This is a genomic window from Runella salmonicolor, assembly GCF_024158025.1.
Classification (GTDB): Bacteria; Bacteroidota; Bacteroidia; order Cytophagales; family Spirosomataceae; genus Runella; species Runella salmonicolor.
This window is the reverse complement of sequence record NZ_JAMZEL010000003.1, coordinates 173,015-288,357: the sequence shown is the minus strand read 5'-3', so window position 1 is coordinate 288,357 and position 115,343 is coordinate 173,015. Positions and strand designations below refer to the sequence as shown.

Annotated in this window: 84 protein-coding genes (2 of these 84 running past the window's edge); 48 read left to right on the top strand and 36 right to left on the bottom strand. The window is 46.5% G+C overall.

Annotated elements, in window-relative coordinates:
* Together NCI00_RS10440 and NCI00_RS10435 are read left to right on the top strand one after the other, a co-directional pair.
* Window positions 1-1,878, top strand: the 3' portion of a protein-coding gene (locus NCI00_RS10440) for a PD-(D/E)XK nuclease family protein (protein WP_253527207.1). 1,140 nt of this gene lie to the left of the window's left edge; only the last 1,878 of its 3,018 coding nucleotides appear in the window; its start codon lies beyond the left edge, outside the window; the stop codon is at window positions 1,876-1,878.
* A gap of 83 nt (window positions 1,879-1,961) precedes the next feature.
* A complete protein-coding gene (locus NCI00_RS10435; RefSeq protein ID WP_253527204.1) occupies window positions 1,962-3,659 on the top strand; it encodes a M14 family metallopeptidase in 1,698 nt (565 codons plus the stop codon).
* A 176-nt stretch (window positions 3,660-3,835) separates the two neighbouring features.
* Here NCI00_RS10435 and NCI00_RS10430 read toward each other — a convergent pair whose 3' ends face one another.
* Complete coding sequence (locus tag NCI00_RS10430) at window positions 3,836-7,207, bottom strand: UvrD-helicase domain-containing protein (protein WP_253527201.1); 3,372 nt, start codon at window positions 7,205-7,207, stop codon at window positions 3,836-3,838.
* A gap of 144 nt (window positions 7,208-7,351) precedes the next feature.
* Between NCI00_RS10430 and NCI00_RS10425 the strand changes: the two genes are divergently transcribed.
* The 5 genes from NCI00_RS10425 to NCI00_RS10405 all read left to right on the top strand — a co-directional run bounded on the left by NCI00_RS10425 (window position 7,352) and on the right by NCI00_RS10405 (window position 13,589).
* Window positions 7,352-7,855, top strand: a complete 504-nt coding sequence (locus tag NCI00_RS10425; protein WP_253527198.1) for a GNAT family N-acetyltransferase — start codon at window positions 7,352-7,354, stop codon at window positions 7,853-7,855.
* A gap of 12 nt (window positions 7,856-7,867) precedes the next feature.
* Window positions 7,868-9,100 carry a carboxypeptidase-like regulatory domain-containing protein gene (locus NCI00_RS10420; protein ID WP_253527195.1) on the top strand — a complete coding sequence of 411 codons (1,233 nt, stop codon included), beginning with the start codon at window positions 7,868-7,870 and terminating at the stop codon, window positions 9,098-9,100.
* A gap of 122 nt (window positions 9,101-9,222) precedes the next feature.
* Entirely contained in the window at window positions 9,223-11,004 is a 1,782-nt protein-coding gene (locus NCI00_RS10415) for an ABC transporter ATP-binding protein (RefSeq protein WP_253527192.1), read from the top strand.
* A 273-nt stretch (window positions 11,005-11,277) separates the two neighbouring features.
* Entirely contained in the window at window positions 11,278-11,604 is a 327-nt protein-coding gene (locus NCI00_RS10410; protein WP_166559190.1) for a MerR family transcriptional regulator, read from the top strand.
* Window positions 11,605-11,612: 8 nt separating this feature from the next.
* Window positions 11,613-13,589, top strand: a complete 1,977-nt coding sequence (locus tag NCI00_RS10405; RefSeq protein WP_253527191.1) for a hypothetical protein — start codon at window positions 11,613-11,615, stop codon at window positions 13,587-13,589.
* A 3-nt stretch (window positions 13,590-13,592) separates the two neighbouring features.
* Here the strand turns inward: NCI00_RS10405 and NCI00_RS10400 are convergent, their stop codons facing one another.
* The 10 genes from NCI00_RS10400 to NCI00_RS10355 all read right to left on the bottom strand — a co-directional run bounded on the left by NCI00_RS10400 (window position 13,593) and on the right by NCI00_RS10355 (window position 32,088).
* Window positions 13,593-16,379 (bottom strand): alpha-amylase family glycosyl hydrolase, encoded by a 2,787-nt coding sequence (locus NCI00_RS10400; protein WP_253527189.1) that lies wholly within the window; start codon window positions 16,377-16,379, stop codon window positions 13,593-13,595.
* Between the two features lie 52 nt (window positions 16,380-16,431).
* A complete protein-coding gene (locus NCI00_RS10395) occupies window positions 16,432-18,285 on the bottom strand; it encodes a glycoside hydrolase family 13 protein (RefSeq protein WP_253527187.1) in 1,854 nt (617 codons plus the stop codon).
* 5 nt (window positions 18,286-18,290) lie between these two features.
* The gene (locus NCI00_RS10390) at window positions 18,291-19,205 is read right to left on the bottom strand and encodes an alpha/beta hydrolase (RefSeq protein WP_253527185.1); all 915 of its coding nucleotides are present in this window, start codon (window positions 19,203-19,205) and stop codon (window positions 18,291-18,293) included.
* A 184-nt stretch (window positions 19,206-19,389) separates the two neighbouring features.
* Complete coding sequence (locus NCI00_RS10385) at window positions 19,390-20,694, bottom strand: SusE domain-containing protein (RefSeq protein WP_253527183.1); 1,305 nt, start codon at window positions 20,692-20,694, stop codon at window positions 19,390-19,392.
* Between the two features lie 40 nt (window positions 20,695-20,734).
* Window positions 20,735-22,330: a RagB/SusD family nutrient uptake outer membrane protein gene (locus tag NCI00_RS10380; protein WP_253527181.1), complete on the bottom strand. Its 1,596-nt coding sequence runs from the start codon at window positions 22,328-22,330 to the stop codon at window positions 20,735-20,737.
* Between the two features lie 40 nt (window positions 22,331-22,370).
* On the bottom strand, window positions 22,371-25,340 hold the full coding sequence (locus NCI00_RS10375) for a SusC/RagA family TonB-linked outer membrane protein (RefSeq protein ID WP_253527179.1): 2,970 nt from the start codon (window positions 25,338-25,340) through the stop codon (window positions 22,371-22,373).
* A gap of 250 nt (window positions 25,341-25,590) precedes the next feature.
* On the bottom strand, window positions 25,591-27,474 hold the full coding sequence (locus tag NCI00_RS10370) for a helix-turn-helix domain-containing protein (protein ID WP_253527178.1): 1,884 nt from the start codon (window positions 27,472-27,474) through the stop codon (window positions 25,591-25,593).
* 45 nt (window positions 27,475-27,519) lie between these two features.
* Entirely contained in the window at window positions 27,520-28,314 is a 795-nt protein-coding gene (locus NCI00_RS10365; RefSeq protein ID WP_253527176.1) for a thymidylate synthase, read from the bottom strand.
* Window positions 28,315-28,512: 198 nt separating this feature from the next.
* Window positions 28,513-30,651, bottom strand: a complete 2,139-nt coding sequence (scpA, locus tag NCI00_RS10360; RefSeq protein ID WP_253527171.1) for a methylmalonyl-CoA mutase — start codon at window positions 30,649-30,651, stop codon at window positions 28,513-28,515.
* A gap of 57 nt (window positions 30,652-30,708) precedes the next feature.
* Window positions 30,709-32,088, bottom strand: coding sequence for a methylmalonyl-CoA mutase family protein (locus tag NCI00_RS10355; protein WP_253527168.1), 1,380 nt, complete (start codon window positions 32,086-32,088; stop codon window positions 30,709-30,711).
* Between the two features lie 363 nt (window positions 32,089-32,451).
* Here NCI00_RS10355 and dnaA point away from each other — a divergent pair, with 363 nt between their 5' ends.
* Both dnaA and NCI00_RS10345 read left to right on the top strand, forming a co-directional pair.
* Window positions 32,452-33,879 (top strand): chromosomal replication initiator protein DnaA, encoded by a 1,428-nt coding sequence (dnaA, locus tag NCI00_RS10350; RefSeq protein ID WP_166559203.1) that lies wholly within the window; start codon window positions 32,452-32,454, stop codon window positions 33,877-33,879.
* A complete protein-coding gene (locus tag NCI00_RS10345) occupies window positions 33,845-34,855 on the top strand; it encodes a GNAT family N-acetyltransferase (RefSeq protein WP_253527165.1) in 1,011 nt (336 codons plus the stop codon). The genes dnaA and NCI00_RS10345 overlap by 35 nt, the downstream gene beginning before the upstream one ends.
* 113 nt (window positions 34,856-34,968) lie before the next feature.
* Here NCI00_RS10345 and lysM read toward each other — a convergent pair whose 3' ends face one another.
* Window positions 34,969-35,433 carry a peptidoglycan-binding protein LysM gene (gene lysM, locus NCI00_RS10340; protein ID WP_166559205.1) on the bottom strand — a complete coding sequence of 155 codons (465 nt, stop codon included), beginning with the start codon at window positions 35,431-35,433 and terminating at the stop codon, window positions 34,969-34,971.
* A gap of 137 nt (window positions 35,434-35,570) precedes the next feature.
* On the opposite strand from lysM, the gene NCI00_RS10335 reads away from it, so the two are divergent.
* The 5 genes from NCI00_RS10335 to NCI00_RS10315 all read left to right on the top strand — a co-directional run bounded on the left by NCI00_RS10335 (window position 35,571) and on the right by NCI00_RS10315 (window position 39,605).
* Window positions 35,571-36,563 (top strand): 2-hydroxyacid dehydrogenase, encoded by a 993-nt coding sequence (locus NCI00_RS10335; protein WP_253527161.1) that lies wholly within the window; start codon window positions 35,571-35,573, stop codon window positions 36,561-36,563.
* Window positions 36,560-37,006, top strand: coding sequence for a GNAT family N-acetyltransferase (locus tag NCI00_RS10330; protein WP_253527158.1), 447 nt, complete (start codon window positions 36,560-36,562; stop codon window positions 37,004-37,006). Before NCI00_RS10335 ends, NCI00_RS10330 begins: the two co-directional genes overlap by 4 nt.
* Before the next feature lie 27 nt (window positions 37,007-37,033).
* The gene (locus NCI00_RS10325) at window positions 37,034-37,975 is read left to right on the top strand and encodes a serine hydrolase (protein WP_253527156.1); all 942 of its coding nucleotides are present in this window, start codon (window positions 37,034-37,036) and stop codon (window positions 37,973-37,975) included.
* Window positions 37,976-38,084: 109 nt separating this feature from the next.
* A complete protein-coding gene (locus NCI00_RS10320; protein WP_253527154.1) occupies window positions 38,085-39,263 on the top strand; it encodes a sialidase family protein in 1,179 nt (392 codons plus the stop codon).
* A 45-nt stretch (window positions 39,264-39,308) separates the two neighbouring features.
* Complete coding sequence (locus tag NCI00_RS10315) at window positions 39,309-39,605, top strand: RpnC/YadD family protein (RefSeq protein WP_253527152.1); 297 nt, start codon at window positions 39,309-39,311, stop codon at window positions 39,603-39,605.
* Window positions 39,606-39,608: 3 nt separating this feature from the next.
* Here the strand turns inward: NCI00_RS10315 and NCI00_RS10310 are convergent, their stop codons facing one another.
* Together NCI00_RS10310 and NCI00_RS10305 are read right to left on the bottom strand one after the other, a co-directional pair.
* A complete protein-coding gene (locus NCI00_RS10310) occupies window positions 39,609-42,161 on the bottom strand; it encodes a TonB-dependent receptor (protein WP_253527150.1) in 2,553 nt (850 codons plus the stop codon).
* A gap of 63 nt (window positions 42,162-42,224) precedes the next feature.
* On the bottom strand, window positions 42,225-44,048 hold the full coding sequence (locus tag NCI00_RS10305; protein ID WP_253527148.1) for an ABC transporter ATP-binding protein: 1,824 nt from the start codon (window positions 44,046-44,048) through the stop codon (window positions 42,225-42,227).
* Window positions 44,049-44,225: 177 nt separating this feature from the next.
* Here NCI00_RS10305 and NCI00_RS10300 point away from each other — a divergent pair, with 177 nt between their 5' ends.
* The 4 genes from NCI00_RS10300 to NCI00_RS10285 all read left to right on the top strand — a co-directional run bounded on the left by NCI00_RS10300 (window position 44,226) and on the right by NCI00_RS10285 (window position 49,565).
* Window positions 44,226-45,329 carry a hypothetical protein gene (locus tag NCI00_RS10300; protein ID WP_253527146.1) on the top strand — a complete coding sequence of 368 codons (1,104 nt, stop codon included), beginning with the start codon at window positions 44,226-44,228 and terminating at the stop codon, window positions 45,327-45,329.
* Window positions 45,330-45,438: 109 nt separating this feature from the next.
* Window positions 45,439-48,516 carry a PVC-type heme-binding CxxCH protein gene (locus NCI00_RS10295; protein ID WP_253527143.1) on the top strand — a complete coding sequence of 1,026 codons (3,078 nt, stop codon included), beginning with the start codon at window positions 45,439-45,441 and terminating at the stop codon, window positions 48,514-48,516.
* A 236-nt stretch (window positions 48,517-48,752) separates the two neighbouring features.
* A complete protein-coding gene (locus NCI00_RS10290) occupies window positions 48,753-49,295 on the top strand; it encodes a DUF6973 domain-containing protein (RefSeq protein WP_253527141.1) in 543 nt (180 codons plus the stop codon).
* Between the two features lie 6 nt (window positions 49,296-49,301).
* Complete coding sequence (locus NCI00_RS10285) at window positions 49,302-49,565, top strand: 3-coathanger stack domain-containing protein (RefSeq protein WP_253527138.1); 264 nt, start codon at window positions 49,302-49,304, stop codon at window positions 49,563-49,565.
* Window positions 49,566-49,568: 3 nt separating this feature from the next.
* Here the strand turns inward: NCI00_RS10285 and NCI00_RS10280 are convergent, their stop codons facing one another.
* The 9 genes from NCI00_RS10280 to NCI00_RS10240 all read right to left on the bottom strand — a co-directional run bounded on the left by NCI00_RS10280 (window position 49,569) and on the right by NCI00_RS10240 (window position 64,223).
* Window positions 49,569-50,003 carry a nuclear transport factor 2 family protein gene (locus NCI00_RS10280; RefSeq protein ID WP_253527135.1) on the bottom strand — a complete coding sequence of 145 codons (435 nt, stop codon included), beginning with the start codon at window positions 50,001-50,003 and terminating at the stop codon, window positions 49,569-49,571.
* 81 nt (window positions 50,004-50,084) lie between these two features.
* Complete coding sequence (locus tag NCI00_RS10275) at window positions 50,085-50,720, bottom strand: response regulator (RefSeq protein WP_253527132.1); 636 nt, start codon at window positions 50,718-50,720, stop codon at window positions 50,085-50,087.
* Window positions 50,717-52,591 carry a sensor histidine kinase gene (locus NCI00_RS10270; RefSeq protein ID WP_253527129.1) on the bottom strand — a complete coding sequence of 625 codons (1,875 nt, stop codon included), beginning with the start codon at window positions 52,589-52,591 and terminating at the stop codon, window positions 50,717-50,719. The genes NCI00_RS10275 and NCI00_RS10270 overlap by 4 nt, the downstream gene beginning before the upstream one ends.
* Before the next feature lie 10 nt (window positions 52,592-52,601).
* A complete protein-coding gene (locus tag NCI00_RS10265; protein WP_253527126.1) occupies window positions 52,602-54,638 on the bottom strand; it encodes a sensor histidine kinase in 2,037 nt (678 codons plus the stop codon).
* A 38-nt stretch (window positions 54,639-54,676) separates the two neighbouring features.
* Window positions 54,677-57,115: an outer membrane beta-barrel protein gene (locus NCI00_RS10260; protein WP_253527123.1), complete on the bottom strand. Its 2,439-nt coding sequence runs from the start codon at window positions 57,113-57,115 to the stop codon at window positions 54,677-54,679.
* Window positions 57,116-57,230: 115 nt separating this feature from the next.
* Entirely contained in the window at window positions 57,231-58,631 is a 1,401-nt protein-coding gene (locus tag NCI00_RS10255) for a sialate O-acetylesterase (protein WP_253527120.1), read from the bottom strand.
* Between the two features lie 236 nt (window positions 58,632-58,867).
* Window positions 58,868-59,734 (bottom strand): CE1 family esterase, encoded by an 867-nt coding sequence (locus tag NCI00_RS10250; RefSeq protein WP_253527117.1) that lies wholly within the window; start codon window positions 59,732-59,734, stop codon window positions 58,868-58,870.
* 56 nt (window positions 59,735-59,790) lie between these two features.
* Complete coding sequence (locus tag NCI00_RS10245; RefSeq protein WP_253527114.1) at window positions 59,791-61,377, bottom strand: arylsulfatase; 1,587 nt, start codon at window positions 61,375-61,377, stop codon at window positions 59,791-59,793.
* Window positions 61,378-61,445: 68 nt separating this feature from the next.
* Window positions 61,446-64,223: a glycoside hydrolase family 2 protein gene (locus NCI00_RS10240; RefSeq protein WP_253527111.1), complete on the bottom strand. Its 2,778-nt coding sequence runs from the start codon at window positions 64,221-64,223 to the stop codon at window positions 61,446-61,448.
* 113 nt (window positions 64,224-64,336) lie between these two features.
* Here NCI00_RS10240 and NCI00_RS10235 point away from each other — a divergent pair, with 113 nt between their 5' ends.
* Complete coding sequence (locus tag NCI00_RS10235) at window positions 64,337-65,317, top strand: alpha/beta hydrolase (RefSeq protein WP_253527109.1); 981 nt, start codon at window positions 64,337-64,339, stop codon at window positions 65,315-65,317.
* 13 nt (window positions 65,318-65,330) lie between these two features.
* Here NCI00_RS10235 and NCI00_RS10230 read toward each other — a convergent pair whose 3' ends face one another.
* Complete coding sequence (locus tag NCI00_RS10230; RefSeq protein WP_253527106.1) at window positions 65,331-65,879, bottom strand: hypothetical protein; 549 nt, start codon at window positions 65,877-65,879, stop codon at window positions 65,331-65,333.
* A gap of 80 nt (window positions 65,880-65,959) precedes the next feature.
* Entirely contained in the window at window positions 65,960-66,577 is a 618-nt protein-coding gene (locus tag NCI00_RS10225; protein WP_114069579.1) for an inorganic pyrophosphatase, read from the bottom strand.
* 264 nt (window positions 66,578-66,841) lie between these two features.
* Here NCI00_RS10225 and NCI00_RS10220 point away from each other — a divergent pair, with 264 nt between their 5' ends.
* The 3 genes from NCI00_RS10220 to NCI00_RS10210 all read left to right on the top strand — a co-directional run bounded on the left by NCI00_RS10220 (window position 66,842) and on the right by NCI00_RS10210 (window position 69,697).
* Window positions 66,842-67,633 carry a (Fe-S)-binding protein gene (locus tag NCI00_RS10220; protein ID WP_166559228.1) on the top strand — a complete coding sequence of 264 codons (792 nt, stop codon included), beginning with the start codon at window positions 66,842-66,844 and terminating at the stop codon, window positions 67,631-67,633.
* Window positions 67,634-67,792: 159 nt separating this feature from the next.
* The gene (locus tag NCI00_RS10215; RefSeq protein ID WP_253527104.1) at window positions 67,793-68,293 is read left to right on the top strand and encodes a hypothetical protein; all 501 of its coding nucleotides are present in this window, start codon (window positions 67,793-67,795) and stop codon (window positions 68,291-68,293) included.
* Between the two features lie 240 nt (window positions 68,294-68,533).
* Window positions 68,534-69,697, top strand: coding sequence for a L,D-transpeptidase family protein (locus NCI00_RS10210; protein WP_253527102.1), 1,164 nt, complete (start codon window positions 68,534-68,536; stop codon window positions 69,695-69,697).
* Here NCI00_RS10210 and NCI00_RS10205 read toward each other — a convergent pair.
* Window positions 69,646-70,437: a murein L,D-transpeptidase catalytic domain family protein gene (locus tag NCI00_RS10205; protein WP_253527100.1), complete on the bottom strand. Its 792-nt coding sequence runs from the start codon at window positions 70,435-70,437 to the stop codon at window positions 69,646-69,648. The two genes, NCI00_RS10210 and NCI00_RS10205, sit on opposite strands and share 52 nt — an antisense overlap.
* A 223-nt stretch (window positions 70,438-70,660) precedes the next feature.
* Here NCI00_RS10205 and NCI00_RS10200 point away from each other — a divergent pair, with 223 nt between their 5' ends.
* The 4 genes from NCI00_RS10200 to NCI00_RS10185 all read left to right on the top strand — a co-directional run bounded on the left by NCI00_RS10200 (window position 70,661) and on the right by NCI00_RS10185 (window position 74,847).
* A complete protein-coding gene (locus tag NCI00_RS10200; protein ID WP_253527098.1) occupies window positions 70,661-71,341 on the top strand; it encodes a response regulator in 681 nt (226 codons plus the stop codon).
* The gene (locus NCI00_RS10195) at window positions 71,342-72,715 is read left to right on the top strand and encodes a sensor histidine kinase (protein WP_253527094.1); all 1,374 of its coding nucleotides are present in this window, start codon (window positions 71,342-71,344) and stop codon (window positions 72,713-72,715) included.
* A gap of 186 nt (window positions 72,716-72,901) precedes the next feature.
* Window positions 72,902-73,216: a hypothetical protein gene (locus NCI00_RS10190; RefSeq protein ID WP_253527091.1), complete on the top strand. Its 315-nt coding sequence runs from the start codon at window positions 72,902-72,904 to the stop codon at window positions 73,214-73,216.
* Between the two features lie 254 nt (window positions 73,217-73,470).
* On the top strand, window positions 73,471-74,847 hold the full coding sequence (locus tag NCI00_RS10185; RefSeq protein WP_253527089.1) for an HAD-IB family phosphatase: 1,377 nt from the start codon (window positions 73,471-73,473) through the stop codon (window positions 74,845-74,847).
* Window positions 74,848-74,865: 18 nt separating this feature from the next.
* Here NCI00_RS10185 and NCI00_RS10180 read toward each other — a convergent pair whose 3' ends face one another.
* Window positions 74,866-75,801 (bottom strand): sodium:calcium antiporter, encoded by a 936-nt coding sequence (locus NCI00_RS10180; protein ID WP_166559236.1) that lies wholly within the window; start codon window positions 75,799-75,801, stop codon window positions 74,866-74,868.
* Window positions 75,802-75,917: 116 nt separating this feature from the next.
* Here NCI00_RS10180 and nhaD point away from each other — a divergent pair, with 116 nt between their 5' ends.
* The 8 genes from nhaD to NCI00_RS10140 all read left to right on the top strand — a co-directional run bounded on the left by nhaD (window position 75,918) and on the right by NCI00_RS10140 (window position 89,390).
* Window positions 75,918-77,183 (top strand): sodium:proton antiporter NhaD, encoded by a 1,266-nt coding sequence (gene nhaD, locus NCI00_RS10175; protein WP_253527087.1) that lies wholly within the window; start codon window positions 75,918-75,920, stop codon window positions 77,181-77,183.
* A 79-nt stretch (window positions 77,184-77,262) separates the two neighbouring features.
* Window positions 77,263-78,789 (top strand): L-piperidine-6-carboxylate dehydrogenase, encoded by a 1,527-nt coding sequence (gene amaB, locus NCI00_RS10170; protein ID WP_253527084.1) that lies wholly within the window; start codon window positions 77,263-77,265, stop codon window positions 78,787-78,789.
* 315 nt (window positions 78,790-79,104) lie between these two features.
* Window positions 79,105-81,789 carry a PQQ-dependent sugar dehydrogenase gene (locus tag NCI00_RS10165; RefSeq protein WP_253527082.1) on the top strand — a complete coding sequence of 895 codons (2,685 nt, stop codon included), beginning with the start codon at window positions 79,105-79,107 and terminating at the stop codon, window positions 81,787-81,789.
* Between the two features lie 156 nt (window positions 81,790-81,945).
* Window positions 81,946-82,398: a DUF3592 domain-containing protein gene (locus NCI00_RS10160; RefSeq protein WP_253527080.1), complete on the top strand. Its 453-nt coding sequence runs from the start codon at window positions 81,946-81,948 to the stop codon at window positions 82,396-82,398.
* 107 nt (window positions 82,399-82,505) lie between these two features.
* On the top strand, window positions 82,506-84,431 hold the full coding sequence (locus NCI00_RS10155; RefSeq protein ID WP_253527078.1) for a PfkB family carbohydrate kinase: 1,926 nt from the start codon (window positions 82,506-82,508) through the stop codon (window positions 84,429-84,431).
* Between the two features lie 103 nt (window positions 84,432-84,534).
* Window positions 84,535-86,934, top strand: coding sequence for a GH92 family glycosyl hydrolase (locus tag NCI00_RS10150; RefSeq protein WP_253527076.1), 2,400 nt, complete (start codon window positions 84,535-84,537; stop codon window positions 86,932-86,934).
* 118 nt (window positions 86,935-87,052) lie between these two features.
* Complete coding sequence (locus tag NCI00_RS10145) at window positions 87,053-88,108, top strand: polysaccharide deacetylase family protein (RefSeq protein WP_253527074.1); 1,056 nt, start codon at window positions 87,053-87,055, stop codon at window positions 88,106-88,108.
* 112 nt (window positions 88,109-88,220) lie between these two features.
* The gene (locus tag NCI00_RS10140) at window positions 88,221-89,390 is read left to right on the top strand and encodes a sialidase family protein (protein WP_253527072.1); all 1,170 of its coding nucleotides are present in this window, start codon (window positions 88,221-88,223) and stop codon (window positions 89,388-89,390) included.
* Between the two features lie 89 nt (window positions 89,391-89,479).
* Here the strand turns inward: NCI00_RS10140 and NCI00_RS10135 are convergent, their stop codons facing one another.
* Window positions 89,480-90,304, bottom strand: a complete 825-nt coding sequence (locus tag NCI00_RS10135) for an SGNH/GDSL hydrolase family protein (protein ID WP_253527070.1) — start codon at window positions 90,302-90,304, stop codon at window positions 89,480-89,482.
* A 220-nt stretch (window positions 90,305-90,524) separates the two neighbouring features.
* Here NCI00_RS10135 and NCI00_RS10130 point away from each other — a divergent pair, with 220 nt between their 5' ends.
* From NCI00_RS10130 to NCI00_RS10115, 4 genes are all read left to right on the top strand, one after another.
* Window positions 90,525-92,735: a hypothetical protein gene (locus NCI00_RS10130; protein ID WP_253527068.1), complete on the top strand. Its 2,211-nt coding sequence runs from the start codon at window positions 90,525-90,527 to the stop codon at window positions 92,733-92,735.
* Between the two features lie 17 nt (window positions 92,736-92,752).
* Window positions 92,753-94,987: a hypothetical protein gene (locus tag NCI00_RS10125; RefSeq protein ID WP_253527066.1), complete on the top strand. Its 2,235-nt coding sequence runs from the start codon at window positions 92,753-92,755 to the stop codon at window positions 94,985-94,987.
* 10 nt (window positions 94,988-94,997) lie between these two features.
* Window positions 94,998-96,446, top strand: a complete 1,449-nt coding sequence (locus NCI00_RS10120; protein ID WP_253527064.1) for a DUF3748 domain-containing protein — start codon at window positions 94,998-95,000, stop codon at window positions 96,444-96,446.
* Between the two features lie 69 nt (window positions 96,447-96,515).
* Complete coding sequence (locus tag NCI00_RS10115; RefSeq protein ID WP_253527062.1) at window positions 96,516-97,709, top strand: alpha/beta hydrolase family protein; 1,194 nt, start codon at window positions 96,516-96,518, stop codon at window positions 97,707-97,709.
* Between the two features lie 85 nt (window positions 97,710-97,794).
* Here the strand turns inward: NCI00_RS10115 and NCI00_RS10110 are convergent, their stop codons facing one another.
* The gene (locus NCI00_RS10110) at window positions 97,795-99,063 is read right to left on the bottom strand and encodes a DUF349 domain-containing protein (protein WP_166559251.1); all 1,269 of its coding nucleotides are present in this window, start codon (window positions 99,061-99,063) and stop codon (window positions 97,795-97,797) included.
* A gap of 154 nt (window positions 99,064-99,217) precedes the next feature.
* On the opposite strand from NCI00_RS10110, the gene ettA reads away from it, so the two are divergent.
* The gene (ettA, locus tag NCI00_RS10105; protein ID WP_253527060.1) at window positions 99,218-100,888 is read left to right on the top strand and encodes an energy-dependent translational throttle protein EttA; all 1,671 of its coding nucleotides are present in this window, start codon (window positions 99,218-99,220) and stop codon (window positions 100,886-100,888) included.
* Window positions 100,889-100,970: 82 nt separating this feature from the next.
* Here the strand turns inward: ettA and NCI00_RS10100 are convergent, their stop codons facing one another.
* Together NCI00_RS10100 and NCI00_RS10095 are read right to left on the bottom strand one after the other, a co-directional pair.
* Window positions 100,971-101,897 (bottom strand): M23 family metallopeptidase, encoded by a 927-nt coding sequence (locus tag NCI00_RS10100; RefSeq protein ID WP_253527058.1) that lies wholly within the window; start codon window positions 101,895-101,897, stop codon window positions 100,971-100,973.
* 33 nt (window positions 101,898-101,930) lie between these two features.
* Entirely contained in the window at window positions 101,931-102,947 is a 1,017-nt protein-coding gene (locus NCI00_RS10095; protein ID WP_253527055.1) for an NAD-dependent epimerase/dehydratase family protein, read from the bottom strand.
* A gap of 278 nt (window positions 102,948-103,225) precedes the next feature.
* On the opposite strand from NCI00_RS10095, the gene NCI00_RS10090 reads away from it, so the two are divergent.
* Window positions 103,226-104,497, top strand: a complete 1,272-nt coding sequence (locus tag NCI00_RS10090; protein ID WP_253527053.1) for a DUF937 domain-containing protein — start codon at window positions 103,226-103,228, stop codon at window positions 104,495-104,497.
* 78 nt (window positions 104,498-104,575) lie between these two features.
* Here NCI00_RS10090 and NCI00_RS10085 read toward each other — a convergent pair whose 3' ends face one another.
* A complete protein-coding gene (locus NCI00_RS10085) occupies window positions 104,576-106,345 on the bottom strand; it encodes a DNA polymerase/3'-5' exonuclease PolX (RefSeq protein ID WP_253527051.1) in 1,770 nt (589 codons plus the stop codon).
* 452 nt (window positions 106,346-106,797) lie between these two features.
* Here NCI00_RS10085 and NCI00_RS10080 point away from each other — a divergent pair, with 452 nt between their 5' ends.
* The 3 genes from NCI00_RS10080 to NCI00_RS10070 all read left to right on the top strand — a co-directional run bounded on the left by NCI00_RS10080 (window position 106,798) and on the right by NCI00_RS10070 (window position 108,477).
* Window positions 106,798-107,748, top strand: a complete 951-nt coding sequence (locus NCI00_RS10080) for a DUF8428 domain-containing protein (RefSeq protein ID WP_253527049.1) — start codon at window positions 106,798-106,800, stop codon at window positions 107,746-107,748.
* Between the two features lie 159 nt (window positions 107,749-107,907).
* The gene (locus NCI00_RS10075; protein WP_253527047.1) at window positions 107,908-108,180 is read left to right on the top strand and encodes a 2TM domain-containing protein; all 273 of its coding nucleotides are present in this window, start codon (window positions 107,908-107,910) and stop codon (window positions 108,178-108,180) included.
* A 21-nt stretch (window positions 108,181-108,201) separates the two neighbouring features.
* Window positions 108,202-108,477, top strand: coding sequence for a 2TM domain-containing protein (locus NCI00_RS10070; RefSeq protein ID WP_114069549.1), 276 nt, complete (start codon window positions 108,202-108,204; stop codon window positions 108,475-108,477).
* Window positions 108,478-108,491: 14 nt separating this feature from the next.
* On the opposite strand, the gene ung is transcribed toward NCI00_RS10070, so the two are convergent.
* On the bottom strand, window positions 108,492-109,157 hold the full coding sequence (ung, locus tag NCI00_RS10065; protein ID WP_253527045.1) for a uracil-DNA glycosylase: 666 nt from the start codon (window positions 109,155-109,157) through the stop codon (window positions 108,492-108,494).
* Window positions 109,158-109,326: 169 nt separating this feature from the next.
* Here ung and apaG point away from each other — a divergent pair, with 169 nt between their 5' ends.
* From apaG to NCI00_RS10050, 3 genes are all read left to right on the top strand, one after another.
* Window positions 109,327-109,713, top strand: a complete 387-nt coding sequence (gene apaG / locus NCI00_RS10060; protein ID WP_114069547.1) for a Co2+/Mg2+ efflux facilitator ApaG/CorD — start codon at window positions 109,327-109,329, stop codon at window positions 109,711-109,713.
* Window positions 109,714-109,867: 154 nt separating this feature from the next.
* Entirely contained in the window at window positions 109,868-110,656 is a 789-nt protein-coding gene (locus tag NCI00_RS10055; RefSeq protein WP_253527044.1) for an O-methyltransferase, read from the top strand.
* A gap of 82 nt (window positions 110,657-110,738) precedes the next feature.
* Window positions 110,739-111,176: a MarR family winged helix-turn-helix transcriptional regulator gene (locus NCI00_RS10050; protein ID WP_166559262.1), complete on the top strand. Its 438-nt coding sequence runs from the start codon at window positions 110,739-110,741 to the stop codon at window positions 111,174-111,176.
* Between the two features lie 10 nt (window positions 111,177-111,186).
* Here the strand turns inward: NCI00_RS10050 and NCI00_RS10045 are convergent, their stop codons facing one another.
* Window positions 111,187-112,302, bottom strand: a complete 1,116-nt coding sequence (locus NCI00_RS10045) for an MFS transporter (protein WP_253527042.1) — start codon at window positions 112,300-112,302, stop codon at window positions 111,187-111,189.
* Between the two features lie 25 nt (window positions 112,303-112,327).
* The gene (fmt, locus tag NCI00_RS10040; protein WP_256498229.1) at window positions 112,328-113,248 is read right to left on the bottom strand and encodes a methionyl-tRNA formyltransferase; all 921 of its coding nucleotides are present in this window, start codon (window positions 113,246-113,248) and stop codon (window positions 112,328-112,330) included.
* Between the two features lie 281 nt (window positions 113,249-113,529).
* On the opposite strand from fmt, the gene greA reads away from it, so the two are divergent.
* On the top strand, window positions 113,530-114,003 hold the full coding sequence (gene greA, locus NCI00_RS10035) for a transcription elongation factor GreA (RefSeq protein WP_013925845.1): 474 nt from the start codon (window positions 113,530-113,532) through the stop codon (window positions 114,001-114,003).
* 276 nt (window positions 114,004-114,279) lie between these two features.
* The gene (locus NCI00_RS10030) at window positions 114,280-114,765 is read left to right on the top strand and encodes a hypothetical protein (RefSeq protein ID WP_253527040.1); all 486 of its coding nucleotides are present in this window, start codon (window positions 114,280-114,282) and stop codon (window positions 114,763-114,765) included.
* 88 nt (window positions 114,766-114,853) lie between these two features.
* Here NCI00_RS10030 and ychF read toward each other — a convergent pair whose 3' ends face one another.
* A protein-coding gene (gene ychF / locus NCI00_RS10025) for a redox-regulated ATPase YchF (RefSeq protein ID WP_166559265.1) crosses the window boundary here: on the bottom strand, window positions 114,854-115,343 show its 3' portion. The gene runs 608 nt beyond the window's last position; the window shows 490 of its 1,098 coding nt (coding positions 609-1,098); its start codon lies off the right edge, out of view — the gene reads right to left on this strand; its stop codon occupies window positions 114,854-114,856.

The window sequence follows — 115,343 nt, the reverse complement described above, 5'->3', positions numbered from 1 at the left end:
CGGGCTAAAGACGGCCGCGCGGTTAAAATCCCTAAATACAACCACCGAACGGTTCAGAAAGTACTCAATCACCCGTTTATCAGGAGATATGAATTTCTGGCGCTGCAACAGCGCGATTCGACCGCGCCGAGCATCATTCAGACCACCATTGGCGAGATACAACGGCGCAATTTTGTGTACCTCGACCCCAAACAGTTGCTAGAATGGGGCGAAAATCACCCGCTTTTTGTGGCGCTGTTTGGCCGCTGGGACGACAACCCGCACACGGTCATCAAAGCGCTGTACGTCATCATCGACTTGCTGCGCGAAGTATACAAAGACACCCAAAACGCCATCGAGACGGAGTACCTGTATTTGTTTTATACCCTACTAAAACAACTCGAAACCACCCTCAATTCAAGCCACGCCGAGAAGCTAAACTTGCGGACTTTCAAGGCATTTATGTACGAACTCATCCGCCAAACCCGGATTCCTTTCAGTGGTGAGCCCGTCAGTCCGCTGCAAATCATGGGGATGCTCGAAACACAGGCCCTCGATTTTGAACGCATTATTATTCTTTCGATGAATGAAGGGGTTTTTCCTGCTTCAAAACGTCAAAACTCGCTGATTCCGTGGGACATTGCCCAAGAGGCGGGTTTGCCCATTTATCGCGACCAAGACGCGGTGATGTCTTACCATTTTTATCGCTTGCTCCAACGCGCCAAAGACGTTCATCTGGTGTACGTCACCGACCCGAGTACCTACAACGGCGGCGAAAAAAGCCGTTTTATTCGTCAGCTAGAGCATGAGTTGGTGCCTATGACGAAAGACAAAGGCACCGTTCGTTATCAGGAGATGATGGTGATGTTTAAGGAGGCCGACAAACAGGGAGCCGAAGAGGAACAAAAAGTACAGATAGCGCGACAAAAGGCCGCCACAATTGATTGGACTGTGCCCAAAACGCCCGAAACGATTGCTTTTCTCATTGCCTCTCTCGAAAAAGACGGGTTATATGCTACCCATTTAAACCAGTACCTAAAATGCTCGCTCCAGTATTATTTTAACCGCATTGCGGGCGTGTCGGAAGACGAAGAAGTGGAAGAGCGCATTGGTTCGGCCGATTTTGGTTCTTGGATTCATAAAGTACTGGAACGCATCGACTTAGAATACCTGATGGAAAACAAACCCATCACCGACGAGGAAGTAAAAGCGATTTTACGCGAAGAATTTGATAAACAATTTGGTGGTTACGATGCCGAATCGGGCATCAATCGACTGTTGTATCAAGTGGCCGAACAAACCGTGGTGGACTTCTTGCGGGAACAGCGCACGCGCAACGATTCGCTGGTGGTGCTGGCTACCGAGCGAAAACTATCGGCGACGTTGCCAGTGCAATGGGGCGACAAGACGATTTTGTTTAAAGTGGCGGGAAAAATTGACCGCATTGAGTTGGTAGATAACGTCATTCGCGTGGCCGATTATAAAACGGGAAAAATCGAACAACTCCCCAAAGTCACGCCCGATAAACTGGCCGATATTATGACTTCTGGTAGCAACGGTAACTACGAAAAAATCAGACAATTATGGATTTATCAGTACTTGATTTACAAACAGATGCTGCGCGACCAAGGCCTCAACCTACGCGGTCAGGATTTTCACTTGGACAACTACGAGGTAACGTCTGGATTTTATTCATTGCGAAATATTAAACGGGGTTTCATCGAAAATCCCCTGCAATTTGACCAAGCCAACGACCCCGAAAGTTATGTGACGCACTCGGAGGAGTATCTCAGGGCCTTTATCACCGAAAAACTCCTCAATACCGACGAGCCTTTTCGTAAAACCGACCATATGCAAGCCTGTCAATATTGTGATTATAAAGAAATTTGTGGGCGCTAAAGGTTAATGTTGCGTCTATTTTTTACCGATACTTGCACCATAAACTTGTCCATAAACCAAACACTTCATCTACTTCCCACCTTATGAAAAAGTTATTTTTACTGCTTTTGTTGTCCAACGCACTCTTTGCCCAACTCACTTCCTACGAAAAAAGCAAAGGGCAAGAAACCGCCACGTACGACGAAGTCATCCGCTTTTACCAAGCCCTAGACCAAAAATATGACCAAGCCACGCTACTCGAAGTAGGCACGAGCGACATTGGCAAACCATTGCATTTGTTTGTGTTATCGGCCAACAAAGTCTTCAAACCTCAGGCTGATAAAGTAACTCTTTTGATTAATAATGGCATCCACCCCGGCGAACCCGAAGGCATTGACGCCAGCATGATGTGGGCGCGAGAACTGTTGGAAAAGAAAATGCTGCCCCCCAATGTGTTGCTGTGCATTGTGCCAGTCTACAACATAGATGGTATCCTTAACCGCGGCGTGTCGCGCCCTAATCAGAACGGCCCCAACAGTTACGGATTTCGGGCAAATTCACGGAATTATGACTTAAACCGCGATTTTATCAAAACGGATTCTAAAAATTCGGAGTCGTGGCAAAAGATGTTTCAGGCGTGGAAGCCTCACATTATCGTAGACAATCACACCTCCAATGGCGCTGATTATCAGCACGCTGTTACGTATTTTCCGACGCAAAAAGACAAGTTTAATCCAATTGTTTCGACCTTTTTCACCAAAGAGTTTAAGCCCGCTTTGGACGCTCAATTATCAAAATCGGGTTTTGACCCTGTGCCTTACGTAAACGCCTTTGGCAGCACCCCCGAAACGGGTTATTCGGGCTTCAACGATGCCCCTAGGTATAGTTCGGGCTACGCGTCACTGTTCAACTGTGAAACCTTCGTGGTTGAATTGCACATGCTCAAGGATTATCCTACGCGGGTCAAAGGAACTTACGTATTTATGGAGACGACCCTCAACCTAAGCACCAAACACGCTGCGACGTTGATTGCCAACAAACAAAAAGCCGACGAAGCCGTGGCGGCCCAAAAGTCGTTTCCATTAAGCTGGAAATTGGACCGCAGCGTGGCCGATTCGATTACTTTCAGAGGCTTTGCGGCCAAGTACAAACCCAGCGAAGTGAGCGGGCTGAATCGTTTGTATTATGAGCGCAGTGAGCCGTTTACCAAACGTATTCCCTTTTTTGACCACTACGTAGCCGATTTGACGGTTCAGAAACCAAACGCCTACGTGTTGCCGCAAAGTTGGGCGCGGGTGGCAGAACTCCTCAAAATCAACGGGGTAGCGCTAAAATCTTTAGAAAAAGATACCGAAATGGAAGTGGAAGTATACTATATTGAAGATTACAAAATTCCCCAAAAGCCTTACGAAGGCCATTATAATCATACGGGTGTAACGGTCCGAAAAGAGACGCAGAAAATACAATTTTACAAAGGGGATTATCTTATTGAAACCAATCAAAAATCCAACCGATACCTCATCGAAACCCTTGAACCTCAAGGTCCCGACTCATTTTTTGCGTGGAATTTTTTTGATAGTATTTTAGGACAAAAAGAGCATTTTTCAGCCTATGTTTTTGAAGACATTGCGGCTGAAATGCTGCGCAAAGATGCGACCCTGAAACAAAAATTGGAAGAAAGAAAAAAGACAGATGAAGCTTTTGCCAAAAGCGGTGCGGCGCAACTCGAATTTATTTATCGCAACTCACCTTATTTTGAGCAGACATATTCCCGCTATCCTGTGTATAGGTTGGTGAAATAACCTCGCTTTCCGCAACGAGCAATACTGGCTCGGGAGTTTCAAACTCATCTTCATCAAAGTAAAAAAAAGGGTCCATAATGTGGTGGAGGGTTGGGGCTTGTGTATATTATACATGATATACGCAAAAACCACCCAAAAAGTCACCACAATTCTAAAAAAAATACGAAATTTAATATTCAAACCCTGATTACCTCATTTCGCTCAATATACACCAGCAACGAATCAACCCTTGGGTAGCCCATTTGGTAGAAAAGTTTAGCGTAATCTTTAATCTGTATAGTGTGACTTTCGAGCGGAATACCCGTTTTGTAATCGACGATTACGACTCGGTCATTCAAGTGTACTACCCGGTCAGGGCGGTGAATGTTGCCATCGGGGGTTAAAATTTCGCGCTCATTGATGACGTTTGACTCCATTTCAAATAGACCTTGTAAATCAGGGTGTTGAAGAATCTTATCAAGACTCTTACGAATATCTTCGGCTTCGATTTTTTCAATCATGCCTTCCGTTTGCATCCGAACCAAAGCCGAGGGAACGTCCTCGGGCGTACGTACCATCGAAAGAGCGTAGTGAACTTTGTTTCCGTGATCGCGTTTTTTCTCAAACGTTTCTACGTCAAAGATGCGGTTGGCCAAGCGCCGGAGGCGCAACTCGCGGCTACGGTCCGTAGAGATAATCTGCGGGACATAAAAAGTGGGTGTCTGAAGGGTGGCGTGAGGGGTGCGCGGAGCGAGTTGCGCCAGTTTTTCAAGGCTGCCGATTGCGGGTTCTGGTGTGCCTTCCAAATACTGATACAGCCAATAACTTACTTTTCGGGGAGATTTGATTTTGGCAAAATTTTCTTCTTTGGCCAACACGTACAGTTTTTTGGTCGGACGCGTAAACGCCACGTACAACAAGTTTAGGTTTTCGACAAATACGCGCTCACGCTCCTCTTTATACTGCAATGCTACCGACTCGGTAGTCTGCAACAATGTCTCTTTTACTTGAACCGAACCCGTTTGGAGCCACTTGGTCTCCGTGTGTTCAATCATTTCACCACTTTCAGCGTCTTTTGTACTAAAACCGCCAATGCCCAACTCCGCTGACGGGTCAAGATTGACCCACATCGAATCGCGCTTGGCATTGGGCACAAAATCCCAATCGGCGTAGGGAATAATCACCACGGGATACTCCAAGCCTTTGGAACGGTGGATGGTCTGCACCGTAATCGCGTTGGGGTCTGACGGGGCCGAAATGGAAATCTTCTCTTTTTGGGTTTCCCAATAATCCAGAAAATCGGCCAAATGACTGCCGCGTTTGGTATTGAATTCCAAGACTACATCCAGAAATCGAAACAGATAATCACGCTCTTCTACGATTTCAAACAGCCCGAACGTCTGCACCAATTTTTCGGCCAGCTCATACGCACTAATTTGGAGCAATCGGTACGGATTCAAAAACGCATCAATGACGTCGCCTTCTTTCAGCTCGCCCGCCTCGGCCTTAACTTGCCGTAAACATTCATTAATAAACACGTAAAACTCCCGCACATCGTGCGATTCCACCACCGTTTTTAGGCGTTGATTGTCTTTGTTGTCGGGAATGCGTTTGACAATCATTCGGAAAAATAAATACAGCGCTTCGTACTTATCCAATCGACTGTCGGGCTTAACGAGCACGCGCATAAAGGCCGTCACCAAATTGACTGCCCCCGAAAAACGTAACGAAAGCGAATCGTCGGAAATGATGTTGTACCCATTCTCTTTCAGGTGGTTAGCTATTTTTTTTGCATCTTTCTTGTACCGACACAGCACCGAAATATCGCCCACGCTAAACCCGTCGATTTCGGTTGCTTGCTGAATCAGGGCCAGCGTGCGGTTAATCATGGCGGGCGTATCGTCGTCGTCGTTGGTGTCGTTATTCAAGGCGGGAATAAACTCAATCTGCACTTCTCCGCCCGTTTTGGGATTGGGCGGCAACTCCTGCGCCACCTGCTCAAACACATCGTGCGAAAGCGGAAATTGGTCGCGATAGAGTTCTTCAATTCTGCCAAAAAACGCGTTATTAAACTCAATGATTTCTTTGGCGCTCCGACGATTGACCCGTAGCACATCGCCCGTCAAATGCCACTGAATGCTTTCTAGGCGCTCCACCGTCAACTCGCTGTCGCCCAAAGATTGCGCCAATCGGCCGAGATTCTGGGAATGAAGCGCGATGATTTGGTCCATGTCGCCGCCCCGAAAACGGTAAATGGCCTGCTTAGAATCTCCCACCGCGAGATTGAAGTGGTCGTAGCCGAGGCTGTTGTCAATCAGCGGCAACACATTGGCAAATTGCAATTTGGACGTATCCTGAAATTCGTCAATCAGAATATGGTTAAACTTCTCCCCCATCCGCTCATAAATAAACGGTACGGGATCTTCGGTCACAATTTGCAGGATTTTCTGGTTAAATTCGGAGATATGCACGCGGTTATTTTCCCGCAACTGACGGTCAAATTCCTCCTTAATTTCATTCAACAACGACAAGTGATACAAGTGCGGAATGAGCTGTTGGTACAAAAAATAATTCCCACTCACCGCCAAACGATTTTCTTCAATTCGTTCGTAAAAATCCACCAATTGCGGTTTTATCTGCGCCACGGCTTCGACCACAAACGGGCGGGCGGTTTTGGTGAGCCAGCCTTTGTCGTTTTCGAAAGCGTCTTTCTCGCGCGCTCCTGGCTCGGTCATCGCTTCGGAAGTATCGGTGCGTTTTTTGAAATACCGAAACACCGTTCCGTACGAAAAATCTTTCTCGTCCAAGCCGCTTTCCAGTATCAGTTGATGCCCTTTTTCGGCCCATTGCACCAGTTGGTTTTCCCACTTGCGCAACGCACTCACCAGTTGCCGCCGAATTTTTTTAAAATCTTTGGCCGACAGATGCGCATTTTTCATGATGGCAGCGTAGCGTTGCTCATTGAGCAAATCGTTGGCAAAACCCGCCATCGCTTCGGGCAGGCTGTGGTAGTTTTTTCCTTCCTGCCCCGCTTCCAAATAAAAAGATTCAAGAATATCCGTCAACTCGGTATAAGCATCGTCGCCCGTTTTTTCGAGCATTCGTTCTACGGCCATCAGCAGCAACTCCCCCGCCTCCATCTCCACTTCAAACGAAAACGGAATCCCCAGTTCATCGGTAAACGCGCTCACCACCCGTTGCACAAAACTGTCGATGGTCAGAATGGCAAAATCACTGTAATCGTGCAAAATTTGTTTGAAAACGCGGTTGGCTCGGTTGCGAATGTCGCGTTCGCGGAGCTTGTAAGCGCCTTCGCGGTCGGCGAGGGATTCGGGGTATAACTCCTGAATAATGTCGTGCAGCATCGGGTCTTCGTGGCCGTTGGCAAACGCCTCCAACTTGACCATGATGCGGTCTTTCATCTCACGCGTGGCAGCCTTGGTAAACGTAATGGCCAGAATATGCTTGAAATAATAGGCGTTGTCGCTTTGCAAGGCGAGTTTGAGGTATTCTTTGGTAAGCGTGTAGGTTTTTCCCGACCCTGCCGACGAACTGACAATCTTGAACATAAAAAATCTTCCGGAGTTAAAGTCCTAAAGTTAGTCAGATTCAAAACGAAACCGCAGAAAGTAAGTCTTGAATTTTGTGTTCAACCAAATCCGCCCTATTTTGCCCCTTCAATTTAATTCCTGATTCTGCGAATCCATCACGCTATGTCTGCCATTACTATTCGTACCGATATTCGTCCCGGAGACCTTGGGTACATTACCTATTTAGTGGGTATTATTTATGCCAAAGAGTACGGAATGACCCTCCTGAACGACATTGAAGTGGCTACTTTTTTGACGCATTTTATCCAACATTATACTCCCGAAAAGGAACGTTTATGGGTGGCCGAAACCGACGAACATATCGTGGGCTGTATTCTGGTGTACGAAGAAAGTCCAGGCGTGGCGCATCTGCGGTCGCTGATTCTGCATCCTTCGGTGCGCGGGCGTGGGTTGGGGCGTCAATTAATGCAACTCGCCATTGATTTTTGTCGTGAAGTGGGTTATCAGAAAATTACGCTTGAAACCTTTGATGAATTGCATGCCGCGCTGCATTTATACGATTCTTTTGGTTTCCAACTCACGGGCGAGCGCTTCCATGCCGAGTGGGGCCGCCCCGTCCGGGAAGTACAATTTGAGTTGCTTTTATCAAATTCGGCCAAATCATAACAAAAACACGACATGAAAACCCTGCTATTGATTGTGCTTATGGCTTGGTGCACTTTTTCCTACGCCCAAACCATCACCATTGAAGGGCGCGTTTTGGATGTTTCTAATAATCAACCCGTTCCCTTTGCGGGCGTGGGCATTGTGGGCAAAAGCGTCGGAACGGTGGCCAATGAGCAGGGGCGATTTAGCTTAAAACTAAGCCAACAATACGCTTCAGAAGTGCTTGTTATCAATTGCATGGGGTATGAATCGTACCAAATCCCCGTCAAAGCCGCCATTCAGTCAAGCCCGCTGGAAATCAAACTGAACGTAAATGCCATTCGGCTGAAAGAAGTGGTGGTGAAGCCCGTAAACCCCACCGAAATTATCTACCAAGTCGTAGCGCTCATTCCCCAAAATTATGACCAAAACCCCAGCATTATTGAAGGCTTTTACCGAGAATCTGTCAAACAAGCACAGGTGAATCAATACTTTGCGTTTTCGGAAGGGGTAATTCAACTCTATAAATCGGGCGTAGATACCAACATTCCCGATCAGACGCGGATGATTAAGGGCCGCAAGAAAGAACTGCCGACCACCGTTGTTACCGTCCAAAATGATACGTGCCCTATTCCGAGCATCACCAACGGACCCTATCTTGGCTATTTTCTGGACGTGGTCCGAGCGCGGGATTTTCCCCTGTATGACTTAAATTCCTACACTTTTGAGTACGACGGCGCCCAAAGCATCGGCAACACTTTTCTGTACAAAATCAACTTTAAAAGCAATTCCGTCATCAAACGCTCAGCTAATCAGCGATTTGCGGCCTACAAAGGAACCCTCTATATCGAAACTGAAAGCCTCGCGGTGGTTAAAGCAGAATATGAATTGAGCGATGCCGCATTGCGTCAATACGAACTCAGCTATCCGGGTATACGCCTCAAACACCGTAAACACATCATCAATTACGCTCCTTTTGAGGGCAAATGGTACCTGCACGATGCCCGCGTGGTGAATGACTTTGAATACGAATATTATGTCTGGCCCAAAGGAACGCGGCCCAAAAACGCTCCCAAGCGCATTGAAGTGGGGGTCGGGCTCCATAATCAAATGGCTTTTGTAACTACTCACATCCACAACCGTAACGTACAAAAATTTCCGTTAAATCAAATTTTGAGAATTGATACCTCTTTTTCGGAACAAAGCATGACCTTTGATGATGATTTTTGGAAGGATTTCAATATCATTGAAGAAGAGGAAAACTAATTCCAAATGCTCACTTTTCGGGTAGTTTCTTTGGCTTCTCGGCAAACGTTTTCTGAAATTTTGGTGTTAAAACCGATAGAGTAGACGAAATACAGTCCCGCAACCCAACTACAAGCGTCATTTTGAAAGCACTCGCTCACCTCAACAAATACTTAGTTAAATACAAATGGTACCTAATTTTGGGGACTGTTTTCACGATTATTTCCAATCTTTTTGGAATCATTCCCGCCCAGCTAGTCCGTTATGCACTTGATTTAGTGAAAGATACGCTTGATGTGTATTTTCTCTTCAAAGGCTCTTCGCTGCAAGCCAATCTTTACGACATTTTCGCGTTTAGTATCTTGCTCTACGGGATTTTGATTCTTATCATGGCCTTGCTGAAAGGGATATTTTTGTTTTTGGTGCGCCAAACCCTCATCGTCATGTCGCGACACATTGAGTATGACCTCAAAAACGAGATTTATGCTCATTATCAAACCCTGCCATTGAGTTTTTTTCGTCGCCAAAATACGGGTGATTTGATGGCACGTATCTCCGAAGATGTCAGCAAAGTACGCATGTATGTGGGGCCGTCCATCATGTACGGCATCAATTTAATCACGCTGTTTATCCTGGTCATCAGCTACATGGTTTCGGTCAATGCCAAACTGACGTTTTATGTATTGCTGCCACTGCCGATTTTATCACTCAGCATTTATTTCGTCAACACCATCATCATGAAGCGCTCAGAAGAATTGCAGGCGCAACTTTCCAGCGTTTCGACCTACGTACAGGAATCGTTCTCGGGTATTCGGGTTATCAAAGCCTTTGTCCGCGAACATGAGCAATTGCGAAACTTCGTCAAACAAAGCAACGACTACCGAAATAAGTCACTGAAATTGACCATCGTAGACTCGTTATTTTACCCATTCATCATGGTTCTCGTGGGGCTGAGCAACGTGCTTATTGTTTTCGTGGGTGGGCAAGAAATCATGTCGGGTCGACTGACGCCCGGCAACATTACGGAGTTTATTTTATACGTAAGTATGCTCACTTGGCCCGTCATGGCGCTCGGCTGGACCACCAGCCAAACGCAGCGGGCGGCCGCGTCGCAACAACGCATCAACGAGTTTCTGAACACAAAAACGGATTTGGTTTCGACCAAAAACCTTGAACATGACATTGCCGGAGATATTCATTTCCGCAATGTAAGTTTTGATTATCCCGATACGGGCATCAAAGCCCTCAAGAACTTTAATCTGAGCGTAAAATCGGGGGAAACCGTGGCCATTTTGGGCACGACAGGTTCGGGCAAAAGTACAGTTGCGAATCTGCTCATGCGCCTGTATGACCCCACCGAAGGCGACATTTCGATTGATGGCATCCCCGTTAAAGATTTCAAACTGCAATCGCTACGCGGGCAAATGGGCTATGTACCACAAGATGTATTTTTATTCTCCGACAGCATTGAATCAAACGTGTCGTTTGGCTCAACCGAAATGTCATTTGAAAAAATTGAACAAGCCACCAAAGACGCTGACCTTTACGCCAACATCATTGAGTTTCCAGAAGGCTTTAACACCCGCGTCGGTGAGCGGGGCATTACGCTTTCGGGTGGGCAAAAACAACGTCTTTCCATCGCCCGCGCCATTGCCCGCGACCCCAAAATATTGATTTTGGACGACTGCCTTTCCGCCGTAGATACACAAACCGAGAACACCATTTTGAACAACATGAGTCGCATCATGAAAGACCGTACGTCGGTCATCATTTCGCACCGGGTTTCGTCGGCGAAACTAGCCGATTTTATCGTAGTGTTGGACGAAGGCCGAATCGTAGAGCAAGGCACCCACGAACTTTTGATGGACCAAAACGGAGTCTATAAAGAACTGTATGAAAAGCAGTTGCAGGGCGAAGAAGTGTAACGAACTGGTTTTATTAAAGCCTTTGGAAACCGAAAAATATTAAATGGCAAATTTGAAATGTAAAAGTGTTGGTAATCAAAAAGCGATGCTTCCATTTTTAAGCTTCGCTTAAACCGTTGTGGCCATTATGATTGACGATTCACACAAACTCTACAGGAACCCGAAAAATATTAAATGGCAAATTTGAAATGTAAAAGTATTGGTAATCAAAAAGCGATGCTTTCAACTAAGGGAAGTTGATTTTTAAGCTTTCCTTAAACCGTTATCACCATTATGCTTGACGATTCACACAAACTTTATTATAACATCAACGAAGTGGCGGCTCGTTACGGTTTTGATGCCTCCAAACTGCGGTATTGGGAATCGGTGTTTCCGATGCTAAAGCCCGAAAAACGCGGCGGTGACCGTATCTACACATCAGCAGATTTGGAAATTCTCGACGAAATTGTCTATCTCGTTGAGCACAAAAAACACAAACTGTCGGCCGCCCGCCAAATCATGGAATCGGACCGCAGTCAGCGAATCAAAATAAAACGGGCTATACAACAGTTGGAAGTTGTTAAACGTTACCTCCAAGACGTCAAAGAACTTCTCAAGTGAAAAACAGCATGAAAATAGGCATAACAGCAGGGCTCATTGCGGGTACTTACCTAATCGCAACATATTTTTCTGGCGAACCCACCCCAACCACCACCCTCCAAGCTGTTCCTGCGCTCAAAGCCCTTCCGCGCGCCCAAGCGGCTCTTGTTCATTTTGAATTTGAGCCTGACCCCAACCGCTACGAAGACCAACAACTCCAATTGAGGGTTGAACGCCGCACCGACAATAAATTATACTTGGTCGATGCCTCAAAACCAGAGCAAGGGCGCACGACCTATTATACCCTCAATGGCAGTGTCAACCGGGTGGATGCTCGTCAACTTACGCAGCAACCGCTTTTACCCAATCGCTGGATTCATCTTGTCAAATACGTCACGGAAGTAGCCAACGTAAATTCGGAAAGCTGGCTCACGTCGGCGTTTAACGTGGCCGCTGGGCAGGCCAAATACGCCGCCGCCTACGAGGCCATTTTTTGGGTGCGGGATTCGTTGGATAAAACCCCCTCTAAAATCGCCTATACTCAGCCGCTTTGGCCCAATAATGGTGCCGTGGGCGACAGTCGGATATTCAAACAAACCCCCGCATTTACGTTGCTTAATAAAAAATACGGCTCTGAATCATTGCCCATTGACGAACCCGTTAAGAACTTACAAAAGGTCAGTTGGAACGTTAACCCCACTAAGTTTAAACTCCTGTACGCGGGTGAAGTGGATGGCTTAATCAAGCACATCAAGCCGCGAAATAAGCAAGGAATTACCCGTTTTGATTCAAAGCAACTCGACCAAGCCGCAGATTGGTTGGCTAAAAGCACGCCTGCCGACGCTTTTTCGGTCGATTTTGAGCCTGGCAAAGCCGAAGAAGGATGGTACTGGGACATGTCGGACCCCAACTTTGGGAAAATCATGTACGAGCTTTCGGACCGGATTTACAAACGCCACGGAAAGTTGTTTTATTCGTGGATTGGTGATGCGCCGTCGTTTACGTTTAAGGGTAACAGCTTCACATTGGACGGATACGCCAACGACAACTGGAGCGCTGGCAAAAAAAATATTGATGACTATTTGGCCATTCATCAAGAAGCAAAATCCATCCAAAACATAAAAATTCCTTATCCGACCATCCTCATGACGGGTTTTGGCTATACCAGCAGCACCGTCAATACGAGTGATGCCACCGACCAACCGCCTCAAGTCTGGAAAGCGCCCGTCAACTGGTACCTGCGAACGCTGGATGTGCTCAATCTCAAATCCCTGATTGTGCCTCAAAAAGTAAAATTTCTCAATTTCATTTGGCCCTACGAAGACAAACCCGCCGACGCCCGACGCAGCTACACGCGGCGATTTAAGGTAGGCAACGGCACCAAAGGCTACATCAGACAACTAGACAATCGGGTGATGTACCCCATGAATCTGGTGCGCGATGCAGTATTTATTCATCTCTGCAATCCACGCGTTTTCTACACCAATTACTGGATTTTTGGCCAATCCTACAATCCGTATCAGGCGTTGAGGTATTCCAAAATCAACGGAAATCTTTCGTGTGAATCGCAAAAGACGGGGGGGTATTTTGTGTATGAGTACCAAGGACCCGACCAACCCACCTGCCCCTCACTCAACGAAGATTACATCGGCAAAGACGCCCTCGGCGTAGCTACTATGGTGCAGGCGCATGAGTTGTTTGCCAAGTATCAGCACATTCTGGATGGCACCCAAACCCGCGAAAGCTACGGTTTTGACTACCAAAGAGCAACGCAGGAAACCACAAAAGCAGTTTGGCAAAATGACACGGGAGAGTTTGCGCGGGCGTTTAAACACAATCAGCCGTGGCTACAAGTGTGGAAAAACCCAAAAACAGGCAAACGCCTGCTGTTGTTTCAAGACAATTTTGCCGAAGCCTTCGAGCCAGTCACGTTTACGACCACCATCAACGGCAAAAAAATAGAGCGAAACGTAGAGGGCAATACGCTGTATTTAGAAGAATTATAATGATTAAAATTCCCGAATAAATCGCTTTATCTGACTTTTTTCTCCCTCCAAAATACGTATCAAATAGCTCCCCAAAGGCAAATCATTGACGGGCAGTTGCTGCTTCATAAAGTTGGACGTTTTTTGAGGTACAAAATACCGAAGCTGCCGACCAGTCATGTCGGTAATCTCAATTTTCACTTCCCCTCGGTAGGTGCTTTCCCACTCCAAATGCAGCCATTTCTGCGAAGGATTAGGAAAGATAAGTAATTCATTATCAAATACAAGAGGTGCTACCGCTGTAATAATCTGTAGTTTCCAAGGTACTAAATTCAACTCAGGAACCGCCATTTTTACGGAAGTTAAAACATGAAATTGACCACTTTGAAAGGTATATTGCGGGTGTGTTGAGGCCACATTTATTTCTTGTCCCGTAAAGTAATCAAACCAACGTCCTGCTGGCAATGAAATTAATTGGTCATTAAGCCCAAAATTAGCAATGACCTGCACGTTCATCGACGAATGATTGAGTGTCAGGCGTTTAATATTATCGAAGGTTTCGAGCGTAAAATCGGTCGTTTTTGTAACTTCCTGCGTAGTTTTGAAGCGAATCAGTTCTGAAAAAACTTTGTACAGTTTCAACCGATTGGCATCTTTTAGGTATTCCCACCGAATGGGCTTTGCCCCTGTACGACCATTTTCGTCAATTGAAACATCGTACCCCAATTCACCAAACTGCCACATCAGCTTGGGTCCAGGCGTAAGCATAAACAGCGCGGCGGCGGCTTTCACCCGTTCCAAGGCGGTCGGGACATTTTTCACTTCAGCATTTCCGTTGATAATGGCATCGTACATTATCCTTTCTTCGTCGTGGCTTTCCATGTAACCAATGGTGGCAGGTTTCTGAAAACCAGCGTGGTTCTTCCACGAAAGGCGATTAAAATTACCTTTACCGTTTTTTACCGCTTCTCGAAACACCCCGTTTTGATTGTCCCACAGCATCATACCGTAGTTGGCGAGTTCGGCTTCTTCCTGATCATCAGCAAAATGCTCCAAAATCACATAAGCCGTAGGGTCATTTTTGCGAATTTGGTCATAAATACGTTTCCAAATAGCCACTCGGCTCGCATCGTATCGTCCCCAACGCGCTACATCAGTGCCTGAATTATTTTGGGTAAATCCTTTGGAAAGGTCGAAACGAAAGCCGTCAAAACGGTACTCTTTCAACCAAAACTCATTGACACGCTGCACGTAGTCTTTGGTAGCAGCAGCCTCGTGGTTAAAATCAAAAAAGACACTGAACGGATGTGTCGCCTGTGGATTAAACATGGGGTTGTTAGCAGCGGGCTGCGTTCCGTCCCAGTACATTTTTACATACGGAAAATCATAGTCGGCTTGGTTCAAAACCATGTCCAAAATGACCGCAATGCCGTTTTCGTGGCACTTATCAATTAATGCCTTTAAGTCGTTGGGGGTTCCGTAGGCTTTGTCGGGAGAAGCATGAAAAATGGGGTTATAGCCCCAAGAGTCATTACCCGAAAACTCCATAATAGGCATCAACTCAAGGGCATTAATGCCCATTTTTTTCAGATAAGGCAATGAGTCAGCTACGGTTTTGTACCAACGACTACCCACAAAATCACGCACCAGGAGTTCATAAATTACCAAATCTTCGTTGGCGGGGCGTTTGAAGTTATTGACCTTCCAAACATAAGGAGCTTGATTGGTTTGCAAGACCGACACAATATTCCCTTGTGCTTTTTGAGGAAAAGGCAACAAATTGGGGTAGGTAGTGGCGGGGATAAATTTATCGCTGTTGCGGTCAAGTATTTTTTCAGCGTAGGGGTCTCCTACGGCGATTATCCCATCTACCAAATACTGAAAAGCATATTCTTTTTGTGGGGTTAAATTTTTGATTTCCAGCCAGTACGTTTGCCCATCAGGTGTACGGTTCATTAAATAATCGGCCTGATTTTCCCAGTTATTGAAATCGCCCAAGACATACACAAACTTTTTATCGGGAGCAAAAAGCACTAAAGTAGCCGAGGTAGCGGAGGTGTAATTGATGCCGTTACGCAATCCCGAAGGCAAAACCGCCACGGCAGGTGAAGGACTGACGGTAAAAGTAAATTCCTCAAAAACCTCCTGATTTGCCGCATTGGCCGTGACACGCACCGTACGGCGTTGGTTAGGGGCCGTTCCAGTTGGAATCGTTACCGAAATACTTGTGTCGGTGGCCGTTGCTACGGCAGTTCCGTCGAGTGTCAAAGTTAATTTAGCCGTAATAGATGCTCTTGCTTTTATGGAGATGGAACGGTTGGCCTCGACGAAAAAGTTTTTTTCGGTTGGGGTATTAAATCGTACAAACAACTGATTGGAGGCGTAAAAGTCAAACAAAAAATCTTCGGTTTGGGCCGAGCCATTGGCGTTTTTCACCAAAACCCCCATCCAACGTAAAGCTTTTCCTCCAGTTACGTTGAGGTATTTATTGGGAGTCAACTTGATAGTCCATATATTATCACTTACGCGGGTCAACAATCCGGGGGCAAAGGGTTGCGAAAAACTCATTTGCCCCGAAGGTCCAAACTCTGCCGTTTTGTTGGCGGGGTCAGACCCGCCCCACGCCCAAATATACAACCCACTTGCTTGGTTAAGTAAGCCTGCTTTTCGATTGTCTTTTGCTTGTGTCAAATCAAAGATTAGGGTAATCTCTCCCTCCGAGGTTGGAAATTCGGGCTTAACAATGAGGGCTTGCCCAAAAGCAAAATTTGCAAAAGAGAGGCAAAAAAGTAACCGCTTAAGCTTTTCCATCGATGGTATTAGTTAATTGATTATCAGACACAATCAGTCCTATTCCTGTACTTTATTTTACTTCAAAAACCACCGCACTTTTCCCTGCGACTGAAAGGGTATTACCCAGGGTCTTTACTTCATCAGTGACTACGTTTTTTACGACACTTCCCTCTTTTAATATTTCCGAATACCTCGCTAAATCCAGCGTTTGAGCTTGTTTGCTTTTGTTCAGCACCACCATGACTTTTGCCTCGTTGGTGTATCTAAAATAAACATACACGCCGCCTGAAGGCGCAAAATGAAGGGTTTTCCCGGTGGCAATAATTGTATTATTTTTCCGCCAATTCAGCAGTTTTTTGAGATAAAGCTGCATATCAAGCTGTTGAGGGCTCAATCCTTTACCCGAAAATGCACTCACGGTATCTTCTTTCCAACCACCCGGAAAATCAGAACGAATCAGGCCATCATTTTTGTGGTGACCCGTATTCTCCATCAACACCTCTGTTCCATAAAACAATTGAGGCACGCCCCGAGTGGTCAATAAAAACGTTAGGGCCATTTTTGTTAGTTCAGCATCATTGTTCAGCTGCGTGTATAATCGGTCCATGTCGTGATTATCGCCCATGGTCAAAATTTGAAAAGGGTTGGCATAGACAAAATCATTGGCCAAGGCTTCGTATAAAGCGGGCAACCCTTTACCAAAATTGGCATCGTCTTTTTCTTTTAATGCCTCTACCAAAGCTGCTTGCAGTGGAAAATCCATAACACTTGTAAGGCAGCCATCATAGCCGTCGGCATTTTGCTTTCCCTTTTGCCAATACGATGTTATCAACGGATTGATACTCCATTCTTCACCTACAATACTGAAATTGGGGTATTCATGCATGAGGGCACAGCTCCAATTTTTCAGGAAGGTTTTATCCGAATAGCCATATGTATCCTGTCTGATACCGCCAAGCTGCAATGTTTCAATCCACCAAATGGAATTTTGAATTAAATAGTTTGCCATAAACGGGTTTTGTCCGTTCATATCGGGCATCATTTTATCAAACCAACCATTTTTCATTAAGTTTTTATCAAACTCAGAGGCATATTTATCCTGATTGACGGTGCGGCGGTGATTGGTAGCTTGATAAGCATTGGGGTAATTAATCCAATTTTTGAAGGGCAAGTCATTCGTCCACCAATAGCCCAAGCCTGTGTGATTGAGCACTTCGTCAAAAATCAGTTTGATGCCTTTTTGACGTGCTTTCAAAGACAACTCTTTGTAATCCTCCAATGTACCAAACCTTGGGTCCACTTTATAATGATTGGTAATGGCATAGCCATGATACGAGTAGCTTGGCATATCGTTTTCGAGCAATGGAGTAGGCCAAATGGCCGTAAAACCCATACTTGAGATGTAATCGAGGCTATTGATAATTCCCCTGATATCCCCCCCGTGCCTTGCTCCCTCAAATTTGCGATTGATTTGGGTTTCTTTCATCGCTGGCACCACATCGTTAGTGTAGTCGCCATTCACAAATCGGTCGGGGGTAATCAGATAAATTACATCCGAGGCATTAAACCCTTTTCGTTCTGCACTTTCAGAAAGCCTTGGAAGCACACTATAGTCATAAGAATAAAGCGTTTTGCCTGCTTTTTGGAAACGAATCGGAAACGTACCCGGCTTGGTGTTTTTTTCGACGACAACATCTATGAACAAATAGTTCTTGCTGTCGGCTTTGTGGATTTTTTTGATAGAAATACCCGGGTAATTAATCACGGGAGTGGTTTCACCAATGTTGTTTCCATGAACCAACAATTGAAGGTTTTTATTTTTCATTCCCACCCACCAATTGAGGGGTTCTACGTGTTGTATTTGAGCAGTTGCGCCGCACCATAAGGCAGACAAAAGAAAGATAAGAGCAATTTTTTTTTGCATGTTCATCATTTTTTTAGTAAAAATTCAATGGGAATAGGAAGTCGTTTTTTCCACGCTTGCTCGCTGTGGGTATCGCCTGGGAAAAATCGGGTCACCCAATTTTTATCCGTAAATCCCTTTGCTTGTAAAATAGTATCAACCTGTTTTTGAAGCGGTGGATAGAGCGCGTCCAGGGTTTGATTGCCATAGTCAAAGTAGATTTTATGCAACTGATAATCAGGCAGGTTTGTATTGAGATATTTAAAAAAAGCCGCGGGAATAGGATTATTGTCGATACTAAAAATCCCTGGCCAGTGGGTAGACAAACAGGCCGCTCCGCCAAATACAGTAGGGTACTCACAAATCGCATACATCGAAATAAGTCCGCCCATGCTCGACCCTGCCACGAAGGTGTTGTTTACATCAGGAAGCGTAGCGTAAGTCTTATCTATCAAGGGTTTTAGCTCAGTTACCAAAAATTTCAGGTAATTGTCTGATACAGGCTGAAAAACTTCCTTTGTTCGGCCTGCTTTTTGGAGTTGTTCAACCACAAATTGTTTTTCTAACGATGTTAATTGCTCGTAGGGTTTTTGTGGAAAATAATCGGCATGACGGCCTTTGTCCGAATTCCAAATACCCACCACGATCGTAGCTTTGATTTTATCATCGGCCATCATTTTGGCCAGTGTTTCATCCACCCCCCATTCCTGTTTGTTCCAATTGTTGGTACTATCAAACAACATTTGTCCGTCGTGCATATAGAGCACTGCGTATTTTTTTTGGGGAGTATATCCTTCGGGTAGCCAAACATCCAAGTTTCTTGCCGAGACGTATTGAGAAGCGAAGTTTTCTATTCTTTTGATGCTTCCGGAGCTGACTTTGGGTAGAGTTTGGGCAAAAGTACCGACAGATAACAGGCTTAGAATCAATAATGATTTCATCGTTTTTAATTTATTCGTTTTCATTGGCATCTCAATTAGACCTTTTGCTGGTAAAGCTACTTGTAGGTCTGAGCTGCCGCTCAAGCATACCGTACTAAACGCGATAGATGATTAAAAAAGCACCGACAAAAGTTTATCGGTGCTTTCGATAATCAACCTATTAGTTTTCAGTTTGGATTTTTATCTATCTTTTAGTGAACTTGTAAGTGGGTTTGGCGGCATTGGTAAAATCAAGAACAATGTCGTACGTACCTGCTTTTACGGCAATATTCGCCCCGCCAGCTTCCATCACCCCATCGGCTTTGTCGTCGCCATAGTTTACAGCCCAATCATCATTTTGGCGGAATTTGATTTCTCCATCAATCAGCTTGATATTGGACAGTGTAAAAATACCTTCGGTACCAAAATCGGGTATAAATTTAGCATCGGGGCCATTCCAGCCGTTAGGAGTGGCACTACCCACTACCCCCCATACTTTGGTTGCCACGATGGTATATTTCAGGGTTTTGAAGTCAACCGTCACCAAGTAAGTCCCTGCTTTTACCACAATATTGTCCCCCCCCACTTCGAGCGTACCGTCAGCGCCTTTGTCACCATAGTTTACGGTCCAATCTTCGTTCTGACGAATCTTGATTTCGCCGTCTTTCAACGTTGCAATCGCTCTCCATTGGTCAGAAGAAGGGTCATAAAAGAAAGGTACATCGGGCGCACTCCAGCCATTGGGGGTAGCCGAGCCGACAATTCCCCACGAAAATTTCTCCACAGTGTATTTGAGGGCTGTTAAATCCACTGTGATTTTATACGAACCTGCTTTGACCGCGATATTGTCTCCCCCTTTTACAAGCGTACCGTTAGTGCCTCCGTAGTTTACGTCCCACTTGTTGTTTTCACGGAATTTAATTTCGCCATCGGTGAGTGTCACATAGGCTACATACACGTTGGATTTGTCGGTTTTATAGAAAGGCAAATCGGGTGTCGCTCCCCAGTTATTAGCAGCCGACCCCACCACACCGAGATTCGTACTCAGGTCAAGTTTGTCCAGATAAGGCGTTGCTTTCAGCGAAACAACCGACGAATTCAGATTGGTACTTCCGCCCAAAAACGACTGCACTTTTACGTCCACATCTCCAGCAGTGGCTACTTTCAAGCCTAATTTCAATAAAATAGGGTTTAATTCTGAGGTTTTGAAGGTTTTTTTCAGTTCGGCCCCCGTTGTGATGGTAGCCGCATTTGAGAAATCTCCTCCTTTTTTATCAATCAAAATCGTGTATGCTGCGGGGGCGTTGAAACCATAATCAGGTTTTGCCCACGAAATCGTCAACGCATCTTTATCGGCATTTTCTTTGGTCAACACCACCGACGAGGCCGAAAGTGTCACCACAGGCACAGCTCCTGAATTAATGACTGCCTTTATTTCGTCTTTTTCGCAGGAGTTCAACGTCGTTAGGACTACGACAGCGTATATGAATTTATGAAACCAATTTTTCATGTTTTTTTTTGTTAATCTGTAATCAGAGATTTTCAGGGGCTTAATAACCAGCATTTTGCACCAAATTAGGATTGGCCGTTAAGTCGGTAGAAGGGAGAGGGAAGATTTTCAAATAATCCTGCACGCCTGCCCCGTCTTTTACACCGCCTTTCCACGCCCATAAGTAAGAGGAACTGGTAAATTTGCCGAAGCGTAACAAGTCTGTACGACGGCCACCTTCCCAAGACAACTCACGACCGCGCTCGGCCAATACAAAATCAGGGGTTAAATCAGCCGCTGCAATATTCCCCGACGTATTTCCGTAGGCTCTTACCCGAAGTTTATTGACATAATCAAGTGCCAATGCTTTATCACCAGCCCCGCGTGCCGCTGCTTCAGCATAAATCAAATACGCATCCGCCAAACGAAACATAGGGAAATCAGTATCAGGATGGGTTAAATTCGTTCCAACCTTGCCAGCAGAGGTTATATTTTTGTATTTAGGCATGGCATAACCATCGGTAAAAGTGGGAATTTCGTTTATTTCCAACTTTTGTCCGTCGGTATAAAACATGGCTCTTTTATCAGTCTTGCCCGATGGGTCAGCAAACAGTTTTACAAAGGAAGGCGTTACTCGAACACCGCCCCAACCGCCGTCGATACCATAACTCGAAGCGGGCATCGAACCACCCACGGGCGCGTGGCACAGAAAAGTCATCCCCCCCCAGGTTTGGCTGCGGTTTCCGTCGGCCGCCAATGCCCAAATTACCTCAGTTGAGTTATGGTTGTCGGCTTTAAACAAATCATCGTATTTTGACTGCAAACTGTACCCTGCATCAATCACTTTTTTGGCATAAGTGGCAGCATCGGCATAACGGTTGCCTTGGCCTTGTGCCTCTGCGTTGAGATACAGTTTGGCAAGCAGCATCCACGCCGCCGCTTTGTCAGCACGGGCATATTCATTTTTACGCGCTTCAACCAACTCACTATCAATGGCTTTCAGTTCTGACTCAATGTAAGCAAACAAGTCCTTCGCATTTGTCTGTTTAGGTGGCGCTGAGCCTACAACGTCGTTATCGGTCACAAATGGCACATTTCCCCCAAACAAATCTAACGCGTGCCAGTAGCTCAGTGCCCGCAGAAAACGCGCTTCGGCCCGCAGGGCTTTTGCATCGGTAAGGATTGTACCTGACACTCCCCTTTCCGCCAATTTTACATCGCTTGTTTCGCGAATAAATTCATTACAAGAGGCGATTTGATAGAAAACTCGGTTGTAAAAACCCCTCACAAAAGGATTATTGGAAGACCATTTCATTTGGTGCAACTCAGGCAAACCCGCGTCACTCCAAGCAATTACGGCTTCGTCGGTCGTAAGTGTTTGTAAGTACCAATAATTGCGCAAATAACTCGAAAAGCCTTCGTCCATCCCTTTGATGTCTTTGGTACGGTCGTCGCCAGCAGGCCCTTGCTGACCTGTTAGCATCAACCCCGCGTACAGCTTTGCACCTACTTGTCGGTAAGCAGCGGGGTCGTTATAAACAGTTGCCGAAGTAACCTCATTAAAAGGCATTCTGTCAAGGTCTTTCACACAAGAGGATACCGCCAACGCCAGCGCAAATCCTCCCACTATTTTATTTATATGGATGAAATTCTTCATTTTTTCTTGTTTTTTGGAAACGTTTGTTCGTTATAAACTCCTAAAATCCAATGTTTAAACCCAAAGTATAAGTCCGAGGCAAGGGGTAAATATTGTTGTCAATACCACCGCTTACTTCGGGGTCAAGTCCCGTGTATTTTGTGATAACAAACACGTTTTGTACCGTTGCAGATACGCGTGCGGAGGTTCTTCCGCCAAAAAGTTTACCCAAATCATAACCCGCAAAAAGGTTGTCCATGCGCAGGAAAGAGGCATTTTCCATGTAGTAATCCGAGAAATACTGCGGGGTGGCAAACTGGGTTACGTTGACGTTGGGCACCACATTGGCCAATGAGTTGTTGGCTCCTTGGAACGCCTGCAACACACCGCTCGTAGAAACAATGTTGTTATAAACATAGTTGCCAAAGTTGCCCCGAACCACAAAACCTCCGCTCCATTTTTTATAAGAAGTTTGGGCATTGAAGCCGATAAAAACGCGTGGCGCGGGAGATTTGTAGTGATAATAATCGTCCACGGTAATTTTACCATCCTGATTGCGGTCAACGTACACACCTTCAACGGGTTTACCGTTTTGGTCATACACTTGCTGCGCCACAAAATACGACGATGCCGGATACCCCACCGAATGGATTTGAATGGTGCTACCCACACCGCCCGCGATACCGCCTACCAATACCCCTTTGTAATTGGGGTCGTTGGCCGAGGTTAATTTGGTGATTTTGTTCTCGTTGTAAGTCGCATTGAAGCCCAAATCAAGCGTAAAATCTTCTTTACTGATGGCATTGTAATTCAACAACAGCTCCAATCCTTTATTTTCAATCGAACCTACATTCGACAGGATTTCGTTGGTGAGGTTGGTACCTGCCGCAACTGGCACAACGTTTAGTAAGTCCGTAGTTTCTTTCCGATAGTAATCAATACTACCCGATACTCTTGCTTTTTTGAACGCAAAATCCAAGCCTACGTTTTGGGTAACGGTTTGCTCCCATTTGATGTTGGCGTTGTATCCCTCAGCACGCAAAGTAGTATAAAACGTGTTTCCCAGTTGCTGCTGAGCCGTGGCTGTACTTGGCGTATAGCGTGCCAAATAGGCAAAGTTTTGACCTACATCCTGCTGCCCTGTTACCCCATATCCTAGGCGCAACTTCAAGTCAGACAATACGTTAGAATTTTTCAAGAACTCCATTTCGTTGATTTTCCACGCAAAAGCCGCCGATGGGAAAGTTCCCCAACGGTTGTCTTTGGCAAAACGGGACGAACCGTCGCGGCGAAGTGTAAAGGTCAACAAATAACGGTCTTGAAGATTCAGATTTGCCCGTCCAAAGAAAGATACCAACGTATTTTGGGTTTTGTAAGGGCTATCGTTGATGATTTTGGTTTCTGCGGCATCTTTGGTAATGCTCGTGGTGGTATTCAAAAAATCTTGGTACGAGTAACCCGCCGTTAAGTCAATGCGCGTATCCTTGGTGAGGTCTTTTACGTAGTTGAAGTAAAAATCCAATAACTTATTGGAGCGGTCTTGGGTATAGACTGTTTTTTCGCCACCATTACTAAAATTGGAGGCTGCCAATGCGGGTACAAAGCGATTACCATCACTTTTGGAAATATCATAACCAACGTTCAGATTGGCGTGTAGTTCGGGCAGAAAATGGAATTTATAGTCCAACTGCATATTACCGATACTGCGATTAACGGTACTTTTATCGTCCGTCAAATCCAGCAATCCAAGCGGGTTACGGGTTGCAATGGTGTTTGGTTTTCCGTCGGCATTTACCCACTCAAAATAACCGCCGTACGATTCTTTGCCCGAAAAAATAGGTTGAGTAGGGTCAAAAGCAACTGCTGCACCTATTGCCCCTTGGTTGGCAAAACGATTTTTAATAGTAGATGCTTTGACGTTAATATCCACTTTCAAGTGGTTGTCGAGCAGCATCGGAGTCAAACCTACCGAAGCCGAAGTCCGCCCCATATTGGAGGTTTTTAAAATACCATTTTGATTGGTATATCCCACAGATACGCGGTAGGGCATATTCTTTACCGAACCTGTAACACTCAAGTTGTTGTCGGTGCTGACAGCCGTACGATAAATTTCCTTTTGCCAGTCGGTAACAGCCGACCCCAGTAATGATTTTTGAGTACCCGTCCCGTATTGATTGACTAACGCCCGAAAATCATCGGCCGAGAGAACTTCAATTTGCCCCGTTCTTTGACCAACGGAAGCCTGAGTACTCAAATTGACGCGCATCACGTCGCCTTTCTTTCCTTTTTTAGTCGTAATCATAATGACCCCGTTAGAAGCCCGCGAACCATAAATAGCGGTGGCAGAAGCATCTTTCAGGATATTAAACGACTCAATGTCATTGGGGTTGATTAAACTCAGCGGATTGGGAGCGCCTTTCAATTCGCTGTTGTCCAAAGGTACACCGTCAATGACGATGAGGGGGTCGTTGCTGGCGTTCAATGAAGCACCTCCGCGAATACGGATGGTACTCCCCGCACCTGGCGCACCGCCATTGGGCGTAATTTGCACCCCAGCCACTTTACCGGCTACTAGTTGGTCAGGGGTAGCAATGTTCCCTTTGTTAAAATCAGCTGTCGTAATAGAAGCAATCGAACCCGTAAGGTCTTTTTTGCGCTGCGTACCGTAACCAATGACCACCACTTCGGCCAACTGTTTGTTGTCATTAAGCAACGTCACGGAAACTGTCGTGCGGTTTCCTACCGCCACTTCCTGCGTAGTCATTCCTACAAAACTGAATACCAACGTGGCATTGGCAGGCGTTACAATTTTGAAGTTTCCTTCGGCATCGGTTTGGGTTCCTCTGGTAGTACCTTTCACTAAAACACTCACGCCGGGCAATGCCGAGCCGTTGCTTTCCTGCACTTTTCCGGACACGGTAAGGTCCTGTGCCGTGGCAGAGGCTACTGCCAGTATCCATACCAACACCATGAGTTTCAACCGAGGGGCTGCGCCCACTTGCCAAAACATGCTATAGAACTGAATCATCATAGGTTTTTTTAATAAATTGTTTAGAAGATTTTGCCTAAGAAATTGACTTTACAAACCGTAATTGTCAAAAACTTCTTGCAAAAGTACCATCAGTATTATGGCGAATCGTTCCACTTTGTAGTTTGAAACCTATTTTAAAACACAGGTTTTAACACAGCTCAAATCAGCTGATTTTCAGAAGGTTTAAGAGAACCAAGTGCGTTCCACTTTATAAGGTGGTACTTATTGGGGGAGAAAAAAGGCGTATTTTCTATTCTTCAACCCGCGACTCGTAGAAGAATTCACGAGGGGTTTGTTGGGTCATTTTCTTAAATGCTCGGTTGAAGGAAGTTTTAGAATTGAAACCCACTTCAAAGGCAATAGACAACATGGTATATTGCCGGTTGCGAGGGTCTTCAAAACGTAGTTTAAATTCCTCTATACGATATTCATTGATGAAGTCAAAAAAGTTTTTATTGTACCCTTCGTTGATAATTTTAGAAAGAAGATGCGGCGTCATTTTGAGCTTCTGAGCAAGTTCATTGAGCGTCAGTCCAGGGTTGGTATAGGGCTTGTTTTTCTTCATGTAGCTTTCCACCTTCTCTTTGTAATTGGAGAGATTTTCGACCAATTCGGGTTCTTTTTCTACCAAAGGAGTAAGGGCATCCTGAATAATAATCGAAGGTTCATCGTTGGGTTTCAGAAAGGAAATGGGCTGCGTTGGTAATTTAAAGATTTCGGGTTGATGAATGGCAAAATACCCCAAAAAATAAGGAATCGTCGAAAAAGCCAGCCAAATCGTATCAATACTTTTTTGGACAATGGATATGGTATCCATTTTTAGAAAATAGCCTACCACAAAAAGCCCCCCCGAAAATAACCATAAAACCAAACAAACAGCCTGCAAGGAAAGTACTGTTGAAAGGTATTGCAGATTTTGTTCATAAGAAGCCTGATTAGCATATAAAGCTCGGTACGACCTAATTACCCGCCGGCTGGCCAACCAATAATACACATTTACCATCAGCGCCACCGTACCCGTTCCCCAAAAAAGCCATATCAAATCTACGTCACGATTCACGATTTTGATTTGAAGGCTTTTGTCTTCCATTAAAAAATAGGGCAAATACATCAAAAACTGCAGGCTGGGCAACACAAAATGCCCCCACCATTTAGAAGGGAATTTAGGCGTCTTGAAAAGCAGTTTTTGAATATAAAAATAAAAAAGCGGTGCGTACAGAAACAGCACAAAATCGGGAATTAACAACAACTTTGTGTACTCTTGTGCCACTTCCCGATAAGCACTTACTACTCGAATCAATACAATAACAGCCATAAATGCCAACGAGACTACCAACCAACGATTTGCCTGACGGTTGTAGTCCTGCATAGACGTTATGGCAATAATCAATAAGGCACTTTGAAAGGCTGAAAATAGCAAAAGTAAGTCGTAAATGGAGATAGAGTGAAAGGTGCCAGATAAATCTTCCCAGCTAATTATTTCGACGGTAATATTATCGCTTTTTAATGATTCATTACGATAAAGCAGCCGATTGGGTCGAGTTTTTCCATTTTCTTTTCCTTCTACGCTATTCCAATCGCCACGCGAAAATTTATACTCAAGGCGATCCAAATCAGACACAACGGTAACACGATACGTTCCATCCATCTGTCGTTTCAGCCGATAGTTCTCATCACTAGTATTCCAGTTATTAAAATTGCCCGTAATGTAAATTACCGCATCTTTTGGGGTATTGGCAGGAATGGATGTAACTACAAACCGATACGTAGCGTGCGCTTCCCAACCTTCTATTTGAAGTTGTAACAATTTAGGATTGGGCTCTGTCAAACGGTCATAGACACGGTCAGGGCGGCTGTTTCCCTCTGAATCTCCTTCTACCAAACCCCAACTTCCTTGGGTTACTTTGTATTTGAAATGCGTAAGAGAATCAGGTAATAACAACGAGTACACGCCATTTACATCGCGCTTTAGCTCAAATTCAACATCGCCAGGTTGCCAATTGTTAAAATCACAAGCCAAAAAAAGACGTTGATTGGCTGTTTTAAACGGAGTATGTTTTGTTATCTCCACCCGAATTTGCGCAAAGGCAAAGAATGGCAACCCAAAAACAACCAATAACAACAACCTCTTCATAGCTTTCAAAAATTGACATCGGTGCGTTGAAAAAGCTCAATAGTCTTACACCGCGACGGGCGCTTTAATGGCTGGCCAAGGGTGGTAATTTTCAAGCGTAAAATCTTCAAATTTAAAGTCAAAAACACTTTTTACATCGGGATTCATCTTCATGACAGGCAACGGGCGCAATTCACGCGAGAGTTGCAATTCAACTTGTTCTAAGTGATTGCTATAAATGTGGGTATCACCGCCCGTCCAGATAAAATCACCGTACTCAAACCCGCACTCTTGCGCAATCATCATGGTCAAAAGTGCATAGCTTGCGATGTTGAACGGCACGCCCAAAAACACATCCGCACTGCGCTGATAGAGTTGGCAAGAGAGTTTATTATCTGCCACATAAAACTGAAACAATGCATGGCAAGGAGACAAGGCCATTTTATTCAAATCGGCTGGATTCCAAGCCGATACAATGATGCGTCGGGAATCAGGGCTGTTTTTAAGCTGCTTCAACACATCCTGAAACTGGTCAATGACGCGTCCGTCGGGGGCTTCCCAACTGCGCCATTGCTTGCCATAGACGGGGCCAAGGTTGCCATCGGCATCGGCCCATTCGTCCCAGATGCTCACGCCGTGGTCTTTGAGGTACTTGATGTTGGTATCTCCCTTCAAAAACCAAAGCAACTCATGGATGATGGATTTGGTATGAACCTTTTTGGTCGTGACCAGCGGAAAGCCTTCTTGTAGGTCAAAGCGCATTTGGTACCCAAATACGCTGATGGTTCCCGTGCCCGTACGGTCAGTTTTGCGGGTTCCGTGGGCTAAAATATGGCGAAGTAAGTCGTGGTATTGTTGCATGGTTGAATTCCTGAAACCTAATTTTTACTCAAACATAAACCTAAAATTGTAAATGGGCAACGAAATTACTGCGTGACCCATGAGCAACAATGTTCGTATTGCTCATTTCAATTAGATTTTAGATGCCTAGTAAACTTGCTATTCAATGCCTTGCTGTTGCTAACAAGGCACCTTCAAGTGGGATATTTGTTTTTTCCCCTACTCTCCCATCAATTCCTTCAAAATCTTTTGGGCCGCGACCGAAATCACCGTTCCGGGGCCAAATACACCTTTGACGCCCGCTTTGTACAAAAAGTCGTAATCCTGCGGAGGAATGACGCCCCCCGCAATGACCATAATATCTTCCCGACCGAGTTTTTTGAGTTCTTCAATGAGCTGAGGAACAAGCGTTTTATGTCCTGCCGCAAGGCTAGAGGCTCCCACAATATGCACATCATTTTCGGCCGCCTGACGGGCGGTTTCTTCGGGTGTCTGGAACAATGGCCCCATATCGACATCGAAGCCCAAATCGGCGAAACTCGTCGCAATGACTTTGGCGCCCCGGTCGTGGCCATCCTGACCCATTTTGGCCACCATAATTCGTGGTCGACGGCCTTCCAACTCGGCAAAGCGGTCGGTCATTTCGCGGGCAATTCGGAAATTCTCATCGTCCGAAACCTCCGCACTATAAACTCCTGAAATAGAACGTATCACGGCTTTATATCTTCCAAAAACGTTTTCCATTGCATCCGAAATCTCCCCGAGAGTAGCCCGAACACGGGCCGCCTCAATCGCCAACGCCAGCAAATTAGTTGTATTATCCATCCCTCCCTGCTGTCGGCAAGCGTCCGTAATGGCCGCCAATGCCCGTTGTACTTTATCCGAATCCCGTTCGGCCTTTATACGCGCAAGTTGCGTTACCTGCGCTTCACGAACGGCTTTATTGTCCACTTCCAACAATTCCAGCGGCTTTACCGAATCGGGTTTGTATTTGTTTACGCCCACAATAACGTCTTTTCCACTGTCGATGCGGGCCTGCTTACGGGCCGCGGCTTCTTCGATACGCATTTTGGGTAGCCCCGCTTCGATGGCTTTGGTCATGCCGCCCATTTCTTCCACTTCTTCAATCAACGCCCAGGCTTTTTCGGTCAGTTCTTTGGTCAAATATTCGACGTAATAACTCCCACCCCACGGGTCTACCACGCGACAAATATCGGTTTCGTACTGTAAATACAACTGCGTATTACGGGCAATCCGCGCCGAAAAGTCGGTCGGCAACGCAATGGCTTCGTCGAGCGAATTGGTGTGTAAACTTTGCGTATGTCCCAATGCCGCCGCCATGGCTTCAATGGTGGTTCGGGCCACGTTGTTGAACGGGTCCTGCTCCGTCAGCGACCAGCCCGATGTCTGGCAATGCGTGCGCAATGCCAACGATTTACTGTTTTTGGGCCCGAATTGATTAACAATTTTAGCCCAAAGCAATCGTCCCGCGCGCATCTTGGCGATTTCCATAAAATGGTTCATGCCAATGCCCCAAAAAAACGACAAACGAGGTGCAAAACCGTCAATGTCCATACCCGCTGCCAGCCCCGTGCGCAGGTATTCTAAGCCATCGGCCAGCGTGTAGGCCAGCTCAATGTGCGCGGGAGCGCCCGCTTCGTGCATGTGGTAGCCGCTAATACTGATGCTGTTGAATTTGGGCATAAACTTACTGGCGTACGCAAAAATATCACCGATGATACGCATACTGGGCGCGGGCGGATAAATGTAGGTATTGCGCACCATGAACTCCTTCAAAATATCGTTCTGGATGGTCCCTGCCAATTGCTCGGGTTTTACGCCTTGCTCCTCCGCCGCCACGATATAAAATGCCATGATGGGCAATACCGCCCCGTTCATAGTCATCGACACCGACATCTGGTCGAGCGGAATTTGGTCAAACAGCACTTTCATGTCTTCGACACTGTCAATCGCTACGCCTGCCTTGCCCACATCACCCACCACGCGCGGATGGTCAGAATCATAGCCTCGGTGCGTGGCCAAGTCAAACGCCACCGAAAGTCCTTTTTGGCCACCGGCCAAATTCCGACGATAAAAGGCATTGGACTCCTCGGCCGTAGAAAAACCGGCATACTGACGAATCGTCCAAGGCTGCTGGACGTACATCGTGCTGTAAGGGCCGCGCAAAAAAGGCGGAATCCCGGCCCCAAAACCCAAATGTTCCGCCTCCCGATTATCCATTTTGGTAAAGGTAGGTTTCACTTTGATGCCTTCGGCGGTCACAAAAGGTTTGCTCGACCCCATTTCGGAAATTGGGGCTTGAATGGAAGAATGTATATTGAGGAAGTTGGGTTTCATTAGTTGTAGTTCAACTATATTTTTTTAGCAATATTTTGGCAAATTGAACGATTTGTATCATCGTTCAAATGTTTGGGCGATACGTTGGGGATGAAGTAATTTAAAAGACACGGCTTCATTGACAGTTTCTGGAGTCGGAGCGTATTTCACTGGCACTTCTTCATCCACCCGAAATTTGTTCACGCCTACCATTACCCGCGTTCCCTGTTGCAGGGCGGCTATGATCTCAGTTGCGTTTTGTTCGATTTTATTTTGAATAAAATTCTGTTCAAAAGCCGCCAATAAGCCCCCTTTTTCTTCTACTTCCAAAAACAAACTCCAAGCGGCCTCTGCCAATTGTTGGGTCAGGTTTTCGAGAAAATAACTACCCGCCGCAGGGTCAAGAGTTCTATCGAGATAACTTTCTTCTTTCAGCAAAATAGAAATATTTCGGGCAATGCGCTCCGAAAACTCATCTGGCGTCCGAAATGTGGCGTCGTATGCGTGAACGGTCAGCGCATCGCAACCGCCAATCACCGCGCTCATGGCCTCGGTTGTTGCCCGCAACAGATTGGTATTCGGCGTAATAGCCGCATCGTAGAAAGTCGAAGTTTGGGCGTGAACGTAGGCAATTTTAGGCTCTATTCCCCAGCCCATCTGCACTCGTTGCCATAAAAACCGCAGCGCCCGCAACTTCGCGATTTCCATAAAGTAGTTGGTACCAACGGAAACCGAAAAATAAAGTTTCGAAAAAACAGCATCTGGGTCAAGGCCCGCATCGGTCAGCTTGTCAGCATACGTCACCGCCGAAGCCAACGCGAAGGCCAATTCCTGCGCCGCGTTGGCACCCGCATTGTGAAACACATGGCTGCTTACACAGATGGTTTTGAAGCTAGGCGATGCTTTTGTCGCGATGGCTACCGCTGCCAATTCGGCAAAATACGTTTCCGAAAGTTGCCCCGTCGTCATCCATGTTGCCAAGCCATCATCGGCCAAACCGCCTTTCATTTGGTACGCAATAAACGTTTGAAGGGCACGAATCAAAGCGGCATTTTGCCCGTTGGTTTGGAAAAATAGAGGCGTATCGCTGAGTTTAATTCCATAAAGAAGTTTGGTAAACTCAATGGTATAGAGGTCTGTATTCCGTAAGTCGAGCGTCAGGGCATCAACGCCTTTCTGCAAAACCGCCAGCATCGCCGCATTGGTAGCCCGCTCGCTTTCATAGACTACTACGGGTTGGTTTAACCAGCCTAATTTCTTTTGTTGAGCCGCCTGCAACCCCGTAAGCTGTGTTTCTTGCAACTCTTGGTCGGTATAATACGGCTCCACCACAAAGCCTTCGGGGGTATTCCACAACAATGTTTTGTCGTAGTCTTTACCTTTCAAATCTTTGAGCGCCTGTTGTACCCACGCGTTTTTATCGGATGGCGAAAATTCTGAAAAAAGGGAAAAGCTCATGAACTGTTTATAATAAAAAAAAGTACGTTTTACGTTACTGAAGGTAAAAATAGGAGTTATATTTTGAGCTTTCAACTTCCTACAAAACAAATACCGTCTTATCTATCCTATCTATAATACAATATTAGCTTGTCCCATTTTAAATTTGCCATTCCAAAAACAAAATCAGTATATTTAAGTCATTGTTTCTAATTCCTTTTTCCTATTTTTGCAACCCTTAATTTAAGGGCGGTTGTGCAAAAAAGGCTTTTAGTGACCTTACATGTATTCGGAGCTAAACGTTAAAAATCAGATTTACTGACACTTAGATAGTACTCTCTCAATATTTTTGGACCGTTTTTTACGAATAACTCAGGATACTCAGTGGATAGTTTTTTTCAACAAGAAGTGGCTGTTGTATGGGAAAAGTGCCTTCAAGTCATTAAGGCCAACGTTCCCGAACAGAGCTTTAAAACCTGGTTTGAGCCGATAGTTCCCTTTCGGCTTGCGGGGAAAACTTTGACCATACAAGTTCCGAGTCAATTCTTTTATGAGTGGCTGGAGGAAAATTACATTCACGTGCTGCGTAGGGCACTTGACCACGCCATCGGTCGCGATGGCCAACTGGAATACTCCATCATTGTAGATACGGGCGGTGACCGACAGCCTCCTATCAAGGTTCACGTTCCGACCACCAACTCACCCGAAGCGGCCGAAGCGCGTCAAAAAGCCGCTTCTGAGCCGAAAAAAGCCACCCCGCAACCTCCACGCAGCCCCGATTCGTCGGAGTTGGATTTGTACCTCAATCCTACTTATAGTTTTGACAATTACATCGAGGGAGATTGTAACCGCTTGGCCCGCTCGGCAGGCATGGCCGTGGCGCAACGCCCCGGGGTAACTTCTTTCAACCCGCTGTTGATTTATGGCGGCGTAGGGTTGGGCAAAACGCACTTGGTGCAGGCCATTGGCAACCACATCAAAGGCCATCACCACGATAAATTTGTGTTGTACGTTTCGTCAGAGAAATTTACCAACCAATTTATCAACGCCATCAAAAGCAACACGCTCCAAGATTTCACCGATTTTTACATGAAAGTCGATGCGTTGATTCTGGACGATGTGCAGTTTTTGTCAGGAAAAGAAAAAACGCAGGATACGTTCTTCCATATATTCAACCACTTGCACCAATCGGGGCGTCAAATCATCATGACTTCCGACCGCCGTCCGAGCGAGTTGCAGGGCTTGCAAGACCGATTGCTCTCCCGCTTTAAATGGGGCCTAACCGCCGACCTCCAGCAGCCCGACTTTGAAACGAGGATTGCCATTATTCAGCGCAAATTGCAGGCCGAGGGGATTTATATCGAATACAGCGTCATTGAATACATTGCCCACAGTGTCAATACCAACGTGCGAGAATTGGAAGGAGTAATCATTTCATTGATGGCCCAAGCTTCGCTGGTACGCCGCGATATTGACCTCGATTTGGCCAAAACCGTCATGAAAAACATCGTGACGGCCGAAGACCGCGAAGTCAATATTGATACGATTCAAGAAATCGTGTCGGATTATTACGACGTGAGCATTGCTGATTTGAAAGGAAAAAGTCGAAAGAAAGAATTGGTTTACCCACGTCAGGTAGCGATGTATTTCGCCAAAGAACTGACGGATTTATCGCTAAAATCCATCGGTTACCATTTTGGTGGCCGCGACCACAGCACCGTCATTCACGCCATTCAGACCATCAGCGATTTGATGGAACAGGATGATTCGGTCAAAGATGCTGTTCAAAAAATTCGGAGTACTTTTAGTTAGTAATCAGACGATTATTCATGTGCCCGTCCTTCTACTCCATCGCTCCCAACTAGATTCCACCCAATGGGATGATTTTATTGCTGCTTCTCCGCAGCAGATTCTCTACGCCTATTCATGGTATTTGGATACGGTTTCGCCCGATTGGAAGGCGCTGGTATTGACAGAAAATGGCCAATGGCAAGCCGTTATGCCTCTACCTTGTCGCCAAAAATGGGGTTTGAAAGTAATACACCAACCTTTTTTCTGTCAACTTTTAGGAATTTTCACCCACTCAAACGTTGATTTTCGGGAAGCATCAAATCTGCTTTTGTCCCAATTGACTACCTCATTTCGCTACGTTTCTATTTACACGGGGTGCTTTGCTGCGCAAACGGTTTTTCCCAATTCATTAAAAATAAAAAAAGCGAGCAATATAGTTTTACCGCTGCACCTCCCCTACACTGTTCTTTTTCAAAACTATTCAAATGACCGAAAAACAAATTTAAAACGCGCGCAACGCTTTGGTTGGCAGTCTAAACAAAGCACTGACATTGAGCCGATTATCCAGTTATTCCAAAGAAACCATTCTTCCCAAATTGTGGGTGGAGTATCGGAGAAAGCGTACGATTTATTACGTAAACTAACGGCGGTATTAGCGCAAAAAAACACCCTACGATTAGTCTACGCCACCAAAGATGGGCGCATTGAAGCGGGCGCATTGTTTGCAATTTTTGAGAACCGAATCATTTATCTTTTCAATGCGGCCTCACCTACGGGTCGAAAAGGAAACGGCCGCACGTGGCTGATTGACCAAATCATCCAAGAATACGCCAGCACTGACTTCGTCTTTGATTTTGAAAGCCCCGAACTTGCTTCTATTGCTTCATTTTACCAAAGTTTTGGAGGAGTAGAAGAAACATATACCCAATTCACCTTCAATGATTTACCTTTTCCGTTGAAGCAAATTCAAAACTGGAGAATTGAAAAATTAGCCTGACAAAAAACACCTAGACAACTGATAATAAATCATTTAAGCGCACAAAAAAGGGTTAAAAGTTAGGCAAAATCACCTCAGCTTTTAACCCTTTTAAAATTCTGAATCTTTACTAACTAAAGCGCAGGAATGCGTAAAATCTGGCCTGGATAGATTTTATCAGGATCAGACAACATTGGCTTGTTGGCTTCAAAAATGACCGGATATTTCATCATATCACCGTAGTAATGTTTCGCAATCAAAGAGAGCGTATCTCCTTTTTTCACTTCATGATACTGTGCTTCAGGAGCCGGAGTTTCCACAACGAGGTTGTTGTCAACCGCCTCTACACCTTCTACGTTACCTACTGCCAATGCAATCTTCTCAGAATCTTCCTGAGCAGCTACTTCTCCTTCAAGAATAACCGTGTGGCCCGATACTTTTACAATCAATTTGTTGTAAGCAAGCCCAAGCGTCTTCACATGCTGTAATAAAGCACTGGCTTTTAAGTCAGCAACTTTTTCGGGAGCAGCGGTTTCAACTTCTTTGTCTTTACCAAAGACTTTTTCACCTACTCCTTTAAAAAATGACATGAGTCCCATAATTGTTCGAGATTTTGATTAAGTTTTAGAAAAAATTACTTGGCAACACTCAAATCTACCTTTTTTTTAAGTCCTTGCAAATCCTTTGACTATTATTTTAGTGTTAGGTCACTTTTAATATAAGCAACATATCCATTATGAAAATTTCTTTCTTCAGTTCGAAGTCTTATGACCGCAGCTATTTTAATCGCTTCAACACGTCCTATCAGTTAAAGTTTTATGATACCGATTTGAGCCTCGAAAGCATAGATTTACTGAGTGACAGCCAAGCGGTTTGTGTGTTCGTCAACGACCAACTCAACGCCGAAGTCATTGAACAGTTGGCCGCCAAAAATGTCAAAATTATCGCTCTGCGCTGCGCGGGGTTCAACAATGTGGATTTACAGGCCGCCAAGGCCCACGGAATTGCGGTGGTGCGCGTGCCGGCGTATTCGCCCCACGCCGTGGCCGAACACGCCGTAGCACTCATCCTGACGCTCAACCGCAAAACGCACAAAGCTTACAACCGCGTACGTGAAGGCAATTTTTCGCTCGAAAGATTGACGGGCTTTGACCTGTTTGGCAAAACAGTGGGCGTAATCGGAACGGGAAAAATCGGCGAAGCCTTTGCCAAGATTATGAAGGGATTTGGCTGTCGAGTATTGGCTTATGATCTGCAACCCCACCCCGATTTGGTTGCTCTTGGCATTGAATACGTAGCTTTGGACGCCCTGTTTACCGCCTCCGACATTGTTTCGCTGCACTGTCCGCTTACGCCACAAACCAACCGCCTTATCAATGCCGATACCTTGCAACAAATGAAACCCAACGCCATGCTTATCAATACCAGTCGGGGTGGGTTGGTGGACACGAGCGCGGTGATAAAAGCCCTCAAAACGGGGCATTTGGGTTATTTTGGCATTGATGTGTACGAGCAAGAAGCCGATTTATTTTTTCATGATTTGTCAGAAAGTATCATTCAAGACGACATGCTGATGCGTCTGATGTCGTTTCCGAATGTCCTTATCACTTCCCACCAAGGCTTTTTTACGGAAGAAGCCCTGTGTCAAATCGCTCAGGTTACGTTTCAAAACATCCGCGATTTTGAAGCTGGTCAACTGAATCCATCCACAACATTAGTACAACCATGATTGAGTACAAAACCTTTATAAATCAACTTCCCGAGGCTGTTTTAGAAGCAGTTCTAACGCTGCATTTTCAGGTTTTTGAGGGGCAAGAACGCTCCCAACTCATTCGAGAAATCAACGAAACGCCTCACCTTTTGACCCTCATTGCGTACGAAAACGACGATGCCGTCGGCTACAAAATGGGCTACCGACGCAAGGAAGGGCATTTTTACAGTTGGTTGGGCTGCGTATTGCCCACACACCGAGGACAGGGAATTGCGGGTCATTTAATGGAGCTACAACACGAGTGGTGCCGCGCCAACGGCTACCATACTGTGCGTACCATGACCTACAACAAATGGCGCAACATGCTGATTTTAAACCTAAAACACAACTTTAACATCGTGGGAATATTGGCCGATAATGTTGGTGCGCCTAAGATTGTTTTGGAAAAAAATTTGAATTAATGAAGAATTCCAACCCGCATTTTATCAATGAAAAAACACCTATTTCTCTTTTTCCTCTTTGTAATTGCTTTGCAAACAAAAGCCCAACCTTCGGCCGTACAAAATGCAAGGGTGGATAAAAAACTAACGACCCAGCTTCAGGAAGCCATCAAAGGGTTTAGGGGCGATGTAGGCGTGTATGTACGTAATCTAAAAACCAACAAAATTGTCGAAATCAACGCTGATACGCTGTTTCCTACTGCGAGTATGATCAAAGTGCCGATTCAGTGTGGGCTGTTTGACAAAATCGCCAAAGGTGAGCTTCGCTACAACGCCATTCTTACCTACAAAGACTCGTTGCATTACGACGACGGTATTGTGGGTTCGTTGAAAGACGGCGCTAAAATCCCCCTCAGCGAAGTGGTCATGCTCATGGAAACCGTCAGCGACAATACGGGCAGTCTGTGGTGCCAAGCCTTGGCAGGCGGCGGAAAATCCATTAACGAATGGCTCGATAAAAACGGTTTTACGGCCACGCGCGTCAACTCGCGCACGCCCGGGCGCGAAGCCAACCGTACCCGCTACGGCTGGGGCCAAACCAGCCCGCGCGAAATGGCTGAGCTGTTTGCCATGATTCGACAAGGCCGCGCCATCAGCCCCGATGCTTCCGACCGGATGTACCGCAACCTCACCCGCCAATACTGGGACGGAGAGGGGTTGTCACAACTCCCGCCCGACATCAAAACGGCCTCCAAAAACGGAGCCGTCAATCGCTCGCGCTCGGAGGCCGTGCTCGTCCATGCTCCCCACGGCGAATACGTCTACTGCGTTATTACCAAAAACAACCTCGACGAAAGCTGGACTTCTCAAAATGAAGGCTACGTTTTGCTGCGCAAAATCAGCAAACTGCTATGGAATTACTACGAACCAAAGTCCAAATGGCAACCTCCCCTCAATTTTGAAAAATGGTATCAAGAAGCTGTAGAATAACGTTGGGAGTCGCTTTTTAGATGTTCATGTGGGTTTATGTCGGTATTTTTAGGAGGGTTTTGCCTTTTAAAGGTGTTGATTATTTTTGCTTAAACCACTCCACCCGGCAATGAAAAGACACTGTTTGTTGATTTTGTTTTTCCTGATTTCATGGATTTTTACCACCGCACAGGTTCCTGGCTCGGTGGTTGCGTATAGTCCAGCGGCCTCGGGTTTATACATCGGCTCACCGAGTATTTGTATTTTATCCAACGGTGATTACCTGGCATCGCACGATTTGTTTGGCCCGAAATCCAATGAGTTTGAACGCCCAAACTCCCGAATTTATCGCTCCAAGGACAAAGGCAAAACATGGACGCAGATTTCTGAAATCAACGGCCAATTTTGGTCAAAACTCTTTGTGCACGAAAAAGGGCTGTATTTCATGGGAACAAGCAAGCACCACGGCAACACCATCATCCGGAAATCTACCGACGGCGGCGTGACTTGGACCGAGCCAACCGACGGTGAAAACGGCCTACTTTTAGCGGGCGAATACCACTGCGCGCCCATGCCACTGATTGAACACAACGGCCGCCTCTGGCGCGCCATGGAAGATGCCATGGGCTCCGTCAAAAAATGGGGAAAACGCTACGGTGCTTTCATGATGTCCATTCCTTTGGGAGCTGACCCAATGAAGGCCGCCAACTGGACAAGCAGCAACGTATTGCGTTATGATTCGACCTTACTTAACGGAAATTTTGGCGCTTGGATTGAAGGAAACGCCGTCGTAGACCCCACAGGGCAATTGTGGGATGTGTTGCGGGTGGATGACAAATCAACGTTGGAGGAAAAAGCCGCCTTCGTAAAAATCAGCGCCGATGGCAAAACGGCCACGTTTGATTCTAACACAGGCTTTGTCAAATTCCCGGGCGGGAGCAAAAAATTCAGCATTCGGTACGACCCCAAATCCAAGCTGTACTGGACCATTGCCAATTATATTCCACAGGAAATCAAAGCCGCTAATCCTGGTAAAAACCCCGCCAGTATTCGCAACACTCAGGCACTTTTCAGTTCCGAAGATTTGCGTAATTGGGACTTACGCACCATTCTTTTGCAACATCCCGAAATCATCAAACACGGCTTTCAGTACGTAGATTGGCTTTTTGAAGGCAAAGACATCATCTTCCTTTCTCGCACCGCCTTCGACGACGGCCAAGGCGGCGCCCACAACAACCACGACGCCAATTATCTCACGTTCCACCGAATCAAGAAATTTCGGAAGATGGGGGTGAAGGAAGGCCATTGAGAAAATCCCTTTAAAGGTGTATTTTTGTTTAATAAACACGCAATTATGGCCTTTGCTGAAAAATACATAAATCCTTTTAACGCCTATGAACAAAGCCTCAAATATTACCGTGATTTGAAGAACGTCATTGACACGGCCATTATGGAAGGCGAGACCAAGGGGAGAATGGAAGGGAGATTAGAAGGTGAAATGAAAGGAAGAATAGAAGGTAGGCTGGAAGCAATCACTGAAAGTATTATCAAGGCGCTCAGTCGTGGAAAACTGACAGTCGAAGAAATTGCCGAAGATTTTGGTGTGAGTGTTGATTTTGTGTTGCAGATAAAAGAAGAACAGAGACCGTAATCCCTACCGATACGTCACTGTCACGTAATAAAAACCACCGATTTGCGGGCCGCCGAGGATAGAGAAATAATAGCGGTTGAGAAGGTTGGTGCCGCCGAGTTTGAAATCCACTTTTTGTTTAGGTAACGAATAAGTAATCTGTCCGTCAAAAACATTGATGGCGGGCACATTGCCGTTGACCAAAAACGATTGGTAATAGAATTGACTTTGGTGTTTGTAACTAAGTCCAAAACCGATATTTTTAAACAAATTGGCGTGGCTAACGGAGACATTGGTCATCCATTTGGGGGTATTGAATCCATCTTCCAAGCCGTCATTTGCTACTTTGCGGTCGAGTTGGGTGTAAGTAGCATTGACCGCAACAAACCACCCCTGCCTAAACCGATACCGACCGCCAAGACTCGCCCCATAATTGCGAACAATGGTTTTGGAATTGGTCCAGAGGCGATAACGCTGCTGCTTGGACCGGTCGAGCATAATATAGCCCAGCGAGTCAGGCGTAGAAACATTCGGAATATTGGCTTCTACTTGCGCCATAAAATCTTGGTAGCGATTGTAATAAAAGTCTGCGTCAACAAACAAACGTTGCTGAAAAAACAGGCCTTTGTAGCCGATTTCTAAAGAACGAATAAACTCAGGACGGAGGTAGGTATACGTATTGCGTTGCAGAAGTCTGAGGTTGAATTTGACCAAACTGTCACGTTTGCTTACGCCCAACCTGTTCACGCCCGCATTTACTGCCGCCTGAAATGCATCAATCGACGTGCGTATGTATGAGTTCTCAAAAATCCCCTGCGACATCACCGGCAAGCCGCCTACGCGTTTGACCCCGCCGCTGTTGATGTTGGAAAAACCCTCAAAAATGCTCGGGAAACGATACCCGCTTTGGTAGGATGCCCGAAAATGGTGGTTTGGGTTTGGGGAATAAACCGCCGTAAAACGCGGATTAAGTTTGGTGATAAAATAATCGGCTTTATCGACGCGGAGCGTAGTCCCGAGTTTGAGCTTTTCACCAAAAAGCACCTTGGTGATTTGTACAAATCCACCCGTTTTTCCATACGTTAGATTTTGGCTATCGCTGACCGGATTAATGAAATAATTTCCATCGGGCACAATGGCATAGGTACGGTGGTCAAAGCCCGCCAAGATTTCAATCCCTGTGTGTTTTCGCCATTTTTCAAGCCATTCTTCCGTCAGGTTCCATTGGCCTTCGGCATGGTACAGCTTGGCTTTGACCCGCAATGCCGCGCCTACGTCCCAGTTGTTGATATTCTGCAAACGAGTTAAACTATTCGTAAAACCCTCAGTGCCAGGTTGCGGGCGGCCCGCGTCGGCAAAAGTACGGGCTTCACGCAAGGCATCGGCCAATGAAGATTGGTTTTGCACCTGCCGAAAACGCGCTTGAAAATCACTAAACCATTGGTTATCTGACTTATACCCACGGTCAATATTCTCTGCCATCGAGCGAAGATTGTAAGAATCTCCCGTATTTTCGGACGTAACATACGCCCGAACCTGAAACGCCCGGCCACGCAATTGAAAGGCGTGCTGTTGCAACAAATAATTAGCTAACTGAAAGCGATTGGAGCGTTGGTAGACATTATTGAGGTAGGCAATCCGATACGTGTAGTTCAGTTCAACGGCTTTCGTAGGACGGAAATGCAGGCCCGCATCGGCCTTTAGGTTCTGAAAATGATAATCAACCACGTCCGATTCATGGTAACCAGTACGCGCCACGACAATGTTGCGGTTGGCCAAAGTCAGCGTGCGCCGATTGGCCGACTCGTTGCCGTAGCCGCTTACAGGGTCGAAAGCGGGATTGTCGGCGCCTACCAGTCCAGCTGTGGCATTGATGTTGGGCGATATATCGGTGCGGTCGGTGGCTTGCCAATCGTAACCTTTGGTAAACGTCCCGTTAATTTTAAACGCCCAATGGTCGTTCCAAGCGTGGGCGTAACGCAGATTACTTTCGTTGAACAATTGGGCTGTTATACCCTTATCACTCAGGTGGTTTACCCCTAATTTTTGCTGAAAACTCAACCCCAAATGTTCAAAAGGATTTTTGGTTTGGAAATTTGCCAAGCCGTTGATGGCGTTCATACCATACAAGGCCGAGGCTGTTCCCGGAATAATTTCAACGCTCAGAATATCCAAATCGCTCGGCCCGAGGGCATTGCCGACTGGCGCGCCAATGTGCGGTGACTGGTTATCAATTCCGTCAATGAGCTGGGCAAAGCGCACGTTTGTGGTATTGGCAAAACCTCTGGTATTAAGCACTTTAAAACCCAGACTCGGCACAATCAAATGAACTCCTTTGATGTTTTCGAGGGCATCAAAAAACGACGGTTGTGCCGAACGACGAAAATCCTGCATCGTCACTTTCTCAATACTTACGGGCGATTTCAGCAGGCTTTCCTGCAAACGCGAAGCCGAAATAACCACTTCGTCTAACCGAAAAATACGGTTTTGTAAAAAGGTGGTATCTTGCGTCTGTGCTTCAACGCTGCCCCCCAATGCAAAAACCCCAATAAACGTTATGAAGCGCCTAAATCTCATCCCAACAAGCGTTATTTTTTCAAAGATATAACGCTTTTTGGAAAAGGCAAAATCAAAACACGATTACAAATATCCCCTAGCCTGCAATTGAAACAGTTCGGCGTAGCGTCCTTTTTTTTCCATCAAATTTTCATGACTTCCCGACTCGATGAGCTGGCCGTTTTCAATCACGATGATACGGTCGGCCATGCGAACGGTAGAAAAACGGTGCGAAATCAAAAGCGCCATTTTTCCTTTGGTCAACTCCGCAAACCGCTGAAAAACTTCATATTCGGCGCGGGCATCGAGAGATGCGGTAGGCTCGTCCAAAATCAACAATTCGGAATCTCTCATGTAGGCCCGGGCAAGGGCGATTTTTTGCCATTCGCCCCCCGAAAGTTCCACGCCCCCGTTGAAATGCCGCCCCAAAACTTGCTGTAAACCGTCAGGAAAGCGTTTAATCAGCGCCGACGCCAAGCTGCGGTCGGCCGCTGTTGCAATGCGGTCAAGGTTGTTGAGTTCGTCAATATCTCCCACCGCAATGTTGCTCTGGGCCGTCATCATTAAACGGATGTAATCCTGAAAAATAACCCCAATGTGGTGCTGCAATTCTCCTAATTCATACTCCCGCAAATCGCGCCCTTCGAGCAAAATACGCCCTTCGGTGGGGTCATATAAGCGGGTGAGCAACTTTACGAGCGTTGTTTTTCCTGCCCCATTTTCCCCTACAATGGCCAATTTTTCGCCCGCTTTCAACGTAAAATTAAGGTTTTGGAAAACCCATCTTTCAGCCCCCGGATACTTAAAACTGACGTTTTCGAACACAAACCCTTTTTGGATATTAGAGGGAAACGGAAGTGGTTTGGGAGGTGAAATCACCTCGGGTTGTAAGTCAAAAAACTCAAAGAAATCTCGTAGGTACAAAGTCCCCTGCGAGATAGTCGTAAACCGGTTAAGAATACCTTCAAGCGATGCTTTCAACTGCCTAAACGACCCCGCCAAAAACGTCAAACTCCCAATCGTAATGGCTCCCTTGATGGTTTCAATCCCGATAAAAGCATAAGCTCCATAATAACCCGCCGTACCAATGGCCGCCAACAGTGCGCCCCAAACCGCCCGTCGAATGGCTAACTTTCTGTTTTGCAAGTAGTAAGTCGTTGATAATTCGCGGAAACGTTCGGTCAGAAAGCCCGAGAGACTGAATAATTTAACCTCTTTTGCGTTGACATTGCTCGCCCCAATGTAACGTATATAGTCTAATTCGCGGCGCTGGGGCGTCCATTGATACGACAGCGCATAACTCTGCGAATTGAAATAAAACTCCCCAAAAAAGCCCGGAATAATACTTAACACCAAAATCAAAATCAACCACGGGCTAAACACCGCCAAGCCTGCGGCCAGAAAACCAATGGTAATTATATCCTGCACCTGCGCCAAAGTCTGAGCCAACAACGCCGTCCGCCCAACGGTCTGTTGGCGGGCACGTTCGAGCTTATCGTAAAAAATCGGCTCTTCAAATTGGGTTAAATCGAGCGTTGCCGCGTGTTGCATGATTTGAATCGACGACCGATTGGCGTGCAAATCGCCCAAAAGGCCATCCAATAGCCCTGTTATACGGTTCAGAACATCGGAGCTCATCGCCAACGCCAATTCCATCCCAATCAACACCAACAAATGCCGCGTATCAGTAGAGTGGTTATTGATAAGCAAAACCACTTCATCAATGATTAACTTTCCCAGATAAAGCGTCAAAAACGGAATCACCGACCGAATGAGCCGTAAGCCCACATTGGTCGCCGTCATCCACGGCTGGGTATGCCAAATTTCTTTTAAAAACAGCGGTAAGTATTTGAGTGCCTGTATTCTGGCTTTGATGGTGGGGAGTTGATGTTTATTTTTTTGAGCCATTGTGGGTGATTTTCAATTGCCAAGGGGCAAATGTTGACTTTACAGAAACAGAAACCCGCCGCATTTAGTGCCGAAAAATAAACGGGCCGCTTGTCGAACAGGTTATCTGAATTACTTTGGTAAAAAAATCAGAAAGAAACGTATAAAACAAGAAGCCCTCTACGCTTTGGGAAATCAATGAGCGCGGAGGCACAAGCCATGGCCACCAAAAACTATCAACTATTCTTTGTCAAAGACCTCGCGGACTTTCCCGATGGCACCCTCTTCGAGTTAGAAAATCAACTCTACAGCCATGCGCAAATCAGCAAAGCCTCCAATGAACGCATGAGAGACATTGCCGATTGGGAATACGAAACCAAAGGCTATTTACTGCCCGACCGGGGCGACGGTATTCAGGCGATTGTGTCCGAAGAAAAAGTCATCGTTTGCGCGCCCTTTTCTCAAAATTTCTCTCCCCTCAAAGGCCGAATTCAGATAACAAAAACCACGACGAAAAGTCTACGGTTTCCCGATGCCCCCGCCCCATCCAACGTTCCGGTGGGGATACTGACCCGAAATCAAGTTTCTGTTTTTCAGAACATCCATTTTCAGCGGCTCCTCATTGAACTGAATTCTGAGCCTTTTGAAATAGAACAAATTAGCGTTTTCAACAAAGTAAAAGAACTTGAAGTCGAATGTTATTATGCTCCCAATCCAAAAAAAGAAAATGGAAAATGGATTATTAGCTGTGAATTCAGCCACATTATGTTTGGCTTTTACGAAGTTCAGGTTCAATTTACCAACGGCTGGTATTACAGCATCAACCTCATCAAACATTTTCCCGAAGAAGTAAAAGAAAAGTACCCTTTTTCGGATCAATTTTCCGCCATCTCGGGCCAACGCGCCGTTTTTACGCCGATTCCTGAAATTGGTTTTGACCTTTCTAAATATGATTTATCCAACTTCACCAACGCTATGGTGAGCACCAATGAATTAGGTTTCAGCGATGAGCTATTGAATGATGCCATGGAATTGAGCATCGAATGGGGCGAAAATTACCGCAAGCCCATTTACGAAAGGTTACACAAAAAATATCCCCAAATCACCGCTGAAGAGGCCGAAAGAATTCAAAAGCACTGCCGTGAAGCCGAATCGTACATCTACACGATGGGCGAAAAAGAACTCAACGGCGACATTACAGAGGCCGACATTGTGCCCCTTGCCCAACGAAAATACCCGTGGGTGAACGCCCGACATTGGTATCGACTGAAAAATATCGCGATGTATTACGCCCGAAAGTGAGATTCCTCCCCAAGTCTCCCAGAAGCTATACGGAAAAGGCATTATAAACCCCAAACATTTTGCTTTAACAGTTAATTGTTCAAATGACATGTTCTAAATCCGGATACTTATGAAAAAATACCTTTGGGGACTGGGCGGGCTGGCGTTGGTTGGCTCTTTGTTGGCAACTTATCAAAACGACAACCCAAGTCGCGGGGCTCAAACGACCCTCGACAGTGTATACGCTACCCTCACGCAGGAACAAAAACATGAATTGAAATACGCCGTGGGGGCTTTGGAAGTAGCCGACGGGCTGGAAGCCAATCTGTTTGCTTCGGAACCGATGATTACCAACCCGACCAACATCGACATCGACCACAAAGGCCGCATCTGGGTGTTGGAGGCCTACAACTACCGTCCGCACATTACGGGAAATGCTACCCACAAAGAAGGCGACCGCATCATGATTCTGGAAGATACCAACGGCGACGGCAAAGCCGACGCCAGTAAGGTGTTTTATCAGGGGCCCGAAGTCAACGCGCCCTTGGGGATTTTGGTGATGGGCAACCGCGTGCTGGTTTCGCAAAGCCCGTACGTGTGGTTGTTTACCGACGAAAACGGGGACGACAAAGCCGACAAAAAAGAAATCATCTTTCAGGGAGTTAAAGGCGAGCAGCACGACCACGGAATGCACGCTTTCACCTTCGGGCACGACGGAAAATTGTATTTTAACTTCGGTAACGAAGGCAATCAGCTCCTCGACAGCAAAGGCCAACCCGTACTGGACCAAGACGGACAGCCTATTGACCGTAAAAAATACAAGCAGGGAATGGTGTTCCGCTGTGATCAAGACTTCAAAAATGTAGAAGTATTGGGACACAATTTCCGTAACAACTACGAAGTAGCCGTAGACAGCTACGGCACGATGTGGCAGTCAGACAACGACGACGACGGCAACAAAGGGGTGCGTATCAACTACGTAATGGAATACGGAAACTACGGCTACACCGACGAAATGACGGGTGCAAGCTGGAGCGCTAACCGGACCAACATCGAATCAGAAATTCCACTGCGCCACTGGCACCTGAATGACCCCGGCGCCATCCCCAACCTGCTCCAAACGGGTGCGGGCTCGCCCACGGGCATGTTGATTTACGAAGGCGACATGCTGCCCAAAGTATTTCAAAACCAGATGATTCACTGCGATGCAGGCCCTAACGTGGTGCGCTCATATCCCGTTGAAAAAAATGGCGCTGGTTTCAAAGCCAGCATCGTAAATGTACTCTACGGAAAGCGTAATCAGTGGTTTCGCCCGTCGGATGTGTGCGTGGCCCCTGATGGTTCACTCTTCGCCGCCGACTGGTACGACCCAGGCGTGGGCGGCCACCAAGCTGGAGATTTGAACCGAGGCCGCATTTACCGCGTGGCACCTGCTAATACGGCTTACAAAGTGCCAAGTACGGATTTCAGTACTTTAGAAGGAGCGTTGAAAGCGATTCAAAGCCCCAATGTTTCGGTCCGTTATATGGCTTGGAACAAAATTCGCAGCCTTGGTCAAAGTGCAGAAAGTGACCTCGTAAAAATGTACCAAACCACCGCCAATCCCCGCATGAAAGCCCGGGCGTTGTGGTTGTTGACGAAACTTTCCAACGGCACTAAATACGTAGAACTTGCCTTGAAGGATAGCAACCCTGACATTAAAATCACGGCCATCCGCGCAGCGCGGCAAATAACGGCCAAAGGTGTGTTGCCGTTGTCGATTGAACAATTGAACACTTTAGCGGCTGACCCCGACGCACAGGTGCGCCGCGAAGTAGCTTTGGCGATTCGTCACATCAGCGACGATTTGGCCGCCGATGTGTGGGCCCAATTGGCCACCCGTTACGACGGAAAAGACCGTTGGTATTTGGAAGCCCTCGGCGTGTCGGCCGATGGTCAATGGGATAAATTCTACAACGCATGGCTCAAAATGGCGGGGTCCAATCCAACGGCAACCCCCAAAAACCGTGACATTGTGTGGCGGGCACGGACGGCCGCTTCGGTGCCGCTGTTGGCCTCGCTGGCAGGTGATAAAAATGTGCCGCTCACCGACCGTTTGCGCTATTTCCGCGCGTTTGACTTCAACCCTGGCGCAACCGAAAAATCAAACGCTTTGTTGGACATCATGAAGGGCAACACCGACAACGACGTGGCTAAATTGTGCCTGCGCCATTTAGATCCTGGCTTTGTCAAAACCTCGCCCGTGGCGCAGCAATCCCTGCAAAAACTGTTGGATGCCAGTTTTGGCACCTCCGAGTACATGGATTTGGTGCAACGCTTTGAGCCAATTTCGGAGTCAAAACGTCTTTTACAAGTGGCCACCGAAAAACCCATGCAACGCGACGGCCGCGACGCCGCCCGTCAGCTGTTGAAGCAAGAACAGGCACCACTATTGTGGGCCACCATCAACGGTAAAGATGCCGCCAAAGCGCAGAGTGTGGTCACTTCTTTACGGAGTGTGGGCACCAAGCAATCCATCGACATGCTCAAGGCGGTTGCCCTTGACCCCAAACGCCCCAAAGCCCTCCGGGCCGAAGCAACGCGGGCGTTGGGCGGTAGTATGGACGGCGAAGATTTAGTATTGGCGCTGTTGAAAGAAGGCAAATTTAGCGGTGATTTAAAAGCCGCTGCCGTACAAGGCGTGAGCAGTGCTTGGCGCAAAAATGTAAGAATAGAAGCCGCCAAATACCTAGATGCCGCCCCCAGCAAAGCAGGCAAAAAACTGCCACCCGTAAGTGAGCTGATGGCCATGACGGGCAACGCCGCCAACGGGCAAAAAGTGTTTGCCAATTACTGCGCCATCTGCCACCAAGTCAATGGTGAAGGCAACGATTTTGGGCCTAAATTATCAGAAATTGGCAGCAAATTGGGCAAAGATGGTCAATATATGGCTATTTTCTACCCAAGTGCGGGGGTGAGTTTCGGCTACGAAGGCTACGAAGTAAAGTTCAAAGACGGCACGACCACCGTGGGGATTGTTTCGAGCAAAACCGAGACCGATTTACTGCTCAAATTTCCCGGAGGCACCACCCAAAGCTACAAAATGAGCCAAGTGGTATCGATGAAAAAAATGGATGAATCGCTCATGAGCGCAGGCCTACACGAAGCCATGAGTCAACCAGAATTGGTGGACTTGGTGGAGTATTTATCCAGCTTGAAACGGAAGTAATTTTTAAGCAAAGTTTAAGCCACATTTAAGTACTTTTTAAGGATTAATTTGGACATTTGACCTAATCAAACGAAAAGCTATCACGTAAGTCGAAATTCTTTTTCGTTTTTTGTGGTGTTATATATACTCAGATACCCGACGTGCCAATCCAAGTGCGCGTCGGGTATTTTATTAAAACAGATAGCTTTATACTTTAAAGAAATTTCTGTGAAAAACTTGAATTTATCCCCCTACTTATGAAATACCATTTATCTACAATTGTCTTTTGTTTCATCCTTACTCCTACCACTTTCGGCAACAACACCAACCACCCTCTCGGCTTCAATCCCCGCGTACAAGCGTTGGCATTCATGTACCCCGCGCAGGCACAGCTTATTTTTGATGCGGGCAACGAAGCCAATGCCTATACCGACCAATTTTTTGGAACAGGCGCACAAAGCCAAAATGACAACAGTTCCAACGCTTTCCGACATTCGCTTTGGAATGCGCTTGCGGTCAAAAAACTGAAAGATGCGGGCGCCAACGATGCCACGGCCAACGACATTGTGCAGCAATTTACGTCGGCTTATGAGTACAATGATACGGGAACAGCGCTGGTCAAAACGGCTGCTTCGGCCATGGATTTACACAATAATTTGGTGGGGCGTTCCTTTAAAAACTACACAACGGTGAATCAACTACTGGATAGTCTTTTTCTAAAAGCCATTGAACCTAAAGTAATTACATCTACCCTCAGTCAGATTTTGGCGAGCCACAATGCGGATGTCAATACCGCATGAAATTTGTTGGAAAACACCGATAGTTCCGTCCTGAACGTCAGTAAATTTTTGGTTAGAATTGACCCCTGTACCGTTTCGTTGGTGCTGACTCATACCATTACAGATACCGTTAAATTTGAGGTTAGTACCAATATTCAGGCCCAAAATATCCTTTCACCTTCGGCCAAAGTGACTTATGATGCCCAAAATTACGTGTTACTGAATCCTGGTTTTAAAGCAGACCAAGGCAGTTCGTTTGCCGCTTATGTGGATGGGTGCGGAAATAAGTAACCTCTACTTTTTTGTTTCTGCTGCTTTTTCAACTGTGGAATGGTGTGAGGCTGCGAACATCCACTTCCCATTTTCTTTTCGCATGGTATAGGTAAAAGCCATTGGATTTCCCCCAAACGTATGGATACCACTGGCTACAATCAAATCACCGGCCTTAAAAAATTTTAGATCAGAGACTTCGCTGTTGGTGCTCTTTCGTCCTTCGGCCCCTTTGACCACAGACTCTCGGTACGAAAACAAACCTTTGGTATTGGTGTACCTAAAATCACTCGGAATGCGGCTGTTGAAAAAGCTGTGCGGGTCGGTGTTGTATTCTGTGATAAACAATTGGAGTACTTTTTCAGGATCATCCGTATTGTCTTTTTGGGCAAAACTGAACGAGTGAATGCTCAGAAACAGGAGAGTGCAAAAAGCGATTTTTACTGGTAAAGTTTTCATTGAAGCAGATAAGTTTAGTGAATGATTGAGACAAAGGTCGGTCATAATCCTAAGCCTCACCATCCCCAATTCTGGTAGTTTTTACACCAACTTCTGCTCAATAGCCTTCACCACTGCTTCGGGGGCTGAATTAACGTGTAGTTTTTCGTAAATGTGTTTGATGTGATAGTGAACCGTATGTACACTCAACGAGCACGCGTCAGCTATCATTTTGTAACTCATGCCTTTCACCAAACACGTCAGCACATCGCGCTCGCGTCCTGTAAGTTCAATGTAGGTAGGCTGCGATTGGACAAACTGGTTTTGAAACATCTGCATTACCTTGATCGCAATGGCGGGGGACATGTGCGCTCCTCCCTTGTGAACATCTTGAATGGCCTGCCACACGTCGTCGGGGTCGGGGCTTTTGAGTACGTAGCCCGATGCACCGCCGCAAACAGCCGAAAAAATGCGGTGCTCGTCCTCAAAAATCGTGTGAATCAGCACTTTGGTATCAGGATACACTGCTTTAATACGCTTCAATGCTTCGATGCCTGATAGACCCGGCATTTGAATATCCATCAGTACCACGTCCGGCTGATGTTTGCGGATTTTGGCAACGGCATCGTTGGCATCTTCATACGCACCTGCCAAATACGCACCTGCCGTATTGTCAAAATACAATTTCAGGCTTTGCCGCAGGCTTTTGTTATCCTCAAAAAGTACAATGTTGATCATTTTTTAATATTGTTTACTATCATCTCTATAATCGTTCCAATTCCTTCTCCCGACGAAACATTTACCTCAAACCCACCTTCCTTTGCCCGTTTTTGAAAGTTTTTCAAACCATTCCCATCGGTGTTTTTTGAACAATCAAAACCTTGGCCATCGTCCAAAATTTGGATGTGTAAGACGTTGGCTTGCTGATAGATACGTACTTGAACGGTGGTGGCGTGGGCGTGTTTGGCGATGTTGTGGAGGGCTTCTTTATAAACCAAATACAGGTTGCGCCGCTGCTCCATTATGAAAACGGGCAATTGCGTAGCTGGGACTTCGTTCTCAAAAACAAAGGAGATGTCGTGGGTTGTGAGCAATTTAAAACCCACCGCTCGCATCTTTTCGAGGAGTTTTTCGGGTGTGTCGTTATTAGGATTTAAGGCCCAAACGGTATCCCGAATGGTGTGGATAGCTTCTTCGGAATCGGCTTTGATTTGACCCAAAATAGCGTTTGTTTCTGGATTGTTATTGCCATTTTTCTTCTGAATCACCTTGGCCGAAGTAGCAATGCTGGTGAGGGTAGCGCCGACTTCATCGTGCAAATCACGGGCAATTTCATCGCGGATTTGGAGGAGTTTGTTTTGTTGACGCAGATTTTCTTGGAGTTGGACGATGAGCTGCTGCTGGGTTTGGAATTGCTCTTTGCGGTGTTGCCCCGTGCGTTGAGCCAAAATATACCCCAGCATGATGATTTCAATCAATGTACCCGGGACGAATGAATTGTTGTAAGGGATGAAGGGTAGCCAAGAAATATTGTAAAGGGCAAACATGCTAATAATCATGGCTATGAGGCTGATACTAAAAGCAACTCCATAAACCCAGACTTGTTTGAAATTCTTAATTGACACGTAAACGAGCCCAATCAACAACATGAATAATACGATTAAGATATACCCTCCCCAGTCAATTTTGAGCCAAAAGAGTAGACGGTAAAGTAACGATGGGAAGTTATTATCAACAAGACGAATCATTTTGGTAACTATCCAATTCATAAAATAAAGCCCGTTGAGGCCCATAATAGCCCAATAGAGCGTTTTTGAATAGAAACGCAAATTGAGAAACTTAACGTGGAAAAGCGACCAACATAATTGATATATAAATGATGGAGAAATAAGATACTTACTGACGGGCAGAAACGCGTAAAAATCTAAGTAAAAGGTAATAATACTGAACATCAGTAAGGCATACCAGCCAATCAAGGAATCACGGAGACGAATAGAAAAAATAAAAGCATAGATAAAGACGAGAACAAAAATGCCCAGCGAAAAACTTTGCCAAATTGTGTTATTTTTTTGATAACTGAGTGCATGCTCTAAATTCCCGATGTGTATATAATCGCCATAGGCGTTGCCTGACACAATTGTGAGATAGATAACTTTGGGGCAACTACCTATGGGAAAAATGGGTGGTCTCGTAAGTACTTGTTGATGTAAAGCTGGGGTTTCTAATCCTGCCTGAAACGCCCGTTGTTGCTCTTTTTCATCCCTTATGATGACTTCTATTCGATGAAACCCTCGGAAACTGTGAATGAGGTAGAGGTCTTCTGAAGTTTTGTTTTTAACTTCAAAACGTAACCAAATCTTTTCAGTAAAGTAACCGAATCCGACAATTTCTTTCTGATTCAACGCCTGAAAGGAGTCCAATGGATAGCGGGCAACTTGCTCGGCCGTGAGGGTATGCGTGGCGTCTTTTAGGAAATAAACGTAGGGCGCAATGGGGTTGGCTTTTTGGGCATCGGTAATGGTGAGTACGTTCTGTCCCCAAGTTGGGAGCGTACCTAAAAGTAGCCATGTAACAATGCGCATGAGTTTATAAATCCGTTGTTCAGGCATACCGTTTGATTTATTGGGGATTCAAACTTACGGTCGCCGCTGACCCACCTTCGCCTTCGTCGTCCACTGCTCCAGCGGCCCGGCCCAAGAGGGAATTGGTATTAAGTCTTTTCAGGGCGGGATGGGTTGAGGCTTTAGAAAAGTTAGATGGAGTCAATGTAGATTCTTTGGTGCAGATCATAACCATTTCCACAATCGTTCCCATTCCTTCCCTCGAAAAAACATTTACTTCAAAACTACCTTCATTGGCTCGTTTTTGAAAGTTTCTCAGGCCGTTGCCTTCGGCGTTTTGGGTACAATTAAACCCTTGTCCATCGTCCGAAATTCGGACATGTAAATCAGTAATTTGCTGACAGATATGCACTTTGACATTGGCGGCATTAGCGTGTTTGACAATGTTGTGGAGGGCTTCCTTGTACACCAGATAAATATTACGGCGCTGTTCCATACTAAACACGGGCAGTTGTGCGGTGGGCACTTCATTCTCAAAAACAAAGGCGATGTCGTGGGTAGTGAGCAGTTTAAAACCCACGGCTTGCATCTTTTCGAGGAGTTTTTCGGGGGCATCGTTGTCAGGATTCAAAGCCCAAACGGTATCTCGAATGGTGTGAATAGCTTCTTCGGAATCGGTTTTGATTTGGACTAAAATAGCGTTTGTGTCTGGATTGTTGCTGCCATTTTTTTTCTGAATCACCTTGGCCGAAGTGGCAATGCTGGTGAGGGTGGCACCCACTTCGTCGTGCAGGTCGCGGGCAATCTCATCGCGGATTTGGAGGAGTTTGTTTTGGTGGCGCAGGTTTTCTTGGAGTTGGACGATGAGTTGCTGCTGGGTTTGGAATTGCTCTTTTCGGTGTTGGCTGACGCGTTCGGCTAACACAAACCCCAACAGAACTATTTCCAGTAATGAGCCAATAAAATAGAAATTGTTGTATGGATAATGAGGCAGCCAAGAAATGTCATAAAGGGCTAAGATAGCGATAATCATCGAAGTCAACCCAATACTAAACGCCAGTGCGTACCACCGTACTTTTTGAAAATCCCTGATACTTACATACACAACGGCAATCAATAATAAAAATAAACTAATAGCCAGATACCCCACATATTCAATACCTAACCAATGCGTTACAATACGCATCACCGAGTAAGGCGGCCCGAAAAACCCACTAATCATCTGATGCAGGTAAGCTGCCACATCTAACCCAAGCCAAAAAATGAGTAGGTAATAAAGGAACTTAGAATATTTTTTGAGGTTGGTAAATTTGATTAAAAAAATAGTCCACACGCCCAAAAAGACCAAATGAATAGGATAATACGGACGGAATTGGGCATACCAAGAGTCTTGTCCGAAAAATTCTAAAAGATATCCACTGCGGTCTATAAACCAGTGAGTATTGGCAAAAACAAATAAAGCATACCAACCGATGAGCGGGTCGCGGAGTCGAAAATAAAAGACAAGTGCGTACAAAAAAACCAAAAAATACACGCCGGCCAACCCACCATGCCAAAAACCAATTTGCTTTTGATAAAGAAGGGCATTGCCCATGTCGGTGAGTTGCAGATAGTCATTGTAAAAGTCAACGATGGAAAACTCTGCTGCAAGATAAACCGTACGTGGCTGTTTACCTAAGGAAGCTAAGGCTTGTGCAATAGGGGCTAATCGCTCCGAAAACGGGGTATTGGAAGGTAGTTTTTGAATGGTCAATAGGCCTTTTTCATCTACTGTATATACCTCCAGTCTGGTAAATCTCCATTGGGTTGAAAGCAAAACCAATTCCCTTTCAGTCTGATTATTGACGTTAAATCTCAGCCATATTGTTCCCAATCGAATCCCCAATTGAATGGCCCCCTGTCGGTTCATAGGTTTGAAGGAGTCCAAGGGATAACGTGCTATCTGTTCATAGGTAAGTTGATGGGTTAAGTCTTCGTAATAGTAGGCGCAGGGCGCAACCGTGCGTGTGCGTTGACCATCACTAATGGTCAGCACAGGCTGTGCCCAAGCCGGTAGGTGGATGCCAATGAGTAGGAAGAAGAGCAGGGTTCGCATTAGTAGCAGATTTGTTATACAAGATAAGGATAATCATTCTAAAACTGAACTCTGCTCCGTTCTTCTTCGGCACCTCGGCGTTGGCGGGTGGTTTTGACTTTTTGATTGCCAAAACTACACGAGTACGTCAATTTCACTACGCGCGGCTCAAACTTCATTTTTGCCTGAAAATCAAACTGTTGAGTTGAAAATGAGGTATACCATCGTAACGTGTTTGTCCAAAAAATATCGTTGATGTTTAGCCGAAACATGCCTTTATTATTGGGTAATACTTTCTGAATACCCGCGATTACGTTGGTTCGGCTGCGTAAGTTCATGACCCCCGCCGGAATAAGTGATAGGTACTGCACGTTTAATTCAGCGGTCCAACGTTTGCCGAGGTTGAAGATATGCACAGAATTGGCATTTCCGTAATAGATGCGTTGACTGAAAGGCCCAATGTCAAACTGCGATTGCGAACTGCGGTAATACCCCGCCAAATTATTTTGCACTTTCCACCATGACACAAGCGTCAACGGAAAGGTTATTTCTACTGACAATACATCAGAACGGTCGAAATTTTGGGTAATGTGAATCAATTCGGGACGACCAGGATACGTAACGGGTTGGTGTTTGTTGATGACATCCCGTTCGCGACCATACCCCACCCAGAAAAAATAAGCCCCCTTGAACCCATAGCCTGCCCTAAGGCTACTGTTGTAGGCGGGTTTTAGGGCGATGTTACCCACGTAGTAGGTATTGGGGTCGGTGATAAAAAAATTAGGAATCAGTTCGGTAAAGACGGGGCGCGTCAAGCGGCGACTGTAAGCAAGGTTAAGGGTGTGTAGTTTTCCGACTTGGTGCTTGAGCGAAGCGCTCGGAAACAGATTGAGGTAGCGTCGGTCGAGGAGGGGTTTACCGTCCGCCGATTGGATGTTGGTATGCGTATTTTCGGCCCGGAGACCGCCTTGAAAATCAGTTTTAGGGCCGAGTTTTCCCGTAAAATTGGCGTAGGCCGCCCCAATTGTTTCACGGAAAAGGGCTTTATTGGTCAAGTCGGGGTCTATGGTGAGCAGTCCGTCTATGTTGCGTTCCACGCCGAGGGCGTTGTCAATGTGCGATAGGTTGATTTTAAAACCACTCTCCATTTTCCACTTTTTACCCAAAGATCGCGCATAATCAGCACGCAAGACCCCAAACTGAATACCCGTTTCTTTGGTGGTTTTCATGGATTTGATGGGCAAAACCGAAGGGTCGATAGTCATAAATTGGGTAATGTCAAAGGTATTGATGCCATTGTTCTCATACCATTGATAATCAGCGTCAATGGTAAGGGTATGTTGGCGGGCGGTGGTATGCGAAAGCCCCACGCTTGCGCCCCAATTTCGCCACGGCGTATCTTCCATCCACGTCAGTTCCGACGTAGTAAACGGCTGGGATTGCCCCGCAATGCGGGTATTAGAGGAATTGTAAGAGATGACATCCCGCTTGTTGAGTAAACCCTGCACTTGTGCCGAAAGCACGGTTCGTTTGGTCAGTAAAATATCGGCTCCGACCCTAAAATCGGCGTTTTTGGTGATGGGGTAGCGGTCGGAATATTGTTCGTTTCGCCAAATTGCCCCTTGCACGGATTGGTTGCGAATCGGTAAAAAATCAAACCAACCGCGGTCGTAATTGTAAGAAGTATTGGCAAACAAATTCACCCTTCCTCGATTGTGATTAATGGAAAAGCTCCCGTTGGTTTTCTCGAACTTGCCATACCCTGCCATGAGTGAAAAACTCCCGTTGGTTCCTTCGCCCTGTTTGCGCTTGAGGACAATGTTTATCAAACCCGCATTTCCCTCCGCATCGTACCGCGCCGAAGGATTAGTGATGAGTTCGATTGTTTCGACGTAGTCGGCGTTCATTCCGCTGAGCATTTGTACCAATGTTTCCAGCGGTAGCCGCGAGAGTTTACCATTGAGCATCACCATCACCCCCGACTTTCCGCCAAGGGCAATGTTACTGTTTTGGCGGTCTACCCGCACGCCCGGCGAGCGTTCGAGTACGTCCAAGACCGAACCACCCGCCGCCGTCATCATGGCCGAAGGATTGATGACCAACTTATCAAGTTGTTGTTCAAAAATTGGCTTTTGGGCAATGACCGTCACCTCGTTGAGTTGCTTTTCGAGGGCATTTGCCGTGAGGGTAGCCAATTGGTGCGTTCCTTCAGCGTCTTTAAGGGCAAACGGTGCGGAGTAGGCATTGCGATAGCCCACCATGCTCGTAGTGACTAAATACTGTCCAGTTTTGAGGCCTTCAAAAGCAAATAGGCCCGCCTCATTGGCCACCGCCCCCTTGGCCATCGAAGAATCTTTGGCGCTGATTAACAGCACATTGGCAAAGGCCAGAGGCTGCCCGTTGGTAGATTGCACCCTACCTGTAAGGCTACGTTGGGCAAAGCTAAAACTACTTTCCAGAAGAAGCAATAAACAAAGGAGGCGAGAAATGGCTGACATATCAATGTAGATTGTTTAATTGATACATCAAAGTTCTCGAATTACGAATGATTGTACCATCCCCAATTCTGGTAGTCTTGAAAGCTACTTTTCAACAGTCCGCCAAAACCATCCGTTACTTTCCCAATTTCCAATCATCTGTCCGAAACGGAATGGCGGGTAACCCCTCTTTGTTGAACAAATTTGGTACGGGCGTATCCCGAAACGCAAAACGCACCGCAACGGGCTGACTAACCTTTTCGGAGGTGACTTCAACGGCGTTGTTTTTAACAATTCGGGCCTGTGCTTTGTAAAATACGCGGTCTGCCCCCGCCACTTCAAACTCCGTCAACGGGCCTCCTTTGGCGGCAAGGCCACTTTCGGCGTGGTCAAACGAAACAATGGCTTTGGCACCGTCTACTTGCAGAGATTTATACTGCGGGCTTTTGTAGTTTCCGTTTTTCTGATGGTAAGTCTCCGCCAATGCCCAGACCGCCAACCGATTACCAACTTCTTTTTTATACGCGGGATGAATGTTATTCAAATCATCCACTAAATCGGTAATGACCACCATCCCTGATTTTGGAATATCCATGGCGCGGGTTTGCATCTCGCGCACGGCGGGGGCTTTAAATTCGGTGGTATCGCGGTAGTTGAAAGGGGCAATTTGAACGTAATAAAACGGAAAGTCTTTCTGCCACGCGCCCCGCCACGTATCCACCATCAGGTGCATAAGTTGGTAGTACGTAGAAGGATAATGGCGGTTGGACTCGCCCTGATACCACAAAGCCCCCGCTATGGCAAACGGCGTGAGCGGAGCCACCATGCCGTTGTAAATATATCCCGCCTGTCGCGGCCATCCTTTGCTCGGAATCATGGTTTCGGCCGAGGTACGGGTGTTGGGGAAGAGATTGACCAAATGCTCGGGAATCCACGATTCGATGTACGAACCGCCCCATGCTACGTCAATCAGGCCGATGGGCACATTGAGCGATTGATTGAGTTTCTTACCGAAAAAATATCCCACGGCACTGAACCGCTTCAACGTCAGCGAATCGCAAATCGTCCAAGTTCCTTTGGCGTCGGTTTGGGGCGTTTCGGCGGTGAGTTTGGGCATTTTGAAAAAACGAATGTTGGCATTGTAGGCCGTGGGCAACTCTGCCTTGGCATCTTTTACGCCGTGGTCGGCGCTCCATTCCATGTTGGATTGACCAGCACACAGCCACACCTCACCCATGAGGACGTTTTCCAGCACAATCCTGTTACGCCCCTGAATCGTCAACGTATACGACCCGCCTCCTGCTTTGGTGGTAGCAATGGTTAATTTCCAAACGGCATTTTCGTTGGTCACCACACTGACCGTTTCACTTTGCCAACTTCCCGAAACTGTTACCCTCTCGCCCGGCTGCGCCCATCCCCACACGGTGACGTTGGCCTGCTGCTGCAACACCATATTACTACTAAAAATAGCCGGCAAGTACACATCGGCAACGGCGAATAGTGGGGAGAGAAGGAGGAGAAGGAAGAGTTTTTTCATTTTTTTAGGGAGGGGGAGGGAATAATTTTTTGTGTTAAAATACTGTAAAGTTCAGGGCTAAAGCCCGATATATGTCCTGGTTTCCAAGCCCCACGCTAAAGCATGGGGTTAAAAGAGCGCTTGCCGTTGTTGGTGTTTTTTACCAATAATCTCCCTTCCAAGCACGATGCTGGAAAAGATTCAGGTTTTGAGAATTGCTGCGGCTTACCGCCCTAATGCACGTATAGGCCCGTGCATCACTCAATCATTTGCCGCTTAAAAAACGCCCATGCTTCCAGATACACATCAATATCACGCGGGGAATTGTGCTCACCGTTCAGTACTTTCAGGAGGGTCACTTCGGGCTTTCCAGGTTCTTTGTACGTATAGCGCTCAATGGTGCGGCCATCGGTTGGGTCGGTATCGGGCAGCGCCTCCATTTTGGGGCTGCCTGCATATCCCGCCAGTTCAGACCAATATTTGAACGTCCGGTCGGTAGAGCGAACAAAACCAAGGCTAATGCCGTTGGTCAGCACCTCTCCACCAGCGTAGGGGTTGGTGCGGTCGGCCGTACCGTTGACAATCATTACCGGAATCGCCATGCGTTTTTCGACGCAGTCCATGTTATTGGTGTCGGGTAAGTTGGCAATAAGCGCGGTAATGGCCCTGAACTGTTCGGGCATCGTCAGCGCCAACTTATACGCCATGTGCCCGCCGCCCGAAGTGCCTACCGCAAATACTTTTTTAGGATTGATGCCGTATTTTTTCTCGAAATAGGTAATCATGGATTGAAAAAACGCATTGTCGTTGATGTTTTCCATGTTTGCAGCCGACTGCGCCGTTTTCCTACATTCGTTCCAATATTTTTTATACCCATCAGGATATACCATCAAAATATTCTCATTGGGCGCGACGGCTTCCAATTTCTGGGCTCCGTTTCGCTGTCCACGCCCGTTGCCCCCTGAGCCGTGCAAAACAAACAGCAAAGAAGACTGCTTATCGGCAGGTGCTAGAAAATGAAAGGTACGGTAATGACCTTCAATCAGCACCGAGTCGCTCACCAGTTGGCAGTGGGCAGTATAGACGAAAAATATCGTAAAGAAGAGAAATAGATTTTTTGGCATAACAAAGCTTGTCTACACAAATTCAAGTGATAATCAATTTATTAATAAACAACCTCTCATTTTCTCACTCCCACTTTCTCGGCCCATTGGCGGTATTTTTCGGTTAACTGGGCAACAATTTCGGGGTGGGCCTGCGCCAAATCTTGGGTTTCGGTACGGTCGTTTTCTATGTCGTAGAGTTCCCATTGACTTTTGCCTTTCATTCCTACCAACTTCCATTTTCCTTGTCGTATGGCGCGGTTGTCGAAATGTTCCCACGCGATATAGTCGTGTCCTTTGCGGGTTTTTCCCTGCAAAATGGGCATCAAACTTTTGCCTTCGATGGGCTTAAGGCTCTGTTGGTTCATCGTAAGGGGTTGTTTCACCTGCGCAACTTCCAAAATTGTCGGAAGGAGGTCGATGATATGCCCAACTTGCGAGGTTTGGAAAGGCTTTTTTATGACATTTGGATAATGGACAATCATGGGTGTAGCGATGCCTCCTTCGTGCGTAAACTGCTTGTACATCCGGAAAGGGGTATTGCCCAAAGCGGCCCATTCTTTACTATACGTGGTATATGAGCCTTTTTGGCCCGCTGGCGTTGTCAACGAAATGGCGTATGCTGCTTCGCCCAAATCTTTTTTGGCGCGGGCATCCAGCACTTCGGCGCAGGCTCCATTGTCTGATAAAAACACAATCATCGTATTATTGAGCTGTCCGTTGGCGCGTAGTTTTTCAACGATTTTTCCAATGCCCGCATCCATGCGGCTCACCATGGCGGCGTAGGTAGCCATTTTCAAATCCCATTCGTCTTGGTTGGTGGTGTTTTCCCAAGCGGCAATGTCGACATCACGCTCGGGCAGCGCGTATTTTTTGCCAAAGAGGCCCATTTTTTGTTGATTCAAAAACCGCTCTTTTCTCAATTCATCCCAACCTCGCTTGTACTTACCCCGAAACTTTTGGATTTCTTCATCGGGCGCGTGCAACGGCCAATGCGGCGCGGTGTAAGCAACGTACATAAAGAAGGGCTGTTTCGTTTTTTCGTTGGACGAAATATACTCCACGGCTTTGTCGCTGATGGCGTCGGTCATGTAAAAATCCTTGGGCGGGTTATATGGCTCGTTGTCTTCCAACATCAACCGACCGGGCAACACCTCATAATAGCTCGTGGCTCCGCTGATGAGGCCAAAATATTTATCAAAACCGCGCTGCAACGGCCAATCGACGCGCTCTTCGCCCACGTGCCATTTGCCCGACATAAATGTCTGATAACCTGCCGTTTTTAGCACTTCGGCCACGGTGGCAGTTTGCCTACTTAGCCAGCCTTGGTAGGGATTTTCTTGCGCACGGTCTTTTACCTTCGTCACCACCATTTCGCCCATTCCTGCCTGATGCGGGTACACCCCCGTCAGCAACGCCGCCCGACTAGGACAGCAACGGGCCGCGTTGTAAAATTGCGTGAATTTGGTGCCATTTTTAGCCAGATTGTCCAAGTGAGGCGTGGGGATTTCAGAACCGTAACAGCCGATGTCGCTAAAACCCATATCATCGGCCATGATGACGATGATGTTGGGCTTAACGGTGGCGGTGGGTGGGCCAAAACTTAATCCGCTCAGGCCCAAGAAGACCAGCGACGCGACGGTAAATCTATATTTTGTTTTCATACGAATCAGTTGAAAAAAGACAGGTTTTGAGAAGCAGTTTTCTCAAAACCTGCGTTAATATCACGCCCTTACTTTACTTTCACGATAACCGTCGGGTCAAAGGGGTACATGCCAAATTTTTCGCCGTAAATCGCTAAACCACCGTTGCCTTCAACCGCCAAACGCAACACCAATTCGCCCGTTTGGATGGCTTTCTGGATGGCCTCATTGGGTACATTTACTTCCAAACGATAGCCGTAGCTGCCTGCTTCGCGCAGTTTACGGTTTTGGGGTTGATAGTGCCACGACAATACCCCCCGGTGGTCGGCAGGATCGTCGGGCAGGTTGAGTTTTCCTGCTGCTACCCCGTTGAAACTGATGGCCACATCGCTCGGAAACTTAGTTTCATCGGTCATAGGATAAGAATTAGGATTGAGGCTATTGTCAAACGTACCACCACCGAGCATGTAGTTGTCGGCAATTTTCACGTCACCGCTTTTGTCTTTACCAAACAACTGTTTGGCGGAGGCTTCCATGATGAACGACGCCCCGTTGACGTTGTCAGCTTTTAGGTCGGTTGGCCATTTAATTTTGTATTCAAAATAACCACTTCCAGCACCGTTCACTTTCAATCCGTCCAACACATCCCACTGCTTCATTGACCATTTTGCATCGCTAAATTTATTCGGTGCAATGGTCAATAATCGTTGTTTTTCTCCACCGCCCGTCACTATTTCGGCAGCTTGGGGTTTCTCTATGATGTACATATTGAAGTTCCGACTCAAGATATTGCCCTTGGCATCCTGCAACGTCAGCGCCAACACCGCCACCGATTTTTCGGAAGGCATCACCACGTACAACGGCGCGATTGCCTGCTGAATCCACGGGCTGTACGGGACTTTTTTGGTAAAACTCTGCCACTTTTTGGCTTGCCCAAAAGCATCCCAGCCGTTCAGTTCTACTTTCAGGGTCAGTTCATTGCCCAAATCAGTGCGCCCCGTCATCGACGAAATCGTTAGGGGTACCTGCACCACTTCGGTCGGGCGCACGCTGTGTGAAATATCCTGACCCGTAGTGACATAAATATCGGCGTGCAAATCTTTGAGACTCATACCCGGCACAAAGGCTTCCAAGCCCGTGAACTTTTGGGTACGGTCAAATTTAAAATAACCGTTCCACTCGTTGATTACGTCGTGGTGCTCGGTGTACAACCACCCCGCCACCAACGGATATTTACGAAACGTATTGACCGAGCGGTGATAATCCCACGTCCAATCCACGTCGCCAGAACTGCCATCGTAGCCCCACACGTTGCCAAATTCGGAGTTGATGTTGGGCTGTCGGCCCACTTTGTAGCCCTTTTCAAAATTAAAGGTAGAGCCTTCGTACGTTTTGGTGGTCAAGTTTTTAAGGTAGTCTTCCCATCCGTAGCCGGGCAGATACTCATGCCACGAGTTGAGGTCGGTTTCGGTATGGCCCGCGCCGCAGCAGATTGAATTATCTTCAATCAAACGGCTCGGGTCCAGTGCTTTGGCTTTGCGGTACATGCTTGCCACCCACTGCTGGGTTTCGGGCAAGTATTTATCTACTTTTTTGCCGTTTTCTTCTACTTTGGTCTTTAATCCCCAGGTTTCATTGAAGAGAATCCACGAAAAAATGGCAGGGTGATTGAAATCTCGTTTGATGAGTTGGGGCAACACCCGCTCCGACTCAGCCCGGGCTTCGGCGTTGGGTTGTCCCCAGAAATTGGGTAAATCAGACATAACCAACAGCCCCATTTTATCCGCCCAATACAACTTACGCGGTACGTCAATTTTGATGTGCGTCCGGATGCCGTTTAGGCCAATATCCTTGGCCAATTTTATCTCATTTTTCATAAACTCATCCGTCGGGAAGGTATAAAAACCCTCTGGATGGTACGATTGGTCGAGCGCGAGTTGGAGATAAATCGGCTGATTATTAAGCGCGACATACGGAAAATTGGTCCCGGGCAGATTGACCACCGAAATCTTACGCATTCCGAAATAACTTTTAATCTTATCTGCTCCCAACTCCGCCTCCACTTCGTACAGGTGCGGATTTTCCAGCGTCCAAAGTTTAAAATCAGGGATAGAAACGTCAAACATCAGTTGCGTTTGCCCCTTTCCAATGGTTTGAGAAACAGGCGCAGATACACCCGCGATGTTGAGTTTCAGCGCCAAATCTTGCGAAGCAGGTTTGGGCAAAGTGGCCGTCACCTGAACCTTGCCTTTGTCAATATCGGGCGTAAAATGCAGGGTTTCGAGGTAATCATTGGCGCGCGCTTCCAGATAAATGGTTTGCCAAATGCCCCGGGCGTTGCCGTAGCCCTGTTTGCCATATAGTGCATAGTCACGGCGTACGTCGTCTACCCGAATCACCATTTTTTGACTCGCTCCTGCTTTCAGGCTTGCCGCAGGCAACTCAAATTCAAAAGGCACATAGCCCCCTTCAAACGAGCCGAGCTCTTTGCCACCAAACCAAACGGTGGTTTTGTAATCACTGGCCCCAATGACCACAAAAACGCGCTGCCCTTTCCAGTCTTTGGGAATAGAAATCGTGCGCTGATACCACGCAATGTCGGCTTCATCTTTTACTCCCGATAGCGGCGCTCCCCACGGAAACGGCACGTGGATGGTCAGGGGGAATTTTTGAGTGCCTTTGCCCCAACCCTGTTTCAGACCAGCATCTTCTTTATCGAACCGAAACTCCCAGTCGCCGTTGAGGTTGAGCCAGTTCGCACGTTCCCAATCAGGACGCGGGTGTTCGGGCAGCGGTATATTGGTTTGGGCAGTAAGGGTCTGCATCCCGAAAAGCAATAAACAAAGGTAGATAGAGAAACGAAGCATATAGAATAGATATGTTTATGACAAAAAACGCAACTATTATTTAAAGCAATTTTATCCCTTAAACTAATGCTTTCCTTACATTTGTAGCCTTCCTATCAACTTTTTAAAACCAGATGAAAAAATTTCTTAAATGGGCGGGTATCACGCTCGTCGCTTTGGTGATTATTTATTTTATCGGCCCCCGTCCTGAAAAAGCCATGTTATCTCCTACCCTCACGAGCGTTACGACCGATGTCGTCCAACTCGAAAAAGACATTCAAGAAACCGAATCGCAGTTTGAGCTTAAACCCGACAACGAAGCCCGCATTATTTGGGCCGATACTGCCAAAAAGCAAAAAACCAAATACAGCATGGTCTATATCCACGGTTTTGGGGCCAGTTGGGCGGAAGGCGACCCGATACACAAGCAACTAGCCCAAAAATACGGGTGTAATCTCTACCTCGCTCGCTTGTACGATGCAGGCGTAAAAAGCCCCGACGCGTTTCAAAACCTAACCCCTGAAAACTTCCTGTCTAGTGCCAAATACGCCATTGCCGTAGCCAAATCCCTCGGCGACAGTGTCATTGTCATCGGGTGCTCAGCGGGTGGATTGCTCAGTTCTTACATCGCCTCCGAACACCCTGACATCAAGGCACTTGTGCTATATTCGCCATGCTTCAAAGTCAATGGGCTAGAAGTGGCAACAGGGCCTTGGGGCAAGCAATTGTTGCAGCTATTGGGCGGTTCCCACCGCGACCTCACGCATTATACCCCTGACCGCGCCAATTACTGGCTAACGCGCTATCATACCAACGGGGTCATGACGCTGCAAAAGATGATGGACGCCATCGTAAAACCAGAAACCTTTGCCAAAATAAAAATGCCCGTTTTTATGGCCTATTATTACAAAGATGAAGAAAATCAAGACAAAGTAGTCTCGGTCGAAGCCATGCTCAAAGCCTTTGATGAACTAGGCACTCCCACTGCTCAGAAGCGAAAAGTGGCATTTCCTAATGCGGGCGAGCACGTGATTGCGTCGCATTTTACTTCCAAAGACCTGGAAGGCGTATTTCGCGAAACCGACACTTTTTTAAAGGAAATCGTCTTTAAATAATGAAAGTGCAGCTCTACGATTTAATAAATAATGAAGATACTCCTAAGGTTTCGAAATCTCGATGATTTAGTTGGGTAGCTATGTCACTGTCAACAAGTTGATAAAGAAAAGAAGAAAGTTCCTGAATCCCCCATTTACCAGCGAAAGCCTCTTTTTGAATGCGGGCTACCAAAAGATAAACCATTATTCCCACTAAAAATGAAGCCGTTGCCGTTCTTACTTTTGTGTATCCTACGATAATGCCCACGATGGAGCTTTTCTGACTGGGCAACATGACCGCCAATATTTGGTCTCCTTCCCGCGACATCTCGTGTAGAAAATCGGCGGTTGGAAGACGCAGAAAACAGTCGCGATCAACCGCAGATTTCATCATTTTGACAGTTGCGAGCTGTTTCCCGATGGGGTAAGTCATCTGTTTGGAGAGGCAAAACGACAAACATTCAAGTGACAACTCAAACACTTGTTTTATTTTGTCAAACGGTTCGTTGGTTGTTTCACTCACACAAGCCAAAAACTCGGGCGCTTGGTAAAAATTATTTATATCAACGATGGATTGCTTCATGGAAAATAACCGATTGGTTGTGCAAATTAGACTTAGCACTTTCCAATAGGTCACTTCCCAGAAGCACAGGCAGTTGTTATTTACAACATCCCGAAGTTATTCAGATAGTCAGTGATGGATTTACGAATCACCTCATGGGCTTCTTCTCTCCCGTATACGTTGGCGATTTCGCAGGTCATCGGCTCACCGGGTAAGTTCTTGTACGTCAGGAAGTAGTGTTGCAAACGGTTCACAACACTTTGGGGCAAATCGGCGATGTCTTTGTATTTTCCGTACAACAGGTCGTCTTTCAACACCGCAATGATTTTATCGTCGGCCTCACCTTTGTCAATCAACCGCAAACCGCCGATGGGAATGGCCTGGCAAATGATGTCACCGTGAGGGATGGTGCTTTCGCAAAGCACGCAAATATCAAGCGGGTCGCCGTCGCCTTCTTTGATGTCGCTACGGCCAGATTGCTGTCGGGCAAACTCCGCGATAGCATCGCCGCAGTAGGTTTTGGGCACAAAACCATACAGCGCCGGAACAATATTTGAGTATTTCTGAGGGCGGTCAATTTTAAGGTAACCCGTCAGTTTATCAATTTCGTATTTAACCGTGTCGGTCGGTACAATTTCAATAAAGGTTGTAACGACTTCGGGGGCCTTTTCCCCGATGGGGATTCCGTGCCAAGGGTGCGATTTATAGACTGTTTTCATTTGTTAAATTGAATCTTTAGACAAACATTGGAAAATTTTGGAGAATTACCGACTTTGCATCGGTAAAAATCCAAATGATTAGTGAAATAACCGCATTCACCGTGCTTCAAAAAAACAAATTACGTTTATTTTTACTTTTTTCTAAGGTTCCTACGTCGTGCGTTTTGAAGAGGGAAAATAAGCGTCAATCACACGGTGTGGCTTTTGTACTTTAACCTTTATCAAACCAAGCCCCTCACTTTTTTTCATCAATTCTAAAAATCAATGAGCGAACTGAAAGTACCAACCATGGCCGAAATGGCCGCCGCTGGCGAAACCCCCGAAGTGTTGTTTTGGGTCGGCTGCGCGGGCTCCTTCGACGACCGTTATAAAAAAGTGACCATTGCTTTTGTCAAAATCCTGAACAAAGTAGGGATAAAATTTGCCGTACTGGGCACCGAAGAAGGCTGCACCGGCGACCCCGCCCGCCGCGCCGGCAATGAGTTTTTGTTTCAGATGCAGGCCATGGCCAACATTCAGGTATTGGATATGTACGGCATCAAAAAAATTGTGACGGCTTGTCCGCATTGCTTCAACACCCTCAAAAACGAATATCCCGACCTCGGCGGCAACTACGAAGTGATTCACCATTCGGAATTTCTGCAACAACTCATCAACGCGGGCAAAGTGAAAATCGAAGGGGGCGGTACGTTTAAAGGCCGTAAAATCACGTTTCATGATTCGTGCTACCTCGGGCGCGCCAACGATGTATACGAGGCACCCCGCGCGGTTTTGGAAGCCCTAGATGCCGATTTGATTGAAATGAAGCGCTCCAAAGCCAAAGGTCTCTGCTGCGGTGCGGGCGGCGCACAGATGTTTAAAGAACCCGAAAAAGGGAAAAAAGACGTCAACATTGAACGCATTGAAGAAGCCCTCGCCACGGGTGCCGACACGATTGCGGTGGGTTGCCCGTTTTGTATGGTAATGATGAGCGACGGCGTCAAAAACAAAGAAAAAGAAGACTCCGTCAAAGTATTCGACCTGGCGGAACTTGTGGCGCAGGCCGAAGGTTTATAAGAAAGTTAGTGAAATAGTCATTAGGTAGTCATGCAATAGGCATGAAGTGGATGTTTATTAACTGGTAGTCAATAACTTGACAATCTGTAACCACACTTGACAACCCTAATTCACCAATCACTAATTCACTAATCACCATTCACTAATCACCATTCACCAATGTATATTCCTTTTGATCAAATAGATTTTGAAGCGCGCGTCTGGATTTATCAGGCAAATCGCCCGCTGACCAACGACGAAGTTGGCACCCTCACCGAAACCCTCAAAGCCGCCTTGGACGAGTGGGAAGCCCACAGCATGAAGCTCACGGCGTCGGGAAAAATCTTTCATAATCGGTTTGTAGTCATTGCCGTGGATGAAAGCAAAGAGTTGCCGAGTGGCTGTTCTATCGACAAGTCGGTGCATTGGTTGCAGGAAATCGGGCCTCGTTTGGGCGTCGACTTTTTCGACCGCTCGCTGATGTACATTGACGACCGAGGAGAACTTCAAAGCATACCAGTATCGGGTATTAAAAGTGCGGTTAACGCCGAAGAATTAGCTCCTGACACTACGGTTTTCGACAATACCGTTACCACAAAATCGCAATGGATGAAACGCTGGAAAGTACGCGCTGATGCCACATGGCTTAAACGCTATTTTGCGGCGCAGCAAGCCTCCTAAACATTTTTTCATCCCAAATACTACGTGCCATGCCCCAAAGCATGGCATTTTTTTTGCCCTGTTTGTAAAATTTCCCAATTTCAAATGTGTAGAAATAATTACCCACATTGTTCATTCTCCCGATGACATCTTCAGCGCACAAGAAATACATCACCCTTATTATTAAACCTTTAACCTCTATTTACTTGTATTGGCATGACTATTTATACGATTGCACTTTACTTAAATAGCTCCCTTTTTATGAAACCAATCATCAGATACACCCTATTATCGCTTTCTATTTTTATCTTTAACGGTTGTCGTAAACCCGAAAGAACTGAAGAATTATTGCTGGAAAAGTTACAGGACAAAAAGACGTACGCAACGCTGCTTAGCTATTCTCACGCCATCGGAATTGATACCGCACGGGCCGCAAAAAAAGGTCCTTTGGGGCTATTGGAAGAAATCAGTTATGGCCACAAACCGCGCTATATCCGCTATACGGCGAAGGTCTTACTCCCCGACTCGGCCCGAATTCGCGAAGCCGCTTGGGAGGTGGTGGAAGGTAAAAACAAAAACATTGACGACGTGCTGGCGCGTTTAGAGCCTTCATTCCCCGTTTATTCTCAACTAAAAAGCCACTACACCCGATTTATCAAAGATGGGCAAGCCGACAGCGCGGCCATCATTGCCGAATCGCTCAATGCCTATCGTTGGATGAACCGACAGGCACAAGGAGCCGAACGCATGGTACTGGTCAACTCGCGCGGTGCGTATTTGAAAGGATTTGACTCAACGGGTGCCCAAAAACTGAGTATGCGGGTGATTGTGGGCAAAGCAGACTCTCCCACGCCGGGCATTGATACCTACGCCACCAACATCATTATGTATCCATATTGGAACGTCCCGACCAACATCGCGCTCCGGGAAATGTTGCCAAAAATCAGGGAGGATGAAGACTATTTGGAAGACAACGGGATGGCCGTCATTGATACCAAAGGCGATAGCGTAGACGCCCGCTCCATCAACTGGGACGAAATTTCGGAAGATAATTTTCCGTATCGTTTTCGGCAGGACAACGGTGAAGATAATTCTCTGGGTTTGATGAAAGTAAACATCAAAAACCCGCTCGCAATTTATTTGCACGACACCAATGTTCGCACCCTTTTTGTGAGCGACCAACGCTGGCGAAGCCACGGTTGTGTGCGGTTGCAAAGCCCCGCGCAATTGGCCAATTTTTTGGCTGGAGAACACCTATTAGACGATGATTTTATCAATGAACCCATCACCAATCAGAAGCCAAAATCGGATAAGCTAAAGCAAAAAGTGCCCGTATTTATTCTGTATTTAGGGGCCGACATCAACGACGCGGGTCAGTTGGTATTTTTCAACGACGTATACGGTTGGGAACGGAAATCCGTTTGAGTTTCTTCCTCCAAACCCGCCAACAGCTTTGAATTTTTGAGGTAGGAATTATCGGGATAATACAAAAACAGCCCTGCGCCATTGCACAGTAGCGGAATGAGTTTTTTGGTGTCGTCAACCGAGACAGCGGGGCAGCCTTGACTGCGCCCCAAGCGACCCGTACGTCTAATAAACTCCTCGCTCACGTAGTCTGCGCCGTGCATCACAATGGCCCGCTCCAGCGCGCGGTGGTTGATATTTTCTTCCAATCCTTGCAATTTAAGCGACAGTCCGTGCTTACCTTGGTAGGTGCTCAAGGCCCGATAAAAGCCCAAACTGGATTGGTAAGAAGAATTTTTGTTGGAGAATTGACGGGCAAATTCTTCACCCGAATTGCGGCCGTGGGCCACGTAGGTATTGTACAAAAGTTTATTTTCCTTTAAATCAATCACGTACAAACGTTTGTGGCGGGAAGATTGACTAAAATCGGCAATGGCAAGAATAGATTTTGTAAACTTTTCTTTTTGAAAACCCACCCATGCATACCGAAAACCTTCGAGAGATAGGCCCGCTTCTTTGAGGCGGAGCGAATTATAGACCCGTTGCCATTGGGGCAGAGAATCGGGTTTTAGTTGCGTGGAATCTACCAAATGTTGGGTAGTAAATTGGGGAAATTGTAAGGGATGTTCTAACTTTTGAAAACCAACCAACGCCACAAAAGCCGTAGCACAAGCGCTCACTACCAACAACACATTTTTCATCCGTTATTCTTTTTTTAAGTTTTTACTTCACAACTTTACCTTTATTCTTTCACGACAGTTTTGAAAAAACACCGCTTTTGGTGGGTTTGGTTCCATCGGCCCATTACATACTTCAACGCGTAGGTGTTTGATTTCTGTATAAAAATAGTTCAAGATTGACGATTCTGGCTTAATTTTGACGATAATTCCTCACACACCCTTCCATAAATTCAATTCCTTTTGCATGAAAATTCTTTTAATTGAAGACGATATAAAAATCATTCAATCGCTGCGTAAAGGCCTCGAAGAGAACGGATATGAGGTAGATATTGCCTACGACGGCACGATTGGAAAACTGCTTGCCCGTCGGAATGACTACTTCGTGATCGTCTCCGACATCATCATTCCGGGCATCAACGGTGTGCAGCTTTGCCGTGAACTCCGAAGTGCGGGCGTCCGCACCCCGTTCATCATGCTGACCGCCCTGGGTGCGTTGGAAGAAAAGCTCGTGGGCTTTGATGCGGGTGCCGACGATTATTTGGTCAAACCGTTTGATTTTTTGGAGTTATTGGCCCGCATCAAGGTCGTCACCAAACGCATTCAGTCGGAGCCCGTCACCGCCAACGTGCTCCGCTACGCCGACCTCGAAATGAACCTTTCCACCCGCGAAATAACGCGCGGCCGCCAACGCATTGATTTGACGGGCAAAGAATACGCCCTCCTCGAATTTCTGCTCCGCAACGCCGAAAGGGTTCTGTCAAAAGTAGATATTGCCGAAAAAATCTGGGATATTCGTTTCGACACGGGCACCAACATCATCGAAGTCTACATCACCCTATTGCGCAAAAAAATAGACCGAGATTTTCCCGTCAAACTCATTCACACGCACTACGGCGTAGGCTATGTGCTCAAACAGGAGGTATAAATGCAGATTCGGACCAAGCTCACCGCACAATTCGCGCTGCTCGTATCGGCCATTATGCTGATGGCGTTTATCACCATTTATTTGATACGAATGACCTACGTAGAGCAGGAATTCTACAAACGGTTGCGGCACAAAGCCATCACTACTTGTGAGCTATTGGTAAAAGTTGAAGGCGTTGACTCTAAACTCCTTAGAAAGATTGACAAGACCAACTACGATGTATTGCACAACGAAAACTTGACAATCTATGACCACCAAAATGAAGAGCTTTATACCAGCAATGAGACCCTTTACTACGCCATAAACCCCGAACTTCTCGACCAAATAAGGCTCGAAAAAGAAGTGCATTTTTCAGAAGGTAAAGCAAAAATCATCGGAATTGTGTACACCGACCGCTTCAACCGCGTAGTGTGCATTGCGGGGGCCGAAGATAAATACGGCGACGAAGAACTGCATAGCCTTTGGCGAATTTTGACGGGTATGTACTTTGGCGTGATTGGACTGGTGATTGTTGCGGGCTGGTATTTTGCGGGGCAGGCCATGAAGCCCGTTTCCAACGCCATCGGACAGGTGAATCAAATTTACCCTAAACTCATGGAGCAACGCCTGACCGTCCAAAACCCCCGCGACGAAGTGGGGCAACTGACCAGTACGTTTAACAAACTGCTGGACCGCATCGGCGAGGTATTTCGACTGCAAAACCTGTTCATTTCCAACGTGTCGCATGAACTCAAAAATCCCCTTATGCGCATTGGAGCACAACTCGACGTGGCCCTGCTCAAAGAACGAACCGAAGCCGAATACCGACAAACGCTGCTATCTATACGAGAGGATATTCGGGATTTGGGCCAACTCTCCGAAACTCTGCTCGAACTGGCCAAAGTAAACGACCAAAACCGCAGTTTGATTTACAACGACATCCGGATTGACGAAATCGTTTGGGAAGCCCGTGATTTATTGCTCAAAGCCGAGCCTTCGTATCAAGTGCAAGTCCGATTGCTGAGCACCATTGAAGACGACAATCAGCTCATTGTCAAAGCTAATGCCCACCTGATGAAAACCGCCATCGTCAATCTGATGGAGAATGGTTGCAAGTTTTCGCCAGATTCAACCGTAGCGGTCGATGTATTTCCGATGCAAACTGACGTTGAAATTCGGTTTACCAATACAGGCACCGTCATTTTGCCCAAAGATTTACCCTATATATTTCAACCCTTTTACAGAAGCGATAACACAACCAATATCAAAGGTTACGGCGTGGGCTTGTCGTTGGTTGAGCGTATTGCCAAATTGCACAACGGCAACATCAAAGTCACTTCCGATGCCCCCGCTCAAACCACTTTTTTCTCCTTACTCATTCCCTACCGCCATTGAATTTTTGCCCCGATTTCGCGTCTCTATCAGTCGTTTTTTACTTTTTTAATTTTCTTCATTTTTAGTAACTTTTTAATCATTCCTTCATAAGTTCTTAAGGATTGCCCTGTTTCTTTGTCATTGTAATACAAGCGATTGCTGCAGTGGCGGCTGCCACAATAAAGTATTCTCAATGCGCAGCTCTGAATGAAGACACGAATTTTGCCAAGATACGGCAACACGTACGACCGTCAGCGCGGAAAACACAACCGACGCAGTGCAATTATTAGTCTTTTGGCCATTTTGGCGGGCATGGTTTTCGTCTGCTTCTACCAATGGATGGCACAACGCAACATGACGGAAATGACGAACCGAGCGCTTTTGCGACAAGACTCGCTCGAAGCCGTTAAGTTGTCGCAGGATAAGGTTATTTTTTTGATGAAAGATACCATCAATCAACTAAGACAGACAAACCTACACCTGCAACAACAGCAATTTACACTCAAAAAAAGCGGAAAATGAAGGTAACATACGATTTGGTTGACTAGCAATGACGAGCGAGGTATCCTCACTCGTCATTCTTACTTACTTTATTACCGTTACGACATTTTTTTTCAACCATTCCCCAAAATTATTTTTTTTTAATTGCTGCTTAAGGTGTTGTTAAGATTGCCGGAAGACCTTTGATTGTTAATTGTCCTGAGTGTTTGCCTCGCCCAAGCGGGAACGTCTCCGCTTGGGTTTTCTTCCTAATCTATCTTCCAAACATCATTTCTATGAACAACGTTACCGTTATCATTCCTACCCTCAATGAAGAAGCCACCATTGCCAACGTTATTCGAAAAGCCCAAAATTGCGCCCATGTTCGGGAAGTCATCGTCATCGACGATCAATCTTACGACAATACGGTTGAAGTAGCCATGCTCTCTGGCGCAACGGCCTTTACGAGTACACAATTGGGAAAAGGGGCGTCTATGCGCGAAGGCCTTATGATGACCCAATCTGACATCGTCGTTTTTTTGGACGCCGACATTCCGACCTACCCCGAAAACGTCGTGGATATTCTCGTGGAGCCGCTTCTAAAAAATGAAGCCGACTTTGTAAAATCCTATTTTGACCGTCAGGCGGGGCGCGTAACGGAATTGGTGGCCAAGCCGCTGCTGAGCATTTTATTTCCCGCCCTCACGCATTTCAAACAACCGTTGAGCGGCATCATTGCGGGCCGAAAATCATTCTTTGAAAAAATTAATTTTGAAAATGATTACGGCGTTGACATCGGAATTTTGTTGGATATGCATCGTCTCGAAACCCGCATTGCCGAAGTGAGCATCGGAACGGTCGAAAATAAAATGAAACCTTGGCAGGAGCTCGGAAAAATGTCGAGAGAAGTGACAAAAGCCATTCTGGCGCGCACCAATCAAATCACGGAACCCTCCCTCGAAAATCTCGAAAACATCAACGTCATTCGGCGCGAGATGACCGACGCCATCAGAGAATCAATGGTGGGGTTGCGCAAAATGGTGGTTTTTGACATGGACAATACCATTCTGCGGGCGGGTTTTATTCACACCGCCGCCGATGCCTTTGGGTTCAAAAAGGAACTTTGGCAAATCGTGGCCGAACAAACCAACCCCGTGGTGCGTACCAAGCAAATTGCCCAACTACTACACGGAAAAACCTTCGGCGAAATCATTGAAGTTGTCAAGTCCATTCCCGTTGTGGCTGATTTCGGGGAAATTGTGGCGGAATTAAAACAAAAAGGATTCATCACGGGCATCATCAGCGACAGTTATACCTGCGTCACTAATCACCTCAAAAATCTATTTGGGCTGGATTTTACGCTGGCCAATGAACTTGAATTTTCGCGAAGTGTGGCCACGGGTCAAGTCAAAATTCCGTCGTATTTTTTCAAACGCACCACTTCCCATTGCGGGCATGATTTCTGCAAAACCAATGCGCTGTCTTACCTTTCAGAAATCTACCACGTGGGTTTTGAAAACATAATGGCTATCGGCGACGGAGAAAACGACATTTGCATGATTCGCAAATCAGGCATTGGCGTTTCGTTTTGTACCAAAAACCAAATTTTAGAAAACAGCGCCGACGTGGTACTCAGCAAACCCTATTTTCGTCCCATTTTAAAACTGGTCTGAGCATCCACTCTGGACTGATTAAATCAGTCCAGAGATTTTAAACATTACGATGAAATACAACACCAAAAACAAAGCACCTTCCCAAGTGGAGATGCGCTTATCTTGGGCCAAAAGATAAAAAAAGGCCGATGCAGCCACGAGTATCGGCAACGCAAGCGATAGAAGCTGGCCGCTGGCCGTTAGGTCTCCCGCCCAACTTGCCACGCCCGGAATGACCAAAACGTTGAAGATACACGAGCCCATCACGTTGCCAATTGCCAACGACGCTTTACCCTGCTTTACCGAAAAATAGTTGACCGCCAACTCGGGCAGCGTCGTTCCTAACGATAACACAGTGAGGGCAATGATGGAGGGAGGAATCGTCAAAATTTCGGCAATCCGGGTAATACTCAACACCGTATAATCGGCTCCAAAGTAAATTCCGACACCCGCCAAAGCCAGAATCAGACCCACTTTGCCCCATGTGGGAGTGCTTTCGGTGGTTTCTTCGGGTTCGTCTTCATTGCCAGCCCTCAGTAGATAAAGGCTGTAAATCACAAAGATAAGAATCAAAAAAGCCCCTTCTTTCCACGTAAGGATGCCGTCTTGTAAAAACAAATAAAAGACCAGCGCCGAGCCCAACAGATAATGAAGGTCAATCATAAGGTAACGTTTGCCTAAGTCAATCGTTCGGCGATTCATCAAGGCCGTAAAGCCTACAATCAAGAAAATATTGGAGATATTGGCCCCGATGAGATTTCCCGCCACAATCTCCGCCTGCCCCGACGAAATGGACAAAAGCGCCGTCACTAATTCGGGCAATGAAGTGCCGATGCCTACGATAAAAATACCCGTCACGAAGGGAGGGAGGTTGAGTAGTCGGCCTGCGCTTTCGGCGGCATTGGTAAAAAAACGGGCCGCAACCAACAAAACCGTTAGGCTGCCCACAAAAAGTAAAATCCAGTTAAGAAGCATCGTTTTTCTTTTGCTTAATATTTCTGCAAAATCGGTGTTTTTTGCGTAAATAGCGAGTTTTTAACGACTTTTTAAGGATTCAGTCGTTGTTTTAACCCAGTCTTAAATTATCAATTATGATTACTGCTATTATTATCATTTTTGTCATAGGTTACCTCTTTATTACCCTTGAGCATAACATTAATCTCAACAAAACCGCAACTGCTTTATTGACAGGCGTAATCTGTTGGACCCTCTATGCCCTCGGAAGTAGTGATTCCCACCACATTGTCGAAGAGCTTTCTCATCATTTAGCCAATATATCCGAGATTGCCTTTTTCCTGTTGGGGGCCATGACCATTGTGGAGTTGGTCGACGCTCATCAGGGGTTTGGCGTGATTACGGAGCGTATTCACACCAAAGACAGCCGCGCTTTGCTATGGATTATCAGCATTCTTACCTTTTTTCTGTCGGCGGTTTTGGACAACCTTACCACGGCCATTGTGATGGTATCGTTGCTGCGTAAAATCATTCGGGATGATGAAATGCGGCGTTTTTTTGCAGGGATTGTCATCATCGCCGCCAACGCGGGCGGTGCGTGGTCGCCGCTGGGAGATGTCACCACCACGATGTTGTGGATTGGCGGGCAGATTTCAGCCGTCAATGTCATGAAAACACTGTTTATTCCGAGCCTTGTTGCGTTGATTGTTCCGCTAATTTATCTTTCATTTAAACTTAAAGGGTCAATTGCTACCCCAAAGGTTTCAAAGAAATCAGAGGCCGATGATGTGACTGACAAAGAACGTAATATCATGTTTGGGACGGGCATTGGGATGCTTTTATTCGTTCCCATTTTTAAGACCGTGACGCACTTACCGCCTTACATGGGTATTCTGCTGGCATTGGGCGTGGTTTGGATTGTTTCAGAAATCCTCCATTCCAAAAAAGACGAAGAAGACCGCAAGCCTTTTACGGCCAGTCATGCATTAAGTAAAATTGACACCAGCAGTATTTTATTCTTTATGGGCATACTTCTAGCCATTGGCGTCTTGGAAGTAACGCACGTATTGACCGACCTAGCGGCGTGGATGAACGATACCATCGGCAACCTCGACGCCATCGTTTTTATCATCGGGATTGCCTCAGCGGTCATTGACAACGTGCCGCTCGTGGCGGCCTCCATGGGTATGTACGATTTGGCAACCTACCCCCAAGACCACCGAATCTGGGAATTTTTGGCCTACTGTGCTGGTACTGGTGGCAGTATGTTGATCATTGGCTCGGCGGCAGGCGTGGCGGTAATGGGCATGGAGCGCATCAGCTTTTTCTGGTATCTCAAGCGCATCAGCCTTCTGGCGTTGATTGGGTACGTGGCGGGCGCGCTGGTGTTTTTGTTTGTGTAAGATTGGATTTACCTTTGGGAATTGAAGAACTCTTCAAGCGGTTTTTATCATCAACAAATCCAATTTCCAAATTTATCAGATGCAAACAATCTTAGAAACACTGCGTATTTCCAGCACAAATCACGGCATCAGCACGGGCTTGGCCGCTTGGGAAGGTCGGGGCGAAGAGTTGTCTTCGTTTTCGCCGGTAGATGGTCAACTCATCGGCAAAGTTCACGCGGCATCCCGTGAAGATTACGATACCGTCATCGGTCAGGCGCAGGAAGCTTTCAAAACGTGGCGGCTCGTGCCCGCTCCCAAGCGCGGCGACATCGTTCGGCAAATGGGGGAGCAATTGCGCAAATACAAAACCGAACTAGGCACCTTGGTCAGTTATGAAATGGGCAAGAGCCTTCAGGAAGGCCTCGGCGAAGTGCAAGAAATGATTGACATCTGCGATTTTGCCGTCGGGCTGTCGCGCCAATTATACGGACTCACCATGCACAGCGAGCGCCCTTCGCACCGAATGTATGAGCAGTGGCACCCGCTGGGCATTGTGGGTATTATTTCGGCCTTCAATTTTCCCGTGGCGGTGTGGTCATGGAACTCCATGCTGGCGTGGGTGTGCGGCGACGTATGCGTGTGGAAACCTTCCGAAAAAACGCCTTTAACGGCCATTGCCTGCCAAAATATTATTCAGGAAGTACTGAAAACCAACGATGTTCCCGAAGGAGTTTCGGGCCTCATTGTTGGCGGACGCAAAGTGGGCGAATGGCTTTCGCACGATGAACGGATACCGCTCATCTCAGCCACGGGCAGTACACGCATGGGCAAAGCCGTGGGGCAGGCCGTGGGTGGCCGTTTGGGACGCAGTTTGTTGGAGTTGGGCGGCAACAACGCCATCATTATTTCGCAACATGCCGACCTGCCATTGGCCATTCCAGCCATTGTGTTTGGGGCCGTAGGAACGGCAGGGCAGCGCTGCACCAGTACCCGCCGGTTAATTATCCACGAAAGCATCTATGATGACGTAAAACAGCGTTTGGTCAAAGCCTATGGTCAACTGCGCATCGGCAACCCGCTCGACAGCAACATCCACGTTGGCCCGTTGATTGATACGCTGGCCGTCAAAAACTACCAGTCGGCAGTCGACGAAGTACGCATTGCGGGCGGTACGTTTGTGGTAGAACCGGGCGTTTTGACAGGTGCCGATTTTGCGTCGGGCTGCTACGTACAACCCTGCGTTGCCGAAGTCGAAAATCACTGGCCGATTGTGCAACACGAGACCTTCGCACCTATTTTATATCTCATCAAATACAGTACTTTAGAGGAAGCTATTGCCTTACAAAATGGCGTTCCACAAGGGCTTTCTTCGGCCATCTTTACGCTCAATTTACGTGAATCCGAGTTGTTTTTGAGTCAAGCTGGTTCTGATTGCGGCATTGCCAATGTCAACATCGGCACCTCAGGCGCCGAAATCGGTGGGGCATTTGGCGGCGAGAAAGAAACGGGTGGCGGGCGCGAATCTGGCTCCGATGCTTGGCGAGCTTACATGCGCCGTCAGACCAACACCATCAACTACGGCACCACGTTGCCGTTGGCGCAAGGAATTAAATTTGAAATTTAAAAATCCCTCACTTCTCCAATTACAAGTCACCGCTGTACGGTCCAATTTACTGGCCCAAGCAGCGGTGATTTCTATTTTCTAGCCATTCATTTTTAATCTTTTTATACTACACATCCTAGTCGTTTGTTCTAACCTTTAAATATATAGACTATCTATGTAAAGAGCAAAAATTGGCTTTTTCGGATAAAAAGTTATCAAACGGTCGATTTTGAGCAATAATATCCCCAAAAGACAAGAGTGTAGTCCGTATTTTTGCATTGTTACAATTCCGCCCTGACATCCCTACTTTTATTCACCTTTGCCCGTACCTTTGAAATGAAAAAAGGCTGTTTACTTTTGTATTTGGCGCTTCTTTTTGTGAAAGGCCAATCCCAAACCCTTCCGTCAGGTTTTGCTCAGCAAGTCTATGCTTCCAACTTTAATTCGCTGATGGGCTTCACTTTCGACAATAGTGGAAGATTATTCTGCTGGGAAAAGGAAGGGAAAGTGTATGTTATCAACAACGGTGTACGTACTACGTTGTTGGATATTAATCAGGAAGTGTACAACGTCACTGATTTAGGGCTCATCGGGTTGGCGCTAGACCCCAATTTCCTGAGCAATGGTTTATTCTATATTTATTACATCGTTGACCCCAAGCATTTATTGAGCATTGGTAGCCAATACGATGATGCAGGTAATGGCGGGACAATGGCCCGAGTCACGAGGTACCAAGCAGACGCCGCCACTGGGTTTACCACGATAGTAGCCAATACGCGCACCATCTTGATTGGAGAAACGGCAAGCACGGGGATACCTTGTACGTCATTTTTTCACATGGGAGGGAGTATGAAATTCGCCAAAGACGGCACGCTCTTTATCTCCGTTGGGGATGCCGCCACAGCCGCCAACAACGACATCGGAGGGTTTGATTATGGTTCTCGTACGGTTTCACGGGGCATTATGATGGCAGCCGAAAACATCGGCTCTTACCGCAGTCAGAATCTGGATTCCCATTGCGGAAAAATTCTTAGAATAAATGCTACCAACGGCAATGGTATCCCTTCAAACCCTTATTATTCAGGAACTTCTCCCCGCTCGCCTCGGTCACGTATTTGGGCCAGCGGGCTCCGCAATCCTTATGGTATCTTGCCTCTTCCCGAAACTGGCTCTCACAATCCTGATGAGGGAAACCCCGGAAGCCTGTTGATTGGAGATGTCGGCAGTATTTTGTTTGAAGAAGTCAATCTCGCTACTGGCTCTGGGCAAAATTTTGGCTGGCCGCGTTACGAAGGAGAAAACACCCGCGCCGAACACCCCAGTGCTACTTGGGACCCTGGCAGCAACAAAAAAAAACCTCAGCTTTATTATAACTCCACAACAGGATACAGCATTGTGGGCAGTACTACGTATACGGTAGGGAGTATACAAGTTCCTGGAGAAATCAGCGGGCATTGCATCTTGATTGGTGATTTTTACAAAAGAACAGATTTATCCAGTCAATACCTCAACAAGCTCTACATTGCCGACTATTCCCAAAAATGGATTAAAATGGTCAATTTAGACATGGCAAATCAAGTAACCGCTGTTGAAAATTTTGCTTCGAATCTCAGCAACAATGTCATTTCGTTGAGTGTTTCACCTACCACTAGCGGCATTTTTTACTGTACTGCCAACCAAATCCTACGTATTTTCCCAACGACCAACAGTGCCCCCATTGCTAAGATAGAAGCTGACAATACATACGGAGCGGGCCCCTTAGTTGTACGGTTCAGTGCGGCAAAATCATACGACCCCGACAGTACTAGTCTGACATATTTATGGCAATTTGGCGACGGCAGCCCTACCGAAAGCGGGCTCAAGCCCCACCACCGTTTTGTATCTAACTCCAGCGCACCCAAAAAATATACCGTAACGGTGACGGTCACCGATGCCAACGGGGCATCTACCTCCGACTCGCTATACATATTTCTCAACAATACTCCCCCTGTTATTGCAGCAACTTCGTTGGACGCCATCGCCTCTTTTCCACTCAATCAAAACTATCCTATTACTTTAGATGCAACAGTCCAAGACAATGAGCAGAGCCCTGCTTCGCTGAGTCTGAATTGGAAAATATACCTTGCCCACAATGACCACCAACATTTGAGTTCATCTTATTCGGGCAATAATATCAATACTACCCTTGCCCCTTTGGATTGTGAATTGGGAGCGGCCTCGTACTGGTACCGTGTTTATCTCACAGTATCAGACTCGCTGGGTCTAACCACCACCCTCATCAAAGACCTCTTTCCTCAGTGTGGCGGTATTGCTCAAACCATTACTTTTCCAACAATCAACGACAAACAAACCACTAACACCCCCTTTGTCTTAGGTGCAACTGCATCTTCGGGCCTATCGCCCTCTTATTATTCCATTTCGGGGCCCGCGTATGTAATAGGAAATCAAGTGACTCTTTCTGGCATACCCGGCACGGTGGTCCTCCGGGCAACCCAGCACGGCAACGGGACCTACAATCAAGCCGCTCCCGTTGAACGCAGTTTTCAGGTAAATCGCCCGTTGGATTCACAAAGTTTTGCATTTTCGCCTATCTCCAGCAAAAATGTCAATGCTGCCCCTTTTACACTGAATGCCTCAGCCTCAACAGACACCCCTAAGTTTCTTGTGGTCTCTGGTCCAGCTACCGTAACCGGAAATACCGTTACCCTCACTGGCACCACGGGCCAAGTAACAATCCGTGCCTATGCCTCAGGCACTTACTCGACCGACGGGGTCTATTTCGACCGGAGTTTTCAAGTAGTATACCCTTGCCCTTCCACCCAAACCGTCAATAGTTTGGCCTATAACGTGTACCAAGCCCAAACCGCGCTTACAGTGACGGGAGCTACGTTGGTTACTCCCTCCAATCAATCACTTTTATTGCGAGCGGGCGGTTCTATCACCATCCAACCCACGGCGGGAACTTCATTTTCTACTGGCACCAACAGTACTTTCAAAATGGAAATTGCAGGATGCCCTTAACAGCAAGGAGCTACTAAGCCGTTTTTTCTCCGCTTTATTCTTGTATTTCAACTTTATACCCTCTCTCTTAGCAGAAGATTGTTACTAACTTTCAGTAAGTTTTGCGTCCATTCTTATTTTGAATAAAATAGTTTTTCAACAAAAAGAATGAAAATAATGAACCCTCTGCCCTATATAATCCATATGATGCCGCTTTTGGCATTTATTGGCACGTATCTGCTTATCATCGCTTACGATAAATCAAAGATCGTAGAACGAGTCAAATCTAAAGGCATCAAAACCGTAGGAACAGTGGTTGAAATTCGTCAAAACCCGGGTGAATTATTTGGTTCAAAAGAGGGCGAAGGCCAAGCTCCCGTGGTAGATTTCGTCACCAACAATGGCTCGCATCGGCATTATTCTACCCATTATCAAACCCCTTGTCCTTATCAAGTGGGGCAGAAAGTGGAAGTTTGGTATTATTTCTACAAATCAATCAGAGAAGTGCTTTTAGCCGACGAAGGTGCGGGAACGTTGCCCAAAACGCTGTTTCGTTGGGGCATTGCACTGTGTCTCATCAGTTACCCGTTTCTCATCAAAAAACTGATGCTTTTGGGGGGAACCAATTGAAAGCCCTGGACGATTCATCCAAAATATTTAATAAATGAAAGAATAGCCTTGAGTAGTGCAATTGGAGTATTTACTTAAACGTACAGTAGCTATTCCAATTTTATTTTATGGACACCCTTCAAATCAAATCTATTCTTGAAAAAATAAAAACCGTCAAAGTGGCGGTGTATGGAGACTTTTGTTTAGACGCGTACTGGATTATGGATACGCGCAAATCAGAAGTATCAATCGAAACGGGCCTACAAGCCGAGTCAGTGGCCAAGCATTATTATTCGCCGGGTGGTGCGGCCAACGTCATCGCCAATCTTTCAGCCCTTCAGCCCGCCCAACTCAAGGTTATCGGCGTAGTAGGCGACGATATTCACGGACGTGAATTGGCCGCACAGTTGCAAAATCTCGGGGCGGATACAAGTTCGCTATTCATTCAAAAAGAGCATTTTCAAACTTACGCGTACCTCAAAAGATACATTGAAGGCGTAGAAGAGCCGCGCATTGACTTTGGAGTGTACAACAAACGTTCGGAAGAAATTGACGAGCTAATTCTAAACAGTTTAAAGTCTGCTTTGGAAACCCACGATGCTGTCATTTTCAATCAGCAAGTCGTCGGAAGTATTACCAACGACAGCTTTATTGAAAAAGCCAATGCACTTTTTGAGCAATACAACGACAAAATCATCTTGGTTGACTCGCGGCATTTCAACGATCGTTTCTCCAACGTATACCGCAAAGTAAACGACGTAGAGGCTGCCCACCTCAACGGCGTTCAGGTAGAGCCGCGCACCATGTTGCCGCGCGCTACCGTGCTGGAATACGGTCAGGCTTTATTTGCCCAATCCCAAAAACCCGTCTTTGTCACCTGTGGAGCAAGAGGCATTACCGCCTTTGATTCAACGGGTTATCATGAGCATCTGGGATTACAGCTAACCGCTCAACTCGACACCGTGGGCGCGGGAGATACCGTCATCAGCGCCATTACGTTGTGTCTGGCGGCGGGAATCAGCCCCAACGAAGCCGCTGAATTCGCCAATTTTGCGGCGGCCGTTACGGTTCAAAAACTGTTTATTACGGGCACCGCCAACGGCGAAGAAATCCTAGCCATCAGTCAAGACCCCAACTATATTTACCAAGCCGATTTAGCCGAAAATCCGCGTCAGGCCGTGTATTTACCCGACTCCGAAACGGAGCTCTGTGACCCATCGGTGTTGGAAAAACTCGGCCATATCAAATACGCCGTTTTTGACCACGACGGCACCATCAGCACCCTCCGCCATGGTTGGGAAGAAATCATGGAGCCCGTAATGATGAAGGCGATTTTGGGCGATTCTTACGACACGATCGACGCCGCAGGTTTCAAAAAAGCACAGCGAGAAACGCAGGATTTTATCCATAAAACCACTGGTATTCAGACCATTTACCAAATGGAAGGACTGGTCAATATGGTACGTGAAGCAGGTTACGTGCCCGAAGACCAAATTTTGGATAAGTTTCAGTACAAACAGATTTACAACGACGCCCTGATGGAATTGGTCAACAAACGCATGGCTAAGTTGCAGGCGGGGGAACTGGACTGGGAAGATTATACCATGAAAGGCGCAGTGGCGTTTTTGCACGAACTCAAAGAGCGCGGCGTAGTGATGTATCTGGCCAGCGGCACCGACGTAGATGACGTTCGCCACGAAGCCACCGTACTTGGTTACGCTGACTTGTTCGACGGCGGTATTTACGGTGCTTTGCGCGAGTACACCAAGTTTTCCAAGAAGATGATTATTGAGCGAATCATCCGCGACAACAACCTGAATGGCAACGAATTGGCCGTATTCGGTGACGGTCCCGACGAAATCCGTGAAGGGCGTCGTTTTGGCGGCATTTCGATTGGAATTACGAGCAACGAAGTACAACGCCACGGACACAATTTCGACAAACGTCCGCGCCTCGTAAAAGCTGGTGCACAATTAATTATTCCTGATTTCTCGCAATACCGCAAGCTCGTGAGTTTGCTCTTCAAAGAAGAAGAAATTTCGGAAACGGTGTAAAATTAAACCGTACCGGCGTACCGGTCGGCATTTAAACGTCGGTAGGGTTCCAAACCCTGCCGACGTTGGTATCATCTCCAAATCAGCGTTCCAATTTGTTCAGATGTTAAAAAAAAACACAATATACTTTGCTTTAGGCATTCTAACGGCCTCACTTTTTTCCTGTTCCGAATCCACCAAAGAACCCGTTGATTACGTAGACCCGTTTATCGGGACAGATTTCTTTGGTCATACCTTTCCAGGGGCTACACTCCCCTACGGAATGGTACAACTCAGCCCCGACCACGACGTCAAAGGGTGGACCTACGCGGCTGGCTATGCCTATCCCGACAGTTCCATCATCGGCTTCAGCCACACGCATTTCAGCGGTGTTGGCATGACCACGGGCGGTGATATTTTGGTGATGCCCACCGTAGGCGACAAAATCCAAACTTCAGCTGGCAGCAAGGAAAACCCTGATTCGGGTTATCGTTCTCGTTACGATAAAAAAGACGAATCGGCCTCACCGGGTTATTACTCTGTGTTGTTAAAAGACGGTAACATCAAAGCCGAGCTCACCGCCACCAAACGCGTGGGTGTACACCGCTATACCTTCCCCGAATCACGAAAATCAACTATTCTGCTCGACATCGGCCACGAAATCGGCGGCAATGCGGAAAGCGGCGAATCGTTGGTAAAAATGACCAATGATTCCACCCTTGAAGGTTACAAAGATGCCAACGGCACGATGGTTTATTTTGTGGCAAAATTCAGCCGCCCGTTTGAATATTACGGTACGTGGGACAATGACTACATCACCCCCGAATCGTCGGAAGGTTATTGGCCGTACAAAAACGAAGAAAAAGGGTTGAATGTAGGCTTTTTTGTAGGTTATAAGACAAAAAAAGGGGACCAAGTTACGGTCAAAGTGGCCATTTCGCACGTGAGTGTAGAAGGTGCAAAAAAGAATTTACAGGCCGAAGTTGCGCATTGGGATTTTGACAAAGTGAAAAACGACGCCCGCGAGACGTGGAATGAAGAACTCAAACGCGTAGCCATCAAAGGCAACAATGAAGCGCAGAAGCAGGTTTTCTACACCGCCTTTTACCGCAGTTTATTGGCTCAATACATCGGGCAAGACGTGGATGGGCAGTACATGGGCATGGACAAAAAAGTGCATACCGCCCAAAAATACGACTTTTACCCTTCGTTTTCGTGCTGGGACACTTACCGTAGCCAACATCCACTCTTGACGCTTATCGCCCCCGATCACGTCAACGATTTTGTTAAATCCATTGCCGCCAAAACCACCGAATTTGGCTGGCTGCCTGCGCAACATTTCCGTAATACGTATCGGCCAAGCATGGTCGGCGACCACCTAATTCCTGTGATCGTTGATGCGTATTTTAAGGGATACCGTGATTGGGACATTGAAGGGTTGTACGCCGCCATGCGTCGCAAAGCCTTGGAATCTCCACCCGCCAATATTCCCGCCTCAGCTGGACGCGCTGGGCTGGCCGATTACATTCGTTTAGGCTACGCCCCCGCCGACCGCACCACCGAATCCGTTCCCAATACCATGGAATTGGCCTACGACGACTGGTGCATTGCCCGATTGGCCGAAGCATTGGGCAAAAAGGAAGACGCGGCATTGTTTTACAAACGCGCCCAGAATTACCGAAACGTATTTGATGCGTCGACGGCTTTTATGCGTCCGCGCCGCGAAAACGGCACGTGGTTGGAAGCCATCGGCACCAATCAACAAACCATTGATTCTGTGGGAGCACATCATTACTACCGATATTTTGACCCGCTATTGGTGGGCCGTCGCCCCAACCGTCATTACACCGAGTCCAACGCGTGGCAATACCTCTGGTCTGTGCAACACGACCCCGCAGGCTTGATTCAATTATTGGGTGGAAATCAAGCATTTAACCAACGTCTTGATACCTTCTTTGCCATGGATGCCTCCATCAGTACGCCCAAATACGTGGGTGTAGTGGGAACCATTGGGCAATATGTCCACGGAAATCAACCATCGCATCACGTAGCGTACTTGTACAATTATGCGGGTGCTCCGTGGAAAACGCAGTATTGGGCCCGCGAAATCATGGAGCGTTTTTACCGCACTGGCCCAGGTGGTTTGTGCGGCAACGAAGACATGGGCTCGCTGTCGTCCTGGTATTTGTTGAGCAGCATGGGCATTTACCCCGTGGCTCCGGGCAGCACCCAATACGCCATTGGTAGCCCGATGTTTGAGGAAATTGAATTTAACGTCGGGAAAGACAAAACCTTTAAAATCATTGCCCAAAACACCTCCTCCAAAAACCGCTATATTCAATCCGCCACGCTCAACGGCAAAGCCTTGGACCGAAGTTGGATCGACCATTCTGAAATCATGGCGGGTGGAGAATTGACGTTTGTAATGGGCGACCAACCCAACAAAATATGGGCGACGAGTAAAAATGCCGCGCCGTATTCGCAGAGTACTTTGTCTACGCAGTCGCTCGGTTCTACCGAGTGACAATTATTACAAGGCCTCCGGCCTGTTGATTCAATAAGGCCGGAGGCCTACCAATAGCCATCACTCGCGGGACGCGAGCGACTGCCGTCAAACACAACAAAAACACCAACCAAACCCCATGATAACCAACCCTTTAAAAACCCTCTTCCTCTTGTTGGCAACGGCCTTCATCAGCCAAGCGCAGCAAACCTACGCCGAAAAACTCGGCTGGCCCAAAGGCGCTAAAGTCGTGATCTTCCACGTGGACGACCCGGGTATGTCGTATTCTTCCAACCAAGGAACCATCAAATCGGTAGAGCAGGGCGTGGCTACGTCGTGCAGCATTATGTTCCCATGTTCATGGTCAGCGAGTTTTGTGAATTACATTCAAAAAAGCAATCCCAATCTGGATGCGGGGGTGCATTTGACGTTGACATCGGAGTGGCGCGATTACCGTTGGGGACCCGTGGCGGGCTTTCAAAACGTACCGAGTTTGGTAGATAAAGAAGGGAATCTGTGGCACGAAGTAGCCCAAGTCGTGAAAAACGGCACGGCCGACGACGTAGAAAAAGAAATCAGGGCGCAGGTGGAAAAAGCATTGCGCATGGGGCTGAAACCCACCCACTTAGACTCCCACATGGGGACGCTCTTTGCGCACGTCCCTTTCATGGAACGTTACATCAAAGTCGGCGTTGAATACGGCATTCCAGTCATGTTTCCGGGAGGGAATAATAAGTTACTGATTGAATGCCAAAATTATCCTGTAATCAAGAAATTGAAAGCTGAAGGCAAATGGCAGGAAGGTATGAAATTGCCCGAACCCGAATTAATCAAAATGACAGGGCCCGTAGGACAGAAAATCTGGCAATCGGGCTTGCCTGTGTTGGATGATTTGCACACCATCAGCGGCGATTGGAAGCCTGAAAAACCCAACCCAACTCCTGAAGAATGGGGCAAATACAAAGCCCAAAAATTCATCGAAACCCTCAACGCCATGCAGCCCGGGTTGGCCATGTTCATCGTCCACAGCAGCGACGTGACCGACGCCTTCAAGCACATCAGCGCCTCGGGCGGCTCTCGCTACGCCGATATGCTCTCGATGATGAATCCCGACCTGAAAGCCTACATCCAATCACAAGGCATCATCCTGACTACGTGGCGTGAAGTGATGGAACGCCGGAAGAAAGTTAAATAATTATTGGACACAGAGTTACACTAAGTTTATCACAGAGTTGCACAAAGAATTTACTCTGAGAAACTCTGTGCCGAACTCCGTGTAACTCTGTGTCCCAAAAAATAACAAAGCAATGAAATCTCTATTTACGTTTGTCTTCTTTCTCATTTTCCAAACGGCTTTTACCCAGTCCCCCATTGTTCGCTCCACGCTGATTTTTCCAGGTCAGGAAAAACACGTTCACGGCAGCAGCTTGGTTCATTTACCCAATGGCGATTTTCTGTCCGTGTGGTTTTATGGAAGCGGTGAGCGCACCGCCGACGACGTCAAAATCATGGGTGCACGTTTGAAAAAAGGCGAAACCGTTTGGAGTGAACCGTTTGAAATGGCCGACACGCCCCACCTGCCCGATTGCAACCCCGTGTTGTTTTTGAACCAACAGGGCAAACTGTTTCTGGTCTGGATTGCGGTACAGGCCAACCAATGGGAACAATCAATTTTGCGTTTTAAAACCTCGACCGATTACGCCAAAAGCGGCCCACCTATTTGGAATTGGCAGGATAATATTTTGCTCAAACCCGACGACAATTTTGCCAAAGAGGTAGCCGAAAAATTCAAGAAACTGCCCGAAAATACCGCAGGTTGGGCGGGTTATGCGCCCAAATACGACAACATGATCGTCGAAGCTGCCAAAGATGCCCCCAAACGCAGCATCGGGTGGATGACGCGTATCAAACCGATGCTGATGGAAAATGGTCGTATTGTGTTGCCGCTGTACTCCGACGGGTATAATTTTTCGCTCATGGCCATTTCCGACGATTTTGGTAAGACGTGGAAACCAAGCCTGCCGCTCGTAGGCCGTGGGCCGATTCAACCCGCGTTGGCAAAACGTAAAAACGGGAACTTGGTGGCGTACCTGCGCGACAGCGGCGACGAGCCTACGCGCGTTCACATCAGCGAATCGTCGGACAAAGGGGAAAGTTGGACGCCCTCCCTCAAAACCGACATTCCCAATACCGCAAGCGTTGAAATATTGACGTTACAGGACGGCAAATGGGCTTTTTTGGGCAACGACATCGACGACGGCCGCTACCGCATGAGCCTGTATCTCTCTGATGATGAAGGGAAAACGTGGAAGTGGAAAACGCGCCTCGAAGACCACGCCCGCGACAAAGGTGGCTATTCGTACCCCTGCCTGATTCAAACGCCTGACGGTTTATTGCACATTACCTACTCCGCCCACGCCGACAACAAAAACAAATCCATTAAATACGTAGTGGTTGACCCTAAGAAGATGAAGTAATCGACTTTATCTTTAACCACTAAGGCACTAAACCACTAGGAAGAGTTAAATCCCTTCGTGATTCTTAGTGCCTTAGTGATTATAAAAACCTACAACTTCTTCAAAATTTTCACCAACTTTTCCGTAATCACCTCATAGCCCGCGTCCGAAGGGTGCAGGCCGTCGTAGGTCATAGCAATGGACTCGACGGGGTAAGGATATTCGTCAGTTTCGGGGTTGAAAGGAACATCAATAAAATCAGGATAAGCGTAGTTTTTGTACGCGCCCGTTTGCGGGTCTTTCAGCCGTTTGTACTTCACCAACTTCTTCACACTTAAGCGTTTGGTGTTGTACAAATCAATTACTTTCAGTTTTTCATGCTTCCCAATCGCGTTGATGGCCTCCGCAAACTGACCGAGCATTTGCCCTTTTTTCTCTTTGTACGAACCGTACGCATTGTTTTTCATATTGGCGATGTACACAAAATCGACCCGCTGCATGGGCGTCATCAATATGATTTTAGCGTCAGGATTCAGGCGACGAAGTTTGTCGATAATGATGCGAAACGAACCGTAGAGCGTTTCATAGCCAGCGTTGTTTTCATAATCGGCCAAAGTACCCAACGGTCGCCCACCCCACCAATCGTTTGTCCCCAAAAAAACGGTGTACACATCGGCTTTTGTCAGGTTGAGCGTTTCTATTTTCTCCGCGATTCGGGCCGCCGTCCAGCCGTTATAGCCTTTGTTAATGTATTCAATGTGAGGCAGTTTCTCCACCACCCGCGTCATGTAGCCTTTCGTAATTCGGTTGCCAGTTTCGTTTTGGTGTTCGTTCAGGTAGGTGATGGAGTCGCCGATGGCCACCCACGTGATTTTTTCGGTGGAGAATGAGCTGAAGACTCCAACGAGGACAATCAACGCAATGATTTTTTTCATGCCTAAAGTTAAATTGGGTGTATACTTTCTTCCAAAAGCCTTCAGGCGCGTTTTTATCCTTGCTTATTTGGTTTGGATATACCATCAAAGCGACGTGATTTTCGCTTTTTTCTTCTGCCAAATAGCCCTTGCCGCTGGATGCACCGTATTATGAACGTTCAATATCTACACCATCCATTGACCAAAACAATCTAACAAGTTCAACACCAATTCCCATTTTATGAAGTACGGACTATTTTTAATGGGCGCGCTATTTTGCTCGTCCCTGACGTTTGCTCAAAAACCTAAGCAGCCTGTGCACAAAGACATTCCTTTTGTGCAGGATTACAGCATCAAATACTATTTCAAAGACGCCACCGAGCCGCTTAAAGTTTATACCGACCCTAATGGAGCCATCAAGGTCAGCACCAAAGCAGGCTTGTACCAATTGTACGCGGGGCAATTTTTGTACCCCGGCACGTTGGAAAAAGACGTTTCGTACCGACCCATCGCCGATAAGAAAATCGCCAATTTGGGCTTGTACCAACACCAGTTTGTAATGATCGATGACAAAGCCGTGTTGAGCAACGCATGGGCGGGCAAGCTTTTCACCAAACATTCATTGTCAGACGCCTATCTGTTGGCGGGCGGCAAGGACTTCAGCTTTTTGATTTCCAACAGTTCGCAATTGGAATACCTTCCCAAAGAAGGAACGTCGTGGAAAGAGAGCATCAGCAACGGTAAGGTACTGGATTTAAAATACGATGCCAGCAGCGATTTGTTTTACGCGCTTTCCGAAAACGCCGTTTATTCGGTTTCGGGAAAAGACAAAAAGCTGCAAAAAATCTATTCGGCCAACGACCTGACTTGCTTTGAGTTGTTTTCAGGAAAAATCGTGGTCGGCACCAAAAACGGCTACCTCGAATTGGACAAAACGGGCAAGGTCGTCACGCCCCTTCAGCAAAAACTCCCTTGGACGGAACTGACCTGTATCGCAGTCATTGACAATCAGTTGTGGTTTGGCTCTACTTTGGGGGCGTTTATGCGCAAGCCCGACGGCAAGTTTAATTACTACGCCTCCGAGCGCTGGATTCCTTCCGACAAGGTGGCCCACATTGCCAAAGGCGACGATAATTCGGTGTTAATCTTGACCGACAAAGGCGTGGGTAAAATCGTTTTTACGAAAATGACCTTGCAGGAAAAAGCTGAATTTTACGACAAGCAGGTGCGCACCCGCCACATCCGCAACGGTTTCAACGGTACGTTGGCTCGGATGAAAAACGGCAATTTGGCCACGGGCACATTACAAGATTCCGACAACGACGGCCTTTGGACTTCGATGTATTTGGGCGGCGAGATTTTCCGCTACGCGGCCACTAAAGACCCCAAAGCACTGCAAAACTGCCGCGAATCGCTGGATGCGATGGAGCGACTTTACACCATCAACGACGTGCCTGGCTTTCCGTCAAGGTCGTTTGAGCGTACTGGTTATAAATACGAAGACAAACCCTGGCGTCGTAGCTCCGACCCCGAATGGGATTGGAAATCAACCACAAGCAGCGACGAGGTCATTGGGCACATTTTCGCCTTCGGGGCCATGGCCGAATTGATTGAGGACAAAGACCTCAAATCGCGCTCCATTGCGCTGATTGATACACTGATGAGTCACATTATCAAAAATGATATGTACTTGGTGGACTGGGACGGCAAGCCTACGCTGTGGGGAAAATGGCATCCAGATTACGTCAATTCGTTTCCAATTAACGTTGGCGACCGTAAACTGAATTCGTCCAATATAGTAGCCATGCTACAAACCGCCTATCATTTTACAAAAAAAGAAAAATACAAAACCAAGGCGTTTGAACTCATGAAAAAACACGGGTACTACGAAAACCTGATGCGCCCCATGAAAACCATCGGCCAAGCACCCGCTAATTCCAATGACTGGAGCAAAATGCTCTCTGGCGATTGGAACCACTCCGACGATGAAATGTATTACATGGGCTACTGGGGCCTGTATCGCTACGCCTTCAACGACACGCTCAAGGCCAATTACAAAAAAGCCATCGTGGATCATTGGCAGTTTGAGCGCCCCGAAAAAGACGGACTTTGGAACATTCTGACGGCCATTACGGGCATTCAGGATTTTGATTTGGAAGAATCTGTGTGGTTTTTGCAAGAATATCCGCTAGACATGATTGATTGGACGGTCAAAAACAGCCACCGCAAAGACATCGAAATGTTGCCGCCGAATTTTATAGAACAACTTACCAAAGAAGTACTTCCCCCCGACGAAGTAGGCATGATTCGCCATAACAACAGCCGTTTTATGCTCGACCGAAACGGGCGGGGAAGCTCAGAATTAAGCGCGGGCGATACATGGCTGCTGCCGTATTGGGCAGGGCGGTATCTGGGCGTCATCAGCGGCCCCACAACGGCAACCCAAAAGTAGTTTAACGCTTCCCGTTTATGAACTTTAAAAAGTATTTTTTAGTGTTTCTCAGTGCCGTAGTTTGGAGCAGTATGTCTGCACAAACTACGGCCAATACCGCTTACCCTGACCGACCATTTTTGCAAGATTTCAGCGTAAAGCATTACTTACAAGACAGTTCTGTCAAACTTCAAAGGGTTTTTACCGATAAAAACGGCAAAGTGCGGATTCTTTCCTCGGTGGGAATTTTACAGCCCCACGGCGGACAATTTCAATATCCAGGCACGCTCCGCACCGACCGTTCGTACCTCCCGATGGTCGAAAAGAAACTCGTGGATATGACTGTGTATGAAAACCAGTTTGTGTATTTGGACGACAAAGCCGTATTTAGCAACGCTTGGGCGGGAAATTTGTACGCAAAACACGAGACAGCCAACGCCCGACTTTTTTGTGCAGGCCCTGATTTCACCTTTCTGGTGTCCAATGGTAAAAACTTGAAAATTATTCAGGATGCTAAAGTCTTGGATGAAAAAATGCTTTCGGGCAAAGAAGCCTTAGACATCCGTTTTGATTCGCCCAACAATCGCTTTTTGATTCTCAACAATCAATCCATTGAAGCTTATTCACTGGCGACCAAAGAACTAAAAACCGTTTTTCAGGGAAAAGATTTTACCTGTTTTGAAGTCGCTAACGGTAAGATTTACGTCGGAACCCATAACGGCTATTTTGTGCTTCAAGCTGATTCTTTCAAACCCTTGGGCGAGATTCAGCGAAAACTTCCCAGTACTGATTTGACCGCCGTAGCCGTGGTTCATGGGCAAGTCTGGTTTGGCTCCACATTGGGCGCATTTATGCTGCGGCCCGAGGGTGGCTTTAATTATTATTTTGGTGAACGATGGATTCCTGACAATCGCGTTGTACATATTTCGGCGGGTGAAGACAAAAACGTAAATATCCTGACTACCAAAGGATTGGGTGAAATCCATTTTCAATCCATGACACTGTACGACAAAGCCCTCGTATACGAAAAACAGGTTCGTCAACGACACATACGGTACGGGTTTAATTGCGACGTTTCGACCCTGAAACACGGCGATTTATCCACCTTCGAAATGGGCCAGCGCGACAGCGATAACTTATGGACATCTATGTATTTAGTCAGCCAATTGTTTCGTTACAAGGTCACGGGCGACAAAGAAGCCCTCGACAATTGCCTCGAATCCTTTGAGGCCATGCAGCGTCTTTTCAGCATTACGGGCATGAAAGGTTATTTTGCGCGGGGGTTTGAACGTCGCGGTTTCTTCAAATTCAAACCCGAACGTTGGGACGGAGGCATGACCAACGGTTGGGTAAAATCTTCGAATGACGAATGGGACTGGCGCGGCACTACAAGCAGTGACCAAACCGTCGGACAGATGTTTGCGCTGACGCTTTTGGCTCAAACCATGGAGGGTGAAGTCAAACAAAAAGCCGTGACAATGATGGACCAACTCATGACCAATATCATCGAAAACGACTGGTATCTGATTGATTTTGACGGAAAACCCACCCTCTGGGGCAAATGGAATCCCGAATACGTCAACGGTTTCCCTAAAAATGTAGGCGACCGAAAGTTGTACGCTTCCAACATCATCGGATTTTTGCAAACGGCGTATCATTTCACCAAAAAAGAAATCTACAAGCAGAAAGCTTACGAATTGATGAACAAACATGGCTATCTGGAAAACTTGCTCCGCCCCATGAAAGAACTCGGCCAAGTGACCGAAGCCGATGGAAAACTGGCGGCCGAGCTCTCGGAAGAATGGAACCACTCCGACGACGAAATGTATTTTTTGGCTTACTGGTGTCTGTACCCTTACGCCTTTACGCCCGAATTGAAGAAGCAATACGCCGCCGCCATCAAAGAACATTGGAACCTAGAACGCCCCGAAAAAAATGGTTTATGGAACCTCTGCTACGCCATGACGGGAGCCCAGGAATTTGACAAAGCCGAAACCATCTGGTTTTTGAAAGAATTTCCGCTGGATATGATTGAATGGCAGGTCATAAACAGCCACCGTAAAGACATTGAGCCGATTCCTGCTAATTTTCGTGGTCAAACCATTAAGCAAGTTTTGCCGCCCGACGAACGTCCAGAACTAAAACACAATCGAAATCTCTTCAAACTCGACCGTAGCACCAACGGACAAAGCGAGTTGAGCGCAGGTGATTCGTTTTTGTTGCCTTACTGGATGGGACGATATTTGAAAGTAATCAGTGCGCCAACTCGTTGATTTAAAACCAATGAATATTCAACCATTTTTCCAAAATCAGCAGACTTTCCAAGATTTTAAAAACGGGGACGCCCAGTCTTGGAAAGTCTCTATCTTACTCCTCTCCCTTGCTATGTATTCCTGCAATGATTCTACCTATCTAGCTGAAAAACAGCTTACCCATGACCTAAGTTACAACCACGACTTAGACAACAACGACAACTTTTCGCCCGACAACCAATGGCTGGTTTACGACACTCGCACCGAAGAAGGCGGCATTGCAGCGTCGGCTAAAATTGAAAAAGTAAACGTCGAAACGGGCGAAAAGAAAGTATTATATGCACTTCCTAACAACGCAGAATGGGGCCCCGGCGCGGGAGCCGTGAGTTATTCTCCCGTCGATAATTCCGTGGTGTTTATTCACGGATTGATGAGTGTAACCCAAGAAAATCCGTATCAACAATGGCGGCGTACGGGCGTCATTATCAACGATTCTGCTCCCAATGTGCCCGTCTTTATGGATGCCCGCGATATTACACCACCTTATACCAAAGGCGCATTGCGCGGTGGCACCCACCGCCATGAGTGGAGCGGCGACGGGCAGTGGATTGGCTACACCTACAACGACGCGGTTTTGAAGGCATTGGAAGACAAAACAGGCGCAAAACACAACTTACGCACCATCGGCGTTTCTAAAAGAAATATGCCCGTAAAATTGGAGAAAGACGCGCAGGGAGATAATGTTTCGGGCGAGTGGTTCAGTGCCTTGGTGGTTCGGGTAACGCCCAACCCCAGGCCCGCTTCGGACGAAATCAGCCACGCAGCAGGAGACAGTTGGGTCGGAACAAAAGGTTATTTAAAACCCGACGGAACGCGCCAAATCGCCCGGGCGTTTATCGGAAAAGTGAAAGACAAAAACAGCAAAGACGTAGATGAAGTATTCATTGTAGATATTCCAAACGACATCACCATCCCCAGCGAATTTGGTCCTTTGGAAGGAACAGATACGACTTTCCCGATGCCACCCAAAGGCACCGTTCAGCGCCGACTTACTTTTACGGCCAATACCCCTCAGGCGGGTTGTACAGGCATTGTTAGGTCGTCGGCCGATGGTAGTATGTTGGCTTTTTTAGCAAAAGATGCGCAAGGGATTCAACAGATTTTTACCGTTTCGCCCCAAGGCGGCACCCCTGTTCAAGTCACTTTTCACGACAAAAACGTAGAAGGCAGCGTGCGTTGGCATCCCCGTGGAAAACAGATTAGCTACGTTTGGGAAGGCAGCATTGTTTTGTGTAAAATCGGCAACGAGCCTTTTGAAAATCGGTTTCAGGTACTGACAAAACCAACAAATCCATCGCCATCCAATCTTGTTTGGTCGCACGATGGCGCCGTCCTTGCTTTCAATAGAATGATTGAAGACGCAAAAGCAGGCAAATCCAAGCAAATTTTCGTTATTAAGCCGTCAAATGTTGGAAATTAGAGGCAACTTTCGGGGCTGTTTATGCGTTTAGTTTAAGATTATAAACCAACGTTTATTGCCCAATATCGCATGAAATCTACCCAAAAACGCTTTTACGCTCTTTTCCTTGTCGTCGTTGTACTGGTCAGTGGTTGTAACAGAAACGCCAATGACCTCATTCCTGAAGACCAATATTTGGTCAGCAGCACCCTTATCGGTGAATTTACCAAGGAGCAATTGGCCCAACGTATCACTTCTGGTGATCCTAGCCTTGCGGGCATCGCCCCTTTCCTTCAGAATGGCATCAAGGTCTACAAACTGGTTTACAAAACGAAAAACACCGACGGCAAAGAAATTCAGGCATCGGGGGCGTTTTTGTTTCCCGTAAAATCAGGCGCAACGCCCATGATTAGCGTCCAACATGGCACCATTCGCAACGACCAAGAAGCTCCCTCTTACTTCGCTACCAATAGCGAAGCCAACATTGCGGGTTCTTTGTTTGCCGCTTTGGGATATATTATTGCGTACCCAGATTACATCGGATTTGGGGCCTCCAATAACGTTCCGCACCCATACGAGCACCGCGAAAGTCTCGCTTCGGCGTCGTTGGATATGATACGCGCTTCCAAGGAGTTCATCCGTCAGCAGAGTATCGCTTGGGATGAACGGTTATACATTGCGGGCTATTCGGCGGGTGGATACGCCACCATGTCGTTGCAAAAGAAAATTGAAGAAGAAACGGGCACTGAATTCAACCTACGAGCCTCCAGTTGTGGCGCAGGTGCTTATGACAAAACCGCCTTCATGAAGTACTTAATCAGCACAAAAACGGGCGGCACGGTCAATTACAACCAGCTTTATGTATGGGTCACCCTGACTTACGACCGCATTTATAACCTGAATCGGCCTTTAACGCAATACTTTAAGGAGCCGTGGGCTGGCTTGATCCAGAAAGACAAAGAGAAAGCAAATGTAAACGTTAGTTTCAACACCATTTTTACGGATGCTTTTGCCAAAGGAATTGCGGACGGGACCGATACTGGGTTTCTAAACGCCGTCAAAGACAACGACGTGTATGATTGGAAGCCAAAAACGCCCACGCGCCTCTATCACGGAGACGCCGACCAATTGGTGTTTTATTTCAACTCCGTCAACGCCCTCAATGCCATGAAAGCACGGGGTGCCACCAACGTATCCCTTATCACCCTCAAAGGCAAAGATCACGCCACGGCCGTTCAGGATTTTCTTTTGGGTACGTATGAGTTTTTCTCTTCAACACAATAAAAAACGCACACAAAAAAGACGCAGAGGAGCAAAGCAATAAACTTTGTCACTCTGCGTCTTTGCGTGAGTCAATTTTTTACAAATACTACTTCATCTGCGCCTTAAACTCTTCTAAAATCTTCTCCTTCATCGTTATTTTACGACGCTGAATGTTGATTTTACCCATCATCTGGCGTTCAGCTTCGGGGTCGGGCGGCATGTTTTGTGCGCTGGCAATGGTCACTTCCAAATCCGCTTTTTCGCGTTTGATGAGCCATTCCATTTCACGCGTTTTGATATTGAGCTGATCTTCAGGTGAGCGAATCTCAAACGCAGGGTATTTGCGCGAGATAACCCGGGCGAGGTAGCTTAATTCAAAAATTTTGTCACAGGCCGAACGGAAACGCTCCGCTACCATTTTATCGCCCACGCGGGGTGGAAGGCGAATCTCCTTCCATTGATTAAGCAACACTTTTGCACGTTCGGAAGCCTGAATAATATCACTTGAACGGGCCAATTGCTCCGCTTCACGGCACATTTCACGCTGCTTGGTCACGAGCGGGTTTTCGTAGGTCTGTACCACGATACCTTTGACGCGGTTGTACTTGTCAACGATGCGTTGGTTAGACCGTTTGAATTGCTTGTAGAGTTTTGCCGAGCGTTTTACGGGAATTTCGCCTACTTCTTTCCATTCGGCACGAATCTGCCGCAACTGACGACTGGCTTCTTCCACGTCGTACATCCGTACCAACATATCCGACTTGGCAATCAACTCGGTATAGCGTTCGATACGGTCGGCAATGGTGCGATTTTGCTCCGAGAAGAAATCCCGGCGCTGTTGGAAGAAAGTATCCAACAAGGTTTGGAAAGTGCCTTCAATTTCTTCCTGATACTCTTTATCAACGGGACCAGTACGAATCCATTTGGATTTGATTTCCTGAAGCAGGTCAGTGGCTCCTTGCCAATCATCCCCGATTACCGTAACGGCCCGGGTTTCATCCAACAAAGCACGTTTGATTTCGAGATTTTTCTCCTGATTAATTTTGATTAAATCTTCGAGTACCGTTTCAAGCTTATCCAAGCGTTCTAGCAACGGGATAAAATCTCCCAGTCCGTCAAAACTGAGTAATTTTTTACGAAGTTGTACCAGTTTGGTCAGGTAAGAGCCCTTGTTTTGGGCTTCTTCAACGTCATGTTCGAGTTGTTCTACTTTTCCGGAAGCAATATTGAAGCGGTTTTTGAAATAATCAATGGCTTCCTGCTCTGTTCGTTTTACTTCGCCGATTTGGCGATCTGGGTTACCTAAATACCCTTTTAAGAATACCTTGCCGTCTTTGACATAGCCGTATTCGTCCATTAAGGTGGCGTTTTCCATTGCAATCTTACTTTTTTATCTGCTTTAAAGGTTTTGGTGGGTGTAAAGTTAAACGTTCGGGCCTAAATGTAATCAGAAAAAACCCATTTACCTGCCCTGTTTAACAATTAACTCCTATTTTTAACGATATTTGCCTCCACAAAATAAGCAAAAAATGAGTAACGAAACTATTATTTTCTCAATGTCGGGGGTAAGTAAAGTAATCCCCCCCAACCGACAGATTATTAAAAACATCTACTTATCCTTTTTCTACGGTGCCAAGATAGGCGTTTTGGGTTTAAATGGTGCGGGAAAATCCACTCTTCTCCGCATTATTGCGGGTGTAGACAAAAATTATACCGGAGAGGTAGTTTTCTCACCGGGATATTCCGTCGGAATGCTCGACCAAGAGCCCCAATTTGACCCCACCAAAACCGTTCTGGAAGTAGTACAGGAAGGAACGCAAGAAGTGGTCGATTTATTGAAAGAATTTGATCAAATAAATGAAGCATTTGGTGACCCCGATGCCGATTTTGACAAACTGCTCGAACGCCAAGGAGAAGTTCAGGAAAAACTCGACACCCTCGACGCCTGGGATTTGGACAGCAAACTCGAACGCGCCATGGATGCCCTCCGGTGCCCGCCACAAGATGCTCTCATTGCCAATCTCTCGGGTGGTGAAAAACGCCGCGTGGCCCTCTGCCGTTTGTTGCTCAAAAAACCCGACGTGCTTCTCCTCGACGAGCCTACCAACCACTTGGATGCTGAGTCGGTGTTGTGGTTGGAAGAGCACCTCCGCCAATACGAAGGAACGGTCATTGCCGTTACCCACGACCGCTATTTTCTGGACAATGTGGCCGGTTGGATTCTCGAACTAGACCGTGGTGAGGGGATTCCTTGGAAAGGGAATTATTCTTCTTGGTTGGAACAAAAACAAAATCGTTTAGCCAAGGAAGAAAAGCAGGAATCAAAACGCCAAAAATCCCTGCAACGCGAACTTGAATGGGTACGAATGGCTCCCAAAGCCCGTCAGACCAAATCGAAAGCGCGTTTGAGCGCCTACGAAAAACTGCTCGACGAAGATGGCAAGCAAAAAGAAGAAAGATTGGAACTTTATATCCCTTCTGGACCCCGTCTGGGCAACAAAGTGATTGAAATGGAAGGCGTTTCGAAAGCCTATGGCGACAAACTATTGTTCGAAAACCTGACCTTTTCTCTACCTCCCGCTGGGATTGTGGGTATCATCGGGCCAAACGGTGCGGGTAAATCTACTCTTTTTAAACTCATAACGGGGCAGGAAATACCCGACAAAGGAACCATCACCATCGGCGACACGGTTCAAATCGCGTACGCCGACCAAGAACATAATCAACTGGAAGCGGGAAAAACGGTATTTCAGCAGATTTCGGAAGGCAACGAATGGATTATCTTGGGCGGTAAGCAGTCCAACGCCCGGGCGTATGTGAGCCGTTTTAACTTTTCGGGCAGCGATCAGGAAAAGAAAATCGGCAACCTCTCGGGGGGCGAGCGCAACCGCGTTCACCTAGCCATGATGCTCAAAGAAGGCGGAAACGTTTTGCTGCTCGATGAGCCAACCAACGACCTGGACATCAACACCTTACGCGCACTAGAAGAAGGTCTTGAAAATTTTGCAGGCTGTGCGGTCATCATCTCCCACGACCGTTGGTTCTTGGATCGACTTTGTACGCACATTCTGGCTTTTGAAGGCGACTCTCAAGTGTATTGGTTTGAAGGAAACTTCTCAGATTACGAAGAAAACCGCCGCAAGCGTCTCGGCACCGACGCCACTCCGACGCGTATCAAATACAAAAAATTGATGGCCTAAAGATTCTGCACTTCCCGAAAGTTTAACGAAAATTTGTAGCTTTCGGGAAGTGTAAAAGCAAAGTTCTGTCAACGCTTTATTTTTATTGTTTCGCCTCTTTCCACTTTTTCAATTCGCGCTTCGACATTTCCTGCGTCACAATGCTTTCTGGGAAATCAGACGTATAAAAAGCCCCCTGTTGAAGAACCACCCCCGCAGGATGGGTCGTGGTATAAAAAGTAGGAACTAAGTAGGTAAAAGAATGGGCTTCGGTAAAAGCCTTTGCTTTGTCTAAATAGTAAACCGTAAATTGCGCAAGCGTATTTCCTTCAAAAGTATCGTCAGCCACAATACCCAGCGGCTGTCCTGCTTCCACTGATTGGCCGGGTTTCACCATGATTGTGCCCATTTTGAAGCGATTGTAGCGTCCAAAAGTGCCATCTTGATGAAAGATTTCGACAAAATTGGTATTGGTAGAAAACCAAACCTCTTCTGAGTGCGTCGCAAATTCGTTTTTAATCTCACTAACGACCCCGCGCCGCGCCGCAAAAACGGTATCTCCTTTTTGCATTTGAAAAGACATCCCGTAAAAATTAGTCACTTTCTTCCCGCCCAACACTTCAACAATATTTTGGGTCTGATTGGCTCGATGAGCTTCTTTTTTTGAAAAAGGAAACAAGTAAATAAAAGGTTTGGGCGGTTTGTTGAGTAAGCGACCTTTTAAGGTTTTGTAACCGAATTGAAAAGACACTCCTTGGTTAGCCTGCGTGGGTTTAATGGTAAATAAGCTCCCGTTACCCGACGAAACAGAGCTTAAATAAGGCAATACACAAGAGCAACTTCCTCCCTGCAAACTCGTAAACTCCACCCTAACGGCGTAGTCGCAGTAATTGGGGTTTTTGTATTGGAACGTGTATTCATTCTTAGCCTCGTCTCTGGTATAAGTTATTTCAATCGGATTTGATTGGCTAAAAGTCTGCGTGATTGACAAATTGCTTAAAAAAATCAGGATTAAAAGCGTCCGTTGCATAAGAATGAAGAGAGATTGTTTAGTAGAGGATTGTTATTTTGTCAGAAACGCGCACACCCGATTCACGGTTTCATCCAATGTTTTGTAGTCAATGCCAAGGGCTTTTTGGATTTTCTGCCCGTCATAAACAAGTTTGGTTCGGGCAGTTTTGGCCGTTTCTTTGGTGATGAGCGGTTTGCTGCCCGTGAGCCACGAGCGCAGCGCTTCTACCCGCCAGATGGTCTCGGCCATGAAAGAAGATACCACTTTTGAAGGCGGTTGCTTGCCAAAGGCCGTGGCTATTTTGGTAAACAACTCGCGGTACGTCACATGGCCAGCGCTCAGGATGTAGCGTTCATTTTTGATGTCAGAAAACAACAACTTTACAATCACCTCGGCGACATCTTCCACGTCTACGTAGTTGATTAGTCCTTCGGTGTAGTATTTTTTTTCGTCGTATACGTATTTAAACAACTGCGTGCTGCTGCGTTGCCAATCGCCTTCCCCCAATACCATGCTTGGATTGACCACCACCGCCGCTAGTCCCTCCGCCACTCCTCGCCATACTTCCAGCTCGGCCAAATACTTACTTTTGCCATAGTTTGAATTCAGCGGCGATTCTTCCCATTTTTGATTTTCATCAATCACAGACACATCTCCTGGGGCTACTTTGTTGGGGTCGGGCCTTCCTAATGCGGCTACGGAACTAACAAAGGCTAGTTTTTTGATTCCTTCTTCCAATGCCGCATTGACTACGTTGGCGGTTCCGTTCACATTTATATCGTACATTCGGGTACGGTCGCGGGGAATAAAAGAAACAATTGCGGCGGTATGAATGGCATACGTCACTCCCGCAAAAGCTTCTTCGAGCGATATGACGTCTAGCACATCCCCTTCAATCCATTCAATCCCCGCCTGAATGTCTTTCACTAAACGCATATCGCTGTCGGGACGTTTTAACCCCCTGACACGATAGCCTTCCTTCAACAAACGACGAGCCACGGCACTACCGATAAGGCCATTTGTTCCCGTTACAAATACAATCGGATTAGAATCAGTTAGGTGTTTCAAGTATCAAGCAGTTTGGTTATTTTTAGTAGCGCAAAGGTAAAGAATCTAGTTCCACATCAGCCTATCTTTCTCAGGATTGACGAAGGGTTTCGTAAGAATACACAAAAACTGTCAGCTCCGGTCTGTGAGACTGTCTACTATTTTAAGTAACTTTCGGCCCATTTTCAGAAAGAGAACAAAAGCAAGGTCTAAAAACATCGCGGCAATTTTAACAGTTTCGGCCGTTTCATTCGTTTTTACCCTTACACTCTAACCAATTAATTAACTGATTTTTTATAATGAACTTTTTTGCATCGTTGAAAGAGGCTTTGACTGAGGGGGTGATAAGTCAAATTGCAGCACAAAAACTAGAAAAACCCGAGAAGATACAAAAGATTTTTGATGCGTTGGGCGTCTCACTTGTGGGCGGATTAATCAAACGGGTGACTACGGAATCTGGCATGAAGCTCGTGTACAACCAAGCGCAGAAAATTGAATTTGGACCCGAAAATATCGAAGGTATTTTAAAAAATGAGGCTGAATTTGAAAAGCTGAAAGCCGTTGGAGAAAAAGATTTGAATACGGTGCTGCCTGGCCTCAAAAGTGCCATCAGCAGTATGGTGTCCAAGTATGCTGGAACCCAAAATTCGTTGGTTGCTTCGCTTTGCGGCGTAGCCATGCCCATCGTGATGTCGGTCATTAAACAAAAAATAACCGAGAAAAAACTGGATGCGGAGTCGCTCGCCGCTTACTTAGGTGACCAGCGCGAAGAAATGCTCACCATACTTCCCGATTTGAATGACAAGCTCATTGAAACAATGGGTATCCAGTACCTGCTGCAAAATTTTTCCGTTCCGCGTACCGAAGAATCGGGCGTGGTATCCAGAGGAGCTGGCACCGAGAAAGGAAGCGCGTCTCAGCCTTTTTTGGTAGGCGTAGATATGCAACAACAAGCTGACTATCAACCCTATCTAAAGTGGTTTGGCATCGGAGCTTTGGTCATTGGGGCCATTGCGGCGGGGATTTATTTCTGGAATCAGCGACAGACTGCGTTGGAAAATAGTGCTTCTGAAACCGACTCTACCATGATTGAGGCAAGAACCATTCAGGAACCGCCCGTTACCCAAGATTCGGTTGTTAAAGATACGACGACGGCCGTAGCAGCGGCTACTCCCCCAGCAACGGCCACGGCCAATCCCATGTCAGCTTACCTCGAAAACGCTACCGCACCAGCAGGAAAAGTATTTAAGTTTGACAATGTAGACTTCGAAGACAATACCACACAACTGAAAGCAGAAGCCAATGCACCCATCGCAGCTTTGGCTGATTTGCTAAAAAAATACCCCAACGCGCAGGTAAAATTGGTAGGTTATGCCAACGATGCCAAGCAACCCGTAACCAACAAAGTGCTATCGGTCAAACGGGTTTTTGCCATCAAAGACATATTAATTAAATCGGGAATCAGTTACATCCGGATTGATGCCGAAGGGCGTGGGTCGGGCATAAGCAAAGACAGCGCGCCGGGGCAAAAGCCATTGCGTGAGATTTATGTACGTTTCGTGAAAAAATAATCACCTGATACGTAATCAAAAAGGGAGAAGCGTGTGTTCGCTTCTCCCTTTTTAACTTCTGGTAATTCGCCTTTACCTCTACCCTTTTTTTCGTTTATCGAGGTAGGCTTCTATTTCGGCCAAGCTCAACACGTTGAATGTCATCTCTTTGGTTAGGCCACCTTTTCTGGCTACGTTTACGCCGTAATGCATGTCAAAATAGCCTTCTTTTTGGTGGGCATCAGGATTGATACTCAGCATTACCCCTTTATCCATACAATACCTAATCCAACGCCAATCCAAATCCAATCGCCACGGACTCGCGTTGATTTCAATGACTACGCCGTGGCGCGCACACGCCTCAATAATCACCTTATGGTCAATCGGATACCCTTCCCGGGCCAGCAACAACCGCCCCGTGGGATGGCCCAATATCGTTGTGTACGGATTTTCAATCGCCGCCAACAAACGTCCAGTTGCTTTTTCAAGGCTCATGGTGAGGTTACTGTGAACCGACGCCACCACGTAATCAAAGGTTTTCAGCACCTCCTCTGGGTAGTCCAACGAGCCGTCACCAAGGATGTCAGATTCAATTCCTTTTAGGATTTTAAACGGTTTGGAGGCATTGGCAGCCAGCGCCTGATTCAAGCGGTCAATTTCTTCGTGCTGCAATTTGACCCGGTCGGCCCGGAGGCCATTGGCATAGCTTGCCGTTTGGGAATGGTCTGCAATGCCGAGGTATTCAAATCCTAATTCCTGACAATACCGCGCCATCACTTCTAAGCTGTGCTTCCCGTCGGAATAGGTGCTGTGGTTGTGTAAAATTCCCCGCAGTGCATCCCACGTAATCAGGTCTTCATTTTTATGTTGGGTCAGCCACTCAAATTCACCCAAACCTTCGCGCATTTCGGGCACTACGTACGGCAACCCTGCTTTTTGATAAATGGCTTCGGCAGATTCTTCACGAGAACTGCTGTAAGCTACTGCCAACAAAGAAGTTCCCAACGCCGTCGGATGACTTAAATGCGCTTCGGTACTTTCTAAAATAAATCGCTCACTTTCAAACTTATCGGGATATACAAAAACAATTTCTACTTGGATTTCCAGCGTTTTTTTTTGCTCTACTTCTTCGCCCTGTGGTGGCAACTCGGTGGTGGTACTGCGGTCAACAATCTTGCCCCGCCACGTAAAAGGAGATGATATTTTTTCATTTTGCAACAACCACCCTATTTCATTGATTTGACGTATAGCCGCCACGGGCGACTCCGTGCCGACCAACAACTGTATCGTTTCAACCGTTTCATTTTTACGCGCTACCTCTCCCGTTATCACCACATTTGGAAAGTATTTCTGAAGCTCATCTCTGATTAACTCCGCCAAAATTGCGGCCTTGTCCATGCGAACCTTGCCCATTTGGCTTTGCAAAAACGCCATCGAAGCCAGAATCTTCTGCTGGGTACTTTCACCGAATCCTTTCAATTTTGCAATTTGGCCCGTCTCACATGCTATTTGCAAGCCCGCAATGGTGTCAATGCCCAATTGTCGCCAGATTGTCCCAATTTTTTTGGCACCAATTCCTTTTATTTTAAACATTTCGAGCACTCCCACGGGCGTTTGAGCCATGAGTTGCTCCAGCTCGTTCAAGCGGCCCGTCTGTACGATTTCCTGAATTTTGGCGGCCATGCTTTTCCCCACACCTGGCAATTGCGTCAATGCAGCGGTCGACAATGTTGCCAATTCTTGGTCATTGAGCCGACTCAGATTAAAAGCCGCCGACGAATAGGTGCGGATTTTAAAAGTATCTGCATCGTGCAGTTCAAGCAATTTGGTTGTCAATTCAAGGATTTCTACGATTTCGTCGTTAGACATAACTAAAAAAAGAATTAAGGATGTTTACGTATTGCGAGGGTTTTTAACCAGCAAAAATATTTGTAAATAAACGCAGATAACCCAAGTAAAAGAAGATTTAGCGGTCAAATAATCCCAAAAACACTACCTAGTTAGCGTAGGCTGTCCCTTTCTTCATTCCCTTTTTCATATTAGTTCAACAGACTCCTTCGTTAGCAACGGTGTAAATTTATCTTTTATAGTACCCCGTTGAAGGATAGAACCAGTCATTTTGGGCGAAAAATCAACGATAGTTGCCCATTTTGGGAAAAAAATACCCCACCTTATGCATGATAATCCTCGGAAAAGTTGCAGAAACACCGTGGAACAGAATTTTACAAAAGTATTGCATCACTATCACCCCAAAGATTACGTATGATATATCGCTTTACCTTTATTTTAACTCATGTTTCACTAATCAAACAATTACAATTATGGAAAACAATCAGCAAAACAAGGGTACATTCGCTTGGGTAGGACTGGTTATCATGACGTTGGCGGCGGGTGCATTCGGTTTTATGTACTTCGATCAAAAGGGCCAAACCGAAACAAAAGAGGTCGCGATTGTTGAAAAAGCAAAAGAACTGGCCTTTACTCAAACGAAATTAGACTCGGTATCACGTAATTTAGACGCAAAAATCGCCGAAACACAGCAACTTGGTGGCAATATAGAAGAGCTGATGAAAGTAAAGGCTCGACTAGAAGCAGACAAAGCCAACTTGAAGAAAAACCTGCGATTTGAGATTGGTAAATACACCGCAAAAATCAAAGAATACGAGCAATTTTTGGCCGATAAAGACGTCGAACTCGTAAAACTCAGAGAAGAAAACGGTGTATTGGCAGCAACCAATCAAAACTTGAGTACCGAAAACACAGGTCTTAAGACCGAAAAAGAAGCCTTGACTCAGGTAAAACAACAGCTTACCGACTCTGTAATGACTTACAGCAGCCAAAATCGGGAATTGAGCGAAAAAGTTGCCATTGGCGCTGCGCTTAAAGCCGAAAATATCAAAGTGCTGGCCGTGACTCCTAAAGGAAAAATTAAAAACGACGACAGCTATAAGGCAAAGCGCGTAGACAAAATCAAATTACAGTTTACCCTGCCGCCTAATCCATTGACACAGCCTGAAGAAAAAGAGATTTATGTACGTGTACTTGATCCAGATGGCGCTGTAATCTCTGACGAAGCAATGGGCTCGGGCAAATTCAACTGGAAAGGCCAAGAAATGATGTTTACGACCAAAGACCGCGTAGCTTATCAAAATACAAATCAGATGGTTGAAATGACCTATGACAATGCACAACGCTTCCGCCCAGGTAAATACAGCGTAGAAGTATATTCGGAAGGATTCCGCATTGGCTCAAGCAATTTCACGATTAAATAACTTGACAAGGCAATTGACTCTTTAAAAAGCCTGATTCATCTTCTTGAAAGTCAAGTCTGTCAGAATGCGGTTGGGGAACTCCCAACCGCATTTTATTTTTGTTGCATCAGTCAGCCGAAAACAAACAAACGGTTAATCATCCTTAAATCCTGAAATGCAATGGAAACACAACGCGACCCCCAACTTTGGAAAATGGCAAAAGCAAGAGCTTCGTTCAAAAGCCACCTTTATGTCTACCTTTTTGTCAACGCTAGCCTCTGGGCATTGTGGGCCTTTGGCCTAGTGTGGAGCCGTGGCGATACCTATCCTTGGCCCGTATGGACATCTTTTGGTTGGGGAATCGGGCTGGTGTCTCATTATTTTTCGGTGTACACTTACAGTGAAAAAAACATGGTAGAACGTGAATATCAGAAGCTTTTGAACAAAGAATGACAACTTTAACCCTGCTTTTAGATGCAACCTCGTGACGAAAAGCTCTGGAGAATCGCCAAGCGAAGGGCCCATTTCCAGCGCGATTTAATGTCTTATCTGTTCACAAACGCCATTTTAATCACTATTTGGTACCTTACTTCTGGCACCAAGAGTCATTTTTGGCCAGGTTGGGTACTTGTTTTTTGGGGTATTGGCCTCGTCACCCAATATTACCGCGCCTACATCCGCCCCAACGACGACGACCTCGCCGAACAAGAATATCAAAAGCTCTTGAAAGAAAAACAGAATGGTTTATAAAATTGCTCAATCACTTACCATTCAATCTCCTGCAAACCTTTGGCTTTCAAATAATTATTTGCCTGACTAAAGTGATTATTGCCAAACCATCCACCAGAGTTGGCCGACATCGGCGAAGGGTGTTTTGATTTCAGCACAAAATGTTTTTTTGGGTCAATGATTCTGCCTTTGTCCTGCGCGTATCTTCCCCACAGCAAAAAGACTAGCCCCTCTTTATCGTCGTTTAAATGACGAATAACGGCATCTGTGAACTGTTCCCAGCCGTGCCCTTGATGAGACCCCGGTTTGCCTTCCTGCACGGTAAGCGTGGCGTTGAGGAGCAGTACTCCCTGCTCAGCCCACCGCTCCAAGTTTCCGCTGCGCGGAAAAGGCTTGCCTAAGTCATTTTGAATTTCTTTGAAAATATTGATGAGCGAAGGAGGGATAGTAACACCGTCGTTGACCGAAAAACAAAGCCCGTTGGCTTGCCCTCTACCGTGGTAAGGGTCTTGCCCTAAAATGACCACTTTGGTTTTGTCAAAAGGGCATTTATCAAATGCATTAAACATCAGTTTACCAGGCGGATAGATTTGCTGGGTTTTATACTCCTGCCGCACATAGGCCACCAAATCGGCAAAATAAGGCTTTTCAAATTCGGTCTGCAATCGAGCTTTCCAAGAAGCTTCAATCTTAATATCCATACAAAATAATGACGGGTTGAAAATTTATGGTTTAAAATGACCCCATGCCTAAAACAGTATGGCAACACTGTTCGTTGTAAGCATTGAGATACTTTTTTGACAAAGATTTGGTTTTTTTAACGATTAAAACCTAATTTTGGTTATAAAGTTAGTAAAGCTTCATAAAACCATGACATCCGCGATTACAGAAGGCGTTCGAGTTAGCGTTTTGACGCAATATCAGCCCGAATATTCGAGCCCGATGCAGGCCCATTTCGTGTTTACGTACCGCATTACCATCGAAAATCACAGCGAGCATACAGTACAATTGTTGCGTCGGCACTGGTTCATCCACGACTCAAACGGCACCGTTCGGGAAGTAGAAGGCGAAGGCGTAGTAGGCCAACAACCCGTGCTTGAACCCGGCGAAGTTCACGAATACGTATCGGGCTGCAACCTCCGTACCAGCATGGGCAAAATGGGCGGCACTTACCTGATGGAGCGCATCATGGACGGCAAACAATTTAACGTAACGATACCCGAGTTTACGATGATTGCCCCCTACCGTCTCAATTAGGCCTCATTAGATGTCCGTCATAATCTCAACCACTGTGTAAAGAAAATCGCAAAGAAAAAATCTAATACACTGCAAATAAGCCACTTACCCTTTTGCAGTTTTCGGTTTTTTATTTTGCAGTTTTCCATTTTTCGGTTTCTAAACCTCCCCGATTTTGTTCTTTCGCCCTATTTTTCGCTATTTTTCTACTGCCCAAAACGAACACGGCCTTCATTCTCCTTTTGTATTCGATCTGTATCTAAATACAATCAAAAAAGACACTTTAAAGCCTCGTTTTGAAGCCATTGAAGCGCTGCGCAACGAAATGCTTCAAAGCCGTGAAACCCTCACCATCACCGATTTTGGGGCGGGTTCAAAGGTGAATGCTTCCCCCATTAGGGAAGTGCGCGACGTGGCAAAACACTCAAAAAAATCGGCTCAGTTGGGGCGACTTTTCTACCGACTGATTCAGCATTTTAATTATTCCACGATTTTTGATTTGGGAACATCATTGGGCCTGACCACCCTCTACTTGGCATCTGCCAAGCCAGATGCACACATTTTTACCTTTGAAGGATGCCCCGAAACGGCCAATTTGGCCCGACGTAATTTCAAAAAAATTGCCGCGTTGGCCCCGATTGAAGTCATTGTCGGAAATTTAGACGAAACCCTGGCTACTCAGGTAGCCTCTACCCCTAGCATCGACTTTGCCTTTTTTGACGCCAATCATCGGTACGAGCCTACCGTCCGCTACTTCGAAACCTGCCTGACCAAAGCCCACGAAAACAGCCTCTTTGTATTTGATGATATTCATTGGTCGCCAGAGATGGAAGCCGCGTGGCAGTATATCACCCAACATTCGTCCGTTACGGTCACGATTGATTTGTTTTCGGTCGGGTTGGTTTTCTTCCGAAAAAAACAACCCAAACAAAATTTCGTATTGCGTTGGCGATTTTGGCGTTAGGTTTGCTCTTTTAAAAATCCTATCTTAATTTGCAGAGCAATTATTAGCAGGCTAATACTTCAACCTTATGTATGATTAACTCATGACTCACCCTTCCGATTCTCGTGCTTATTTTTTCAAAATTGATACCACTATCAAGAAAATCCGCAGCGTTTTACAAAAACGTTTCAACGATTCGGGCTTTGACTTGACGGTGGACCAATGGGTATTGATTGACCACGTAGCCAGAAATCAAGGAATAAGCCAAAATATGTTAGCCGAACTCACCACCAAAGATGCCCCCACGGTGACGCGTATTTTGGATTTGCTCGTAAAAAAAGGACTGGTCGAGCGCCGTATGTCGGACGAAGACCGCCGTAAATTCAACATTTTTTTGATGCCCGAAGGTGCCAAAACATTTGAGATGGTTTTGCCCGTGGTCAAAGAAATCCGTCGTCAAGGCTGGGGAGAACTTAACGAAGAAGACTACGCCCATTTTGTTAGAATTATGGACTCTATCTATCAGAATTTCAGCGAATAACGGCTTTCTACTAAGTTTCTATTTTTCGGCCCAAAACCACCATTACTCCAAAAAGTAGCACCACAAACACCAACGCGGCCCGCAATCCCTGCGAGTCTGCCAGAAACCCAATGACTGGCGGCCCAAACAAAAAACCAAAATAGCCCAGCGTACTCACCATAGCCAATCCTACGCCGTTGGGTAAGGATGTGTTGTGACCAGCGTTGCTGTAAATAATGGGAATAACGGTTGACAGCCCCAAGCCCACCAAAAAAAGGCCCCCGATGGCCACCCACACGGAGGGAATCATCAAAGCAACCACCAAGCCAAGCATTGCCAAAGCAGAATTTGCCAAAATAAGGCGTTTATCTCCAAAAACTGTTCGGATTTTATCCCCCCCAAAACGCCCAATTGTCATGGCAGCCGAAAACGCCGACAAGCCCAGTGGTGCCATCGCGGCATTGGTTTGGAGAACATTCTTGAGGAAATTGGTGCTCCAATCGGCCATTGCGCCCTCCCCCAACATGGCACAAAACGCAATCAGGCCCATAAAAAGCATGGAGCGGTCAGGTAACCGAAAAGCCACGCCTTCATTCGACGGTTTGACCGTATCAGGAATCAAAAAAAACACGCAAGCCACCGCAAGCACCAACGACCCCGCCGATACGACCGTAAAGTGAAACGTGGTGGTAAATGGAACAAAAAAAGAACCACTCAATGCACCAAGCATCATTCCTACGCTGAAAATGGCGTGAAACGAAGACATCATCAGGGCATTGTAGCGTTGCTCAATCGCCACCGCTTGGGCGTTCATTGCGACATCCAGCGCCCCCATAAATGCCCCAATTATGTAAAAAAAGACCGCTACATGCCATTTTAAGGACAGCAACGGAAACAGAAATAACGAACAACAAAACAGCAAAAGCGACAGCGTGGTGGCAAATTTGCTGCCACGACGCGCAATGAGCCAACCCGTGAGCGGCATTGACGTAAGTGAGCCCACTGCTACACAAAGGAGCATCAGGCCCAAAGTGCTGTTGTTGAGCGAAAAAAGCGTTTGAATGCTGGGTAATCGGGTACTCCAATTGGTATAAATGAATCCACAAATGAAGAAAATCAAGCTGACGGATATTCGACTCGGAGGCATAAATATATAGGTTAAGAAAATTAAATTATAGTTTAGCACCGCGCAGGAATTCTTCAATTCCCATTCGTTTTTTTCCTTCTAATTGTAGCTCCTCAATCGCCAGCCAGCCATGACCCGTCTTGAAATGAAGGAAGGATTTATTATCGGTCACAAAATCTCCGATTTCCAGCTCACTGGATTCTTGATTGGCCACTGATGCCTTATACACTTTGCAGGTTTTTCCATTCAGGGTAGTCCAAGCAGTTGGATACGGCGATAATCCACGCACAAAGTTGCGGATATAAGAGGCTGATTGCGACCATTGGATTTCGCAAGTTTCCTTAAAAATTTTGGGGGCACTTTTCAACACCTCAACCTCAGGTTGTGGAATTTGAGGATAATTGCCACGCTCCACCGCCTGCACCGTTTTGACGACCAAAGCCGCTCCTTTTTGCATCAAACGCTCATAAAGGGTGCCTACCGTGTCGTTTTCATGAATTGGCTCGGTTTCCTGAAAAATAATTTGACCTGTATCTATCTCGTGTTGCAGAAAAAAAGTAGTTACGCCCGTTTGCGTTTCGCCGTTGATGATGGCCCAATTGATGGGGGCCGCCCCTCGATACTGCGGCAAAAGCGACGCATGAAGGTTAAATGTGCCTTTGGGAGGCATATTCCAAACGACTTCGGGCAACATTCGAAAAGCCACGACGACCTGCAAATCGGCCTGGTAGCTCCGCAATTCCTCCAAAAAATCGGGGTTTTTAAGTTTTTCGGGCTGAAGAACCGGAATCCCCTGCGACAAGGCATATTGCTTCACGGGCGAAGGCGTCAATTGCAAACCTCGTCCAGCGGGTTTATCGGGTGCGGTCACCACCGCCACCACATTTGAGCCACTTTCCACGAGCTTTTGAAGACTGCTCACCGCAAATTCGGGTGTACCCATAAAAATAATCCGAAGACCTGTCATAAGAAATTAATTTCTACGTTTAAAGTAGTACAATAAGGCTATTTTTTAGGATAAAGCCTTTGGGGATATTGATTTCAGTTGCAAATATTGCTAATTTTGTGATTCAATTCTCGACTATGAACCGACACGACGAATACTTTTCGGTCTTGCTGAAGAAGTGACAGATTCTACCATCCTTTTGTAGAGCGGTCATTTCACCGTTCTTTTTTTTTGTCCATAGTCCCAGAAATTTCTTTACCACTAACAAATATTCTATAACAATTAACGTACAGTAAAGCAAAATGGCTAAAATACAGTACTACACCGAAGAAGGTCTCAACAAGCTTAAGGCTGAGTTGCAGGACTTAAAAACGCGGGGCCGACAAGAAATAGCAAGAGCAATAGCTGAAGCTCGCGATAAGGGTGATTTAAGCGAAAATGCCGAGTATGATGCCGCCAAAGAAGCACAGGGATTGCACGAAGCAAAAATCTCTAAGTTAGAAGAAGTCTTGGGCAATGCCCGCATCCTCGACGAATCGTCAATCGATACGTCGCAGGTGGCGGTGTTGTCTAAAGTCAAGATAAAAAACCGTAAAAACAACGCCGTTGTAACCTACACCCTTGTGTCTGAAGAAGAGGCCGATTTGAAACTCGGAAAAATCTCCGTTGGCTCTCCCATCGGCAAAGGGCTGCTCGGAAAAAAGGTCGGCGATGTAGCCCAATTTCAGGTTCCTGCGGGGGCTATGGAGTTTGAAGTATTAGAAATATCACGGTAGACCTCAAAATACCCCAGTTATGTGCTGGCATAGATTTTGAGCTAAAAGTGGGCAGGCTTCCAAAAGCTGCCCACTTTTTTTATTCCCAAACAAAATTTCTTATTTTAGATAATTAGTTTCAAAAACAACCCATTTATTCGTTTTTTTTGTCAAATGCTGCCAAATATAATTTGGCTAACGGTGGTTTATGGATTTTTACTGTGTTTTCAAGTAAAATTACTTTAAAAACACACTTGATAAAATCTTAAAATAATTAAATATATTCTAAAAAAAATTATGATAAATGAATTTTACTTACAAGATTTGCTCAACAAAGCGCGTTTATTGAGTAATATCGCTAAGTATTCCAAAATCAGAAAAAGTAAAATGAATTATCAGCCACCAGTATATTTGACTCCTCATTTATACATGACCAACGAAGAAGTTGCGATTGTAGATGGATTGGTAGACCATCAGGAAATGCCAAAAAAATTTGATTCAAATCGAGTCATTACCTATTTTGAAGGGCAAGATTTTTGCCTTGTTCTCTACTTTGCTGACCTTAAAGACCGAGGCTTTCAGAAGTATGTTGTCAGTGATTTTTCGGTGAATGTCGAAGAAATGTGGATGCTTTCCAATTCACTGACGCAAATGATTGGGGAAGGCATCAATGTGCATCTACTCAGTCAAGCCAAAAATCGCGTCGATAACATGATTCACATGTCAGGTACTTTTCGAGCGTTGTTTGGTAAGAAAAAAGCGGAAGAAACCGAAGATTGGTAAACTGTAAAACGTCGAAAGTTAACGTCGACGAGGTTTTGAACTGGGCGTTAACGTCGGCGAGGTTTAAAACCTCGCCGACGTTGAATAATTATACGTTAAAACGGAAGTGCATAATATCACCATCTTGCACCACGTATTCTTTTCCTTCTACCGAAATCTTACCCGCATCGCGGCAGGCCGCCTCGGTTTTGTACTTTTCGTAATCGCTGAGTTTAATGACTTCGGCCCGAATAAAACCCTTCTCAAAGTCTGTGTGAATCACCCCAGCGGCTTGCGGTGCTTTCCAGCCCCGCTGAATGGTCCACGCCCGTACTTCTTTGACACCCGCCGTAAAGTATGTAATCAGATTTAAGATGTGATACGACGCCCGAATCAATCTGTTCAGACCAGATTCTTTCAAACCGTATTCTTCCAAAAACACGGCGCGCTCTTCGGGGTCTTCCATTTCGGCAATTTCTGATTCAATAGCCGCGCAAAGTACAATCACTTCGGCATTTTCTTCGGCTACGGCCGCTTTCAATTGATCCACGTATTCATTGCCATTGATGATGGCCGATTCGTCGACGTTTGCCACATAA

Excerpts from the sequence above, each read along its gene's own strand:
- NCI00_RS10435 (WP_253527204.1), top strand. The coding sequence starts at position 1,962 with ATGAAAAAGTTATTTTTACTGCTTTTGTTGTCCAACGCACTCTTTGCC.
- NCI00_RS10430 (WP_253527201.1), bottom strand. The coding sequence starts at position 7,207 with ATGTTCAAGATTGTCAGTTCGTCGGCAGGGTCGGGAAAAACCTACACG.
- NCI00_RS10425 (WP_253527198.1), top strand. The coding sequence starts at position 7,352 with ATGTCTGCCATTACTATTCGTACCGATATTCGTCCCGGAGACCTTGGG.
- NCI00_RS10420 (WP_253527195.1), top strand. The coding sequence starts at position 7,868 with ATGAAAACCCTGCTATTGATTGTGCTTATGGCTTGGTGCACTTTTTCC.
- NCI00_RS10410 (WP_166559190.1), top strand. The coding sequence starts at position 11,278 with ATGCTTGACGATTCACACAAACTTTATTATAACATCAACGAAGTGGCG.
- NCI00_RS10405 (WP_253527191.1), top strand. The coding sequence starts at position 11,613 with ATGAAAATAGGCATAACAGCAGGGCTCATTGCGGGTACTTACCTAATC.
- NCI00_RS10400 (WP_253527189.1), bottom strand. The coding sequence starts at position 16,379 with ATGGAAAAGCTTAAGCGGTTACTTTTTTGCCTCTCTTTTGCAAATTTT.
- NCI00_RS10395 (WP_253527187.1), bottom strand. The coding sequence starts at position 18,285 with ATGCAAAAAAAAATTGCTCTTATCTTTCTTTTGTCTGCCTTATGGTGC.
- NCI00_RS10390 (WP_253527185.1), bottom strand. The coding sequence starts at position 19,205 with ATGAAATCATTATTGATTCTAAGCCTGTTATCTGTCGGTACTTTTGCC.
- NCI00_RS10385 (WP_253527183.1), bottom strand. The coding sequence starts at position 20,694 with ATGAAAAATTGGTTTCATAAATTCATATACGCTGTCGTAGTCCTAACG.
- NCI00_RS10380 (WP_253527181.1), bottom strand. The coding sequence starts at position 22,330 with ATGAAGAATTTCATCCATATAAATAAAATAGTGGGAGGATTTGCGCTG.
- NCI00_RS10375 (WP_253527179.1), bottom strand. The coding sequence starts at position 25,340 with ATGATGATTCAGTTCTATAGCATGTTTTGGCAAGTGGGCGCAGCCCCT.
- NCI00_RS10370 (WP_253527178.1), bottom strand. The coding sequence starts at position 27,474 with ATGAAGAGGTTGTTGTTATTGGTTGTTTTTGGGTTGCCATTCTTTGCC.
- NCI00_RS10365 (WP_253527176.1), bottom strand. The coding sequence starts at position 28,314 with ATGCAACAATACCACGACTTACTTCGCCATATTTTAGCCCACGGAACC.
- scpA (WP_253527171.1), bottom strand. The coding sequence starts at position 30,651 with ATGAAACCCAACTTCCTCAATATACATTCTTCCATTCAAGCCCCAATT.
- NCI00_RS10355 (WP_253527168.1), bottom strand. The coding sequence starts at position 32,088 with ATGAGCTTTTCCCTTTTTTCAGAATTTTCGCCATCCGATAAAAACGCG.
- NCI00_RS10345 (WP_253527165.1), top strand. The coding sequence starts at position 33,845 with ATGCTGTTCAAAAAATTCGGAGTACTTTTAGTTAGTAATCAGACGATT.
- lysM (WP_166559205.1), bottom strand. The coding sequence starts at position 35,433 with ATGGGACTCATGTCATTTTTTAAAGGAGTAGGTGAAAAAGTCTTTGGT.
- NCI00_RS10335 (WP_253527161.1), top strand. The coding sequence starts at position 35,571 with ATGAAAATTTCTTTCTTCAGTTCGAAGTCTTATGACCGCAGCTATTTT.
- NCI00_RS10330 (WP_253527158.1), top strand. The coding sequence starts at position 36,560 with ATGATTGAGTACAAAACCTTTATAAATCAACTTCCCGAGGCTGTTTTA.
- NCI00_RS10325 (WP_253527156.1), top strand. The coding sequence starts at position 37,034 with ATGAAAAAACACCTATTTCTCTTTTTCCTCTTTGTAATTGCTTTGCAA.
- NCI00_RS10320 (WP_253527154.1), top strand. The coding sequence starts at position 38,085 with ATGAAAAGACACTGTTTGTTGATTTTGTTTTTCCTGATTTCATGGATT.
- NCI00_RS10315 (WP_253527152.1), top strand. The coding sequence starts at position 39,309 with ATGGCCTTTGCTGAAAAATACATAAATCCTTTTAACGCCTATGAACAA.
- NCI00_RS10310 (WP_253527150.1), bottom strand. The coding sequence starts at position 42,161 with ATGAGATTTAGGCGCTTCATAACGTTTATTGGGGTTTTTGCATTGGGG.
- NCI00_RS10305 (WP_253527148.1), bottom strand. The coding sequence starts at position 44,048 with ATGGCTCAAAAAAATAAACATCAACTCCCCACCATCAAAGCCAGAATA.
- NCI00_RS10300 (WP_253527146.1), top strand. The coding sequence starts at position 44,226 with ATGAGCGCGGAGGCACAAGCCATGGCCACCAAAAACTATCAACTATTC.
- NCI00_RS10295 (WP_253527143.1), top strand. The coding sequence starts at position 45,439 with ATGAAAAAATACCTTTGGGGACTGGGCGGGCTGGCGTTGGTTGGCTCT.
- NCI00_RS10290 (WP_253527141.1), top strand. The coding sequence starts at position 48,753 with ATGAAATACCATTTATCTACAATTGTCTTTTGTTTCATCCTTACTCCT.
- NCI00_RS10280 (WP_253527135.1), bottom strand. The coding sequence starts at position 50,003 with ATGAAAACTTTACCAGTAAAAATCGCTTTTTGCACTCTCCTGTTTCTG.
- NCI00_RS10275 (WP_253527132.1), bottom strand. The coding sequence starts at position 50,720 with ATGATCAACATTGTACTTTTTGAGGATAACAAAAGCCTGCGGCAAAGC.
- NCI00_RS10270 (WP_253527129.1), bottom strand. The coding sequence starts at position 52,591 with ATGCCTGAACAACGGATTTATAAACTCATGCGCATTGTTACATGGCTA.
- NCI00_RS10265 (WP_253527126.1), bottom strand. The coding sequence starts at position 54,638 with ATGCGAACCCTGCTCTTCTTCCTACTCATTGGCATCCACCTACCGGCT.
- NCI00_RS10260 (WP_253527123.1), bottom strand. The coding sequence starts at position 57,115 with ATGTCAGCCATTTCTCGCCTCCTTTGTTTATTGCTTCTTCTGGAAAGT.
- NCI00_RS10255 (WP_253527120.1), bottom strand. The coding sequence starts at position 58,631 with ATGAAAAAACTCTTCCTTCTCCTCCTTCTCTCCCCACTATTCGCCGTT.
- NCI00_RS10250 (WP_253527117.1), bottom strand. The coding sequence starts at position 59,734 with ATGCCAAAAAATCTATTTCTCTTCTTTACGATATTTTTCGTCTATACT.
- NCI00_RS10245 (WP_253527114.1), bottom strand. The coding sequence starts at position 61,377 with ATGAAAACAAAATATAGATTTACCGTCGCGTCGCTGGTCTTCTTGGGC.
- NCI00_RS10240 (WP_253527111.1), bottom strand. The coding sequence starts at position 64,223 with ATGCTTCGTTTCTCTATCTACCTTTGTTTATTGCTTTTCGGGATGCAG.
- NCI00_RS10235 (WP_253527109.1), top strand. The coding sequence starts at position 64,337 with ATGAAAAAATTTCTTAAATGGGCGGGTATCACGCTCGTCGCTTTGGTG.
- NCI00_RS10230 (WP_253527106.1), bottom strand. The coding sequence starts at position 65,879 with ATGAAGCAATCCATCGTTGATATAAATAATTTTTACCAAGCGCCCGAG.
- NCI00_RS10225 (WP_114069579.1), bottom strand. The coding sequence starts at position 66,577 with ATGAAAACAGTCTATAAATCGCACCCTTGGCACGGAATCCCCATCGGG.
- NCI00_RS10220 (WP_166559228.1), top strand. The coding sequence starts at position 66,842 with ATGAGCGAACTGAAAGTACCAACCATGGCCGAAATGGCCGCCGCTGGC.
- NCI00_RS10215 (WP_253527104.1), top strand. The coding sequence starts at position 67,793 with ATGTATATTCCTTTTGATCAAATAGATTTTGAAGCGCGCGTCTGGATT.
- NCI00_RS10210 (WP_253527102.1), top strand. The coding sequence starts at position 68,534 with ATGAAACCAATCATCAGATACACCCTATTATCGCTTTCTATTTTTATC.
- NCI00_RS10205 (WP_253527100.1), bottom strand. The coding sequence starts at position 70,437 with ATGAAAAATGTGTTGTTGGTAGTGAGCGCTTGTGCTACGGCTTTTGTG.
- NCI00_RS10200 (WP_253527098.1), top strand. The coding sequence starts at position 70,661 with ATGAAAATTCTTTTAATTGAAGACGATATAAAAATCATTCAATCGCTG.
- NCI00_RS10195 (WP_253527094.1), top strand. The coding sequence starts at position 71,342 with ATGCAGATTCGGACCAAGCTCACCGCACAATTCGCGCTGCTCGTATCG.
- NCI00_RS10190 (WP_253527091.1), top strand. The coding sequence starts at position 72,902 with ATGAAGACACGAATTTTGCCAAGATACGGCAACACGTACGACCGTCAG.
- NCI00_RS10185 (WP_253527089.1), top strand. The coding sequence starts at position 73,471 with ATGAACAACGTTACCGTTATCATTCCTACCCTCAATGAAGAAGCCACC.
- NCI00_RS10180 (WP_166559236.1), bottom strand. The coding sequence starts at position 75,801 with ATGCTTCTTAACTGGATTTTACTTTTTGTGGGCAGCCTAACGGTTTTG.
- nhaD (WP_253527087.1), top strand. The coding sequence starts at position 75,918 with ATGATTACTGCTATTATTATCATTTTTGTCATAGGTTACCTCTTTATT.
- amaB (WP_253527084.1), top strand. The coding sequence starts at position 77,263 with ATGCAAACAATCTTAGAAACACTGCGTATTTCCAGCACAAATCACGGC.
- NCI00_RS10165 (WP_253527082.1), top strand. The coding sequence starts at position 79,105 with ATGAAAAAAGGCTGTTTACTTTTGTATTTGGCGCTTCTTTTTGTGAAA.
- NCI00_RS10160 (WP_253527080.1), top strand. The coding sequence starts at position 81,946 with ATGAACCCTCTGCCCTATATAATCCATATGATGCCGCTTTTGGCATTT.
- NCI00_RS10155 (WP_253527078.1), top strand. The coding sequence starts at position 82,506 with ATGGACACCCTTCAAATCAAATCTATTCTTGAAAAAATAAAAACCGTC.
- NCI00_RS10150 (WP_253527076.1), top strand. The coding sequence starts at position 84,535 with ATGTTAAAAAAAAACACAATATACTTTGCTTTAGGCATTCTAACGGCC.
- NCI00_RS10145 (WP_253527074.1), top strand. The coding sequence starts at position 87,053 with ATGATAACCAACCCTTTAAAAACCCTCTTCCTCTTGTTGGCAACGGCC.
- NCI00_RS10140 (WP_253527072.1), top strand. The coding sequence starts at position 88,221 with ATGAAATCTCTATTTACGTTTGTCTTCTTTCTCATTTTCCAAACGGCT.
- NCI00_RS10135 (WP_253527070.1), bottom strand. The coding sequence starts at position 90,304 with ATGAAAAAAATCATTGCGTTGATTGTCCTCGTTGGAGTCTTCAGCTCA.
- NCI00_RS10130 (WP_253527068.1), top strand. The coding sequence starts at position 90,525 with ATGAAGTACGGACTATTTTTAATGGGCGCGCTATTTTGCTCGTCCCTG.
- NCI00_RS10125 (WP_253527066.1), top strand. The coding sequence starts at position 92,753 with ATGAACTTTAAAAAGTATTTTTTAGTGTTTCTCAGTGCCGTAGTTTGG.
- NCI00_RS10120 (WP_253527064.1), top strand. The coding sequence starts at position 94,998 with ATGAATATTCAACCATTTTTCCAAAATCAGCAGACTTTCCAAGATTTT.
- NCI00_RS10115 (WP_253527062.1), top strand. The coding sequence starts at position 96,516 with ATGAAATCTACCCAAAAACGCTTTTACGCTCTTTTCCTTGTCGTCGTT.
- NCI00_RS10110 (WP_166559251.1), bottom strand. The coding sequence starts at position 99,063 with ATGGAAAACGCCACCTTAATGGACGAATACGGCTATGTCAAAGACGGC.
- ettA (WP_253527060.1), top strand. The coding sequence starts at position 99,218 with ATGAGTAACGAAACTATTATTTTCTCAATGTCGGGGGTAAGTAAAGTA.
- NCI00_RS10100 (WP_253527058.1), bottom strand. The coding sequence starts at position 101,897 with ATGCAACGGACGCTTTTAATCCTGATTTTTTTAAGCAATTTGTCAATC.
- NCI00_RS10090 (WP_253527053.1), top strand. The coding sequence starts at position 103,226 with ATGAACTTTTTTGCATCGTTGAAAGAGGCTTTGACTGAGGGGGTGATA.
- NCI00_RS10085 (WP_253527051.1), bottom strand. The coding sequence starts at position 106,345 with ATGTCTAACGACGAAATCGTAGAAATCCTTGAATTGACAACCAAATTG.
- NCI00_RS10080 (WP_253527049.1), top strand. The coding sequence starts at position 106,798 with ATGGAAAACAATCAGCAAAACAAGGGTACATTCGCTTGGGTAGGACTG.
- NCI00_RS10075 (WP_253527047.1), top strand. The coding sequence starts at position 107,908 with ATGGAAACACAACGCGACCCCCAACTTTGGAAAATGGCAAAAGCAAGA.
- NCI00_RS10070 (WP_114069549.1), top strand. The coding sequence starts at position 108,202 with ATGCAACCTCGTGACGAAAAGCTCTGGAGAATCGCCAAGCGAAGGGCC.
- ung (WP_253527045.1), bottom strand. The coding sequence starts at position 109,157 with ATGGATATTAAGATTGAAGCTTCTTGGAAAGCTCGATTGCAGACCGAA.
- apaG (WP_114069547.1), top strand. The coding sequence starts at position 109,327 with ATGACATCCGCGATTACAGAAGGCGTTCGAGTTAGCGTTTTGACGCAA.
- NCI00_RS10050 (WP_166559262.1), top strand. The coding sequence starts at position 110,739 with ATGACTCACCCTTCCGATTCTCGTGCTTATTTTTTCAAAATTGATACC.
- NCI00_RS10045 (WP_253527042.1), bottom strand. The coding sequence starts at position 112,302 with ATGCCTCCGAGTCGAATATCCGTCAGCTTGATTTTCTTCATTTGTGGA.
- fmt (WP_256498229.1), bottom strand. The coding sequence starts at position 113,248 with ATGACAGGTCTTCGGATTATTTTTATGGGTACACCCGAATTTGCGGTG.
- greA (WP_013925845.1), top strand. The coding sequence starts at position 113,530 with ATGGCTAAAATACAGTACTACACCGAAGAAGGTCTCAACAAGCTTAAG.
- NCI00_RS10030 (WP_253527040.1), top strand. The coding sequence starts at position 114,280 with ATGATAAATGAATTTTACTTACAAGATTTGCTCAACAAAGCGCGTTTA.